Origin of the sequence: Fontimonas sp. SYSU GA230001 (assembly GCF_040066175.1) — a bacterium.
Classification (GTDB): Bacteria; Pseudomonadota; Gammaproteobacteria; order Nevskiales; family Nevskiaceae; genus Solimonas.
Window position 1 is genome coordinate 56,770 of record NZ_JBEAAM010000008.1, and the last position, 110,487, is coordinate 167,256.

A 110,487-nucleotide genomic window follows, 5' to 3' on the forward strand; every position below is an offset into this window, starting at 1 on the left:
CGCCGCCGCCGGGCAGCAGGCCGAGCTTGACTTCCGGCAGGCCGAACTTGGCCTTCGGATCGTTGATCGCGACGCGGTAATGGCAGGCCAGCGCGAGCTCGAGCCCGCCGCCCAGCGCGGTACCGTTGAGCGCGGCGACCACCGGCCGGCCGCACTTTTCGAGACGGCGCAGGAAGGCCTTGTAGGCCTGCGCCATGTCGAAGGCTTCCTGCGGGTCCGTCATCGCATAGACCTTGTCGATGTCGGCGCCGGCGAGGAATTCCTTCTTGCCCGACGTGATGATCACGCCCTTGATCGACGGATCACTCTCGATCTTCTGGATCGCATCTGCGAACGGCCCGGTGAGTTCTTCGTTGAGCACGTTCATCGAACGGCCCGGCATGTCGAGGATCAGCGTGACGATGCCGTCGACGTCCTTGTTGAATTGCACTGCGGTCATGGTTGGATTCCTTTGATTCTCAGACACGCTCGATGATCGTGGCGATGCCCATGCCGGCGCCGACGCACAGCGAGGCCAGCCCGACCTGCTTGTCCTGGCGTTCCAGTTCGTCGAGCAGCGTGCCGAGGATCATCGCGCCGGTGGCGCCCAGCGGATGGCCCATCGCGATGGCGCCGCCGTTGACATTGATGCGGTCCATGTCGATGTCCAGATCGCGCGCCGCGCGCATCACGACGGCAGCAAACGCCTCGTTGATCTCGAACAGGTCGATGTCCTTGACGTCCATGCCGGCCTTCTTCAGCGCCTTGCGCGACGCCGGTGCGATGCCGGTGAGCATGATCGTCGGTTCCGAACCGATCACCGCGGTGGCGCGGATGCGCGCGCGGGCTTTCAGCCCCAGCTTCCTGCCGATCGCCTTGTTGCCGACCAGCACCGCGGCGGCACCATCGACGATGCCGGAGCTGTTGCCGGCGTGGTGCACGTGGTTAATCTTCTCCAGCGTCGTGTACTTGCGCAGCGCGGTCGCGTCGAAGCCCATCTGGCCCATCTGCTCGAAGGACGGCTTGAGCTGTGCGAGACCCGCCATCGTCGTGTCCGGGCGGATGTACTCGTCGTGGTCGAGCACGGTCAGGCCGTTGAGATCCTTCACCGGCACGACCGAGCGTGCGAAGCGGCGTTCCTTCCACGCCTGGGTCGCCAGGCGCTGCGAGCGCAGTGCAAACGCATCGACGTCCTGGCGCGAGAAGCCTTCGAGCGTCGCGATCGTGTCGGCGCCGATGCCCTGCGGCGCGAAGCCCGTCATCTGGTTGATGCGCGGGTCCATCGCCCACGCGCCGCCGTCCGAGCCCATCGGCCAGCGCGACATGCTCTCGACGCCGCCGCCGACCACCAGATCCTCGAAGCCGGACAGCACCTTCATCGCGGCGAGGTTCACCGATTCGAGGCCCGACGCGCAGAAGCGCGACTGGGTGACGCCGGCGACGGTTTCGGCCCAGTTCGCCGCGAGCACCGCGGTGCGCGCAATGTCCGCGCCCTGTTCGCCGACCGGCGTCACACAGCCGAGCACGACGTCATCGACCTTCGACGTGTCGAGATCGTTGCGCTGGCGCAGCGCATCGAGGCAGGTGACCACCAGGTGCACCGGCGTGACCTGGTGCAGGCTGCCGTCCTTCTTGCCCTTGCCGCGCGGCGTGCGCACGGCGTCGTAGATGAATGCTTCGGCCATGGGGTTCTCGTATTGCAGATTGCAGACCGCGCTTGCGCGATAAGGTAATCACAATTACCATCTGCGCGGGATGAACGCGGGCAGGGCGGATCCTACGCGAACGTAGGTCGGGCCCGGAGATTAAACAGCTCCGGCACCCCGGGTCAACGTGGCAAGCAGACGGGACGACGCCCGTCGAGTAAGAGTCGTTACTGAGAGGAGCCAGAGATGGGCAAGGCGCAGTCGGACGCGATCGACCGGAGCCAGCTGGATCCGGACACGCAGGTGCGCATCGAGCAGGCCGTGCTCGATGTCTTCGCCAACCGCGAGTTCCACCGCGTCGGCCTGATCGAGATCGCGCGCGGCGCGAACGTGTCGCTGCAGACGATCTACAAGTACTACGGCAGCAAGGAAGCGCTGCTGTTCTCCAGTCTCGACACCTGGCTCGGCCAGCTCGCCGCGCGGATGATCGATCACCTGCAGGGCATCGAGGATTACAAGGAGCGCCTGCGCAAGGTGTTCTGGGTCGCGCTCGATTTCATCGAACGCAATCCCAAGGTGCTGCAGCTGATGATGAGCTCGGTTTACATCAACACCTGGCGCAAGCAGGGCCAGTACGAGTATCCGGAACTGTTCGGCACCTTCATCCGCGTGCTCGCCGAAGGCCGCGCCAAGGGTGTGCTCAACGACCAGGTGGACGAGAAGATCCTGCTCGACTATTTCCTCGGCGTGCTGTTCCGCCTCGCGCAGTCCTGGGTGCAGCGCGGCATGAAGGACTCGCTCACGAAACAGGCGAATGTGTTGTTCGAGATGCTCTGGCGAGCCATAGCGAAACCCGTGGCGGCCTAGGCGAACTGCCTGGGGCCCCAGCCCCAGGCGTTCGTCGGGCACGAATTGCCACCGGCAGTCCGTGAAATCCCCGACTCACTGTTCGAGATGCTCTGGCGCGCGATCGCGAAGCCGGGTTCAATCAGCCGCAAGCTGTCGTCATGCCCGCGAAGGCGGGCATCCAGGGTCCGCAACCGAGCATGGATTCCCGCATGCGCGGGAATGACGTCAATCAGAGGATTCGGGCTTGCCGGTCTCGTCGACGAAGGGCAGCGCCAGCAGCGATGCGATGCGCGTGCCGAGTGTCACCGCGTCGGCGGCGCGCTCGAACTCGGCGGCCAGCACTGCGACGCCACCGGCCTCATGCAGTTCCACCGGGAAGACCGGGCTGGTGCGACGGCTCTCCGCAGCCGTCTCGCGCGACGCGACGACGCGCTCGAGCTGCAATGCATGCAGGCGTCGCGTGCGCCGCCAGATGACGAAGTCCTTGACGTCGAGGACTTCGCGCTTGCGCACGTCGATGGAGGTCCACTTGCGCGTCAGCAGCATCAGCCAGCCCGGCACGCCGAACACCAGAGCCATCGCGATCAGCAGTGCGATGCCCGGCAGGGTCAGCAGCATCTCGTGGTGACGCACCGAATCGACGATGCCCAGCAGCAGCTGCATCAGGAACCAGCCGCCGGCGATCAGCCACGGCAGGCCGAACAGGCGCAAGGCCAGACCGCCGCGGAAGCGGATCAGCAGCCGGCCGTCCATTTCGTCCGCGACGTAGCGGGGCCTGATCACGATGAGCCGTCGCCGGCCGGCTTGAGTGCTCGCGTGAAGAACTCGATCTGATCCGCCACCGCGCGCTCGAAGCCGTCGCCGACGTAGATGTCGAAGTGGCCGATGTCGTAACGCTTCACTTCCGCACGCGGACCGGCGCGCCGCGCCGCGTCCTCGGCCGCCGCCGGCGGCGCCACCGAGTCCTTCGTGCAGATGCAGATCAGGATCGGGCAGGGCAGCCGTGCGGCCTTGAGCAGCGGCCGGTACAGCGGCAGCTGCAGCATCCACGCGGCGGTGACTTCGTTGATCCAGTCCTGCGGGACGATCGCGCGGTAGCCGGACTGGGCGTCGTGTGAGGACATCGCCGCGAGTCCGCCGGGAGGCGCGACCAGCGCAATGCGATGCCGCAGGCCGGCGACCGCGCCCAGCGCATCCCAGGCCGCGTGCGCGGTCAGTTGCGCGACCTGCAGCGGACCCGCATAGCGCATCACGTTCACGAGCGCGGCGAGGCCGTCCATCATCGGCCCCTGGCTGCTGACCGCCTGGACGCGGCCATCCTCGACGGCTGCGACGACGACATGCCCGCCGGAGAACGAGCTGCCCCACAGCGCGATGCGTTTGCCATCCACGCCTTTGAGCGTGCGCGCGTGTGCGATCGCCGCGGCCCAGTCGTCGAGCTGGGCGCGGATGTTCAGGTGCTGGCGCGGCTCGCCGTCGGAGTCGCCGAAGCAGCGGTAGTCGAACACCAGCGCGTCCAGGCCGGCCTGCGCGAAGCGTTCGGCGAAGGCGTCGAGCCGCGCCGCGCGCACGCCGCCCAGGCCGTGCGCCATCACCACGCAGGGACGTCCCTGGTCGGTGGCCAGGGCTGTTCCCTGTCCCCGGAAGTGCGCGCCGCGGACGGTGATGCCGTGGCTCTCGAATTCAACCGCTGTGATGTCGGTCATGGGGAGGTCCGAAGTCAGGGCGCGAGCGCGCGCAGGATCACCGCGCCGCCGAGCAGCACGAGCACGATGCCCATGGCATGGTCGATGCGGTGCGCGTGGCGACGCAAGCCGCGGCGCAGGCCTGGATGCGAGAGCATCAGCGCGACGAACGCGAACCACGCGAAGGTGGACAGCGGCAGCCACAGCGCCAGCACGGCCATCATCGTCACGCTCACCGGTCCGGCGACGACGGTCGTGAACAGCGCGACGAAGAACAGCGTCGCCTTCGGATTGAGCAGATTGGTGGCCAGCCCGATGCCGTAGTTGCGCCAGCCATTGCCCCGCGCTACCGGCGGCATGCGGTCGTCTTCGATGGTCTGCGGCTGCGCGCGCAGCGCCTGCAGTCCTATCCACAGCAAGAAGGCGGCGCCGGCGAGCGCGATCGCATCCAGGCTCCACGGGAACCGGTGCGTCAGCCAGCGCAGGCCGAACAGGCCGTAGGCGACGTGGAACAGGATGCCGCTGCCGATCCCCGCGGCGGTCCACACGCCGGCGGCGCGTCCGAGCGCGAGCGACTGGCGCGTGACCATCGCGAAGTCCGGTCCCGGCGACATCACGCCCAGCGCGTGCGCACTGGCGACGGCGCCGAACAGCGCCCAGCCATCGAGATTCATGCTCGCGTCCATCCCGGCCACGGGCCGTCCGGCTCGCCGAGCGGGTCGTGCAGCCGCGTTTCCTGGTGATAGCGCAGCATGCCGCGCGCCTCGTAGTTGGCCAGTGCAGCCGGGCCGTCGAGCGTGCAGGTGTGCACCCAGACGCGCCGCGCACCCATGTCCCAGGCGCGGGCGATGCCCTCGCTGAGCAGGTGTCCGCCCAGGCCGCGGCCGATGAATTCGCGCATCAGGCCGAAGTAGGCGATCTCGACGTCGTCGCCGGGCTGGTACTCCAGCTCGACGTAGCCGGCCGGCGTGCCGCGCACGTACATCACCCAGGTCTGCAGCTCCGGCCGGTCGAGCCACTGCATCCAGCGCGCATAGGTCCAGTCCAGACGATCGCGCCAGTACCAGTGGCCGCCGACCGCGGTGTAGAGGAAGCGGTTGAGCATCGGCAGCGGCAGCTCGGCGCGCAGGATCAGCGGTGCCGGCTGTGGCACGCGGGCGCGCTGCAACTGCGCCGGGGCGCGCATTTCCAGATACCAGGTGGTGACGGGTTCCTGCATCGGCGAAGGTTCGGATCAGCCGCGCGATGATAGCGCTGCGCCCGCTCGCGCCGTCAGACGGTCAGTTGAACAGGCGCTTGCCCTGGCGCAGCGCGCGCTGTTCGAGCTGCCGCAGGCGGGTACGCAGGGCGTCGTGCAGGCGCAGGCGCAGCAGGCCGGTGTCCGGCAGCTCGTCGGCGTGCAGCTGAAGACCGAGCTGGTGATGGTCGTGGTGCAGGCCCAGGGTCTCGCCGAGGTCCTTGAGCGCAGTGACGTCCCCGGCGGCATCGGGCAGCAGCGGCGCGAGCAGCGCGGATTGTGTCGCCAGGTGCTTGACCGACTTGCGCCAGCCGTGCAGCGCTTCAGCGGTGGGCCGCGCGCGGGCGTCGCGCCAGCGGCGCCGGCAGCGGCGGCGGTTGCGCGCGAGCGCCTCCGTGAGACTGTGCACGTCCATTTCCGGGAGTTCCAGTGACCTGAGATAGACCGCGGCTGCACGCAGCAGATGCGTGGCGTCGGTATCGGCCTCGGCGCGCGGTGTGTCGGTCGGTGCGAGCGCGTCGAGCTGCGGCAGCAGCGCGGCATACTGCGCGGCGCTCAGCAGACGGCCGCGTCGCAGGCTGCGTAGGGTTGCGCGCGCGACATCGCGGTCGCGGCGCCCGGCCAGCGCCCGGCCCGCGTCGCGCAGCAGGCGGTCCAGCGTGCCGTAGCGATCGCCGAGCGCGGGCTTGAGCAGTCGCAGCCAGGCGCGCAGGCGCTTGATGCTCTTGCGTGTCTCGTGGATGTCCGCGGACTCGCCGCGCTGCAGGTGTTCGAGCGCGCGTTCACACTCGGCGATCGCGGCCTGACGGAGCGCCTCGCGCAGCGGTCGGCCGGGAGCGAGCGCGAAGGCCATGGTCTCAGGCCGCGTAGGTCCGTTCGAGGTAGGCGATGATGTCCGCCGACTCGAACATCTCGGTGCCGGTGTTCGGGTCGATCAGATACGGCAGCTGCACGCGGCCGCTGCGATCGTGCAAGGCCTTGCGGTTGCGGCCGGTGTCGGCCGGGGCCTTGAACAGCCGGTCGCGGAACAGCGGCGGCCCCATGTCGGTCCAGCGCGACTTGCCGGTGTTGCGCAGGACGTAGGGCAGCTCCAGTTCGCAGAGTGCCTCGCGCACCAGGCGCGAGTACGGGCTGGACTCGAAGCTGTACAGCTCCAGCGGTTGCTCCGGTGCGCGCGACGGCCGCGCACGCAGGCCCCGCGGACGGATGCCGGAGGCGAGCATGCTGCCGGCCAGGTTCAGGATGCGCGGCAGACCGTGATTGGCGCGGGCCCGGCCGTCGTAGGTGCGCGCGAGGTAATCGGCGATGTCCTGCGACTCGTACAGGCGTGCGCCGGTGTTGGGGTCATGCAGGAACGGGAACTGGGTCTTGCCGCCGAGCAGCTTCGCGGTCGGACGGAAGCGTGTGCCGCCCTTGGGACAGGGCTGGATCAGCGCGTCGAGATCGAGTTCGGTCAGTGTCTCCCGGACCAGCCGGCAGTACGGGCAGCCTTCCATGTCGTACAGGCGCAGCAGCTGTTCCGGCTGGCGCCGCGCGGGCCGGAAACTGTCCGTCCCGCGCCAGAGCGCGGCGCTGCTGGCGAGGACCGATGTAGCGACATCGAAGCTGCGGCGCATCCACAATCTCCATCCGGCGCGGGTCTGCGGGGGCGGCCATTATGCATGGCTTCAAACCCTGGACCGCGGTCCGGCATCCAACGGGGGATGACGGGCATGACGTGTACTTTCGAAGGTGACGACGGCGTGCAGCCAGCGGGTCTCGACCGGGCGGCATCGGGTGGCGACGTGGCGCTGGTGCGCCGGGCGGCGGACGGCGACGCGCGTGCCTTCGAGACGCTGTACCGCAGCCACGTCGGCCGCATCTACGGCCTGTGCGTGCGCCTGGTCGATGGCGATCGCGTCAAGGCCGAGCAATACACGCAGGATGCCTTCGTCCGCGCCTGGGAAAAGCTCGGCAGCTTCCGCGGCGAGTCCGAGTTCTCGACCTGGCTGCACCGACTGACGGTGAATCTCGTGCTGGGCGAGCACCGGCTTCTCAGGCGCTGGGTCAGTTTCGAGGACACGGCCGGTGATGCGGACGGCGACCAGGGGCTCGCTGCGCCCGGCGACTGCCCACAGCAGCGGGCCGGCGATCGCATCGATGTCGAGCGTGCCCTGGCGAAGCTGCCCAAGGGCGCGCGCGCGGTCCTGATTCTGCACGATGTCGAGGGTTATCGGCACGACGAGATCGCCGGGCTGACCGGCATCGCGGTCGGCACGTCGAAGGCGCAGCTGCACCGCGCCCGCAAACTGATGAAGGAGTGGTTGTCATGAGCACCGACGACGAACACGACGGCGAAGTGCTGCCGCAGCTGCACGGCCTGCGTCGGGAACGGTTCCCGGAGCGCGACCTCTGGCCGGACATCGCGGCGCGTATCGGGACGCGGCGGCGCCGCAGCGTGCGGCCGTGGGCCGGCTTCGCGCTGGCGGCGAGTGTCGTGGCGGCCCTGTCCGTCGGTCTGTGGCGCAACGCGCCCGGTCCGCAGGCGGGGCCGGCGGCGGCGACGGCGATGTCGGTGTCATCCGCTTCCGCGGCGCGACCGGGCCGCGTGCATCCCCAGCAGCAGGCCTTGCTCAAGGCGAACCTGCGCATCGTCCAGCACGCCGAACGCGAACTGGAGCGGGCGCTCGAACAGGATCCCGAGTCCGAGTCCCTGCAACGCCTGCTGCAGACGGTGCGGGATCAGCGCGGCGCGCTCAAGGCGCGGCTGCAACAGACATGAAGGAGGGCACCATGAAACCCATCGGCATCAACATTGCCGCGCTGCTGCTGGCGGCGCCGGTTTGGGCGGGAACACCGATCGACGAGAAACGGCCGTTGGACGCAGACGGCCGCCTGTCGGTCAGCAATCTCGCGGGTTCGATCGAGGTCAGCGGGTGGGACCGCAACGAGGTCGCCATCGCTGGCCAGCTGGGGTCGGATGTCGAGAAGCTCGACATCGACGGCGATGCGCGCAGCCTCGTCGTGCGGGTGCGCTACCCCAACAAGCTCAAGGGCGGGGTCGAGGAATCCACCCTGCGGATCCAGGTCCCGCGAGGCGCGACGCTGGCGCTCGACGCGGTCAGCGCCGACGTGCGGGTCAGCGCGACGCGCGGTGCGCTGACCGTCAATTCCGTCAGCGGCGACATCGACGTGCGGACCGAAGCCGAGACCATCGCGCTCAACAGCGTCAGCGGCGATGTGGTCTGTGAAGCGCCGGCGCGCGAAGCGCGGCTGCAGACCGTCAGCGGCGACATCCGCACCCGCGGTCTCAAGGGCGGGTCGGTGACGGCCGAGACGGTATCCGGCGACGTGCAGCTCGCCGGCGGCGGGCTGCGCTCGGTGGCCGTCAAGTCGGTGTCCGGCGACGTGCTGCTGGAAGCCGGGCTCGATGCCGCCGGGACGCTGCGCGCCGAGTCACTGTCCGGCGACATCCGCGTGCGCCTGGCGCAGGCGCCGGACGCGGTCGTGAACCTGAAGACCTTCAGCGGCGAGCTGTCGGGTGACTATGCCCGTCCCGGCAGCGATCGCCGGCAGGCGCAGGCGACCCTGGGTGCAGGCAGCGGCCGCATCGAGCTGAACAGCTTCAGCGGCGACCTCTATCTCGGCAAGTGAGGGAGGGCCGCGGCCTCAGTGCCGGAAGTGGCGGATGCCGGTGAAGACCATCGCCATGCCGGCTTCGTCGGCGGCGGCGATCACCTCGGAGTCGCGCATCGAACCGCCGGGCTGGATCACCGCGGTGATGCCGGCCTGCGCCGCCGCGTCGATGCCGTCGCGGAACGGGAAGAACGCATCCGAGGCCATCACCGAGCCGGACACTTCGAGCTTCTCGTCGGCGGCCTTGATGCCGGCGATCTTTGCCGAATAGACGCGGCTCATCTGCCCGGCGCCGACGCCGATCGTCATGCGGTCGCGCGCATAGACGATCGCATTGGACTTCACGAACTGCGCGACCTGCCACGCGAACAGCAGATCGCGCAGTTCGGCTTCGCTGGGGTGGCGCCTGGTCACGACCTTGAGCGCCGATGCGTCGATCGTCGCGATGTCGGCATCCTGCACCAGCAGGCCGCCGGCGACGCGCTTGTAGTCCCAGGCCGCTGCGCGCTGCGCCGGGAAGGCGCCGCATTCCATCAGCCGCACGTTCTGCTTGGCAGCCACCGCCGCGCGCGCCGCGGCGCTGACGGCCGGCGCGATGATCACTTCGACGAACTGGCGCTCGACGATCAGCTTCGCGGTGTCACCGTCGAGTTCGCGGTTGAAGGCGATGATGCCGCCGAAGGCCGAGGTCGGATCGGTGCGGAAAGCCTGCTCGTAGGCTTCACGGATGCTCGCGCGCACCGCGACGCCGCAGGGATTGGCGTGCTTGACGATCACGCAGGCTGGTTCGGCGAACGTCTTGACGCATTCGAGCGCCGCGTCGGCGTCGGCGATGTTGTTGTACGACAGCTCCTTGCCCTGCAGCTGGCGCGCGGCGGCGATCGTGCCGCTCTCCGGCTTGCGCTCCACGTAGAACGCCGCGCGCTGGTGCGGGTTCTCGCCATAGCGCAGCGTCTGCTGCTTGTCGAACTGCAGGCCGAGCACGCCGGGGAAGGGCTCGCGCGAGCCGTCGTCGAGCACGCTCGACAGGTAGGCCGACACCGCGGCGTCGTAGCGCGCGGTCAGCGCGTAGGTCTTCAGCGCGAGGCGCCGGCGCGTCGCGGCCTCGATGCCGCCGCCGTCGATCTCGGCGAGCACCTGGGGATAGTCGGCCGGATCGGTCAGCACGCCGACCCAGGCGTGGTTCTTGGCCGCCGCGCGCAGCATCGCCGGGCCGCCGATGTCGATGTTCTCGATCGCGTCCTCGTCGCTGCAACCGGGCCTGGCGACCGTCGCCTCGAAGGGATAGAGGTTGACGACCAGCAGGTCGATCGGTGCGATGCCGTGCTGTTCCATCACCGACGCATCGATGTCGCGGCGACCGAGCAGGCCGCCGTGGATCTTCGGGTGCAGCGTCTTGACACGCCCGTCCATGATCTCGGGGAAGCCGGTGTGCGCGGACACCTCGGTGGCATCGAGCCCCGACTCGCGCAGCAGCTTGTAGGTGCCGCCGGTGGACAGCAGCGCGACGCCGCGCCTGGACAGCTCACGGGCGAATTCGACGATGCCGGATTTGTCGGAAACGGACAGCAGCGCGCGACGGACGGGCGTTCTCATGAGGTGACGGAATCGGAGGAGACGAGAAGACCGCGCCGGCGGTCAGAGCTTGTGCGAGTCGGCGCTGATCTTGTACTGCTTGAGCTTCTTGCGCAGGGTCGCGCGATTCAGGCCGAGCATGTCGGCGGCGCGCGACTGGTTGCCGTGGCAGTAGCGCAGCGTCGCGCGCAGCAGCGGCGGTTCGACCTGGTCGAGGAACAGGTCGTAGAGGTTCTTCGGCGCGTGGCCGTTCAGCGTGCGGAAGAAATCGTCCACCGATTCCTGTACCGAATGCCCGAGCGGCTTGATGTCAGAAGGGCGATGTACGGCCATGTGCGGATCCTCGACATGCTGCGCGTCGCGGCCGGCGCGTATGACCGGCGGCGCTCCCTGATGATGCGCAGTCCCCGTCAGGGGGCGGCAATCATACTCCTGCGCCGCGCGGCGCAAAAGCCGAGGCGATGCTGTCGGCGGCACGTGACTGATCGCGTGTCGTGGAACATCGCGCAAGTGACGGAAGCCGTTCGCGGAAACGATCCGCTATGTCCTGTGCGCGCTGATCCGTGTCCAGCCTTCGCGCGAGACATCGCCGTCGAACGTGAACCAGGGCGTGTAAGCGGAGCGCACTTCCTCGGCCTGACGATCGAGCAGTCCGGCCAGCGCGAGGCGTCCGCCGCGCACGATGCTGCGTGCGAGCAGCGGTGCGAGTTCGATCAGCGGATTGGCGAGGATGTTGGCGACGACGACGTCGGCCGGGACAGGCACGAAGTCCTGCGCAAGCAGCGTCGTGACGCGCGTACCGACGCCGTTCTCGGCGGCGTTGTCACGCGTGGCGGTCAGCGCCTGCGGGTCGATGTCCACGCACACGGCCCGTTCGGCGCCGAGCAGCAGCGCGGCGATCGCCAGCACGCCGGAGCCGCAGCCGTAGTCGAGCACGGTCCGTCCACGCAGGTCCTGGCCGGCGAGCCATTCGAGGCACAGGGCCGTCGTCGGATGCGTGCCGGTGCCGAAGGCGAGACCCGGATCCAGGCGCAGGATCACCGCGTCGGCCTGGTTCACTTCGCCGACCTTCTCGCGCGGCACGACCCAGAGGCGCTCGCCGAAGCGGAGTGGCGGGCAGTCCTTGAGCCAGATACGCACCCAGTCCTGGTCCTCGATCAGCTCGCGTTCGCAGCGCAGTTCCGCACCGTCGGGCAGCAGCTCGCGCAGGCTGGCGATGACCGGCGCCAGATCCGTGTCCTCGGCGAACAGTCCGCGCGTGACCGTGTGCGGCCACAGCGGCGTCTCGCCGGGCGCGGGTTCGAGCACCGGATCATCGACCGCGTCGATGAAGCTGACCGCACTCGCGCCGTGTGCCTGCAGCACCTCGTCGGCGAATTCCGGGTGTCGGGTGTGGACGCGCAACTGCAGCCAGGCCATGGGGACGTGAGTCGGGACGTGGGAGACACAATCGTAACAGTCGCCGATGGAGGTGCGTCCTCTTTTACTGGTTCCCGCTCTCCGGTTCCCGAGTCATGGGCGGCACGACGCGCGTGTCGATCTCCCCACGTGCCAGGACCAGGTGCAGGACGTCGCCGACGCGTGCCTGCGCGGCATCGGTCAGCGCACGTCCCTGTGCGTCGAGGGCGATCGCGTAGCCGCGGCCGAGTACCGCGCGCGGGTTCACGCCGTCGAGCAGCGCGGCATGGCGCTGCTGTTGTGCGGCGGCGAGATCCAGGCGGCGACGCATGGCGACGCGCAGGCGCGCGCCGAGCTGGTCGAGGGCGTGTTGCTGCGCGCGCAGGCGCAGCGCCGGCGATTGAGCCTGCAGCATCGCCCGTAGCCGGTCGAGACGATGATTCTGGCGGGCCCAGGCGTGCCGCAGTCCGCGTGCGAGGCGCAGATGCAGCTCGTCGAGACGCTGCGCGCGGTCGAACAGGCGCCGGCCCGGATGCTGGGCGTGCAGGCGCAGGTCGAGGCTTTGCAGCCGCTCGCTGCCCAGAACGAGGCGCCGGCGCAAGAGCGCGGCGATGCGCGACCGGCTTTCGTCGATCGTGCGACGCCAGTCGGCGATGTCGGGCGCCACGCGCTCGGCGGCGGCGGTCGGCGTCGGCGCGCGCAGGTCGGCGGCGAAGTCGGCGATCGTCACGTCCACCTCGTGGCCGACACCGCAGACCACCGGGACGGCGCAGGCGCGGATCGCGCGCGCGACACGCTCGTCGTTGAACGCCCACAGGTCTTCGAGCGAGCCACCGCCGCGCGCGAGAATGACGACCTCGACGGGCGCGCGCCGCGGCAGCTCCTGCAAGGCGCAGACGATCGCCGGCGGCGCGTCCTCGCCCTGCACCGGCACCGGGTAGAGATCGACCGGCGCCAGCGGGAAGCGGCGCTGCAGCGTGGTCAGGATGTCGTGGATCGCAGCGCCGCTGGCCGAGGTGATCACGCCGATGCGGTGCGGCACGCGCGGGATGGGACGCTTGAGTGCCTCGTCGAACAGACCCTCGGCAGCGAGGCGTTTCTTGAGTTCCGCGAAGGCGCGCAGCAGCGCACCCTCGCCGGCAGGTTCCAGGTGCTCGCAGATCAGCTGCAGGTCGCCGCGTGCGGTATAGACGCTGACCTGGGCGCGCACCAGGACGCGGTCGCCGTTCTGCGGGACCGGACGCACGTGCAGGTTGGCGTTGCGGAACATCGCGCAGCGCAGCTGCGCGCCGGCGTCCTTGAGGGTGAAATACCAGTGGCCGGACGCCGGCCGCGAAAGGTTGGAGATCTCACCCTGCACCCAGACGCGCGGCAGTGCATCCTCGACCAGCGCGCGCAGGATGTCCGCCAGTTCTGAAACCTCGTAGATCGTGCGGGTGGCGGAAGGCGTGGCCATCGCCGCGCAGCTTACGGAAAGTCGCGGCCGGGCGCAGCGAGGCGGGGCGCCGATCGCATATAATGACCCGCCTACTCAACTAGGCCCCCGCCATGCGTATCCAGTCCGAAGCGCTCACCTTTGACGACGTGCTGCTGCTGCCCGCGTTCTCGGAGGTGCTGCCCCGGCAGGTGGACCTGCGCACGCAGCTGACGCGCCGCATCACGCTCAACATCCCGCTGCTGTCGGCGGCGATGGACACGGTGACCGAGTCCAAGCTGGCGATCGCGCTGGCGCAGGAGGGCGGTATCGGCATCGTCCACAAGAACATGCCGGCGGAGGCGCAGGCCCGCGAAGTCCGCGCGGTCAAGAAGTACGAATCGGGCGTGATCACCGACCCGATCGTCGTGCCGTCGGACATGACCGTCGGCGAAGTGCTCAAGCTGACGCGCGCCAACCGGATTTCCGGCGTGCCCGTCGTCGATGGCAAGAATCTGGTCGGCATCGTCACCAGCCGCGACTTGCGCTTCGAGACGCGTTACGGCGAGCCGGTGTCCAAGGTGATGACGCCCAAGGAGCGCCTGGTCACGGTGCGCGAAGGCGCGTCCAAGGACGAGGTGATCGCCAAGCTGCACCAGCATCGCATCGAGAAGGTGCTGGTGGTCAACGACAAGTTCCAGCTGCGCGGCATGATCACCGTCAAGGACATCCAGAAATCCACCGATTACCCGATCGCCTGCAAGGACGATGCGGGCCGCCTGCGCGTCGGCGCCGCGGTCGGTACCGGGCCGGACACGGACGATCGCGTCGCGCGCCTCGTCGAGGCGGGCGTCGATGTCGTCGTCGTCGATACCGCGCACGGTCATTCCAAGGGTGTCATCGATCGCGTCGCGGCGATCAAGAAACAGTACGGCGACGGCTTGCAGGTGATCGGCGGCAACATCGCCACCGGCGACGCGGCGCTGGCGCTGGTCGATGCGGGCGCGGACGCCGTCAAGGTCGGCATCGGCCCGGGTTCGATCTGCACGACGCGTGTCGTCGCAGGTGTCGGCGTGCCGCAGATCAGCGCGGTGATGCATGTCGCCGAAGCCCTCAAGAACAAGGGCGTGCCGCTGATCGCCGATGGCGGTGTGCGCTACTCCGGCGATTTCGCCAAGGCACTCGCGGCCGGTGCCTACGCGGTGATGGTCGGCTCGATGCTGGCCGGCACCGAGGAGGCGCCCGGCGAGGTCGAGCTGTACCAGGGCCGTTCGTACAAGTCCTACCGCGGCATGGGTTCGCTCGGCGCGATGGCGCAGGGCTCCAAGGACCGCTACTTCCAGGACGCGACCTCCGAACTGGAGAAGCTGGTGCCGGAAGGCATCGAGGGTCGCGTGCCCTACAAGGGGCCGATGGCGGCGATCGTGCACCAGATGGTCGGCGGCCTGCGCGCGAGCATGGGCTACACCGGCTGCCAGACGATCGAGGACCTGCGCACGAAGACGCGCTTCGTCAAGATCACCGCCGCCGGCATCAAGGAGTCGCACGTGCACGACGTGACGATCACCAAGGAAGCGCCCAATTACCGGGTGGAATAGGGCCCGAACACGCCCCGGTCCGCCGGGGCTTTTCGTTGACATCGATGAACATCCATTCCGACAAGATCCTGATTCTCGATTTCGGCAGCCAGTACACGCAGCTGATCGCGCGCCGCGTGCGCGAGCTGGGCGTCTATTGCGAGCTGCATCCCTGGGACATGGCCGACGACGAGATCCGCGCGTTCGCGCCTCGCGGCGTGATCCTGTCCGGCGGCCCGGAATCGGTGATCGAGCCGAATTCGCCGCGCGCGCCGCAGGCGGTCTGGGACTTGCGCGTGCCGGTGCTCGGCATCTGTTACGGCATGCAGACGATGGCGGCGCAGCTCGGCGGCAAGGTCGATCCGGGCACGGTCAGGGAGTTCGGCTACGCAGAAGTCCGCGCGCGTGGCCATTCGCGCCTGCTCAGGGACATCGAGGACCGGGTCAATGACCAGGGGCACGGTCTGCTCGACGTGTGGATGTCGCACGGCGATCACGTGTCCGCGCTGCCGTCCGGCTTCAAGCTGATCGCCTCGACCAAGGACGTGCCGATCGCCGGCATGGCCGACGAGGCGCGCGGCTATTACGCGCTGCAGTTCCATCCGGAGGTCACGCACACCACGCAGGGCCAGCGCATCTATGCGCGCTTCGTGCACGAGATCTGCGGCTGTGGCAGTGCCTGGACGCCGGGCAACATCATCGACGATGCGATCGCGCGCGTGCGTGCGCAGGTCGGCGCGAGGAAGGTGCTGCTGGGCCTGTCCGGGGGCGTCGATTCCTCGGTGGTCGCAGCGCTGCTGCACCGTGCGATCGGCGATCAGCTGACCTGCGTATTCGTGGACCATGGTCTGCTGCGTCACCACGAAGGCGACCAGGTGATGAAGATCTTTGCCGATCATCTGGGCGTGAAGGTGATCCGCGTCGATGCCGAGGCGCGCTTCCTGGCGGCGCTCAAGGGTGTGGGCGACCCGGAGGCCAAGCGCAAGATCATCGGCCGGCTGTTCGTCGAGGTCTTCGAGGAGGAGGCGGCGAAGCTCGAAGGCGTCGAGTTCCTCGCGCAGGGCACGATCTACCCGGACGTCATCGAATCGGCCGGCGCCAAGACCAAGAAGGCACACGTCATCAAGTCGCACCACAACGTCGGCGGGCTGCCCGAGCGCATGAAGATGCAGCTGGTCGAGCCGCTGCGCGAGCTGTTCAAGGACGAGGTGCGCACGATCGGTGTCGAGCTGGGCCTGCCGCGCGAGATGGTCTATCGCCATCCGTTCCCGGGCCCCGGACTGGGCGTGCGCATCCTCGGCGAGGTCACCAAGCAGGCCGCCGACACGCTGCGTCTGGCCGACCACATCTTCATCGAGGAACTGCGACGTGCCGGCTGGTACGACAAGACCAGCCAGGCCTTCGCGGTCTTCCTGCCGGTGAAGAGCGTCGGTGTGACCGGGGACGGCCGCCGCTACGAGCCGGTCATCGCGTTGCGCGCCGTGCAGACCATCGACTTCATGACCGCGCACTGGGCCCATCTGCCCTACGAGCTGCTGGACGTCTGCTCGCGGCGCATCGTCAACGAGATTCCGGGCGTGTCGCGTGTGGTGTACGACGTCAGCGGGAAGCCACCCGCCACGATCGAGTGGGAGTGAACGTGGATCTGAAGATTTTTGCGACGGTCTTTGCCACCGTCTTTCTCGCCGAACTGGGGGACAAGACGCAGCTGGCGACGCTGCTGTTCTCGGCCGACAAGCCGGCGTCGAAGTGGACCGTGTTCGCCGGTTCGGCTTCGGCGCTGGTGGTCGCCGCCGGCATCGGCGTGCTCGCCGGCACCTGGCTGGCGCAGCACGTCAATCCGAAGCAGCTGCAGATCGTCGCCGGCGCCGGCTTCATCCTGATCGGTGCCTGGACGATGCGCTCGGCGTTCGCCGGATAGAACGAACGCCATGTCCGAGGGCCTGTTCATCTACGCCGAGCCGCCACGCTCGCCGGAGCAGCAGGCCCGCGACGAAGCCTACATGCGCCATGCGCTGATGCTCGCGCATCGCGCGCAAGCCATGGGCGAGGTGCCGGTCGGTGCCGTCGTCGTGCATGGGCAGCGCATCGTCGGCGAGGGCTGGAACCAGCCGATCGGCGCGCACGATCCGAGTGCCCATGCCGAGATGGTCGCGCTGCGCCAGGCGGCGCAGCGCATCGGCAACTACCGCCTGCTCGATACGACCCTGTACGTCACCCTCGAACCCTGCGTGATGTGCGCCGGCGCGATCGTGCACGCGCGCGTCGCGCACCTGGTGTTCGGCGCCTGGGATCCGAAGGCCGGTGCCGTGCGTTCGGTCTATGACGTCATCGCCCGCCCGCGCCTGAATCACATCGTCGAGTGGCAGGGCGGAGTGCTGGAACGGGAATGCGGCGAGCTGTTGCGCGCCTTCTTTCGTGCCCGGCGCAGCGCGGCAAGAACCTTGGCATGACGGAGTCACGACGCGTCCTGCATCGAGGGTCCACGAGTCCGGCCGCGGCGGTGATGATCGCCGTCGTGCTCGTCGCCATCGTGCAGGCGGTGCAGGTCTGGCGCGAACTGCCGTTGCTGATCGACGCCGATCTGCCCAACCCGGACAGCTACTACCGGCTGGTTCTGCTGCGCGACCGCGCGCCGTCCGCACCCTTCAACTGGGTGGCGCGCGACAACGCACCGGACGGCAGCTGGGTGCACTGGTCGCTGCCGTACAGCGTCACCCTGTGGGCTTCGCATCGGCCATTGCGCTGGCTGGGCATCGGCGAGGACGAGGCCCTGCGCTATGCCGGCGGGGCGCTCACGGTGCTCAGCGTGCTGCTGGTGGCCGGTTTCGTCGGTCTGGCCGCGACCCGCATCGCGCCGGCGCGCCCGGTGATGGTCACCGGCCTCGTGCTCGCGTCGTCCGTGCCGATGTTCGCCTACGGCCGGGTCGTGCAGATCACGCATCACATCTTCATGCTGGTGCCGCTGGCCGCCGCCGCAGCCTGTCTGCTGCAGCCGCCGCAGCTGCGGCGGCCGTCGATCGACGTCCTGGGTGGGGCACTGCTGGGGTTGGCCCTCTGGGTATCCCCCGAAACCATGCCGTTTCTCGTCGGACTGGCCGGGGTGCGGCTGGCCTTGCGCCTGCAGCATGCGCAGTCGGCGGCGCTCGGGCCGATCGCTGCCGGCCTCGTCGCCACCACACTGCTGGCCTGGACGGTCGATCCGCCGCCGCCCGGCTTCAGTGTGTGGGCGCTCGATCACATCAGCCTGGCCTACGTTTCACTAGTCGTGCTGCTCGCCGGACTGCTCGCCGCCGGTGACCTGTGCGCGAGCCGGCGTGTCCCACTGCGGCGCTCGTTGCCCGCGCTGGTGGTGCTGGGCGCGATCGCGGTCCTGTCCTGGCTCCTGCTCGTCCCCGGCGCGCGGCAGGGACCGCAGGGGCTGGTTCCCGACGAGCTGAGCCGCCTGTTCTGGGGTGACATCGTCGAACTGCGCGGCGTGCGGCTGACCGCGGAATGGATCGGCTTCCTGACGATGCCGCTCGCCGCTGCGGCCCTTGCCGCCGTGTCAGGCTGGCGGCAGCGCAGCCTGTGGCACGGCGCACTGGCCATGCTCGCGCTCGGTTACGCGCTGCTGGGTATCTGGCACATGCGCATGGGCGCCGCGGCGTCGGTCGCGGCGGCGCTGGCCATCGCCGCGGGCGCAGCCACGATGCGCGCGATGGATCCGCGCAACGACGGCAGTCTGTCGGCACGCGAGCTCGGTGCCGCGTTGTGCGTCGCGCTGCTGCCGCATGCGCAGCTGATCGCGTACCAGCTGTCGCTGCCCGCGGCGGTGGTCGAGAAGATCCGGCAGGCGGATGCGACCTGCAGCCTGGCGCCGATCGCGGATACGCTCAATCGTTTGCCATCGGCGACCTTCCTGACTCCGCTGGTCAGCGGCCCGGAGTTTCTGTACCGGACCCATCATCGGGTCATCGCCGGTCCCTATCATCACAACGCCGACGGCATGCTCGACAGCTTCCGTGCCTGGCTGGACGCGGGCGATGGCCGCGTGCAGGAGATCCTGCGGCGCCGCGGCATTGGCTACGTGCTCGGCTGTGTGCGCTACCAGGCCGCGCTGCAGGGTGAGGCCGGGCAGCGCACGCTGATGCAGCGTGTCGTGGATGGTGACGTGCCGGAGTGGCTGGAGCCGATGCCCTGGCCGGCGGGCATCCAGACCGGCTGGCGGCTGTATCGGGTGAGCCTGGCGCAGTGAGCCGCGAACCCGACATCAGGCCGTCCCGGCGTCGCAGCGTCGCGCTGGCCGTCGCGGTGGCGGTCGGCCTCGTCGCCATCGTGTGCGTGCTGCAGTTTCCGACCTCGGTCCCGCGTCTGCAGGATGCCCAGCTGCGCAACCCGGACAGCTACTACAAGCTGGTGCTGCTGAACGATCGGGTTCCGGGTGGCAGTTTCTCGTTCGTGGCCCGCGACAACGCGCCCGACGGCAATCAGCTGCACTGGTCGATGCTGCATTCCGCGACGCTATGGCAGTTGCACCGCCTGTTGCGCGTCGCCGGTCTCGAGCGCGAACCGGCGCTGCGCTACGCCGGTGCGGCAGTGACGTTTGCCAGCATGCTCGCCGTGGCGCTGTTCGTCGCGCTTGCGCTGGTGCGGATCGGCACACCGCGGGCAGTGGCGGTGTCCGGCCTGGTCCTGGCTTCGTCGGCTGCGCTGCGCGGCTACGGCTACATCATCCAGATCACGCATCACATCTTCATGCTGGTGCCGCTGGCGGCGGCCGCGGCCTGCCTGCTGCAGCCGCCGCAACAGCGGCGGCCGTGGCTGGATCTCTGCGGCGGCCTGTCGCTCGGGCTGGCGCTGTGGATCTCGCCGGAGACCCTGCCGATGGTCGTCGGTCTCGCCGGCGTGCGCAGCGCGCTGCGCCTGCAGCACCCGCAGTCCGGCGCGCTGTGGCCGATCGCGGTCGGGCTGCTGCTCATGATCATGCTGGGCTGGACGGTGGACCCACCGCCGGCGGGCTTCTCGCGCTGGGCGCTCGATCACATCAGCCTCGCCTACGTGGTGCTCGCAGTCCTGCTCGCGGGCCTGCTGCTGGCCGCCGACGCCTGCGTCCGGCAAGGATGGTCGCTGCCGCGCGCGCTGGCGTGGATGACGGTCGCAGCGCTGGCGGGTGCGGCACTGTGGCTGCGGGTGGTGCCCGGCGTGCGCGACGGGCCGGCCGGCCTGATCCCCGAGGAGCTGCGGCGACTGTTCTGGGATCACATCCTCGAACTGAAGCCCGCCCGAGGGCCGGAGAAGTTCGCCCGCTACGTGCTCGTGCCGCTGTGCGCCGGACTCATCGCAGCGCTGGCGGCGTGGAAGCGCCGCAGCCTTTGGCTGGCGGCGCTGGCGATGATGTCGCTGGGCTATGCGGCGCTGGCTTATTGGCACATCCGCATGGGTGCGGCCGCTGCCGTCGCCGCCGCGCTGGCCTGGTCGGCCGCCGTGGCGACGCTGCGCGGCATGAATGCGGACGACGACGCGACCCTGACCCGGCGCGAGCTGGCCATCGCATTGTGTGTGGGCCTGGCGCCCTGTCTGCTGATGCTGACGCACACGACGCTGGCGAGGCTCTACCCGCCACTGCCTTGGGAGATGGACCTCGATCTGTGCAATCTCCAGCCGGTCGCGGCGCAACTGAACCGGCTGCCCCCGGCGACGATGCTGACGGCCCTGACCAGAGGTCCCGAGCTGCTGTACCGCACCCACCATCGCATCGTCGCCGGGCCCTATCATCACAATGTGCAGGGCATGCTGGACAATTTCCGCGCCTGGATGGATGCCGGCGACGGGCGGGCCGAGGAAATCGTCCGCCGCCGCGGCGTGGACTACGTGCTGGGTTGTGTGGCCTTCCAGCACGCGCTGCGCGGGCAGGGCGCTGCGCGCACGCTGGCGCAGCGCGTCGCCGACGGTGACGTGCCGTCCTGGCTGGAACCGATGCCCTGGTCCGCCGGCACGGAAACGGGGTGGCGCTTGTACCGGGTGCATCTTGCGGACGTCCCCGCGCCGGACGGCGCGGCAGCCAGGGAGCAGGGTTCGTGAACGAGGATCGAAGCCAAGGACTGGAGCTCGCGGATCTGCGCATCGCCGTGCTGGTGCCGTGTCGTGACGAGGCGCCGACCATCGCGCGGGTGGTCGAGGATTTCCGCGCCGCGTTGCCGACGGCCAGTATCTGGGTCTTCGACAACAACTCGCGCGACGAGACCGCGCGGCTCGCGCGCGACGCCGGCGCTCGGGTCGCGCACGTCTGGCTGCAGGGCAAGGGCCATGTCGTGCGCCGCATGTTCGCCGACGTCGATGCCGATCTCTATGTGCTGGTCGATGGCGACGGCACCTACGATGCAGCGAGTGCGCCGCGGCTGGTCGCGGCGCTGCTGGAGCAGAGTGCCGACATGGTCGTGGCCAGCCGGCGCGATGTCACCGGCCACAGTTACCGTCCGGGCCATGCCTTCGGCAACCGCGCGCTCAGCGCCGGCCTGGCGCATCTGTTCGGACGGCCCTGCGCGGATGTGCTGTCGGGCTACCGCGTGTTCAGCCGGCGCTTCGTCAAGTCGTTTCCGGCGCTGTCCGCGGGCTTCGAGACGGAGACCGAGCTGACCGTGCACGCGCTGCAGCTGAACATGCCGGTGGTCGAGATCGAAACCCCCTACCGCGAACGGCCGCACGACTCGCACAGCAAGCTCAACACCTGGCGCGACGGCTGGCGCATCCTGCGCACGATGGTCGAACTGTTCAGCGCCGAACGGCCGCTGCTGTTCTACGGAATCGGCGCGGCCGTGCTCGCCTCGTCGTCGGTCATCCTCGCGATTCCCATCGTCCTGGAATGGCTGGCCAGCGGATTGGTGCCGCGTTTCCCGACGGCGATTCTGTCCACCGGGTTGATGTTGCTGGCGGCGTTGTCGTTCTTCTCCGGGCTGATTCTCGACACGGTCACGCGCGGCCGGCGCGAGCTGCGCATGCTCGCTTACTTGGCTCAGCCACCGCCGTTCGCAGTCGGTCCGCGTGAGGTCTGACGCGGCACGGCTGGCGCGCTTCGCGGTGGTCGGCGCGATCGGTTTCGTCGTCGATGCGGGCGTGCTGCACGGTCTGCTTGCGGGTCTGTCGCTGAATCCCTACCTCGCGCGCGTGCCGTCCTTTCTGTCCGCCGCGACGGTCACCTGGCTGCTGAATCGCCACTGGACGTTCGCCGACCGCCGCGGATCTGCGCGCGCCACCGAATGGGGCCGCTACCTGCTGACGATGCTCGGCGGCGGTGCCGTCAATTACGCGGTCTATGCCGGCCTGCTGGCGACGCTGCCCCTGGTCGCGCGCTGGCCGGTGTTGGGCGTCGCGGCGGGCTCGCTTGCGGGCATGATGGTCAACTATCTCGGTGCGGATCGCTGGATTTTCCGCTTGCGCTGATCCGCTCAGCCGAGCGCCAGTTCCAGCAGCGCCGCCGTGCCCAGGTGGCCGCGCTCGCGGGCGATTTCGGCGGCGGTCTTGCCGTCCTCGGTGCGAAGGGATCGGTCGATGCCGCGTGCCAGCAGCAGCCTGCACAGATTCTCGAAGCCGCGTGACGCGGCGAGGTGCAGTGCGTTAACGCCACTGCCGCCGACGTAAGCGGTGTCGGCGCCCAGCGCGATCAGCAGCGGGGCGAGCGTTTCGCCTGCGGCTCCGGCAATGCCGGCGTGCAGCGGTGTGTTCGCCATCGGGTTCTGCGAGACGGCGTCGATCGGTGCGCCCAGGCCGATCAGCACCAGCAGAGCGTCCCGTGCGCCGAGAAACGCCGCGAGGTGCAGCGGTGTCCAGCCATCGACGCTGCGGGCGTCCAGCAGTTCCGGATCCCGGCTGACCAGTTCGGCGACCCGGCGCGCGTCGTTGCTGGCGGCGGCCTCGAACACGTCGAGCGGCCGGAATGACTGGAGCAGCTCGGCGATGTCGCGGGCGCCGTTGTAGAGCGCGAACATCAAGGGCGACAGCCCGCCGGGCAGGGGATCGGTGGCCTGCGAGGCATCGCGTTCCAGGGCCGCTCGCGCAGCCGCGAGATCGCGATTCTGAATGGCATGCATCAAGGGGCGGACGGCGCTCATCGGCGGGGCTCTTGGACAAGAAAAAACCGCTGCGCCCGGACGGTCGCAGCGGTTCATTTGCGGATGTCTGGTGGACGGTACAGGGCTTGAACCTGTGACCCCCGCCGTGTGAAAGCGGTGCTCTACCGCTGAGCTAACCGTCCGTGCGATAGGGGGCGGAATGATAGAGAGCGCGTCTGTTGCCGTCAAACCGGGCGGGCTGGCTCACGGTTCGCCCTCGCTGCGCAGGTCCGAGCGCAGGGTTTTCACGCGTGCCAGGGCATCCTCGGCGTCCGGATAGTACGACGGCGAGAGGTCGATGGCGCGCTGGAACATGCTCTGCGCATCGGCGAGGCGGTTTTCGAGCATGCAGACGTAGCCGGTCGTGTAAGCCGCCTCGGCCTCCGGCATGGTCTGGCTGAAGGCGCGCACTGCCTCGCGCAGCTGGCCCTGGCGTGCCATCACCAGCCCGAGGTTGCGCCAGGCCTGGCCGTACTGCGGGTCGATGCGCAGCGCCTGTTCGAAGTAGCTGCGTGCGTCGCTCAGCGAACCGGCCAGATAGCGCGAGTAGCCGAGGTTGTTCAGCAGCACCGGCGAGTTCGGTTGCAGGGCCACCGCGCGGTTGTAGTAGTCGCGTGCCTGTGCGTAGTCACGTTTCAGGTCCGCAATCGCCGCCAGTCCGTTGAGGCTGCGCCAGGACGTCGGGTCCAGCTCGACGGACCGGGTCAGCAGTTTCGTCGCCGGCTCGTACTGGCCCTGCTTGAGCAGCAGCAGTCCGAGGCCCTGCAGCGCCCCGGCATGATCGGGCTGCAGGCCGAGGACCCTCCGGTAGGTGACGGCGGCCTCGCTGGTCTTGCCGATGGCCACCTGTGACTCGGCGACACGGAAATGAAGCTCGGCATTGCGCGGCTGGGCGGCCAGGCCCTTGACGTATTCCGACAGCGCCAGCTCGTGCTGACCTTTCTGCGCGGCCGCCATGCCCGTCTGCAGATACTGCTGGGCCTCGGCGTCCTTGCCGGTCGGGGCCTGCTTGCCGACGCTGGCGCAGGCGCTCGTGAGCAGCAGCACGACGACGGCGACGACGTTGATGCAACCACGAAGTGTGGCAGGCGGCATCCGGTTCGATCTCCAGTGTCAGCGGTCCGGCCAGTAGCTCAGGGCCTTGAGAACGCCCATGATCGCCGGCCCGACCGCGACGACGAAGAACGACGGGAAGATGCAGAAGATCAGCGGGAAGATCAGCTTGGTGCCGACCGTCGCCGCCAGTTCCTCCGCGCGCTGCAGGCGACGGTCGCGGAATTCCTCGGCGTACACGCGCAGCGTGCTGGCGATGCTGGTGCCGAAGCGCATGCTGTGATTGATCAGGGACACCAGGCCGCGGATTTCCTTGAGGCCGGTGCGCGTGGCGAGGTTGCGCAACGCTTCCAGCCGATCCACGCCGGCGCGGATCTCGCTGTTGACCAGAGCGAGCTCGGCGGCGAGCTCCGGATTGCTGGCCGGCATCTGCTCGGCGACGCGCTCGATCGCGGCATTGAGGCCGAGGCCGGCCTCGGTGCACGCGACGAGCAGATCGAGTGCGTCCGGCAGTCCCTCCATCAGCCGGCTCTGCCGCGACTCGATGCGCTTGGACAGGATGTAGTTCGGCAGCCACCAGCCGGCCAGCGCGCCGGCGCCGAGCAGCAGCGCGATGGTCGAGGGTGCGAAGCGCAGGGTCGGCAGACTCAGCGACAGCACGACGATCGTCGCGGGGAGCGCCATCGCCAGAGTCGCCTTGATCGTGTACATGATCGCCAGGGCGCTCGGATCGCGGAAACCGGCCTGCTGCAGCGACAGGCTCAGCGTCTGCCTGATCTGTTCGCTGCGCGGCAGCATGGCCGCGCCGATCTGGCCGAGGACGCCGGGTTCATTCTCGACATTGCCGGTCTGCTCGACGTCGCGCAGGCGCCGGCGCGTCGGGTCGAGCACCGCGCCGGAAGTGCGCAGCGTGACCAGCGCGAACAGCGTCAGCGCGATGCCGATGGCGCCGCCGAAGATCCAGACGAAGTAGGGGGAGTGGATCAGACTGTCCATGAGTGCGGGGTCCTAGATGCGGATGCGGATGACGCGGCGGATCCACAGGATGCCGATGCTCATCAGACCGACCGCACCGAGGATCAGCAGGCGGCCGGTCGGTTCCCTTAACAGCATTGGCAGATACTCTGGAGAAGTCACGCTCAGAAGCACGGACAACCCGAATGGCATCAGGATCAGCACCCAGGCCGACATGCGTCCTTCCGCCGTCAGCGTGCGCACGCGGCGCTGGAAGCGGAAGCGCTGCCGCAGCACCGCGGAGATCTTGTCGAGGATCTCGGCGAGGTTGCCGCCGGTCTCGCGCTGCACGAGGATCGCGGTCGCCATCGCGCGCAGGCTCGTGCATGGCATGCGCCGGATCATGTCGTCGAAGCTCGCCTTGAGGCTGACGCCGTAATTGAGGTGCGACCAGGTCGTACCCAGTTCCTTGGAGACGGGTTCATCCATCTCCTCGGCGGCGAAGCGGAAGGTCTCGACCAGCGGATTACCGGCGCGCAGCGCGCGCGCCATCATGTCCAGCGCATCGGGCAGCTGTTCCTCGAACAGGCGCAGGCGCTCGCCGCGCTTCTCGTAGATCTGCAGCACCGGCAGCACCGCGGCGACCAGCGCGCCGAGCAGCACCAGTCCCGCGTGATGCGTGAACCACCAGGCCAGCAGCGCACCGACCAGCGCGAACGTCGCGGCGAGGCCGACCAGGCGGTAGGCGGGGAAGGTGTAACCGGCCTGTTCGATCAGCCGGGCCACCGCTGCCATGCCCGGCAGTTCTTCGAGGCGGCGCTCGAAAGGCGAGAAGCGGCGCAGGTAGCGCTCGCGGATCATCGGCGCAGCGGAATCCTCGGCGCCTTCCAGCTTGATCGCGCGCAAACGCTGTTCGAGCCGCGCCGCGGTGCCGCTCGACAGCGCGCGAGCGGCGAGCAGGGCGATGACGAATACCATCGCGAAAGCTGCGGCGGGGACCAGCCAGCTGAGCTCGGTCATGTGTTCAGGCCTCCTTGTCGCCGTGGCGGTGCGGATCGTAGGTCGCCGGATCGACGTCGATGCCGCGCTGCTGGAAGCGCTGCTGGAAGCGCGGCACGACGCCGGTGGCCTCGAACTGGCCGATGACGTTGCCGGACTTGTCGATGCCGCGCCGCCGGAAGCGGAAGATCTCGGCCATCGTGATCACCGAGGATTCCATGCCCTGGATCTCCTGGATGCTGACCAGCCGGCGCTTGCCATCCTCCATGCGCTCGACCTGGATCACCACCTGGATCGCCGAAGCGATCTGCGAACGCACCGTCATCGCCGGCAGTTCGAGCCCGGTCATCGCCACCATGTTCTCGATGCGCGACAGCGCGTCGCGCGGGGAATTGGCGTGGATCGTCGTCAGCGAGCCGTCGTGGCCGGTGTTCATCGCCTGCAGCATGTCCAAGGCTTCACCGCCGCGCACCTCGCCGACGATGATGCGGTCCGGGCGCATGCGCAGCGCGTTGCGCACGAGGTCGCGCTGCGTGACCTCGCCGCGTCCTTCGATGTTTGGCGGCCGCGTCTCCAGCCGCGCCACGTGCGGCTGCTGCAGCTGCAGTTCCGCGGAATCCTCGATCGTCAGGATGCGCTCCTGCGGCGGGATGAAGCTCGACAGCACGTTGAGCAGCGTGGTCTTGCCGCTGCCGGTGCCGCCGGAGATCAGCACGTTGAGGCGCGCGCGCACGATTGCCGACAGCACTTCGGCCATCCACGGTGTGAGCATGCCGTAGCTGATCAGCTGCTCGATGCCCAGGCGCTTGACCGTGAAGCGGCGGATCGACAGCAGCGGGCCGTCCAGCGCCAGCGGCGGGATGATCGCATTGACGCGCGAGCCGTCGGCTAGGCGTGCATCGACCATCGGCGACGACTCGTCGATGCGGCGGCCGACGCGCGCGACGATGCGGTCGATGATGCTCAGCAGATGCTGGTCGTCGCGGAAGCGGATGTCGGTGCGTTCCAGCTTGCCCATGCGTTCGACGAACACGTTGTCCCAGCAGTTGACCAGGATGTCCGAGATCGTTTCATCGGCGAGCAGCGGTTCGAGCGGACCCAGGCCGAGGATCTCGTCTTCGATCTGCGTTGCGATGCGCTGCCGGGCCGGAGCGGGCAGCGGCACCTGCTGCTCGTTCATCACCTGCTGCGCCAGGTCGCGGATCTGCGCGCGTGCCTGGCGCTCGTCGGTGCGGTCGATCGCCGACAGGTCCATGGTCTTGAGCAGGCGATCGTGGATGCGGTGTTTCCACATCGTTTCCATCGACGCCTGGCCGTTGGACGCCGGCGTGCTGTCCGCGGACGCCGGCTCGGCCGCTGGCCGCCGGGTCTCGCCCGCGGGCGGCTTGGCGGATTTGCCGACCAGCCCCCAGTCCGCCAGCTTGCGCCTGAAGTCGTCGTTGTTCATGGCTGGCTCCGTCAGTTGCCACCAAAGAGGGCGCGCAGGCCGCGCTTCTTGGGTGCATTCTGCGGGGTCTCTCCGGGCGGCTGCATGAGCTGGGTCAACAGGTTCGACAAGCCCTTGGTCATCGGCGAGTTCTTGTCGAGCTCGTGCAGCGGCACGCCGACGTTCTGCGCCTCCGAGACGGTCTTGAAGTCGTTGGGCAGCTCCAGCAGCTGCGGCGGCGAGATCGCGTCGGTGATCTCCTTCCTGCCGAGCGTGGTGTTCTCGACATAGCGGTTGACGACGACGGTGACGTTGGCGCTCGGCACGGCGATGCCGGACGACAGGATGCGCAGCAGGCGCTTGGTGTCGCGGATGTGCGCCAGGCTCTGCTGCATGACGATCAGCACGCGGTCGGCCTGTTCCAGCGCGACGGTGGTCAGCGGGTCGATCTGCCGCGGCAGATCGACGAACACCGTGCCATAGGCGCGCCGTGCCAGGTCGAGGAACTGGCGCAGCGACTGCGCCGATTGTTCCCACGGCAGGGCCATCTGCTCCGACATCGCGCTGAAGATGGACACGCCGCTCTTGTGGCGGACCGCGTGCGTGCGCAGGGTCTTGGCGTCGAGACGGCCGATGTCATGCAGCGTGTCGAGCAGGGAGTGGTGCGGGGTGATGTCGAAGGCCAGCGGCAGCGTGCCGAACTGCAGGTCGAGGTCCACCAGCGCCACGTCGGCCTGCGATTCGAGCGCCTGCAGATGGGCGAGATTGGCGGCGATGGTCGAGGCGCCGGAACCGCCCTTGGCGTTGATCACGGCGATCAGGCTGCCGCGCGCCCCGGCGGGTTCGGGAATCAGCACGCCGAAGTCGCGGCGGATCTCCTTGAGTGCGTTGAGCAGTTCGTCCTTCTGCACCGGCGGGCTGAAATAGTCGCGCGCACCGATCTGCATCGAGCGCCGCATCAGGTTGGCGTCGCCGGCCGGCGCGATGACGATCGTCGGCGGCCGCTCGTTCTGGGAGCGGGCGCCCAGCGCGCGCAGCATGTCGTCGGCGCTGTCCTCGACGAGCAGCACGAGGATGTCCGGCAGCCCGCGTTGCGCATGCAGCGGATCGGCGTGGCCCTGCTCGACCACCGCCAGGCTGACGTCGAGGTCGGGCTGGCCCTCCAGCAGCTGGCGGATCGCCTCGCCGCCGGCCTTGGCGCGGCAGGCGATGAGCACGGAGTTTGTTTTCATCGGAGCGGGCTCCTGTGCAGAACGGTCATCGGTGGGATTCGGGTCATGGGATGTTCAGCCGCCGGGACAGGTCCGCGTGCCGGTTTCCGGCACGTAGCCGAGGCTTTCGGTCGGCACGGTGGTCCGGAACGGCGGCACGGTGAGCGTCTGGGTCAGGAACGGGATCAGCAGCGTGTGCGTGAAACCGGTGATCGACACGCGCACGAAGGCCATGTTGCCGATGACCGCGGTCGCCGCGCCGGCACCGTTCAGGTACTCGACGCTGACATTGGCAGTGGTCAGGCCGCGGATGTGGTTGCTGGTCGAGCTGCCGTCCGGGTTGTTGAGCAGCGCCGCGCGCAGCACCGAGGCGTGTCCGGGCGGACATACCGCGGCGAGCCGCGCCGCGCGGCGCGTGGCTTCGCCGAGCGTGTTCCACACGAACATCGCGCGGCCGATCTCGATCACCGCGAACAGCAGCACCAGCACGACGACGCCGGCGAAGGCGAATTCGACCGTGGTCAGTCCCCTCTGGCGGCGGCGCATCACAGGGCCCTCATCGTCTGCGCGCTGGTCAGGGTCGTCGGCACGCTGATGTTGCCGCTACCCAGTCCGAAAGTCGGGATCGTCGCAAAGATCGGCCGATAGGTGTAGGTCGCGCTGACGCGGACGTGAAACGCATCCGGCGACGTCACGGTGACGTTGGCGGGCGCCAGCCCCGGCAGCAGCGCGGTGCCCGCGGACGGCGAGCCGTAGGCGGCGAGGTTGCGCGTGGTCGCGATCAGCGTCGGCGTCAGGTCGATCAGCTTGGTGTTCCTGTTGATTGCGTTCTCCGCCACGTAGCGCGTGGCGTCGCGCACGGTCTTCTGCAGCGTGTTGTAGTGCAGCAGCGCGCGGCCGAACTCCGCGGTCGCCAGCACCAGCAGCAGCAGCAGCGGCAGCACGATCGCCGCCTCGACCACGACCGAACCGCCCTGTCTGCGCATCGTTCTGCATTGCAGTGAGGTGTTCATGGCCGTCAGCTCTGCGACGAAGCCGGGTCGCGGTAGAGGATGATCTTGTAGTACGGGCTCGCCGGGTCCGGATTGGTCGGCACGCTGCCGTCGGCCTCGCAGGCGGTGATCAGCTGGCCGTAGATGCTGCCGCTGGAGCTGACCGGCCGGGTCAGGAACACGCAGGCGCCGCCGAGTAGCGGCACCGTGGAGCGGCCGGTGACCGGCGTGCTGCAGTTGATCACCGGCACGGTGACGACGCGGCGCTGCGGCCGGCCCGGCGGCGACGGGTAGTTCCACACGCCGCTGGAGAGCAGGCTCAGGTAGGTGTTGTAGAAGATCACCGGCGAGTTGGCCGTGACCACGTCCGGTGGATACTGGGCGGCACTGGTCGGTCCCGCGTAGATGCCGAAGCGCGTGTCCAGACCCTGGGAGGTCGGTCCTTGCTTGACGCCGGGCTCGGTGACCAACGTGCCGCCGATCGTGAAGCAGTATTCCTCGCCGCCGGCCATGCCGCTGCGCACGCAGCTGGCGCCGGTGCCGCAGCTCAGCTCGACCAGGCCGTAGTTGCCGGACTTCAGGCTGGTGTTGTCGCCCTTGAACTCGATCTCGTTGGCGGCGCCGGCGGTGTAGCCGTAGCAGGCGCCGTCGGAGCAGTCGGTGTCGTTGTTGGTACCGCACAGCGCGACCGGCAGTGCCGAGCAGATCGTGCCGCCCAGCGGGATCGGTCCGGCGACCGCACTGCCGGCGACGTTGAGCGTATCGCCGATGCCCGGCAGCGCGCTGACCAGGCGCAGCGCGACCGGCAGCGCCGCGACCGACACGCGCAGGAAGCGCGGGTTCGGACCGCTGGCGAAGGGCGTCAGGGTCGGCGAGGTGGAGACCGCCACGGTGACGCTGATCGATCCCATGTTGGCGGCGAAATCGGTCTGCGCCGCGGTCGTGGCGAGACTCACGCTGCGCGTGTCGTTGAGGATCTTGGCGCCGCTGAGCGCCGCGGCATCGAGCGCGTTCTGCAGCCGCGACTTGGCGACGTAGGCGACGCCCAGATCCAGCGCCAGGCCCGCCATCGCGATCAGCGCGAGCGCGCTGACCGTGACCAGGATGGCGGCGACGCCGCGCTGGCGCGCGGGCCGTCGAAGGGTCGGGGCGTTCACCGTCGTGCTCCGTCCGTGACTTTAGTTCGCAACCTGCATCTGGATCGCCTCGTGCGCGCGCGCCGGCTTGTCGACATCCGCGCGGTAGGTCTGCAGCACGTTCTCGGCGCGCGGGCCGTCGATGCCGTCCGGTGCCTGTGCGGGCGGGTTCTCGGCGGCGGCGGGGTTGTAGATCTGCGCCTGGATCATCTGGCGCACCGAGCTGCCGAAGGCGGGATCGTTCTCATGCCGGGGGCTGCCCGCGCAGCCGGCGAGGAGGACGAGGCTGGACAGGCTGGCCAGGCGGATCGAGATAGTCATGGCGTGCTCCGGAAATGGTTGGATGCGGTGCGCGGCTTACGGGTTGAGGTCGTGGCCGACATTGAGCTGGGCCGGCTTCTTGCGCAGCGGCGCGCTGCGCAGCGAGTCGGTGCGGCCGAGCAGGTAGAACTCGAGGTCGCCCGGCGGCACGAAGCTGTCGGTCGGCAGCGCGATCTGGTCGGGCGCGATCGGCTTGGCCAGGTACGGCGTGACGAAGATCACCAGCTCGGTCTGTCCGGACACGTACTGCTGGCTGCGGAACAGCGCGCCGATGATCGGCAGGTCGCCCAGGCCCGGCAGCCGGTTGACGAAGCTGCGCAGGTTGTCATTGATCAGGCCGGCGACGCCCATGCTCTGGCCGTCGGCGAGCTCCACCGTGCCGGACGCGCTGCGCTTGGTCAGCGAGGGGATGAAGAAGGTGCTGGCCGTGTTGGTCGAGCGCAGCACGACGTTGTTGTCGCCGGAGATCTCGCTGACGCTGACGTTGAGCGTGAGGTTGATGCGACCGGAATCGAGCACGATCGGCACGAAGCGCAGGCCGACGCCGAATTCCTTGAACTCGATCGTCGTCGAACTGGAGTTGCCGCCCTGCGGCACCGGGATCGGGAATTCGCCGCCGGACAGGAACTGCGCCTCCTGGCCGGTGAGTGTCGTCAGCGTCGGTTCGGACAGGATCTTGGCCAGGCCGTTCTGCTTGGAGATGTCGAGCACCGCCTGCAGATAGGTCTCGCCGGACAGGTAGCTGAGGAACAGGCCGGTCGAGTCGATCACCGGCGTCGTCGGTGCGAACTCCTTGAGCGCCGGGCCGATGATGTTCGACTGGTTGCTCAGCTCGCCCAGCAGCGGCACGCGCAGGCCGTCCGGATCGAGCGCGTCGGGAAAGGTGGCGCCGCCGGACACCGCGCCGCCGCTGACATGGCGGCCGAAGTCGAGCACGTTGAGGTTGGCGTCGAGGCGCTTGATCACGCTGCGCGCCATCTCGGCGACCGTGACCTTGAGCATCACCTGCTGCGCGCCGCCGACCTGCATCAGGTTGACGACGGCGCCCTTCTTGCACGACGGATCGGTGCCGGTGCCCGCGCTGCTGCGCTTGCCCTGTGCCTCGGGCGCATCGGAAACGGCGCGGATGCAGTCCGGTAGGAAGCTCTCGGCGAGTTCCTTGGCGGCGTTCATGCGCGCCAGGCTCGACACCTGGCCGCTCAGGATCACCTTCTCCTGCGCCGAGTGCACCTTGATCGGCTCGCCGGGCAGCAGCGCATGCAGCTTCTCCTTGAGGGTGTCGAGATCGTGCGTGACCTCGACGTCGAAGCTGCTGATGATGTTGCCGTCGGCGTCCCAGGCGACCACGTTGGTCGTGCCCAGGTTCTTGCCGACCACGTAGAGCTGCTGGCCGCGCAGGATCAGGATGTCGGCGACGCCGGGGTTGCCGACCGAGACCTGCTTGACCGAGCGCGGGAACGACAGCACCACCGACTTGTACAGCCGCACCGCGAACGGGCCGGGCTGGCCCGTGGTCACCGCGCGGACATCCGGCGCGGCCGCCTGCGCGGTGGTGAACTGCGGTGCCAGCGCACCGAGACTCGCGCACAGCGCGATCAGCAGGCTCCGGGAAACTTTGGTCTTCATGATGTGCTCCTGAAAGCTCGGTGAGGTGCGGCCCGCGCGGGCGTCGGTCCGGTTGGCGTCGGGGCCTGGATTACTTGTTGGTCTCGGCTTCGCTGGTCTGTGCCTGGCGGATCACCGTGACGGTGTCCTTGGGCGGCGGCGCCTTGGGCGCGGCGGCCCTGCGCACCGCCGGTGCCGGCGCGGCCGCGGCCGGCGGCGGTTCTTCCAGCGGGATCGTTGACGGCGGTGCCGGTCGCACCGCGACCGAGGTGTCATCCGGGTTGCGCAGTGCCAGCTGCACCGTGCCTTCCTCGGTGGCGGACACCAGGAGTTCCGCCTGCTCCGGGGACATTTCCAGCGTGACCGCGCGCACCACGACCGGCTCATCCTTGCCGGCCTGCGCCGTGGTCTGGTCCACCGCGAGCACGCGCAGGTTCTGCAGCAGCGTGCGCGTCTCGGCGCGGCGCTGTTCGTTCATGCGCGTCGCCAGCACATCCACGCGGTTGCCCGGCAGCAGGAAGCCGGCGACGCCGATGACGTCGTTGACGCGCACGGTCACGGCGCGCATGTTCGGCTCGATCATCGTCGAGAGCAGATTGCCGGCCGATTGCTCGACGACACGCGGCTTGAGGATCATCTCGCCCGGCAGGAACTTCTGGTTGGCGAAGCGCCCGACGACCTGCGTCGGATCGCTGAAGCTGTCGGACGGCAGCTCCATCGTCGGCCAGGCGACGGTCTTGACGTCGCCTTCGCGGATCCTTTCGCCGAACGGAATCGTCTTGGCGGCGACGACCACCGCGGTGGTGCTGCTGCGCGCGCTTTCGACGGCAGCCAGGCGCTGCTGCATCCAGCGCGCGGCGAGCACCGCGGCGACGACGCCGAGCAGCAGGGCGAGGACGGTCGGAAGGGTTGATCTGCGTAGAGCCATGGGCGTCTCCGTTCTTGTTCAATGTGTCCGGTGAGAAACTGGCGCCGGGTGCCGGGCCTGTTCGCCCGTATCGGGAAAGCAGGCGGTCCAGGCGAGATGCAGCAGGTCCAGCGGTGCGGGCGTACCCGCACCCTCGTAACGCGCCAGGCCGCGCATGTGTTCGAGCAGCGCGCCGGGATGAGCCGGCAGGGGCGACAGGCCGCGCGGTGCGTACAGGTGTTCGAGCGCATAGCGCGGCAGCTCGGCGTCGAAGCGGACGCCCAGGCGGTTGCAGGTCCGGTGCCAGAGCGTGACGAAGTCCGCGTCGGCGAGTCCGCCGACGGCGACGCGCGGACCGACGGTGCGGCGCAAGGCGTCGCCGTCGATGCCTTCGACGGCGAGGTTGGTGACCAGCACGAGCCGCACGTCGAAGGGCACCGGCGCGGCCAGCCGGCCGTCGAGGCGGACCCAGTCCTGGCGTGCCTCGATGGGCAGCGCCCAGCGGCGCAGCAGTTCGTCCGGCGGCACGGCTTGCCTGCCGAAGTCATCGACGATCAGAAGACCGTTGTTGGCGCGCAGCCACAGCGGTGCCTGGGCGATGCCATGCAGGGCGTCGATGCTGATGTCGAGCATGTCGCGGCTCAGTTCCGCCCCGGTGGTCAGGGCGGGCCGCCGGCACACCACGAGGCGCGGGTCCTGGTTGCCACGGCTGTCCAGCACGTCGTGGAAGGCGGGGTCGAACAGCGCCACGCAGCGCTCGCCGACCGCGATCGCGAAGGGCACCAGTGTGCTGCCCGGCAGCAGCTTGGCGATGCGTTCGCACAGATAGGTCTTGCCGGCGCCCGAAGGCCCGTGGACCAGGACCGGCCGCGGCGAGTTGAGCGCATGGCCGAGCGCATCGAGCAGGTCGTCGGGCACGACCACGTCGGCGAAGGCGGCGTGCATGTCGGCGCGGGTCACCACACGGTCGCTGCCCGAGTTGGCGGCCACCAGCTGCTGGTAGTGCGGCAGCGCGAGCGGGGCCGGACCGACGTAGCCGTCCTGCGCCAGCGCCGCGGCGGCGTAACCGCGGCCGCTCGCCTGCAGGCCGACCTTGAGATCGCCGTCGGCGCCGGTGAGCACGTACAGCTGGTCGGCGGCGAGCAGCACCGCGACCAGTTCGGCGATGATCGGTTCGGCGAGCGCCAGCCGCGCCGCCAGCGCGCCCTGGGTCTGTTCGCCGCCGAGCAGCAGGTGCTTGGCCAGCAGGGCGCCCAGCAGTGTCGTCGGCAGGCCGGTTTCGGCCAGGGTCCGCGGTGCCGCGAACGGCTGGACCGGGGCCGCGCACAAGGGGATGCCGTTGGTGTCGGGCATCATCGGGTGGCGGAGATCGACGGTGCCCATGGCGCGGTCTAGCCGGCGACCAGCCTGCGCAGCAGCGGCAGGCTCAGGGTCAGCACGCTGCCCGCGGCGATCGCGGGCGCGTAGGGAAACGTCGCGGGCCCGCGGCCCGGCTGGGACGCGCGTGCCGCGTGGTGGCGCCACCACAGGATCAGCGCGACGATGCCGCCCACCAGCAGCGTCGCCATCGTCGCCACGACCGCCGCGACCGGCCCCAGATGGGTGCCGACTGCGGCCATCAGTTTGACGTCGCCGGCGGCCATGCCGCGCAACAGCCACAGCGGCAGCAGCAGCAGCCCGCCGAGCAGCGCGCCGTACAGCGCCGCCGACAGCCCGGCCGTGCCGTGCAGCATGAATTGCAGTCCCGCGCCGACCCCGATGCCGCCCAGGCTCAGCCAGTTGGGGATTCGCCGCTCGCGCAGATCGCCGCGCACCGCGATGACGAGAATCAGCAGCAGGCTGAGCACGAGCAGTGGATGGATCGCGGGTGTGGTCATGGACGAGCCGAGGCGCTAGCACTCAGGCGAAATCGGATGGAGGTGGATGGCAGTCACGGCACTCGTCCGCCTCAGCCGCCGACCTGGCCGGCGACGCGCGTGATCTCGGCGCCGACGTTGTTGCCGAGCAGGACGAAGGCGGCGATCAGCGCGGCGACGATGAGTCCCCCGGCGACGGCATACTCGACCGTGGTCAAGCCCCTTTCGTCACGGTGGAAATCCAGCAGGGTGTGAAGAAGCTCCAGCATCTTCAACTCTCCATTGCGTGCCGACGCGATCAGGCAGACCGGCCGGCATTCCGGCCCGAACCTGTCGTCGTGACCGGACCGCTCTCCGCCGCCGTGGGCGGACGGCGTCGTACCGTCCGCCCACGGATGCCGGAGCGGGCCTGACTCGCCTCAGCCGATCTGGCCGGCGATGCCGCGGATCTCGGTATCGACGTTCTGGCCGAGCAGGATGAAGGCCGCGATCACCGCCGCGGCAATCAGGCCGCCGGCGACGGCGTATTCGACGGTGGTGAGGCCGCGGGTATCGCGATAGAAGTCCAGATAGGAACGCAGGATGGTCAACATAGGCCGTACTCCAAGATTGATGTGTGGAACCCGAGTCCCGGAGCCCCAACCCTCAGAGCATCGAGGTCCGGTGTCACCGGTTGCTTGCATCCAGCACTCAACCGGTGTGGCCAATGTGCCCGTTCCTTTTATGCCGCGAAATAGACCAGATCATTGACGTACTTGCCGCAGTTGTGGCAGCCGCGCCGATTTGTGTAGGAAAAAGCCGACAAAGATTGATCTGGATCAAAAACCGCCGTGAATCCGGCTAGATGAAAGCTCCCGGCGGCCGCTGCGGCGGTCTGGGTGCGGCGCGATTCCTACACGCGCGGGTCGTCGGACTCGCCGCGGAAGGAGCCGGCCAGCGAGACCACCTGGTCGCGGTTGAGGGCGCCGAGCTTGCGGTAGATGTTCGAGGCGTGATTGGCGACGGTCGAGGCGCTGACGCCGAGGCGGCGCGCGACGAGCTTGTAGCTCTCGCCCTCGACCATCGCCTTGACGATGTCGTGCTCGCGGGCGGTGAGCCGGTCGAAGGGATGGCAGGGACGGACGTGCAGCTGGTACAGGTCGTCCTCCGCGGCGTTGATGCGGGCGTGCAGGCCGAGGGCATCGAACTCGGCGGCACCGGTGTCCACGTGGGCGCGTGCCTGCGCCTGCAGCGATGCCGGCAGCGTCAGGCCGCTCCAGTGCGGCTGCTGCTTGCGCAGCAGTTCGCGGAAGCCTGGCGCCATCGCGCGCACGGCGCCGCTGGCATCGACCAGGCAGGCCGGGCCGCGGTTGCGGCGCCCGGCGCGCGCCAGCCGCGCGTCGAGGGCCAGGCGCTGTTCCAGCGCCAGGGTCTCCGCCTCGGCCAGGTGCGGCAGCAGCAGGCGCAGTCGCTCGCATTCCTCGTAGGAGAAGCCGCCCTTGGCGCGCAGCAGGCACAGCACGGTGACGAACAGCGTGCCCGGCTGCGGCTGCAGCAGCACGAAGAGCTGCGACCAGCCGAGCGTGGCGAGTTCGGCGGCGTCGGCGTCCCGCGGGGAGGTCTCGGCGAGATCGAACTGGCGGACCACGGCGGCGTCGCCGTCGCTGCCGCGGCCGGCTGGTGCGACCCAGTGCCGCACGCCCAGACGCAGCAGCGGTTGCAGCGCCGCCGTGCCGAGCTGGTGCACGGTGGTGGCCGTCAGGCGCTCGTGGTCGCGGCGTCGGGTGCCCCACACGGCAGCGTCGAAGGGGACGGAGGCGGCGAGATGATCGAGCGCCCAGTGGCGCAGCGCAGCGGCTTCGCACTGCGCGGTCTGCCGATACAGGCGTCCGATCCAGCGCGCGTCGCCCGCCGTCGCGATCCAAGCCACTGCACACCCCCGAGAGTTCTCCGATCCCGGCGCATTGTGCCTCGGCTAGCGTGCCAAAGTCCCCTGCGCCAGCCGGCGCTGCGCAGCGGCCAAGGCGGCACCGGTGCATACCGGATAGTATGCAAACCTCATCGACGAGGAATCTCATGGAAGCAACGCTCGCCGCCCTGCTGGTGCGGTACCGCAATGCCTTGTTCGTGCTGGCCTGCCTCGCGGTGCTGGCGCTGGTCGCCGGTGCCCGCGATCTGTGGTTCGAGGGCAGCTACCGCATTTTCTTCTCGGACGATGACCCGTACCTGGTCGCGCACGACGAGATCGAGAATTCCTATACCAAGGCGGACAATGTCGCCTTCATCGTCGCGCCGCGCGACGGCCGCATCTTCACGCGGCGGACGCTGCAGGCGCTGCGCGAGCTGACCGAGGCCGCGTGGACGATGCCGCGCTCGATCCGCGTCGATTCGATCACCAACTTCCAGCATTCGGTCGCCCAGGGCGATGAACTGATCGTCAACGACCTGGTGCCCGATCCCGCATCGTTGAGCGACGCCGACATCGCCGCGCTGGAGAAGACCGCGCTGGCCGAGCCGGCGCTGGTCGGCGGCCTGCTGTCGAAGCGCGCGCACGTGTCGTCGGTCAACGTGCGCCTGGAGATGCCGGGCGACAGCCGCGAGGCCACGGCGGCGAACCAGGAGGTCATGCAGGCCGCGCGGCGTCTGCGCAGCGAGTTCCGGACCCGCTATCCAGAGCTGGACATCCACCTGATGGGGCAGGTGGTCGTCAACCATGCGTTCAACGAAATCGCCGAGGCCGACGCGGCCGCGCTGGTGCCGCTGATGTTCGTCGTCGTCATCGTCCTGGTCGGCGTGTTCCTGCGCTCACCGGGATCGGTGCTGACGACCAGCGTGGTCATCCTGTTCAGCATCCTCGGCACCGTCGGCGTGCTCGGCTGGCTCGGCTACCAGGTCAACCAGATCAACGTCTCGGCGCCGGTGATCATCCTGACGCTCGCGGTGTCGGACTGCGTGCATCTGCTGGTGCACTACCTCAACGACCTGCGCCGTGGCATGCCCAAGGTCGAGGCGATGCGGCACACGCTGGAGATCAACATCGTGCCGGTGTTCCTGACCAGCTTCACGACGGCGATCGGCTTCTTTTCGCTCAACACCAGCGACTCGCCGCCGTTCCGCGAGCTGGGCACCGTCGTCGGCTTCGGCGTGTTCGGCGCGATGCTGTTCACGCTGACGATGCTGCCGGCGATGATGCTGTGGCTGCCGGTGCGTGCGGGCCGCGAGACGCGCCTGCAGCAGTTCACGCTGGCAGGACTCGCCGACCGCATCCTGCGCCACCATCAGGCCTGGTTCCTGGGCGCGACCGCCGTCGCGCTGCTGCTGATGGCTTTCATGCCGCGCAATCAGCTCAACGACGACACGGTCGAGTACTTCGACACCTCGCTGGAGATCCGCCAGGCCTTCGATTTCGTCCAGGACAACCTCACCGGCGTGGACAGCATCACCTACTCGCTCAATGCCGAAGGGCCGAGCGGGATCAACGAGCCGGCCTACCTGAAGGCCGTCGATGCCTTCAAGACCTGGCTGGAGAGCCAGCCGGAAGTCACCCACGTGTCGAGCTTCGTCGATGTCGTCAAGCGCCTGAACCGCAACATGCACGGCGGCGATCCGGCCCATTACACGATCCCGGACGACCGCGAGCTGATCGCGCAGTACGTGCTGCTCTACGAGCTGTCGCTGCCGCAGGGTCTGGATCTGAACGACTCGATCAACTTCGACAAGTCGGCGACGCGCCTGTCGGTGAGCATCTCCAACGTCGCGTCGCGCGAACTGATCGAGTTCGAGCGCCGTGCCGCGGACTGGCTGGAGCGCAACGTGCCGCAGTTTCGCACGCACGGGTCGAGCCTGTCGGTGATGTTCGCGCACATCGGCCAGAACAACATCTACAGCATGCTGCGCGGGTCGATGATCGCGTTGGTGCTGATCGCGCTGACCCTGATCGCGGCGCTGCGTTCGGTGAAGTTCGGCCTGATGTCGCTGCTGCCCAATGCCTTCCCGGCGGCGATCGCGTTCGGCGTCTGGGGCATCGTCGATGGCAAGGTCAATCTGGCCGCGGCCGGCGTGTTCTCGATCACGCTGGGCATCGTCGTGGACAACACGATCCATTTCTTCTCGAAGTACCTGTACGCGCGGCGCACACGCGGCCAGTCCACCGAGGATGCGATCCGCTATGCCTTCTCCACCGTCGGCGCGGCGCTGCTGGTGACGACCGCGGCGCTGACGATGGGCTTCATGATCCTGGCCCGCTCCGACTTCAACGTGAACGCGACGATGGGTCAGATGACCGCGATGGTCATCGGCATCGCGCTGGTCTTCGACCTGCTGTTCCTGCCCGGATTCCTGATGCGCTTTGACCGCCGCGCGGCGGCGAGCGAGCATCCACGGACCGAGACCCCGCCGCGAGCCGCGTCATGACCACCGCAGAACGCTTCGTCACCCACGACGTCACCAACCAGGCGCCACCGATCGGCCATTACAACGCCTGGTCCACCGACACGCCGCTGCGCGAGGCGGTAGCTCGCGAGGGCGGCGGCTGGGCCGAGGCACAGCTCGCCGCATTCGGCGCGGTGGCCGGCGGCGAGCTGATGGAGCTCGGCTACAGCGCCAACGAGAACAAGCCCAGGCTGCGCGCCTACGATCGGTACGGCCATCGCATCGACGAAGTCGAGTTCCATCCGAGCTATCACCGGGTGATGCAGCTGGGCATGCAGCATGGGGTGCATGCCTTCGCATGGCGCAACGAGGCCACGCCCGGCGCGCACGTCGCGCGCGCGGCACTTTCGTACCTGCACGCACAGGCCGAAGCGGCAACGGGTTGCCCGCTGACGATGACGCACTCGGCGGTGCCGACGCTGCGCCACGAACCGCGGCTGGCCGAGTTCTGGCTGCCGAAGATCACGTCGTATGAGTACGACCCGCGCGTGCTGCCGGCGGCGCAGAAGACCGGCTGCACGATCGGCATGGGCATGACCGAGAAGCAGGGCGGGTCCGACGTGCGCGCGAACACGACGCGGGCCTGCCTTCAGGCCGACGGCAGCTACGAGATCGTTGGTCACAAATGGTTTTTCTCGGCGCCGATGTGCGATGCCTGGCTGGTGCTGGCCTACACCGACGCGGGTCTGACCTGCTTCCTGATGCCCAAGCTGCGCCCAGACGGTTCGCGCAACGCGATTCACGTGCAGCGTCTCAAGGACAAGCTCGGCGACTGGGCCAATGCGTCCAGCGAGGTCGAGTTCCACGGTGCGTATGCGCAGCGTGTCGGCGCAGAAGGCCGTGGCGTCGCGACGATTCTGGAAATGGTCGCGCTCACGCGCCTGGACTGCATGATCGGGTCGAGCGCGCTGATGCGTCAGGCCCTCGTGCAGGCCATCCACCATGCGCAGCACCGCAAGGCCTTCGGCAAGCGCCTGGTCGAACAGCCGCTGATGAAGAACGTGCTGGCCGATCTGGCGCTGGATTCCGAGGCGAGCATCGCGCTGACGCTGCGCGTGGCGCGCGCCGTCGATGCCGCGCCGCGCGATGCGGCGCAGGCGGCCTTCGCGCGCATCGCCACGGCGGTTGGCAAGTACTGGATCTGCAAGCGCGCGCCGGCCTTCGTCAACGAGGCGCAGGAGTGCCTGGGCGGCGCCGGCTACGTCGAGGAAACCAATCTGCCGCGGCTGTACCGGCAGGCGCCGCTGAACTCGATCTGGGAGGGCAGCGGCAACATCCAGTGCCTGGACGTGCTGCGCGCGCTGAGCAAGGAGCCGGAGACGCGCGAGGCCCTGTTCGCCGAGCTGCTCGCGGCCAAGGGCGCGAACGCCGAACTCGACCGCGAGATCGCCTGGCTCTCGACCGCCTTCGACGACGTCACGACGCTGGAGCTGCGTTCGCGCATGGTCGTCGAGCGCGTCGCGCTGGCGCTGCAGGCCAGCGTGTTGCTGCGCGCCGGCGAGGCCGGTGTCGCCGACACGTTCTGTGCGACGCGGCTGGGCGGCGAGCACGGTCTCAACTACGGCACGCTGCCGGCCGCCGCGGCGTTCGATGCACTCGTCGCGCGTGCGGCGATCGCGGTATGACCCGCGCACGGTTTTTCCGATGGGTGTCCGCATGAAGGTTCCTTGTCTTTCGCTGTGGCTCGCCGCGAGCCTGGCCCTCGCCGCCTGCGGCAGCAGCCGTCCACCGGACATCGCGGGCAGCGACGCGGCGGCGGCCGTGAGCCGCACCGAGCTGGGTCGCTGTGCGCTCAACGGCGCGCTGCGCGACCTCGGGTCCGGCCATCGCGTTGTTGTAGCCCTGGAACACTTCCTTCCAGTCGTTGCCTATGAGTGGAAGTGCCGTCGATGGACGAAGTCGGCCGCGCCTACGACCGCATGCTCAGGCACGGCGTGAAACTGATGGCGACGCTCGGTCGCCACGTCAACGACCAGGTGATCTCGTTCTACATGCTTACGCCGTCGAACTTCGCGCTGGAGTACGGCTACGGCGGTGCGATCATCGACTGGGAGACGCACAGCGTGTTCGAGGCCACGGCGGTGAGCCAGTGGGGGCACGACTTCTCGATCGGATTCCGCTGAACGCGGCGTCTCAGCGCCCGCGCTGATACGTGCCGATCAACTGCGTCTGTGCGAGTACATGTCCCTGCATCGCGGCTTCGAGCCTGCGCTTGTCCGGACGTCCGAGGTCGGGCAGTTCGGTGTCGAGGGCGTAGAGCTTGAAGAAGTAACGGTGCCGGCCGACCGGCGGGCAGGGGCCGCCGTAGCCGCTGCGCTGCCAGTCGTTGAGGCCCTCGCGCGTGCCCGGCGGCAGTGCGGCGGTGTGCACGCCTTCCGGCAGGCCGCTGCTGGTCGCCGGCAGGTTGTAGAGCAGCCAGTGCACCCAGGTCATCTTCGGCGCCGCAGGGTCGGGGGCGTCGGGATCATCGACGATCAGCACGAAACTCTGGGTCGCCGCCGGGGCACCGCTCCACTGCAAGGGGGGTGACAGGTCGCCGCCGTCACAGGTATGGCGCGCGGGGATAGGGCCGCCAGCCGTGAATGCAGCGGAACTGATCAGCAAAGCCATCGTGACGATCTCCATGGCATGACCCGCGGCGCCGGGCCGACAGATTGATCCCGGATCGGCGTGCTGTCCAGGCTTGATCCGGATCAACGCCGGCGCGCTGTGCCGCGGTGATGATGCGCGCGTTGCCGCGCTCCACAGACGCAGCGCGGGCAAGCCACCTTTTTCAGGATCAACGATGACGATCGAAAAGCACGACTTCGTGGGCGAGTTTCCCGAACTGCGCGAGAAGATCCACGAACTCAAGACCCATGACGCCCATTTCGCCAGGCTCTTCGCCGAGTACCACGACGTCGATCGTGAAGTGCGCCGCATCGAGGAAGAGATCGAGACGCCTTCGGACGCCTATGTCGAGGGCGTGAAGATGAAGCGCGTGCGCCTGAAAGATCAGCTGTACGCCATGCTCACGGCCTGAGCCACGCGTCAACGCAGAAGCCCGTCCGATGTGACGGGCTTTGTCGTGAATGTCCGGTGGACATTCACGCCGGCGAACGCCCTCGGCAACGCCGAGGGCCGGAATCCGAACGCCCGCGTGGAGAGCTGTTTGAAATTGGTCGGGGCGAGAGGATTTGAACCTCCGACCACTACCACCCCAAGGTAGTGCGCTACCAGGCTGCGCTACGCCCCGATTGATGAGAGATACGGCGTGGGGGCGCGCAGTGTAGCGGAGCCCGGGGTGCAATAAAAGCGCGGGCAGCGCTATTCGGGAAACAGCCGCAGCAGCGATTCCAGCTCGCCACGCAGCTCGCGGATCTCTTCGGCACGATGCCGCGGCGACGCCGGCGCGGACGGCTTGGGCAGTTCGTTTGCGGGGCCGCCGTGCTTGGCCAGATCCTTGAGGCGCTGGCGCGCGCCGCCGATCGTGAAGCCCTGTTCGTACAGCAGGCTGCGGATGCGGCGCACCATCAGGACGTCTTCCTGCTGGTAATAGCGGCGGTTGCCGCGACGCTTGACCGGCCGCAGCTGCGGAAACTCCTGCTCCCAGTAGCGCAGCACATGCGGCTTGACGTCGCACAAGTCGCTGACTTCGCCGATCGCGAAGTAGCGCTTGCGCGGAATCTCCGGAAGTTCCGCGAGCAACGGCCGCGCCTGCGCCTTGTTATCTGCGGGTGACATCGGTCTCCACTCTCAGGCGCAGCTTCTGTCCGGGCCGGAAGGTGACGACGCGGCGCGCGGAGATCGGGATTTCCTCGCCGGTCTTGGGATTGCGGCCAGGTCGCTGGTTCTTGGAGCGCAGCTCGAAGTTGCCGAAGCCGGACAGCTTGACCTCATCCCCGGATTCCAGGCGACCGCGGATCTCCTCGAAGAAGAGGTCCACGAACTCCTTGGCCTCGCGCTTGTTCAGTCCCAGCTCGTCGAACAAGGCTTCCGCCAATTCCGCCTTCGTCAGCGCCACACCGGCCCCCTTTTTTGCGTCCTCACTGTCGGATCTGAGCGCCGACCTCCCTGGCCAGCGCCTCGGTCACGGAAGTCGTGGCCGCATCGATTTCTTCGACGGTTAGCGTGCGCGAATAGTCATTGAAAATCAACCCTAAAGCAACGCTTTTGCAAGCTTTTCCTACGGCTTCGCCGCGGTAGATGTCGAATACCAGGACTTTCTGCAATACATTGCCACCGGCGCGGCGTGCGCAGTCGAGCAGCGTCTGCGCCTCGACCGTCTCGGCGACGACGACGGCGATGTCGCGCCGCGCGGACGGGAACTCCGACAGCGCCTGCGCACGCGGTAGGCGTCCCGCGCGCAGCGCCGGCCAGTCGAGTTCGAACAGCAGCGGCGCCAGCGGCAGATCCAGTGCGCGCACCGTCTGCGGGTGCAGTTCGCCGATCCAGCCGGCCGGCGTGCCATTGCGCAGGATGCGCGCGCTGCGGCCCGGGTGCAGGGCCGGGTGCGGCGCGGCCTCGAAGCGGTACTCCTCGGCGGCTGCGCCCAGCAATGCCGCGACGTCGGCCTTGAGATCGTAGAAATCGGCCGGCCGATCCTTCTTGCCCCATTGTTCGGTCGCGGCAGCACCGGCGGCCAAGCCGGCGATGCGCGTCGTCTCGACGACCTCGGTCCCGGCGAGGGCGAAACACACGCCCACCTCGAACAGCCGCAGGCGCTCGGCCTGACGCTGGCGGTTGTAGGTCCACGCCGGAATCAGGCCGGACCACAGCGTCGTGCGCATCACCGACTGCGTGTCGGCGATCGGGTTGTCCACCGGGACGGGGCTGGCCTGCGGATCGAGCACCGTCTGCAAGCGTGGATCGACGAAGGCCAGCGACACCGCCTCCTGCCAGCCGCGTGCGACCAGGGTGTCGCGCAGGCTGGACAGCGAACGCTGCGATTCCGGCGCGCGCGCCGGTGCCAGCGCCGCGAGATAGGGTTTGGCGGGAATGCGGTCGTAACCGTACAGGCGCGCGGCTTCCTCGATCAGGTCGGCTTCCAGGCGCAGGTCGTAGCGATGGCTGGGGATGCGGCACACCCAGCTGTCGCCGATCTCGTTGCGCATCGTGATGCCCAGGCGTCCGAGCAGCGCCTCGACTTCGCGCGCCGGGATCTCGTGGCCGAGCAGCTGCACCAGGCGCGCGTGACGCAGGCGCACCGTGATCGGTTCGGTCTGCGTGCGGCCGACCTGGGTGATCGGATGCACCTCGCCGCCGCAGATCTCGACGACCAGCTGGGTGGCGCGTTCCAGTGCGCTGCGCTGCAACGCCGGATCGACGCCGCGCTCGAAGCGGTACGCGGCGTCCGAGGTGAGCTTGTGGCGGCGCGCGGTGCCGGACACCGCGGCCGGCGCGAAGCAGGCCGATTCGAGAAACACGGTCGTGGTGGATTCGGTGACGCCGGAGTCGAAGCCGCCCATCACGCCGGCCAGCGCCAGCGGACCGTTGTCGTCGGTGATCAGCAGCTCGCCGCGATGCAGCTCGATGGTGTCGCCGGTCAGCATCTTCAGCGTCTCGCCGCTGCGCGCGCGGCGCACGCGCACGCTGCCGAGCAGCCTGGCGCGGTCGAAGGCGTGCAGCGGCTGACCGAGTTCGAGCATCACGTAGTTGGTGATGTCCACCAGTGGGTGGATGCTGCGGATGCCGCTGCGGCGCAGGCGCTCGCGCATCCAGTCCGGCGTGCGTGCCTTGGGATTGAGCTTGGAGATCACGCGCCCGGCGTAGCTCGTGCAGGTGGCAAGATCGTCGATCTCGACCTTGACCTGCTGGTGACCGACGACGATCGCCGGCGGCAGGTTTGGCCGCTTGATGTTGACGCCGTACAGCGCCGAGATGTCGCGCGCCAGCCCGAGCACCGACAGGCAGTCGCCTCGATTCGGCGTGATTTCCAGATTGAGGATGTGATCCTGCAGGTTCAGATAGTCGGTGATCGGCTGGCCCGGCTTGCTGGTGGCGTCGAGTTCGAGCAGACCCTCCGACTTGTCCGACAGCGCCAGTTCCTTGGCCGAGCACAGCATGCCGGAGGACTCGACGCCGCGCAGTTTGGCGTGGCCGATCTGCATGCCGCCCGGCAGCACCGCACCGACGGTCGCGCAGGGTGCGTGCAGGCCGACGCGCGCATTGGGTGCGCCGCAGACGATCTGCAGCGGCTCGCCGCTGCCGACATCGACGCGGCACACCTGCAGGCGGTCGGCCTGCGGATGCTTCTCGGCGGCGACGATGCGGCCGACGACGACGCCCTGCGGCAGCGTGTCCACCGCCGGCTCGATCTCCAGCTCCAGGCCGCCCATCACCAGGCGCTCGGCGATCTCGTGGATGGTGGCCTGCGGATTGACCCACTCGCGCAGCCAGTTTTCGCTGAGTTTCACTTGAACTGCTCCAGGAAACGCAGATCGTTGTTGAAGAACAGGCGCAGATCATCGACGCCGTAGCGCAGCATCGCCATGCGCTCGACCCCCATGCCGAACGCATAGCCCGTGTAGCGCTCCGGATCGATGCCGACGGCCTCGAAGACCTTCGGATGGACCATGCCGCAGCCGAGCAGCTCCAGCCAGCGCGACGAGCCATCCGCCTGCGCCCAGCGCATGTGCACGTCGGCGCCGGGTTCGACGAAGGGGAAGTACGACGGCCGGAACAGTGCTTCGACATCGCGCTCGAAGAAGCGCGACAAGAAGGTGTGCAGGTCGTACTTGAGGTCGGCGAAGGTCACTCTCTCGGCGACGTACAGGCCCTCGACCTGATGGAACATCGGGCTGTGCGTGCGATCCGAGTCGCAGCGATAGACGCGCCCCGGGCAGATGATGCGGATCGGCGGCTTGCGCGCCTGCATCGTGCGGATCTGCACCGGCGAGGTGTGCGTGCGCAGCAGGCGCGCGCCATTCATCACGTAGAACGTGTCCTGCATCGCGCGCGCCGGGTGCGCTTCGGGGATGTTGAGCGCGTTGAAGTTGTGGAAGTCGTCTTCCACTTCCGGACCTTCGACGGTTTCGAAGCCCAGTTCGCCGAACAGGTTGCAGATGCGCTGGATCGTGCGCGTGATCGGGTGCAGGCCGCCGGTGGGTTCACCGCGCCCGGGCAGGGTGACGTCGATGGCTTCCGATTGCAGGCGGGCATGCAGTTCCTGCTCGGCGAGCGCTGCGGCGCGCGATTCGATCGCCGCGGCGACGGCTTCCTTGAGCGTGTTGACGCGCTCGCCGTAAGCCTTGCGCTCCTCGCCCTGCAACGTGCCCAGCCGCTTGAGCAGTTCGGTGATGCGGCCCTTCTTGCCGAGCAGCTCGACGCGCAGCGCGTCGAGCGCGCGCGCGTCGGCCGCCGCGGTGACGTCGCGTCGGGCCTGGTCCAGCAGTGCGTCGAATTCCTGGGTCATGACGATGTTCTGCGCAAATAAAAAGGGGAACGGCGCAACGCCGTTCCCCTTGTCCAGTGCAACCAATGACGACTTGGGCGGACTTAGGCGGCGCCGAGCTGGGCTTTCGCCTGGGCCACCAGGGCGCTGAACGCCGCCTTGTCGTGCACCGCGAGGTCCGCGAGGACCTTGCGGTCGAGGGCGACGCCGGCCTTGGCGAGCCCGTTGATAAATCGACTGTACGACAGCCCCAGTTCCTTGGCCGCGGCGCCGATGCGGATGATCCACAGCGCACGGAACTCGCGCTTCTTCACGCGGCGGTCGCGGTAGGCGTACTGGCCCGACTTGATGACCTGCTCCTTGGCGGAGCGGAACTGGCGCGACTTGGCGCCGTAATAGCCCTTGGCCTTCTTCAGCACCTTCTTGTGCTTGGCGCGGGCGGTGACACCTCTCTTGACGCGTGCCATGGTTCGTTCTCCTCTCGCTTAGGCGTAGGGCAGCATGATGCGAACTTCGCGGTGATCCGACGGATGCACCTGGGCTTCGCCGCGCAGCTGACGGATGCGCTTGCCCGACTTCTTGGTCAGGATGTGGCGCTTGTGCGAGTGGGAGCGCTTGAAGCCGCCTTTGCCGGTCTTGGCAAAGCGCTTGGCCGCGCTTTTCACGGTTTTCATCTTCGGCATTTGTCTGGACTCCTTTATTGGGTCGATTGCCGGCTGCGCATCCTTGCCAGGGAGCTGACCGGGCCCTGCCACGCGGGCGGGGACTTCCTTCGATCTGCGGGGACGCAGAAGGGGCGCGATTCTGGCGGTTCCGGCCGGAAGTTTCAAGTTTTCCGCTGACGGGACCGGGGCGGCTGCGCGCAACCGGGAACCCCGAAGCGGGAACTATTTCCGCTTCGGGGCGATGACCATCACCGACTGGCGGCCTTCCATCTTCGGGAACTGCTCGACGGCGACCGTGTCGCCCAGTTCCTCGCGCAGGCGGTTCATCACCTCCATGCCGAGTTCCTGGTGCGCCAGTTCGCGGCCGCGGAAGCGCACGACCACCTTGACCTTGTCACCGTCCTCGAGAAAGCGCGTGATGGAGCGGAACTTGGTCTGGTAGTCCGCCTCCTCGGTGGTCGGGCGGAACTTGATTTCCTTGACCTGGATCTGCTTCTGCTTCTTCTTTGCGATCTGGGCGGCCTTGTCCTTCTGGTACAGGAACTTGCCGTAATCCATGATCTTGCAGACCGGCGGTTCGGCGTTGGGCGAGACCTCGACGAGGTCCAAGCCCGCATCCTCGGCCCTCTGCAGGGCTTCGCGGGTCGGAAGAATGCCTAGCTGGGTGCCGTCATCGGCGATGACGCGTACGCGTGGCGCGGTGATCTGATAGTTGCGCCGGTCCTCACGTTCAGAAGCGATGCGAAGTCTCCTCATGCAGGCCCTGCCGGGCCGGAACCTGCCGGCAAGGGGCGCGCTGCAACCGCCGCTCGGCAGACAAGGCCGCGCATTGTACGGACGCGCCACGGCGGGAACAAGTCGATTCCATCCGTGGAATCAAGCCATTGACCTCGGTCAATGCCGCGGCGGCCGGCTCACCGCAGGCTGGCGCCGATCTTGGTCGAGGAAGTTTTTCGATGCCTGCCGGCGTTGTCTTTGCGCCCGAACTGATCCGCCGTTACGGCGGGCCGGCGCCCCGCTACACGTCCTATCCGACCGCCCTGCAGTTCACGCCGCAGTTCGGCGAACCCGACCTGCGCCGGGTGATCGCGGAGCGCGACGACGCTGCGCCTGCGGCGCCTCTGTCGGTGTACCTGCATGTGCCGTTCTGCAGCAGCCCCTGCTACTACTGTGGCTGCACGCGCGTGATCACACGCCAGCCGGAGGTCATCGAGGCCTACGTGCGCCGTCTGATCGTCGAGATCGGCCTGCAGGCGCAGTTGTTCGGCCGCCGCCGCGAGATCGTGCAGCTGCACTTCGGCGGCGGTACGCCGACGACGCTGGACGCCGGCCAGTTCGGCCGCATCATGGGTGCGCTCGACCGGCATTTCGGCCTCAGCAATTCGCCACGGCGCGAGTACTCGATCGAGATCGATCCGCGTACGCTCGACGACGAGACGATGCCGATGCTCGCCGCGCTGGGCTTCAACCGCGTCAGCTTCGGCGTGCAGGATTTCGACCCGGCGGTGCAGGAGGCGATCCACCGCGTGCAGCCGGCCTGGCAGACCTGGCGCGCGATCGATCAGGCGCGCAGCGCCGGTTTCGCGTCGGTGTCGCTGGATCTGATCTACGGCCTGCCGCGGCAGACGCCGGCGTCGTTCGCGCGCACGCTCGACCAGGTCGCCGAGGCGGGGCCCGACCGTATCGCCGTGTACGCATACGCGCACATGCCGCAGCTGTTCCGCGCGCAGCGCCGCATCGCGCTCGCCGACCTACCGACGCCGGAAACGCGGCTGGAGCTGCTGCAGCTGTCGATCGATCGCCTGACCGGTGCCGGCTACGTCTATATCGGCATGGACCACTTCGCACGACCGGACGACGAGCTGGCGAAGGCGCTCGCGGACGGCACGCTGCAGCGCAATTTCCAGGGCTATTCGACGCAGGGCGGCTGCGACCTGCTGGCGCTGGGCATGAGCGCGATCAGCCACATCGGCGGCTGCTACAGCCAGAACAGCAAGGACATGAAGGCCTATGCGCAGGCGATCGACGCCGGGCATCTGCCGGTGGTGCGCGGGCTGCGCCTGACCGACGAGGACGAACTGCGCCGCGGCGTGATCGAGGATCTGATGTGCCGCGGCGCGGTCGATATCGCCGCGGTGGAGCGCACGCACCATATCGATTTCGAGACGCACTTCGCCGAGGAACTGCGCGATCTCGACCGGCTTGCGCAGGACGGGCTGGTGGCCCGCGACGCGCGCCACATCCGCGTGTCGCCGGCCGGCCGGCTGCTGATCCGGCGCGTCGCACAGACCTTCGATGCCTACACGCGGCCGACGGGCCCGGCACCGGACCGGCCGGCGTCGAACGCGGTGTAGAACCGGCGCGCCATGGCGGCTGCCGCCGTGACGGCAGTCGTGCGAGGATGGTCGCCCGTTCCCCGACCGTTGACCCGTCCATGAGCCAGGACAGTTCCCTCTCCGGCGAAGCGCGTGAAAACCTGCGCGACGCGGCGCTCGCCTATCACGAGCATCCGACACCGGGAAAGATCTCGATCGCCCCGACCAAGCAGCTGGTGACGCAGCGCGACCTGGCGCTGGCCTACTCGCCGGGCGTCGCGGCAGCCTGCGAGGAGATCGTCGCCGATCCGCTCAACGCCTACCGCTACACCTCGCGCGGCAATCTCGTCGCGGTCATTTCCAACGGCACCGCGGTTCTGGGCCTGGGCAACATCGGCCCGCTGGCCGCCAAGCCGGTGATGGAAGGCAAGGGCGTGCTGTTCAAGAAGTTCGCCGGCATCGACGTATTCGACATCGAGATCAACGAGCCCGATCCCGACCGGTTGATCGAGGTGATCGCGGCGCTGGAGCCGACCTTCGGCGGCATCAACCTCGAGGATATCAAGGCGCCGGAATGCTTCTACATCGAGAAGCAGCTGCGCAGTCGCATGAAGATCCCGGTGTTCCACGACGACCAGCACGGCACCGCGATCATCGTCGGTGCGGCGGTGCTCAACGGCCTGTCGGTGGTCGGCAAGGCGATCGGCGACGTCAAGCTGGTGGTCAGCGGTGCCGGCGCCGCGGCGCTGGCCTGCGTCGAACTGCTGATCGACCTGGGCCTGCGCAAGGAGCACGTCTGGCTCGCCGACCGCAACGGCGTCGTCCATGAAGGCCGGACCGCCGGCATGGATGCCAACAAGGCGCACTACGCACAGAAGACCAGCGCACGCACGCTCGACGAGATCATCGCCGGCGCCGACGTCTTCCTCGGCCTGTCGGCGGCCGGCGCGCTCAAGCCGGAGATGGTCCTGCGCATGGCCGACCGGCCGCTGATCCTCGCGCTGGCCAACCCCGTGCCGGAGATCCTGCCGGAAGACGCCCGGGCGGCGCGGCCCGACGCGATCATCGCCACCGGTCGCTCCGATTACCCGAACCAGGTCAACAACGTTCTCTGCTTTCCGTTCATGTTCCGCGGCGCACTCGATGTCGGCGCGACGACGATCACGCGCGAGATGGAGATCGCCGCGGTGCGGGCGATCGCGGATCTGGCGCGGCGCGAGCAGAGCGATGTCGTCGCCAGCGCCTACGGCATCGAGTCGCTGAGCTTCGGTCCCGACTACCTGATTCCCAAGCCCTTCGACCCGCGCCTGATCGTCAAGATCGCGCCGGCGGTCGCGCGCGCGGCGATGGTGTCGGGCGTGGCGACGCGGCCGATCGCCGACTTCGACGCCTACGAGCAGAAGCTGCAGCAGTTCGTGCACCACAGCGGCACGATGATGAAGCCGATCATTGCGCTGGCGCGCAGCGCGCCGGATGCGCACAAACGCATCGTCTTCGCCGAGGGCGAGGAGGAGCGCGTGCTGCGCGCGGTGCAGATCATCGTCGATGAGGGCATCGCCCGGCCGACGCTGGTCGGCCGCCCGGCGGTGATCGAGAGCCGCATCCAGCGCTACGGCCTGCGCCTGCGCGAAGGCGAGCACTACGGCATCGTTAACCCGGAGTCCGACCCGCGCTACGGCGAGTACTGGCGCGCCTACCACGAGCTGATGAAGCGCCGCGGTGTCACCGAGCAGTTCGCCAAGCTCGAACTGCGCCGGCGCACGACGCTGATCGCCGCGCTGCTCGTCGCCAAGAACGAGGCCGACGGCCTGATCTGCGGCACCGTCAGCCACACCGCGCGCCACCTGCGCTACATCGACCGCGTGCTCGGCCGCCGGCCCGGCTGCAGCGTCTATGCGGCGATGAACGCGCTGATCCTGCCCGGCCGCCAGGTGTTCCTGGTCGATACCCACGTCAACCTGGAGCCGAGCGCCGTGGAGCTGGCCGAGATCACGCTGATGGCCGCCGAGGAGATCCGCCGCTTCGGCCTGGTGCCGCGCGCCGCGCTGCTGTCCCATTCCAACTTCGGCAGCTCCGATGCACCGTCCGCGCAGAAGATGCGCGAGGTGCTGCGCCTGGTGCGCGAACGCGCACCGGAGCTGGAGATCGACGGCGAGATGCACGGCGACTGCGCGCTCGACGAGTCCCTGCGCCGCAGCATCCTGCCGGACAGCACGCTGACCGGCAGCGCCAACCTGCTGGTGCTGCCCGACCTCGACGCCGCCAACATCGCCTACAACCTGCTCAAGACCGCCGCCGGCAACAACGTCGCCATCGGCCCGATCCTGCTCGGCTGTGCGCGTCCCGCGCACATCCTCACCGCTTCGACGACGGTGCGCCGCATCGTCAACATGACCGCCCTGACCGTCGTCGATGCGCAGGCGGCGCGCGCCGGGGCCGCCTGAGCCGCCTGAGCGTTCAGGCGACGATACGGCCGTCGAGCAGTTCGACGTGGCGGTCGGCGGCGCTGGCGAAGTCCGGGTCGTGCGAGACGGCGATGATGCCGCAGCGGCGGTCGTGGGCGAGTTCGCGCAGGATGTCGCGCACGTTGGCGCTGGCTTTCGTGTCCAGCGCGCCGGTGGGCTCGTCGGCGAGCAGCAGCACCGGCTCGTTGGCCAGCGCACGGGCGATGGCGACGCGCTGGCGCTGGCCGCCGGACAGCTGCGACGGACGCTTGCGCTCGTGGCCGGCCAGCCCCAGGTCGCGCAGCAGGCCGAGGGCGCGCTCGTGCTGGGCGTCGCGGTCGAGCCGGCCGAGACGGCGCATCGGCATCAGCACGTTGTCGAGGTTGCTGAAGTCGGGCAGCAGGAAGTGGAACTGGAACACGAAGCCGAGCTTGCGCAGGCGCGCACCGGCCAGCTGGTCCTCGTCGTAGGTGCTGGTGTCCTCGCCGTCGAGCAGCAGGCGCCCGGACGTCGGGCGGTCGAGCAGGCCGAGCAGGTAGAGCAGGGAGGACTTGCCGGAGCCGGACGGGCCGCGGATGACGACGAACTCGCCGGCGCCGATGCGCAGATCGACGTCGGCCACCAGGGTCACCGGCACCTCGCCGGCGAGCACGCGCGTCAGGCCTTCGGCGACGAGCAGGGTTTCGCTCATGCGGCGCCGCGAAGGATATCGACCGGCTGCACCGCGCCGCCCTTGCGCGCCGGCAGATAGGACGCGGCGACCGCCGAGAGCAGCGCGAAGAACGCCGACAGCGCGAACTGGTCCGCGCCCCAGTAGATCGGCAGGTTCACCGGCGTGGCTTGTCCCGGCACGGTGACCTGGGTCTGCTGCGCGACCCACATCAGCGCGCTGCCGCCGACGCAGCCGAGCAGGCTGCCGAGCAGGCCGATGACGATGCCTTCGATGACGAAGATGCGGCGGATGTCGGCGGCATGGAAGCCCATGGACTTGAGGATGGCGATGTCGCGCGTGCGTTCCATTACCACCGTCGAGATCACCGTGTAGATGCCGAACGACGCGACCACCAGGATCGCCGAGATCACGCTGTACATGATGATGTTGCGCACCATCAGCGTGTTGAGGATGTTCTGGCTGGCTTCCTGCCAGGACACCGACTTGTAGCCGATCGCCTTCTCGATGTGCGTCGCGACCTCGCGCGCGCGATACGGGTCGTCGAGCTTGACGATGATCGAGTTGGCGGCATCGGGCCGGTTGAGCAGGGCCTGCACGCGCTTGAGGCGCGCGAAGGTCTGGCGCCGGTCGTAGTTGACGTTGCCGGTGTCGAACAGGCCGACGATGCGCAGCGTGCGCACCGCACCGCCCGGTGCGACCACCGACAGCGTGTCGTTCATGCCCAGGCTCAGCTCGTCGGCCAGCGTGCGCCCGACGAGGATGCCGTTCGGGTCGATGTCGAGCGCCTTGAGCGAGCCGGCGACGATGTCCTCGTCGATGGTGCTGACGCCGGCCATGCGCGCCGGCTCGATGCCGGTCAGCGAGACGGCCTCGTCGCGTCCGCCGAAACTCAGGATCACCTGGCCGACCAGCACCGGCGCCGCGCGCAGGTCCGGCAGTGCGTCGATCAGGGCGAGGCGCTGCGCGTACTGGCGGATGCCGCGGCGGTCCACCGGCGGCTTGACGCGCGCGATGTGCACCGCGCCCTGCGGATAGGCGAGTACCGCCGGCTGCGTGCGTGCCGTGCGGAACTCGTCGGACACGGTGATGTGCGGGGCGGTATCGACCAGGCGTCGGATGAAGTCGCGCTCGGAGCCGCGCATCAGCGACGACACGGCGAGGAAGAAGGCGACGCCGACGACGACGCCGGCCAGCGACGCGACGGTCTGGCGCCGCCGGCTGCTCAGGTGGCTGAGGGCGATGTCCGCGTACAGGTTCACGGGATCACGGCGCCGCGGCGGCGGCCTGTCGCGTGCGGATGCGGCGACCGTCGGCGAGGTCCTCCGGCGGCGACAGCACGAGCCATTCGTCGCCGTTCAGGCCGTCGAGGATCTCGCTGCGCTGCGGGCCGACGACGCCGGCACGGACCGTGCGCCGGCGTGCGTGGCCGTCCGCCACGACCCAGACGTGGCCGTCGATCAGCGCCGACGTCGGCACCAGCAGGGCATCCTGGCGTTCGGCGAGCACGATGTTGGTTTCGGCCGTCATGCCGATGCGCAGCGGCGTGTCGGCCGCCAGCGCGATGCGCACGCGGTAGCTGCGCGCGACGGCGTCGCCGCGCGGCGTGACCTGTTCCACCGTGCCGTGGAACACGCGATCGGCGAAGGCATCCGCGCGGATCAGCGCCGGCAGCCCCGGATGCACGCGCGGGATATCTTCCTCATCGACCTCCGCGGTGATGCGCAGCGGCGCCACGCCGGCCATGTGGAACAGCGTCTGGTTGACGGCGATGAACTCGCCGATCTCGCCGTCACGGCGGATGATCTGGCCGTTCTCGGGGGCGAGCAGGCGCATGTAGCCGAGCTGCTCGCGCGCGCGCCGCAGCGCAGCGTCGGCGGCGTCGCGTTCGGCGCGCGCGCGGTCCACGCTGTCCTGCGACACGGCGCCGCTGCGGCGCAGGTCGAGCGCGCGCCGGTAGGCCGCGGCGGCGTAGTCGCTGCGCGCCGCCAGTTCGGCCGCGCTCGCCTGCAGGTCCTGGTCCTCCAGCCGGGCGAGCAGCTGGCCCTTGGCAACCGTGTCGCCCTCGTCGGCGAGCAGTTCGACGAGGCGACCGGCGACGCGCGGCGCGATGCGGATCTCCAGCGTCGGCTCGACCTGGCCGGTCGCATAGACCGCCTCGACCGCGGGGCCGCGTGTCGGTTGCACCACGTCCAGCAAGGGCGGAACGATCCATTGACGCGCCGCGAACGCGGCCAGCGCGGCGCCGCCGACCAGCAGCGCCAGAATGCCGGTGTGCCGCATCCGCGGCTCAGGCGCCGGCCGGCGGCAGCAGTTCCTCGGGCACGCCCAGATGCTTCGACAGGGCATGCACGAAGCCGACCGGCTTGACCACCAGCACGTCGCAGTTCAGGCGCTGCAGGATGCGTTCGGCGCTGCTGCCGACGACCAGGCGTTCGAGACCCTCGCGGTACACGGTGCCGACGGCGACGACATCGGCATCGGCGAACTGGGCCAGGTCGGCGAGTGCGTCCGGCGCCGGACCGTCGAGGAAATGCTTGCGTTCCTCGGCGACGCCGTGGCGCGCGGCGAAGGTGTCGAAGTGCTCGCGGCGCAGCCGGCGCAGGGTTTCGTAGGCCTCGCCGATCAGCTGGCCGTCGCCGTGCGGATCGACCATCGCCACGGTCGCCAGGCCGTCGAAGGCATGCGCGAGGTGCAGGCTGGCGTCGCATTGCAGCGCCAGCTGCAGCGCGGCATGGACGATGCGGTCGTTGAGGGCGTCGGCGTCGGCACCCATCGCCCCGGTATCGACCGCGGCGATCACGCGCCGCGGCAGCGGGTGCGCCTGTGCGTTGACCAGCAGCAGGGGAGCCGGGCACAGCCGCATCAGCTGCCAGTCGAGCGGCGTGTACAGCAGGCGCTTGAGCGCGGGTTCACGGTGCACGTCCTTGACGACGAGATCGGGTGCGATCTCGATGACCTTGCCGAGGATCTTCTCGTGGATCGGCCGGCCCCAGATCACGTCGGTCTGCACGCGCAGACCGTCGTCGGCGAGCAGGCGGGCCTGATCGTCCAGCCACTCCTCGCGTTCGCGCAGGAAGCCGGTCTTGGCCAGCGCCATGACCTCCTCGGAGACACTGCCGACCGCGGCGATCGTCGCGTGGTAATCGAACAGGCACAGGTGCAGTTCGGCGCCGGTGGCCTTGGCCAGCCGCGCCGCACGTTCGATCGCCGGCGTGCGCCGCATCGCCGGATCGGCGATCACGAGTATCCTCTGGTACTGACTCATCGCTGCGCGCTCCTCTGAGAATGCCGGCCAGCCTGACGCCGATCCGTGCCATGGGCATTGATCCCCGTCAAACGCCGCGCTGCGGGGCAGCGCGCCATTGACCGGAATCAGTTCACCTCACCGCCGCCAGCCTATAGTCTTGGCGACTCCCACTGTCCAGGAAAACGAGATGAAAGACAAAGAGAGCGCGCTCGCGCTGCCATGTCCCGAGTGCGGCGCCGACCTGACGCTGACCGGCGCCGAACTCGTCGTCGGGCTGCGCGTGCGTTGCCTGCATTGCAATGCCGAAGCCCTGGTCGAGCAGGACTACGACCCGAAGGCGGGCACGCATCACTGGACGCTGGAGAGCCCGGACGACGAGCCGCCGGCCGAACCGCGCTGAGAACCGGCATGCCGCATCGCGCATCCGCGCTGGTCCGGCTGCGGCGGGCCGGCATCGACACCTACCAGTCGCCGGTGATCTACATGCGCGGCGATTCGGCGGTGTGCCGTTCGGAAGGTTTCGAGGCGCAGTCACGCGTCGAGATCGTCCGCAACCAGCACCGGCTGGTGGCGACGCTCAACGTCGTGTCTGCGGACTGGCTGGCCGCCGACGAGGCGGCGCTGTCGGAAGTGGCGTGGCGCCTGCTCGGCGCGCACGAGGGCGACACCGTCGAGCTGCGCCATCCCGATCCGCTGGACTCGTTGTCGGCGCTGCGCGCCAAGGTGTACGGACGTGCGCTGGCCGCGGAGCAGATCGCCGCGATCGTGCGCGACGTCGCCGCCGGGCGCTATTCGGACCTGGAACTCGCCGCCTTCGTGACCGCCTGCGCCGGCGACCGCCTCGACGTCGAGGAAACGACGGCGCTGACGCGGGCGATGGTCGAGGCCGGTGACCGCCTGTCCTGGAACCGCACGCCGGTGATGGACAAGCACTGCATCGGCGGCCTGCCAGGCAACCGCACGACGCTGATCGTCGTGCCGATCGTCGCCGCCTGCGGGCTGACGATCCCCAAGACCTCGTCGCGCGCGATCACCTCGCCGGCCGGCACCGCCGACACGATGGAGACGCTGGCGCCGGTCGAGCTGAGCCTGGAGCAGATGCGCCGCGTCGTCGAACAGGAGGGCGGCTGCATCGCCTGGGGCGGCTCGGTGCGCCTGTCGCCGGCCGACGACGTGCTGATCCGCGTCGAGCGGCCGCTGGATTTCGACAGCGAGGGACAGCTGGTGGCGAGCGTGCTGTCGAAGAAGCTCTCGGCCGGATCGACACACGCGGTGATCGACATCCCGGTCGGGCCGACCGCCAAGATGCGCACCGAGGCCGCGGGCCGCGAGCTGGCCGCGCGCCTGACCGCCGTGGGTGCGGCGCTGGGCCTGCAGGTGAGCACGCTGTTGACCGACGGTACCCAGCCGGTCGGACGCGGCATCGGCCCTGCGCTGGAGGCGCGCGACGTGCTGGCGGTGCTGCAGAACCGCGAGGGCGCGTCGCGCAGTCTGCGCGACCGCGCGCTGCTGCTGGCGGCGTCGGTGCTGGAACTGGCCGGGCACTCGGCGCCAGGCAGCGGCCGTGCCGCCGCCGAGGCGACGCTGGCCAGCGGCGCCGCCTGGGCCAAGTTCCAGGCGATTGCGCGCGCGCAGGGCGGTTTGCGCGAACCGCCGAAATCACGCTTCCACCGGCCCTGGCCGGCGCGCGCCGGCGGGCGCGTGAGCGCGATCGACAACCGCAAGCTGTCGCGCCTGGCCAAGCTCGCGGGTGCGCCGCGCGCACCGGCGGCCGGGCTCGATCTGCACGTGCGCATCGGTGACGTCGTCGTCGCCGGCCAGCCGCTGTTCACGCTGCATGCGGAGAGCGCCGGCGAGATCGCCTTCGCACTCGACTATCTGGAAGACCATCCGGAGATCGTGTGCATGAACCCGGCAGAGGCGGGCGCATGAGCCCGCTGCTGCTGTGCTTCGAGGGCCGCGCGCCCTTCGCAGCGTCGCTGGCGCGTCTGGCGGGCTTCGAGGAGGCGCCGGTCGCGCTGCACCGCTTTCCGGACGGCGAGTCGCTGGTGCGGCTCGACGCCCGCTTGGCCGGGCGCGACTGCATCGTGTTCTGCACACTCAGGGCGCCGGACGAGATCCTGTTCCCGCTGCTGGCGGCGGCCTATACGGCGCGCGAGCTGGGGGCGCGCTCGGTCGGCCTGCTGGCGCCGTACCTGGCCTACATGCGTCAGGACCGGCGCTTCAACGCCGGCGAGGCGGTGTCGTCGCGGCCGTTCGCGCAGCTGATCTCCACGCATTTCGACTGGCTGGTGACGGTCGATCCGCACCTGCACCGCTATCCGCGCCTCGATGCGCTGTACCGGCTGCCGAGCACGGTGGTCAGCGCGGTGCCGCTGATGGCCGACTGGCTGCGGCGCAACGTCGATCGGCCCGTGCTGGTGGGGCCGGACGAGGAGAGCCTGCAGTGGGTCGGTGCGGTCGCCGAGCTGGCCGGGGCGCCCTTCGTCGTGCTGGAAAAACGGCGCCACGGCGACGCCGATGTCGAGATCGCCGTGCCGGACATCGAACGCTGGCGGGACCGTACCCCGGTGCTGGTGGACGACATCCTCTCGACTGGCCAGACGCTGGCGCAGACCGTCCGCGGCCTGCGCGCGCAGGGTCTGGCCGCGCCGCTGTGCCTGGCGGTACACGCGGTCTTCGCCGGCGACGCCGAGCGCCGCCTCGCCGACGCTGGCGCCGCGCGCCTGGTCACGGCCAACACGATCGCCCACGCCACCAATGCGATCGACCTGACGGCACCGGTCGCGCACGCACTGCGGACTCATCTGCGCCGCACCTGACCAGACCGCAGCCGCGCGGCGCGATTCCGGCGCCGCGATCCCGGCGCGTTGACGCAAGTCAATTCGTTGACGCCGGGATGCGTCCGACAATTCGCGCGCTACGCACTCAGTCGTAGAATCCTGGGAGTCCCTAATGTCGCATGACAACAACGCTGCAACGGTTGCTGCGGCGCCGCTGTACCACGACACCGTGGTGCGGCAGTTCGCCGTCATGACCGTGGTTTGGGGCATCGTCGGCATGCTGGTTGGCGTGATACTCGCCGCGCAGCTGATGTTTCCGGCGCTGAATTTCGATATTCCGTATCTGACCTACAGCCGGCTGCGCCCGCTGCACACCAACGCGGTGATCTTCGCGTTTGGCGGCTCGGCGCTGTTCGCCACCTCGTATTGGGTGGTGCAGCGCACCTCGCAGGTCGGCCTGTTCCTGCCCAGGCTCGCCAGCTTCACCTTCTGGGGCTGGCAGGCGGTGATCGTCGCGGCGGCGATCACGCTGCCGCTGGGGATCACGCAGTCCAAGGAGTACGCGGAGCTGGAATGGCCGATCGACCTGTTGATCGCCGTGGTCTGGGTCGCCTACGCGATCGTGTTCTTCGGCACCATCGCGATCCGCAAGGTCAGCCACATCTACGTCGCCAACTGGTTCTACGGCAGCTTCATCATCGCGGTCGCGGTGCTGCACATTGTCAACAGCGCGGCGATCCCGGTGTCTCTGACCAAGTCCTACAGCGCCTATTCGGGCGCGGTGGATGCGATGGTGCAGTGGTGGTACGGCCACAACGCGGTGGGATTTTTCCTGACCGCCGGCTTCCTCGGCATGATGTACTACTTCGTGCCCAAGCAGGCCGGGCGCCCGATCTACAGCTATCGCCTGTCGGTCGTGCACTTCTGGGCGCTGATCTCGATCTACATGTGGGCCGGCCCGCACCACCTGCACTACACCGCGCTGCCGGACTGGGCGCAGTCGCTGGGCATGGTGTTCTCGCTGATCCTGCTGGCGCCGTCCTGGGGCGGCATGATCAACGGCATCATGACCCTGTCGGGCGCCTGGCATAAGCTGCGCGACGACCCGATCCTCAAGTTCCTGATCGTCTCGCTGTCGTTCTACGGCATGTCGACCTTCGAAGGTCCGATGATGTCGATCAAGACGGTCAATGCGCTGTCGCACTACACCGACTGGACCATCGGCCACGTGCACTCCGGCGCGCTGGGCTGGGTCGCGATGATCTCGATCGGCTCGATCTACATGCTGATCCCGCGCCTGTGGAACCGGCCGCAGATGTACAGCATCCCGGCGATCAACCTGCACTTCTGGCTCTCGACGATCGGCACCGTGCTGTACATCACCGCGATGTGGATCGCCGGTGTGATGCAGGGCCTCATGTGGCGCGCGGTCGAGGCCGACGGCACGCTGACCTACAGCTTCATCGAGAGCCTCAAGGCCACCTATCCGTACTACGGGGTGCGCCTGCTCGGCGGCCTGATCTTCCTGTCCGGCATGCTGGTCATGGCCTGGAACGTATGGAAGACCATCGCGCCGCCGGCCGCGGCGGCTGCGCCCCTGAAGACTGCCGGAGCGCACGCATGAAACACGAACTGGTCGAAAAGAACGTCGTCTGGCTGGGCATCCTGATCGTCGTCGCGATTGCCTTCGGCGGCATCGTCGAGATCGTGCCGCTGATGTTCCAGACCTCGGCGACCAAACCCGCCGAGGGCCTGCCGATGCGCACGCCGCTTGAGGTCGCCGGACGCGACGTGTACATCCGCGAGGGCTGCTACAACTGCCACTCGCAGATGGTGCGCGCGCTGCACGAGGAGGTGCTGCGCTACGGTCCGCGTTCGACGGCCGGCGAGTCGGTGTGGGACCACCCGTTCCAGTGGGGCTCCAAGCGCACCGGCCCGGACCTGGCCCGCGTCGGCGGCCGTTACAGCGACGACTGGCACCGCATCCACCTGCTCAATCCGCGTGACGTCGTGCCGGAATCGAACATGCCCGGCTATCCGTGGCTGGCCGAGTCTCCGGTGGACGGCGAGGAAGTCCAGGCGATGATGACGGCGCTGCGGCGCGTCGGCGTGCCATTCACCGATGCCGACATCGCCGGTGCGCCGCAGGCGGTGCGCGGCAAATCGAAGATGGACGCCCTGATCGCCTTCCTGCAGTCGCTCAAGGCGCCGCAGCCGGCCAAGCAGACGGCGGCCGCGGCGCAGACCGGAGAACGCTCATGAGCAGCGGCCTGATCACGGCGGTCCTGCTGGTCGCGTTCCTAGGCATCACCGCCTGGGCCTGGTCATCCCGCAACCGCGAACGTTTCCGCGACGCCGCGCAGCTGCCCTTGAACGATGAGGTTGCTCGCGACGGATGCTGCGGCAAGGAGAAATGCACATGAACGAGGCACTGCTGTACTACTGGCACTGGTTCATCGCCGCGATGGTGGTGTTCACGCTGCTCGGCTACTTCGGCCTGATGATGGGGCATGGTCAGGAACGCCGGAACTCCGGGCCCCTGCGCAAACCCGCGGTACCCAAGGAGAGACGGCAATGAGCGGCTTCTGGCACTGGTTCGTCCTCGTCATCACCGTGGCGTCGATGATCGGCGCGCTGTGGCTGCTGTTCGCCAACGCCAAGGGCAAGGTCACGACCGAGGACACGGGTCATGTCTGGGACGGCGATCTGCGCGAGTACAACAACCCGCTGCCGCGCTGGTGGCTGAACCTGTTCGTCATCACCGTCGTCTTCGGCGTCGCCTACTTCGTCTTCTATCCGGGCCTGGGCAACTTCGGCGGCACGTACGGCTGGACTTCGGACAAGCAGCTCGAGGAGCGTCTGGCCGCGGTCCGGGCCAAGCGCGACGCGGTGTTCGCCCAGTTCCGCGACCAGGATCCGGGATCGCTGTCCACCAACGCCGCGGCGCTGTCGCTGGGGCGCGACGTGTTCCTGAACAACTGCGCCGGCTGTCACGGCGCCGATGCGCGCGGCGCGATCGGCTTTCCCAACCTGACCGACAACGACTGGCTGTACGGTGGCACGCCGGAGCAGGTCGTGGCTTCGATCACGCACGGCCGTAACGGCATCATGCCGGCGTTCAACGGCGCGATCGACGCGGCGACGGTCGATGCGCTGGCGCAGACGGTGGCTCGCTGGAGCGATCCGAAGCTCGATCCGGCCGTGCGCGCGAAAGGCACCGCGCAGTTCAACATTACCTGTGCGGCCTGCCACGGTCCGGACGGCAAGGGCAACCCGATGCTCGGTGCGCCCAACCTGACCGACGACATCTGGCTCTACGGCGGCACCCGCGACCGCGTGCGCGAGACGATCCTGTTCGGACGCAAGGGCGCGATGCCGGCGCACGAGAAGCTGCTGCGGCCGGACGAGATCAAGGTCGTCGCGGCGTATGTGCTGAGCCTGTCCAAGCAGGGTCAGCCGTGAGCGAGGCGCCGGAGTCGCAGTTGGAGAACGCCGCGGAGATCCTGCGCGCGGCGCGTGTGCGGGCGCTCGGCACGCGGCCGGGCTGGCGCCTGCTCGCCATCTCGGCCTGGTCGGGATTCATCGGCGCGGTCGCGCTGATGTGCGCCTGGCTGCTGGCACTGCCCGCCGACGGCGAGCCGCTCGATTTCGGGCGGCTCGCCGAGGTGTTCGTCGTGCTGTGGGCGCTCGCCTGCGTACCGGCGGTTTCGGCAGCGCTGCTCGCGCAGCCGCCGCCCGCGGCCTTCGACCCGCCGGAACGGCGGTAGTGTGCAAACCAACGAGTCAGGCGCAATGACCAGCGGCAAAGAATCCACCATCTCCTTCTACCAGTCGGCGGCGAAGATCTACCCGCGTGAAGTGCGTGGCCGCTATGCACGGCTGCGCGTGATCGCGATGTTCGCGCTGCTCGGCTTTTACTACCTGGTGCCGTGGCTGTCCTGGAACGGCACGCCGCTGGTGCTGTTCGATCTGCCGGCACGGCGCTTCCACGTCTTCGGCCTGACCCTGGTGCCGCAGGATTTCTACCTGCTCACCGCGATGCTGGCGATGGCGGCGTTCACGCTGTTCTTCTTCACCACGCTCGCCGGGCGGCTGTGGTGCGGCTTCGCCTGTCCGCAGACCGTGTGGACCGAGGCGTTCATGTGGATCGAGCGCTACACGGAGGGCGACCGCTACGCGCGCATCAAGCTCGACCGCGCGCCGTGGAATGCCGAAAAAATCCTGCGCAAGGGCGCCAAGCATCTGCTCTGGGGCGTCTTCGCGCTGTACACCGGCCTGACCTTCGTCGCGTTCTTCGTGCCGGCGCGCGAGCTGTTCGCGGCTGCGCTGTCGTTCCAGCTGTCCGGCTGGGCGCTGTTCTGGACCCTGTTCTACGGTTTCGCCACTTGGGGCAATGCCGGCTTCCTGCGCGAACAGGTGTGCAAGTACATGTGCCCCTACGCGCGCTTCCAGTCGGCGATGTTCGACAAGGACACGCTGATCATCGCGTACGACGCCAAGCGCGGCGAGCCGCGCAAGAGCCTGGCCAAGAAGGAGGGCACGGCCGCCGGCGACTGCATCGACTGCTCGATCTGCGTGCAGGTGTGTCCGACCGGCATCGACATCCGCAACGGCCTGCAGTACGAGTGCATCGCCTGCGCGGCCTGCGTCGATGCCTGCAACGACGTCATGGACTCGGTCAACAAGCCGCGCGGCCTGATCCGCTATACCAGCGACGTGCACGATGCCACCGGCAAGTTCCATATCTTCCGGCCGCGCGCGATCGGCTACGGCATCGTCTGGGTACTGGTGGTGGTCGGCTTCGGTGTGCTGGTGCTGACGCGCAGTCCGATCAACTTCGACGTCGTGCGCGACCGCAAGCAGCTGTACCGCGAGCTGGTCGATGGCGGCGTCGAGAATGTCTATGCGGTCAAGCTGTCCAACAAGAGCGATCGGGCAGAGCGCTACCGGCTCGACGCCGCGTTCATCGACGGCGGTGAGCGCGTCATGCTCGACCCCGAGGAGATCGAGGTCGGGGCCGGCGCACATGCGTCGATCACCGTCACCGCGCGCTCCGACGATCCGCCGCCGGGTGTCTCGAAGCTGGCGTTCAGCGTGCGCGGCATCGACCAGCCCAAGCACGCGGATACGCGTCAGGCGACCTTCCTGGCGCCTTCCGACGTGCGCCGTTCCGAGCATCACGAGGAACGCCATGAAGACTAGACCGTCGCTCGAACTCGTGCTGCTGATCGTGCTGCCGCTCGTGGCGGTGCTCGCATCGGTGGTCACGCTCACGCTCGCCGGCGATGCCGGTTTCACGCCACTGCCGGATGCGGAACGCATCATCGGTACGCGCTGAGTCGAGTCCCGTGACCGACTGGAGCGTCTATGACCAGCCGGCGCTGCGCGACAGTGTCAGCAGCCCGGCGCCCGGCGGCCGGCGCGAGGTGCTGCTCGGCATCGACGGCATGCATTGCGCCGCTTGCGTCGGTCGCATCGAGAGACTGCTCGCCGGCCGTGCCAGCGATGTCGGTGCGAGCCTGACCAGCCGCACGCTGCAGTTCCGTTTCGATCCGCGGCGCGAGCCGCTGTCGACCTTGCTGCGCACGCTCGAGGATGCGGGCTTCGTGCCGCAGGTCCTGGCCCAGGACGCGGGGCTGCGCGCGCAGCGCGAAGAGCGCCGCGCGATGCTCGCGCGCATCGGCGTCGCGGTGATCTGCGCGATGCAGGTGATGATGCTGGCATGGCCGACGTACACCTTCGGCGGCGCGGCCGCCGAGATTGATCCCGGCATCGAGCAGCTGCTGCGCTGGGCGCAGGCGCTGTTCGCCACCCCCTGCGTGCTGTATGCCGGTTCGCCGTTCTTCCGCAGCGCCTGGCGTGCCCTGCGCGCACGCAGCGTCAACATGGACGTGACCGTCGCGGCGTCGGTGGCCATCGCCTACGGCGCATCGCTGATTCGCACCGTGCTGGGTGAAGGTGAGATCTATTACGACACGGCGACGATGTTCGTGATGCTGCTGCTGATCGGCCGTTTCGTCGAGGGGCGCACGCGCATGCAGGCCGGCGAGCGCCTGCGCCTGCTCGCCGGTCGGCGCCGACTCACCGCACAGCGCGAGACCCCGCAGGGCATCGAGGCGGTGCCGCTGTCCGCGGTCGCGCCGGGGGATACCCTGGTCGTCGCGCCGGGCGAATCGGTCCCGGTGGACGGTACGCTGCTCGACGCGGCGGCCGAGATGGACGAGGCGCTGCTGACCGGAGAGTCGCGGGCGGTGCTGCATCGCGCCGGCGACCGCCTGCTCGCGGGCTGTCTCAATCTCGGTCAGCAGGCGCTGCGCCTGCGCGCACAAAGCGTCGGTGCGGCCACGCGCCTGGCGCAGATCACCCAGCTGCTGCAGCAGGCACAGGCCGCGCGACCGCGCTTCCAGCTGCTCGCGGATCGCCTGGCCGGCGCGTTCATCGTCACCGTACTGCTGCTGGCGCTCGCCGGTGCGGCGCTGTGGTGGCCGGATGTGGATCGGAGCCTCTCGGTGCTGCTCGCCGTGCTGGTGGCGAGCTGTCCGTGCGCGCTGTCGCTGGCGATTCCCGCGGCGATGGCTGCCGCGGCCTCGCGGCTGGCCGCGCTCGGCGTGCTGAGCGCGCGGCCCGAGGCGCTGGCGCGGCTGCCGCTGGTGGACACGGTGCTGTTCGACAAGACCGGTACGCTGACCCGCGCCGAGCTGCGCATCGTCCGTGTCGAGCCGCAGGCCGAGCTGGACGAGGCCGGCTGCCTGGCGATCGCCGCCGCGCTGGAGCGCGGCCTGATGCATCCGATCGCCCGTGCCTTCGCGCAGACGCCGAGCCGCTTCACGGCGACGCAGCAACAACAGATCCCGGGGCGTGGTGTCGAGGGTGTCGTCGATGGGCGGCGATATCGCCTGGGCGCGCCGGCCGTCAGCGGTGACGATGCGACGGCGGACGTCGATACCGTGATCGAGCTGCGCGATGAACGGCGTGCGCTGGCCCGCATCCGCCTGGCCACCGTCGTGCGCGAAGATGCCGCCGGCACGATCGCGGCAATGCGCGAAGCCGGCATGAACGTCGAGCTGCTGACCGGAGACGGTGAGGCCGCCGCGGAGGCGCTGGCCCGGCGCCTGGGCCTGCAGCAGGTCCTCGCGCGGCAGACCCCGGAGCAGAAGCTGGCGCGGCTGGAGGCGCTGCAGAGGCAAGGCCGCGTCGTGCTCGCGGTCGGCGACGGCATCAACGATGCGCCATTCCTCGCCGCGGCCGATGTCTCGGCGGCGATGCCGCTGGGCGCGGCGCTGGCGCAAGCGCGCGCCGATCTGCTGCTGGTCGGGGACTCGCTCGCAGCGCTGATCCCTGCGCGTGACATCGCCCGGCAGGCGCAGCGCCGCGTGCGCCAGAACGTCGCCTGGGCGCTGGCCTACAACCTGGGCGTGCTGCCGCTGGCGATGGCCGGCGTGCTGGCGCCATGGATGGCGGCGCTGGGCATGTCGCTGTCCTCGCTGCTGGTGGTCGCCAACGCGCTGCGTCTGCGCCGGACGCGGCCGGTGCAACAGCGGCCGCTGAACTACGCGGAGGTGCACTGATGGAGATTCTCTATGTGTTGATCCCGCTGGGCATCGTGCTGGTCGCGATCGCCGGGGGGCTGCTGGTCTGGGCGGTCGGCAACGGCCAGTACGACGATCTGGACGCGCAACAGCGCCGTCTGCCCGACTGAATCCGGTGCCGCCCTTGACCTGGGTCAATGGCGATGCGGCAGGCCGCGCGCACACTGGGCCGAAGAACGAAGGCAGGACCGTCATGGATCAGGCGCAGGTGCTCCGGAGTCTGGCAAAGCGGCGGGCCGAGCTCGCCGACCGGCTGGCGCGCATCCGCCGCGACCGGCGTCGTGCCGACGGGCCCTTGCCGCAGGACTTCGCCGACCAGGCGACCGCGCGCGAGAACGACGATGTCCTCGACCGGCTCGAACAGGCCACCGCGGAAGATCTCGCGCAGTTCGACCGCGCGCTGCGGCATGCGCAGGCCGGCGAATACGGCGTCTGCGAACGCTGCGGCAACGGCATCTCGGCTTCACGTCTGCAGGCCTTGCCGCAGGCGACGCTGTGTGCCGACTGCGCCGCGGCGCGCTCCGGTGCGCAGGAGAACTGACATGCGTTTCCAGACCGTGCGCGACATCCTCGACTTCGTCCGCGGCTTCCACCAACGGGCCGCGCAGCTGTTCAGCGCGGCCGCCGACGAGGCGCAGCGCGACAAGGCGCGCTGGATGCTCGAATGGCTGGCGCAGCACGAACGCCGCTTCTCCGAGGCGCTGGCGACCTTCGAGCAGTCGCCCGCCAATGCGCCCTTGCTGCAGGAATGGCTGCAGTACGCGCCCGATCTCGAGCGCCTGCCGCTGCAGCTCCCCAGGCTGCCGGCGCAACTCAGCGCCGACGACGCGGCGGCGCTGGCCCTGGCCTTCGACGACTATCTCGTGCGTCTGTACAAGGCCGTGCTCGACACCTGCGAATCGCGCGAGATCTGCGACCTGTTCCGCATGCTGCTCGATCAGGAGCGCGCGGAGGAACGCAGCGTCGCCCGCAGCCTGTCGCAGCTGCAGGACTTCTGACGCATGATCGAACTCACGGTGCCGGCCCTGCTGGCGACCGGCCTCGCCGCGAGCCCGCACTGCGGCCTGATGTGCGGCGCCCTGCAGGTATCGATGCTGCACGGCCGCGGCGCGCTGCCGATGGCGCGCGCGGTGCTGCTGCTGCACGCCGGCCGTGTGGCGGGTTACACGCTGCTCGGCGGCGCGGCCGGCACGGCGGGGCAGTGGCTGCTGCGCGGCCTGCCGGCCGCGGAGTGGGGTCACTGGATCCAGTTCGCGGCGGCCCTGCTGCTGATCGGCGTCGGCGCCGCGCAGTACCGGCGCGAGCGTCCGGTCACGGCCGGCTGTCACGCGCCACGCCTGCCGTCGCTGCTGCGGTCGATGCCGGCGCCCGCGCGCGTCTGCGCACAGGGTCTGCTGTGGGCAGCGATGCCCTGCGGGCTCTTGTATGCGGTGCTCGGCCTGGCGGCGCTGTCGGCGAGCGGGGTCATGGGCGCGCTGCTGCTGGCAGCCTTCGGACTGGGGACCACGCCGCTGCTGACCGGCAGCGGGGCGCTGATCGCCCACGTGGGCGGCAGCGCCGGACTGCGGCGCACCGGCGCCGCGGTACTGATGGCGATGGGCGCGGCCAGTGCGGTCGCGGTGCTGCTCGATCCGTCCGGCGCCGCCGGCTGGTGCCGGCTCGGCTATTGATCCGGCTGCGGCCGTCCCCATCTGCGACGGGGTGACCCGGACCGAGCTGCCATGAGCGAGACCCTGCACATCGTCTGCCCCGCCTGCGACGGCATCAACCGCGTGCCGCGTCAGCGGCTGGGCGAGCGGCCGAACTGCGGCCGCTGCCATGCGCCGCTGTTCGAAGCGCATCCGGTCGAACTCCACGACCGCAACTTCAAGGTGCAGATCGAGCGCTCCGACGTGCCGGTGCTGGTCGATTTCTGGGCGTCGTGGTGTGGCCCCTGCCAGGCGATGGCCCCCGCGTTCGCGCAGGCCGCGGCGCAGCTGGAGCCGGGCATGCGCCTGGCCAAGCTCGAAACCGACGCCAATCCGGCGACGGCGGCCGCCTACGGCATACGCAGCATTCCCACGCTGATCCTGTTCCATCGCGGTCGCGAACGCGCGCGCAGCAGCGGCGCGATGAACCTGTCGATGCTGCTCGACTGGGCGCGCCGCAACGCACCTTGACGCCGCGCCGCCGGCGCGTCTCGACGTGACGGTCGCAGTGCGGCAGGCGATGTCGAAATCGCCGCGGGCCGTCCGATAATGCCGTATCCCCACGGTGGAGCCGGCGATGAAATACCTGTGTCTGGTGTACAGCGAGGAAAAGGCGCTCGAAGGCTTTCCCGACGCCGAATGCATGGCCTGCGGTGATGCCTTGCGCGCGAGCGGGCACATGGTGGCGGCGGAGGCCCTGCAGCCGGTGCGCACCGCCAAGTCTCTGCGCGTGCGCAAGGGCCGGGTGTCGATCACCGACGGTCCGTTCGCCGAGACCAAGGAGCAGCTCGCCGGTTTCTACCTGGTCGAGGCGCGGGATTTCGACGAAGCGCTGCAGATCGCGGCGAAGATCCCGCCTGCGCGTGTCGGCTGCATCGAGGTGCGCCCCATCCGGCAGCTGTCGCCGTAGCGGAACGGCTGCGGCCGATGTCGAAATCGGCGCCGGCCGTTCGACCATGGGTCGAGACCGCCGTCCGGTCCACCAGGAGACGCCGCCATGAAATACATCTGTCTGGCCTACGAGCAGGAGAGAATCCTCGATGAACTCTCGCCGGCCGCGTGGGATGCGCTGCGCGAGGAGACGCTGGCCTATGTCGAGGAACTGAAGCGCAGCGGCCATCATCTGGCGTCGGCGCCGCTGGAGTCGGTGCGCACGGCCACGACCGTGCGCGTGCGCAACGGCCGCCTCTCGGCCACCGACGGGCCGTTCGCCGAAACCAAGGAGACGCTCGGCGGATTCTTCATGATAGAAGCGCGCGATCTCAACGAGGCGCTGCAGATCGCCGCGCGCTGGCCGTCGGCGCGGTTCGGCAGCATCGAGGTGCGTCCGGTCGCCGACGCGTTGCGCGTGGAGAGCCGCTACTGATCCGCATCGATCCCCACGACCACCCCCACGGAAGGAACCCATGAACCTGTTCGCAAGATGCCTGACGACTGCGGCGCTGCTCGCTGCCGCAACCGCGCCGGCCGCCGACCGCTATCTGCTCGACCCGGTGCACACCTTCCCGAGCATCGAGTTTCCGCACATGGGGATTTCGATCTGGCGCGGCAAGTTCAACCGCACGCAGGGCGAAGTGCTGCTCGACCGCAAGGCCCGGCAAGGCACGGTCGATATCGTCGTGGACACGGCCAGCATCAACTTCGGCCTCGAGGCGATGGACGACAAGGCGCGCTCCAGCGAGTGGTTCGATGTCGCCCGCTTTCCGACCGCGACCTACACAGGCACGATCCGCTTCGACGGCGATGCGCCCGCGGCGATCGACGGCGAGATCACGTTCCGCGGCATCCGCAAGCCGCTGCCCCTGACGATCAACAGCTTCAACTGCATCCCGCATCCGCTGACGAAGAAAGAGGTCTGCGGCGCCGACGCGCAGGGCGAGCTGAACTGGTCGGAGTGGGGCATGGCGTACAGCGAGTACGGCAAGGGCGACGCCGGACGGGTGACGCTGCGCATCCAGGTCGAGGGCCAGAAGCAGGAGTGACCGTCGCCCGCGGAACAGGAGAACGTCCATGTCGCTACGGCTCTACTACCATCCACTGTCCTCGTTCTGCCAGAAAGTTCTGATCGCGCTCTACGAGAACGGCACGCCGTTCGAGCGCGAGTTCATCGACCTGGCCGACCCCGCATCGCGCGCGAAGCTGGTCGAACTGTGGCCGCCGGCGAAGTTTCCGGTGCTGCGCGACGAGGCGCGCGATCGCACCGTGCCGGAATCGAGCATCATCATCGAGTACCTCGATCAGCACTACCCCGGCCCGGCGCGACTGATTCCCGCGGACGCGGATCGGGCGCGCCAGACGCGCATGTACGACCGCTTCTACGACCTGCACGTCAACGTGCCGATGCAGAAGATCATCACCGATCGCCTGCGCCCCGCGGGACAGAACGACGGCCATGGGGTCGAACAGGCGCGGGCGGGGTTACGGATCGCATACGACATGATCGAGCAGGACATGGCGGCCAGGACCTGGGCGATGGGCGAGGCGTTCTGCATGGCCGACTGCGCGGCGGCGCCGGCGCTGTTCTACGCCAACATGGTGCTGCCGCTGTCGCCGGATCATCCGCACGCTGCGGCCTATCTGGACCGTTTGATGGCGCGGCCGTCGTATGCGCGCGTGCTGAAGGACGCGCAACCGTATCTGGCCAACGTGCCGCGGTAGCTGCCGGCGTGCGCGCGGGGTGTCGATTTTGCGCAGCGCCATGCGACCAGCAGGCGAAGGGGCCATCCATCCAGAGGAGCGCGACATGATTTCGCAGATGTTCGTCAACCTGCCGGTCAAGGATCTGAAGAAGACCATGGCCTTCTTCGACCGGCTCGGCTTCGGCTTCGATCCAAGGTTCACCAACGAGGACGCAGCGTGCATGGTGATCGGCAAGAACATCTACTGCATGCTGCTGCGGCGCGAGCGCTTCAAGGAGTACATTCCCGACACGTCGATCTGCGACGCGACGAAGCAGACGGAGGTCATGGTCGCATTGCGCTGCGAGAGCCGCGCGCGCGTGGACGAGTACCTGCGCCAGGCGGTCGCCGCGGGCGGCACGACGTTCCGCCCGGACGAGGATCACGGCTTCATGTACGCGCGGGCATTCAAGGACCTGGATGGTCACATCTGGGAAGTGTTCTGGATGAAAGCGGACCAGTAGGGGCCGACTCATGAACGTCCAAACCTATCTGCACTTCGACGGCCGCTGCGAAGAAGCGCTCGACTTCTATCGCAAGGCGCTGGGCGCGGAGATCGGGACGCTGCTGCGCTACAAGGACAGCCCGACGCCGGCGCCGCCGGGGATGGTGCCGCCGGGCTGGGACGGCAAGGTGATGCATGCCGAGCTGCGCATCGGCGACAGCGTGGTGATGGCCTCCGACGACTGCACGCTCAAGCACGCGGGCTTCCAGGGCTTCCAGCTGGCGATCAACGTGGCCGACGCAGCCGAGGCCGAGCGCTGCTTCGCCGCGCTGTCCGCCGGAGGGCAAGTGCGCATGCCGCTGGCGGAGACCTTCTTCTCGCCGCGCTTCGGCATGCTCACCGATCGTTATGGGGTGTCGTGGATGGTGATGGTGGCGTCGCACTGAATGTCCTGCACAGGAGAAATGTCATGTCCTATGTCGATGGTTTCGTACTGCCGGTCCCCCGGGACAAGCTCGCCGAGTACCGCCGCATGGCGCGCAAGGCGGGCAGGATCTGGCGCGAGCACGGTGCGCTGGAGTTCCGCGAATGCGTGGCCGACGACGTCAAGCCCGGCAAGTGGACCTCGTTTCCGCAGGCGGTGAAGCTCAAGCCGGGCGAGGTCGTGATGTTCTCGTGGATCGTGTACAAGTCGCGCCGGGACCGCGATCGCATCAACGCCAAGGTCATGGCCGACCCGCGCCTGAAGATGGATCCGGCGACGATGCCCTTCGACGGCAAGCGCATGTTCTGGGGCGGGTTCAAGCCGATCGTCGAGTTGTGAGCGAGCCGGGCGCGCGCGGCAGTATCGAGGCGATCTACCGCAGCGAGTCGCGCCGCGTGCTGGCGACGCTGATCCGCCTCCTCGGCGACTTCGATCTCGCCGAGGAGGCGTTGCACGAGGCCTTTGCCGCCGCGGTCGAGCAGTGGCCGCGCGAAGGCGTGCCGGCGAATCCCCGCGCCTGGCTGGTGTCGGCGGGGCGCTTCAAGGCGATCGACGCGCTGCGCCGGCGCGCGCGCTTCGACACGTCGCTCGACGCGGTGGCCGATACGCTCGCCGCCGATGCCAGTTACGCACCGGACCGGGACCAGGAGGTGGTCGAGGACGATCGCCTGCGCCTGATCTTCACCTGCTGTCATCCGGCGCTGCCGGCCGATGCGCAGATCGCATTGACGCTGCGCGAGGTCTGCGGCTTGACGACCGAGGAGATCGCCAGTGCCTTCCTGACACCGACGCCGACACTGGCGCAGCGCATCGTGCGCGCCAAGAACAAGATCCGCGTCGCCGGCATTCCCTACGAGGTGCCGGCGCGCGCACAGCTGCCGGAACGCCTCGACAGCGTGCTGCGCGTGATCTATCTCGTGTTCAACGAGGGCTATTCGGCGTCGGCGGGCGAATCGCTGACGCGGCACGATCTGTCCGGCGAGGCGATCCGCCTCGGGCGCCTGCTGGTCGAGCTGCTGCCCGACCCGGAAGCGGTCGGCCTGCTCGGGCTGATGCTGTTGCAGGAGTCGCGCCGCGCCGCGCGCACCTCGGCCGACGGCGAACTCGTGCTGCTCGAAGAACAGGACCGCTCACTCTGGCATCGAGGCCAGATCGAGGAGGGCGTCGCGCTGGTGCGTCGTGCGCTGACGTCGCGCCGCTTCGGCCCCTATACGGTGCAGGCGGCGATCGCCGCGGTGCACGCCGAGGCGCCCAGCGCGGCGCAGACGGACTGGGCCGAGATCGTCGGCCTGTACGATCTGCTGCTGCGCATCGAGCCCTCGCCGGTGATCGCGCTCAACCGCGCCGTCGCCTTGGCGATGCGCGACGGACCGGCGGCCGGTTTGGCGCTGATCGACGCGATCCTTGCCGAAGGCGAACTGGCCGATTATCACCTCGCGCATGCGGCGAAGGCCGAACTGTGCCGGCGTCTCGGTCGCAAGGACGATGCGCGCGCGGCCTATCTCGAGGCGCTGGGACGGGCGCGCCAGGCGCCGGAGCGCCGCTTCCTCGAACAGCGGCTCGCTGCGCTGGATCGGTCCTAGGAAGCTGGGCGGCGCAGATCTTGCTGGGAAATCGGTGTCGCACTTCGGGGCGCGGTAACGGTGCCGCTGCGCCCGGCAATTGCCATGGCTGACGTCGGCCGGTGCGCGAGTCCATCCCTTCCGACTGGAGCACCGACATGCAGAACCGTTCTTTCCTCTGGCTCGCCGTGGCCTGCGTGATTGTTTCCGGCGCGGCGCTGGCCGCCGACCGCTATCCGGGCATGGCCGACCTGATGGCGCCGGGCGGCACCTTTCCGGGCACGCCGGACTACGGCAAGGCCGGGGTTCCCGCGACGGCGCAGAGCAGGCGCTGCTTCGCCGACTTCGACGGCAACGGCGACGGTGCGCTGGAGCCGGCGGAACTCGATCCGTCCTCGCAGCTGGCCAAGCGCTTCGGCACGCGCGATGCAAACCACGACGGCAAGCTGACGCGCGACGAGTACGCCTTCGCCTGCTGAGATCGGTAGAGGCGGCCCTCGGCCGCCTCTACCGTCCCGGCACGCGGCTCAGTCGAGCTTGCGGAAGTCCACCTTGTCGCGCACCGCGCAGTCGGGACAGGACCAGCCGTCGGGGATCTGCGACCAGCGTGTACCGGGCGCGAAGCCCTCGCGCGGGCAGCCCTGCGCCTCGTCGTAGATGAAGCCGCAGTCGGTGCACTGGTAGCGCGAGGACCGTGCCGCTCCGGCCGCCGGCGTTTTGTCATGGCCGCCCGGGAACGGCTCCGGATGGCCGTCGTCCAGCGGCGCCCGCTGCCAGCGGGCGAGCAGGGCGGCGCGCTTGGGTGGATGCAGATTGGCCTTGGTCAGGTCGCCGTCGTAGTGCTTGGCCACCAGCGGGTCCATCTGCCGGAACCACAGCCACGGAATGTAGGCCGGGATCAGCATCGATGCGTAGCCGGACGGCAGCTGCGGGCTGTCGTCGAAGTGGCGCAGGGCCTGGAAGCGGCGCGTCGGATTGGCGTGGTGATCCGAGTGCCGCTGCAGCTGGTACAGGAACAGGTTGGTCACGATGTGGTTGCTGTTCCAGGAATGGCGCGGCGTGCAGCGCTCGTAGCGGCCGCTGGCCAGCTTCTGCCGCAGCAGGCCGTAATGCTCGATGTAGTTGATCACCTCGAGCAGCGACGCCCCGTAGGCGGCCTGCAGCAGCAGGAACGGCAGCGCCGCCCAGCCCAGCCACAGCGTGATCGCACCGAACAGCACGACGCTCATCGCCCAGGCCTGCAGCACTTCGTTGTCGAGGCTCCAGACGCCCTGCCGATTGCGCGCCAGACGTTCCTTCTCGATCGACCAGGCTGAGCGCACGCTGCCGATCACGGTGCGCGGCAGGAACGCCCAGAAGCTCTCGCCCATCTTCGAGCTCGCCGGGTCGTCCGGGGTCGCCACGTTCTTGTGATGGCCCTTGTTGTGCTCGACGAAGAAGTGGCCATAGGCGACCGGCGCCAGCGTGAACTTGGCCAGCCAGCGGTCGAAGGATTCCTTCTTGTGGCCCAGCTCGTGCGCAGTGTTGATGCCGATGCCGTTGATCGCGCCGACGGTCAGGATCAGCCCGGCGTACTCCCAGACCGCGAGGTTGCCGTGCACGGCGATCCAGGCGCCCAGCAGCGTCACCAGGTACTGCGCCGGCAGGTAGGCATAGACGATGGCGCGGTAGTAGCGATCATTTTCGAGACCGGCGACCGCCGATTCCGGCGGATTGTTGCGATCGACGCCGATCAGCCAGTCGAGCAGGGGAATCAGCACATAGACCAGCAGCGGTCCGGACCAGGCGAATGCGCCGAAGCCGGTGATCTGGTGCAGGCCCAGGCCGATCAGTGCCAGCACCGGCACCAGCGGGCTGAGCAGCCAGAGATAGCGTTTGCCGTCGGTCCAGGCCGATTCGCCATAAGAAAGGGCTTGTGTCGTCATCTTTCGGTCTCCTTGCGCCAATGATGCACCCGCGGTGTCCGCGGCAGCGGGATGGGCGGCATTCTTGAAGGCGGGGTAGACAAACGTCCTGTCATTTCTTGACACGAACCTGTCATTTGTTGACAGTGGAGCGATGCAGGCGACACCCCCGATCGAGGTGCCGGCACGCTACTACGCGCGTGCAGCCGAGGTTCTGCTGCGTGCCGGCATCGATGTCGCGCAGGTGCTCACGGCCGCGCGGATCTCGCCCGAGCGCATCGGCCAGCCGGATGCGAGCCTGCGCCTGGATCAGGTCGAGGCCCTGATCGCCGAGGCCTTCGCGCGGACCGGACGCGCGGATCTGGCGCTCGACGTCGGCCGCGCGCTCAAGCTGAGTTCGCACAGCCTGCTCGGCTTTGGCATGTTGAGCAGCCCGGACGCGGACTACGCGCTGCGGCTCGCCGCGCGCTACTTCAAGCTGATCATGCCGACCTTCCGCATGCGCTACCGCGCCACGCGCGAGCGTGCGGAGATCCTGTTCACGCCCGTCGTGTCGATGAGCCCGCTGTGCCTGCAGTTCCATCTCGAGGCGGTGGCCGCGGCCACCCACTGGGAGCTGCGCGAGCTGCTCGCCGGCCACATGCCCGAATACGACCTGTACCTGTCCATTGCCGAGCCGCCGCACGTGGCGCGCTATGCGGAACTGGCCGGTGCGCGCTGCCATTTCGGCTGGGAGAGCGTGCCCGGCCTGCGCATGCTGTTCGCGACCGATTTCCGAGCGCACGCGCTGGCGCTGTCCGACCCGACCGCCGTGAAGATGGCCGAGACCCGCTGCAATGCGCTGGTGCGCAAGGCGGTCGCCGGCGGCAAGGTTTCCGACTGGGTGCGCATGATGCTGCGCGAATCCGGAGAGGGTCTGCCGTCCCAGGTGGAGCTCGCGCGCACGCTCAATTTGTCGGTGCGCACGCTGGACCGCTATCTGGGGCGCGAAGGGGTGCGCTTCCGCGAACTGGCCAACGAGGTGCGCCACGAGAGGGCGCGGGCCTTGCTCGAAGCCGGTGAACTGGGCGTCACCCAGATCGCCCACGAGCTCGGCTATGCCGATGCCGCGAACTTCGCACGCGCGTTCCGCAAGCGCGCGGGCTTGAGCCCCAGCGAGTACCGCAGACAGCAGCGGCCGCCGTGAGCGCCGCGCTGGGTAGTTCTCCGCGCACCGGGAATTGCCGACAAGGCGTAGGATATTCACCAATCCTTAACACCGTGCCTGCGCTGCCGGCGACAGGCGCACATCGGAGCATGGACATGAACGGCAAGCGGAACGTGTGCCTGGCGGCGGGCGTGGCGCTGTGGGCGCTCTGGGCGGGTCGGGCGCAGGCTTCGGACCCGGCAGCGCAGGATGTCACGGTGCCGGTCACGCCCGGTCAGACCGTGGTCGTCGAGTGGACCGGGACCGCGCTGCCGGGCACGTCGGGCATCGGCACCACCGGCGGTGTCGTCGATGAGCCGGTGCCCTGCATCGACGGCGGTCCGGACGACTCGCATCTGATCAACCTCACCGTCCCGGCCGGCGCCAGCGGCGTCAACGTCTTCGCCGAGTTCCATGTCGAGTGGACGGAAGGCGCGCCGGACCCGAGCGGCACTTTCACCGATCCGGATCTGGTGCTGGCGGTCTATCAGGATGGCGAGCTGCTCGGCTACAGCGACGGCGGCAGCCCGCAGGAGAACGTGGGCCTGACCAACCCGACCGCCGGCGCCTACACGGCGGTGGTGTGCCCGTTCATCGCGTCGCAGCCGACGCCCTATCGCGGCAGGCTGACCTTGACCGCGGCGGCGCCGGCGGCCTGCGTCACCGGCCCGAGCAAGGCGCTGGCGCATGCGACCACGGCGTCCTCGTCCGGTGGCGCGACGGACCCGGAGCTGCCGGGGCTGGTCAACTTCGACAGGTTTCTGCATGACACGGCGGGCCGGGCCTCGCCGGTGCCCGACTATGCGGGCCGTCACCAGCGCACCCTCTACGACCGTGCGCTCGGCAAGCCGAGCTTCCTGTGGGCGCGCAAGGACGCGCCGGTCGCCGCGGTCGGCCCGCTGACCGGGCGCGAGTTGCTGATCGAACACGCCCGCGCCCACCTGCGCAACGAGGCGCGCAGCCTCGGTCTGACCGCGGCGATGATCGACGACGCCGAGGTCATCGACGCGCAGTTCAACGGCAACGGCCCGGCGGTCGTGCGCTTCCGCCAGCGCGTCAACGGCCTGGAGGTGTACTACCGCGCGCTCAACGTGCTGCTCGACCGCAGCTACCGGCCGGTCGCCGTATCCGGTTACTTCGCCACCGGCTACGACCCGGTGGCGGTCGCCGGTCACGGCTTCGCCTTCGATGCGCCGCACGCGATCGCCGCCGCGTGGGCGAATCTCGGCGGCAGCGTGGCGCCGTCGGCCCTGCAGCTGACGGCCGTGAAGAACGCCTACGAGCTGTATTCGATGCCGGTGCTGGCCGGCTCGCACCGCTTCGAGCGCGCGCCGCGCGTGCGCAAGGTCTATTACCCGGCGCAGGACACGCTGCTGCCGGCGTACTACGTCGAGCTGTTCGCACGGGCGCGCGCCAACGACGAACTGATCGCTTACGCCTTCGTCGTGTCCGCGTCCGATCTGGGCATCCTGCACCGCAAGAACCTGCGGTCCGACGCCGCGTTCACCTACCGGGTGTTCGCCGACGACACGGCGCCCTTCCAGCCTTACGACGCGCCGCTGGGCAATGGCTACACGCCGTTCCCCGGCAGCGCGCCCACCGACCCGATCGTGCGCGTCGGTGCCGCGACGCGGCTGGTGACGCTGGAGCACGCCGGCATCGTCACCGGCGACCCCTGGCTCGCCGACGACGCGAGCGAGACCACCGGCAATCACGTCGATGCCTGCCTCGACAACATCGACCTGCCGTCGGTCGGCCTCGCCGTGCCGCCGCCGGTCAACTCCTGCGTGCCGGACCTGGAGCTGCGCGCGCAGACCACATCGACGCGCACGTTCGACTACCCGATCGGCGCCGACGAGGACCCGTCCACCGCCAGCGCGCAAAACGCCGCCGTCGTCAACCTGTTCTACATGAACAACTGGCTGCACGACTGGTGGTACAACCACGGCTTCGACGAGGCCGCGGGCAACGCGCAGACCGACAACTACGGCCGCGGCGGCGCCGACGGCGATCCGATCCTGGCCCAGGGCCAGGACGGCTCCGGCCGCAACAACGCCAACATGGCGACGCCGCGCGACGGCAGCTCGCCGGTGATGCAGCAGTACCTGTTCGACGGCCTGCTGGTCGGCGAGGTGCGGCAGACCGCGCCGGTGGACTCCGGCCCGCTCAAGTTCGCCGCTGCGGCCTTCGGGCCGACCAGCTACGACCTCGACGGCAGCCTGGTCCTGGCGACCGAGGACGAAGGCGTGGCCGCCGCCGACGGCTGCGGCGAGGCGGCGCCCAATCCCGGCCTGCCGCTGCCGCCGCCGTCCGTGCCGGCGATGCCCGACCCGGCGCTGACCGGCAACATCGCGCTGATCCATCGCGGCAACTGCAACTTCACCACCAAGGCGCAGCACGCGCTGGCGTCCGGCGCGGTCGCGATGATCGTCATCAACAACAGCGACGGTGACCCGATCTCGATGGGCAACGGCGACATCCCGGTCAACGCCGGCGCCAGCCCGACCGATCCGATCTACCAGATTCCGGCGGTGATGATCCGCAAGGCCGACGGCGAGGCACTCAAGGCGCAGCTCGCCGCGGGTGCCGCCGTGACCATGCACCTGCAGCGCAATCCCTCGACCGATATCGACGGCACGCTCGACAACCAGATCATCGCGCACGAGTACTTTCACTACGTGCACCATCGCCTGACCGATTCCAGCAATCAGCAGTCCGGCGCGATGAGCGAGGGCTGGGGCGACATCGACGCCTTCATGCTCTCGGCCCGCGCCGACGACCGCCAAGTGGCCGGCAACAACGCCTGGCAGGGCGCCTACGGCCTGGCCTGGTATGTCAGCAACAACTTCTTCTCCGGCATCCGGCGCGCGCCGTATTCCACCGACTTCGCCAAGAACGCATTCACCCTGAAGCACCTCAGCGACGGCGAACCGACACCGGATGGCGGCCCCGGGACCAGCAACTCCGAGGTGCACAACGCCGGCGAGATCTGGGCCAACATGGTCTGGGAGTGCTACGCCGGCCTGCTCAACGATCCGCGTCATTCGTTCGGCGAGGCGCAGCGCCGCATGAAGGACTACATCATCGGCGGCCTGAAGATGACGCCCGCGGATGCGACCTACACCGAGGCGCGCGACGCGGTCCTGTCGGTGGCACTGGCGACCGACTTCGAGGATTACCGGCGCTGCTCGGACGGCTTTGCCAAGCGCGGCAACGGCCTCAACGCCGTCGCGCCGTCACGCTCCAGCACCGACCTCACCGGCGTCCAGGAGGACTTCAGTCCGTTCGTGTGCAAGGCCGGTGGCGGCGGTGGCGGCGGTGGCGGATCGGGCGATGGCGGACGCTTCGGCGGCGCCGCCGGCCCGGCGCTGTTGCTGCCGCTGCTGCTGCTCGGTCTTGCGCGGCGCCGGCTCTGGCCACGGCACCTGCGGCGCTGAGTCCGGACGCTGCATCGAGGATGCCCCGGTTCCGGGGCATCCTCGATCTCTCGCGCCGGTTCAGTCGATGAGCGTGCGGACCGCTACAATCCGCGCCACGCGCCCGTAGCTCAGCTGGATAGAGCATCGGCCTTCTAAGCCGGCGGTCGGGGGTTCGACTCCCTCCGGGCGCGCCACCTGTAACCGCACCAGCTGCAGCTCGAACCGACGCTCCCGGACGAGCGGATGGCGCTGCAGTGGGAGGACGGGAACGACGCCGCGAACCTCTCGTATCTCGTTGAAACTGCTTACAATAATGTCCTGAAAACGTCCCGGAAATCACCCGGTTGCGGTATAATTTCGACCCGCACCAGTTCGAGCCGATCGATGCCAAGGACCAGGAAGCCAAAGACCTCGTCGAGTTCCTCGAAGACTCCCGTCGTGACGGACCGGATGTTCATGTCGTGAGAAGTGGGCCGATCTCCGACGAAGAATGGGCAGAGCGCGTGCAGGCGGCGCAACGGTACAAAGAGCTGTGCTTGTCCAGAGCCTCGCCCAAGGGCAGGGCAGCCGTGGCAGACCGGACGGATGAGGTCTGGTTGAAGGTCATGCCGCCGCTGCTGCGGTTGTAAAGGGCACGCCCCTTGTGGGCATCAGCTACAGCAAGCGCAAGCCCCCGGAGACGGGGGCTTCTGCGTTGTGGGATGTCAATCGGTCCGGTCGAACCGCCCCGCTCTTCGCCGGCCAGCCGAACATGGTCCTCGGCGACGAGACGAAAGCTGAAAACCTCTCGCGATGCCTACCCTAACGTTTCGGCTGCAGCAGCGGCCACTGCGGGATGTACGCGTTGCAGTTGCGCCCAGCCAGCCTTGAGCGAGCGGCGCCATGAGGGGCCGCGCTTCTCGGCTTCTGCACGTGCGTCCGCCAGACTCTCGGGATCATGAGCTGTGCACCAGGCGATGACGGATGCCGCCTGGCCAAGATCCTTCGTGATCTTCGCGCGGAACTTGATGCCCCGGAGGTCGCTGACGATGAGCTTGTGAATGGCGAAACGGGCCGGCGGCGGTACATTGGCCAGAACTGTACGGCCACGGGTATCGAAGAGAACGGCCTGAACCGGCTGCTCGAGGCTGAATTCCATGAACGGCAGCGCCTCGGCCGTGATGTTGAGCGCTTCGATATGGCGCGCCCCCTTGCCACGCTTGCTTAATGTCGTGAGGAAATCGACGCGGAAATCGGGGTCTTTCCTGGAATGGTATGCGGCGCCGAGTCCCTTGCCGATGATGGCCGTCGGCACGAAGCCACTTTCGAACGTCGACAGGGCGTCGTGCAGATCCACTTTCGGCGAAGCAGGAACGGCGATGGAGAGATGCCTCTCTGTCCATCCGAGATCCACGTCGGTGGTCTGGTCGCCGCCGTCCCAACGAACGCCCAGCACGTTCGCGTAAGACAGGAAGGCATGCGTGCCTATGAGCACTCCACCGGCCCTGAAGAAGCCAGCGTCCGCCAAGTGCTTGAGCAGGCTGACCTGCTGCGGCGGCGCCGCGGACCCTCCGAGTGCGAGATACGACCTCACGAGATCCCGCGTGTTGTCCGGCTGCGGCGCTTTGGCCTCCGCGATCAACGTACGCAGGCGCCCGGAATCCGGTCCCACGAAGGATTGCTGAACGCCCGCCCCCGGCAGGCGATACGAGTAGTACCAGTAGGTCCTGCCATCGATGCGCTTGCTGCTGAAACTGCCCGCCAAGGCGGCGGCGGTGCGATGCAGCTCGCGTGCCGTGACCGCATCCAGAAGCTGCGCGTAGCCCGTCTGTGCGGTGGTGGAAAGTTCGACGTACATGGCTGCTGACTGTACAACATGGTCTATGAATGTTGTATAGCCAGGTCGTGTCCCGTGACGTGGTGTAGCGCGTCGAGCTCACGGGCAGCAGCAGGAACGATTCCCAGCGAATCATCCGCTAAGCTCGATCCGTCAATTGGCCACGCCATGCCCCTCGGCGTCCGTTGTCGGATCGCAAGGGGCATGGCGTGTCAGCAGCGGGACCCTACAGCGCCGTGACCGTGATGACGAGCGCCCCGGTGGTCGTGCGGCCGAGCGCATCCTGCGCCGTGTAGGTGACCGTGACACTGCCGGTGTACAGGGCCGCCGGCGTATAGACGACCTGGTTGCCGACGATGGCGACGCTGCCGGCGCCGGGCGGCAGCGCCAGCGTGATCGAAGCGCCGGTCAGCGTCAGCCCGCCACCGGCGGGATCGACGTCATTGGCCAGCACGTTGAAGCTCGCCGGCGTGGGCGCGACGCCCGAGGTGGCGACGCCGACGTCGGGCAGCGCGACGGGCGGCGGCGTGAGGATGGCAGGCGTCACGGTGATGGTGATGACGCCAGTCCCCGTTGCACCGTTGCCGTCGGTGATGCCGTAGCTGAGGGTCTCGATTCCGGCGAAGCCGGGCAGCGGCTGGTAGATGATCGACTGGCCGTCGGCGGCGACCGTGAAACTGCCGGTCTGTCCCGGTGGCAGCGTGGTGATTCCCGCGACCGAGGTGATCTGCAGGCCGGTGCCGCTGACGTCGAGGTCGTTGGCCAGCGCGGTGATGTTGATCGGCGCACTGTCCTGGGCGACGGTGACGACGTCGGCGATGGCGATCGGCGGCAGCGCCAGCGGGGAGACGGTGATGACGATCGGCGCCGTCGAAGTCTGGCCGTTGCCGTCGGTGATCGTGTAGCGCAGCGTGACGACGCCGTTGTAGCCGGCCGCCGGCGTGTAGTTCACGACGGTGCCGTCGGTGTCGAAGCTGTCGGCGGTGGTCGGCGGCAGCGCGGCGACACGCTCGACCGCGGTCACGGTCAGGCCGCTGCTGGTGGTGTCGATGTCGTTGGCGAGCACCGCAATCGCGGCGCTGGCCGAGTCGGTCGCGACCGTCGCGGCGTCGGCGATCGCCACCGGCGGGATGCCGGGGCCCAGTGGCGAGACCAGGATCGCGATCGTGCCGATGGCGCTCTGCCCGCCGCCGCTGGTCACCGTGTACTGCGCCGTCTCGACGCCGAGGAACCCGGATGCGGGCGTGTAGATCACGCGGTCGTTGTCGATGGTGAACGTGCCGGCGCTGCCCGGCGGTACCGTCGCCACGGACGAAACCGCGGTCAGGCTCAGGCCGGTGCCGGTGAGGTCGATGTCGTTGGCCAGCACGTCGAGTTCCACGTCGGTCGCGTCGGGCGCGACGGTGAAGACGTCGGGGGCGGCGATCGGCGGCGCGGTGACCGGCAGCACGGTGATCAGCACGATCGTCGTGGCCGTGGCGCCGTTGGCGTCGGTCACGGTGTACTGCAGTGTCTCGGCGCCGATGAAGCCGGCAGCCGGCGCGTAGCTCAGCGCGTTGTCCACGATCTCGACCGTGCCCGGACTGCCGGGCGGAACGGTGCTGACCTGCGTCACGCTGGACAGCGTCAGTCCGCCGCCGGCGCTGTCGATGTCGTTGGCGATGACGTCGAGGCTCGTCGCCGTGCTGTCGGTCTGCACGGTGTAAACGTCCGGCACGGCCACCGGCGGCACGTTGTTGGGCGGTGGCGTCGGGCTGGCGCCCGATCCCGAGCGGTCGGCCAGACAGCCGGAGAGCAGGCTGGCGATTGCCAGTGCCACCACGGGGAAGAGTCGGGTACGGGTCATGATCGGGTCCGTCCTTTGTTCAAGTCGTTGGCGTGCCAGGGTAGGCCGACACACTGTAGGGCACGCGTCCGTCGAGGGATCCGCCCGTTGCGACGACCGGCAGGGCATCGCCTACCAGCGGCGGCCGGGGGTGTGATTGCCTACAATCGGCCGATGGACGGTCCACGCCGCAGTCACTATCTCAATCTCCTCGGCATCGACACCTACCGGCGCCGCGCCGCCGGTGACGCCGCCGCGCACGCGCCGCAAGCGGTCGCCGCGACCGGCGTGCCGCGCGCCGCTGCGGCGAGGCAGGGCGAACCGGCGCCCGCGTCGGCCGCTGCCGGTGCGCCGGTCGTCGCTGCCGTCGCCGCCGCACCCGGCGCGGCCCGCGTCCAGGCGCCGGCGGACTGGAGCGGCCTGCGCGCCGCCGTGCAGGACTGCCGCGCGTGCAAGCTGTGCGCGACGCGCACGCAGACGGTCTTCGGCGTCGGCCTGCAGAGCGCGCCGCTGATGGTGATCGGCGAAGGCCCCGGTGCGGACGAGGATGCCCAGGGCGAGCCCTTCGTCGGGCGTGCCGGCAAGCTGCTCGACGAGATGCTCGCCAGCATCGGCCGCGCGCGCACGGAAACGCGGCCCGAACACGCCGTGTTCATCGCCAATGTCGTCAAGTGCCGGCCGCCGGGCAACCGCGATCCGGAGAGCGACGAGGTCGAAGCCTGCCGTCCTTACCTCGACCGCCAGATCGAGCTGGTCGAGCCGCGGCTGATCGTCGCGCTCGGCCGCATCGCCGCGCAGCGCCTGCTGTCCACCGACACGCCGCTGTCGAAGCTGCGCGGGCCGCTGTACCACTATGGCGCCGCGCAGACGCCGGTGCTGGTCACCTACCACCCGGCCTACCTGCTGCGCAGCCCGCGCGAGAAAGCCAAGAGCTGGGAGGATCTCAAGCGCGTGCACCGGCTCCTGAGGGCGTCCGCTTGAGCGCCCAGCTGCAGCCGGCCTGGCATCTCGGTCCGATGCAGGCGGCACATCTGCCGCAGGTGCTGGCGATCGAGTCCGCGTCCTACGATTTTCCGTGGAGCGAGGGCATCTTCCGTGACTGCCTGCGCGCCGGTTACAGCGCCTGGGTGGTGACGGATGGGGACGACGCCGTGCTCGCCTACGCGATGATGAGCATGGCGGCCGGCGAGGCGCACATCCTCAACATCTGCGTCGCCGCCGCGCACCGGCGCTGCGGGCTCGCGCAGTTCCTGCTGCGCCATCTGCTCATGGTCGCGCGCGCCGCCGGCGTAGCGCTGCTGCTGCTCGAAGTGCGCAAGTCCAACGCCGCTGCGCAACGGCTGTACGAAGGCTTCGGCTTCGCGCCGATCGGCGAGCGCCGCGGCTACTACCCGGCGCACGGCGGTCGCGAGGACGCGCTCGTCCTGGCCCTGAACCTGTGACACCCCGGCGCCGTTCGCAGATCTCCTGGGCGTTGTACGACTGGGCCAACTCGGCCTTCGCGACGACCGTGCTCGCCGGCTTCTTCCCGATCTTCTTCAACCAGTACTGGGCGCAAGGCGTGGCGCCGCAGACGCAGACGCTCTATCAGGGCCTGACTGCGACGGTTGCGAGTCTGGTCGTCATGCTGCTCGCGCCCTGGCTGGGCGCGATCGCCGACCGACGTGCGGCGAAGAAGGACTTCCTGCTGGCCTTCACGCTGCTCGGCGTGGTTTCGACGGCGGCGCTGTACCTGGTCGGCAAGGGGCAGTGGGGCTGGGCGATCGCGCTGTCGATCGCCGGCCGTATCGGCTTCTTCGGTGGGCTGTCGTTCTACGACGCGCTGCTGGTGCAGGTCGCGCAGCCGCGTGAGATGGACCGCGTCTCGGCGCTGGGCTACGGCCTGGGCTATCTCGGCGGCGGCCTGCTGTTCGCCGTCAACGTGGCGATGGCGCTCGAGCCGGCCTGGTTCGGGCTGGCCGACGCGGCGCTGGCGACGCGCGTGGCCTTCGTCAGCGTGGCGCTGTGGTGGGCGGTGTTCGCGCTGCCGCTGTTCCGCCACGTGCCGGAAGGCGCCGCGCGGAGCGGCAGCACCGGCTGGCGTGAACTGCTGGAGACGCTCAAGCACATCCGCGAGCTGCGCGCGGTGTGGATGTTCCTGCTCGCGTACTGGCTGTACATCGACGGCGTGGACACCATCATCGTCATGGCGGTCGATTTCGGCATGAAGCTGGGTTTTGCCTCGGACAGCCTCATCGTCGCGCTGCTGATGGTGCAGTTCATCGGCTTTCCGGCGGCGATCGCATTCGGCTGGCTGGCCGACCGCATCGGCACGCGCCATGCGATCTATCTGGCGCTGGCGGTCTATGCCGCGGTCACGCTGTGGGCCTACCGGCTCGGCAGCGTCACCGAGTTCTACCTGATGGCGGCGGCGATTGGCTGCGTGCAGGGCGGCATCCAGTCCCTGTCGCGCTCCTACTACGCTCGCCTGATCCCGGCCGAAAAGGCCGGAGAGTTCTTCGGCTTCTACAACATGATGGGCAAGTTCGCCGCGGTGCTCGGACCGACCGTCGTCGGCCTGACTGCCCAGTTCACCGGCAGTCCGCGCCTGGCCATCCTGTCACTGCTGGGGTTCTTCATCGTCGGCGCGCTGCTGCTGGCGCGCGTGCGCGACCCGCTGCAGGCGGCCGGAACTCCTACGGGATCTCCTCGACCGCGAAGTTCTGCGGATGCTTCGCGGTGACGCCGCGATAGAAGTCAAAGACCGGTTTCATGTCCCGGTCCCAGTCGCCGGTGGGCGTGAACACCGGGCCGATGCCGATCTCCTTGCGTGCGTAGTCGATGTAGGCGCTGACCACCGGCACGTCCGCTGCCCGTGCCATGTAGTAGAACCCCCTTTTCCACTGCGCACGATGTGCGCGCGTGCCCTCCGGCGCCAGCGCGATGATCAGCTGCGCGCGTTCCTTGAACGCCTGGGCGGTTTGCTGCACGACGCCACCGGGTGCGCCGCGATCGACCGGCAGTCCGCCGAGCCAACGCAGCAGCGGCCCGAGCGCCGATGCGAACAGGGTGTGTTTGCCGTACCAGTGCAGATCCACTTCCAGCTTCAGCACCGCCGCCATGCCATAGACGAAGTCCCAGTTCGAGGTGTGCGGTGCCGCGATGATCACCATACGTGGGTGATCGGGCAGCCGCACGTCCAGGCGCCAGCCGGCGAGGCGCAGGATCGTGCCCCCGAGCCAGCGCAGGAAGCGGTTGGACCGCCGCGGCACCGACGGGCCGATCGCGATGCGGTCACTCATAATGAGAATTCACTCTCCTCCGGTGCGTCGGCATGGAAACGCTGCCCAAACCACTGACCTACAGTTCTTATCTGCGCATCGACGAGCTGCTGTCGCTGCAATCGCCACGTTCCGATGGTCCCGAGCACGACGAGACGCTGTTCATCATTATCCACCAGGTCTATGAGCTCTGGTTCAAGCAGCTGCTGCACGAACTCGATGCGCTGGAATCCGCACTGGATGCGGGCCGTACGGACGCGGCGCTGGCGACCTTCAAGCGCAAGTTGACGATCCTCAAGACCCTGGTCGCACAGGTGGACATCCTGGAGACGATGACCCCGCTGTCGTTCAACGCCTTCCGCGCACGGCTGGAGGCCGCGAGCGGCTTCCAGTCCGCGCAGTTTCGCGCGCTCGAATTCCGGCTCGGCCACAAGCGCGCCGCCGTGCTCGAACTGCATCCGCCGGGTTCGCCGGGACGCGTGCTGCTCGAACGGGCCTGGTCGGCGCCCACGCTCTACGACCACTTCCTGCGCTATCTGGTCACGCAGGGCAGCACCGTGCCGGCGGCGCTGTTGCGGCGCGACGTGACCGAGGTGTACGTGGGCTCTACAGAGATGCAGTCGCAGCTGGTCGCCATCTACCGGGTGGGTGGCTTCGTCGCGCAGGTCTGCGAGCGGCTGGTCGATCTCGACGAAGGTCTGCAGGAGTGGCGCTATCGGCACGTGCGCATGGTCGAGCGCACCATCGGCGTCAAGCCCGGCACCGGCGGATCGGCCGGCGCGGCTTACCTGCGCGGCACGCTGTTCAAACCGCTGTTTCCGGACCTGTGGGCGATCCGCGCGCAGTTATGATCGGTGTCGCGCGCGCCGTATGAAGGCGCGCACGGCGCGCGCCAGCTCGTCCTGGCGCGCGCGGTCGGGGGCGTGCAGGTAGCGGCTGCGCACATACAGGCGCGCGACCTGTGCGATCTGCTCTGCCCAGTCGGGGCGCAGGGCGCCGATGCGCCGCGCGTAGTCGAGCGGTCCCTCGTCCGGCCGCTGCGCGTGTCCGAGCTGCGCCAGCCGTCGCGTGATCCGCCGCCATTGATGCAGCGCCGGATCGTCGCTGCGGGCCGGCGCGAACTGGCGCAGCGTGAGCAGGCCGAAGATCGCCAGCAGGCCGGTGCCGCCGATCGTCAGCGCGAGAATCATCTGGCGCAGCTCGCCCAGCCCGAAGCGGTTGAGGAACTCCTGCTGCAGCTCCGGACCATAGGCCAGTACCAGGCCGTTCCACTGCGCATTGATCCAGTCCCAGCGCGCCTCGAAATAGAAGCGCAGCCGCGTGCGCGTCGACAGATGCCGGGGCAGGCCCTCGGCCAGGCTGATGACCGCCTCGACGTTGCGTTCGATCCGTTCTGGTGCGATCGCCGCGGTCGGATCGACGCGCGTCCAGCCCTTGCCGGCGAGCCAGACTTCCGACCAGGCGTGCGCGTCCGACTGGCGCACGACGTAGTAGTCGCCGATCTCGTTGAGCTCGCCGCCCTGATAGCCGATGACCACACGCGCCGGGATGCCGGCCGCACGCATCAGGAAGGTGAAGGCGCTCGCGTAGTGTTCGCAGAAGCCGCGACGCGTGACGAACAGGAAGTCGTCCACGCTGTCGCGGCCCAGCCGCGGCGGCCGCAGCGTGTAGATGTAACCCTGTTCGCGGAACATGCGTAGCGCGCTGCGGATCAGGTCTTCGTCGTCGGCGGTATCGGCGCGCAGCCGTTGCGCCAACGCGCGCGTGCGCGGGTTGTAGCCCTCGGGCAGTCGCAGGAAGCGCGCACGCGTGCGCTGCGCCAGGTCCGGCCACAGTCGATAGCGGGGGTATGACGTGAGCTCGTAGCGGCGCCGTTCGGACACCGGCCTGTCGGCGAGGACATGACCTTCGCGGCTGATGAAGCTGTCGGCGGGCAGGCTGCGGGCGTCCGGCATGTCGAGCGCGAACAGCCAGCGCATGCGATTGGCCTCCAGCGTGATCTCGTACTGCACCGGATCGCCGAGCAGCTGCAGGTCGGGCGGCCGGTCGGGCAGGATCTGCGCGAAGCTTTCCTCCCAGCTGCGGCCATCGAAATGGTCCAGCGCGGCACCGCGCCAGTAGCGCGCCGCGGGTGGCGGGGCAGACCCGCGGAAGTGCACGCGAAAGGCGATCTCGTCGGATTCGATCAGGCTGGAGATGTCGCCGGGGCCCATCTTGTCGGTCAGGCCGCTGCGTGCCGCGCCGGCGTCGGCCGGCAGTCCCCACAGCGGTCCCGGGATGCGCGGAAACAGCACGAACATGAGCAGCATCAGCGGCAGTGCCTGCAGCACCATCGCGCCGCCTTTGCGCAGGGTCTGGCGCGGCGGCAGTGCGCCCAGATGCTGGACTTCGATCAGCAGCGCGGTGATCGCGGTGACGCAGGCGAGCAGGTAGGCGACGGTCCAGATTTCCTGCGAGAACAGGAAATGCGTGACGAGCAGGAAGTACATCAGGAAGACCATCACCATCACGTCACGGCGCGCCTTGAACTCGAGGAGCTTGAGTGCGGCCATCGCGCACAGCAGACCGGTTCCGCCGTGGAGGCCGGAAATGCGGCCGAAGCTGGCCATTACGCCGCCGAAGGCCATCAGGGTGATGCCGAGCTTCACCCAGGTCGGCGGCATGCGCCACTGCTTGTACGCCGCCAGTCCGCGCCAGACGACGAGCGCGAGGATCGCGGCGGTTTCCCAGAGCGGCAGACGGATCGCGTGCGGCGACAGCGCGAGCACCAGCACCGCCAGCAGGCGTAACAGAGTCGCCAGCGGCAGATACTCCTTCACGGCGGTGTCCCGTGCAGCGCCAGCGCTTTGAGACAGCGGAAGCGATGCGCGTCACCGCGGCCGGGGGCGATCACGGTGCCCGGCAGGCGCAGTCCGTATGCGCGGCGCCCGGCCTCGGCGTCCAGCACCCAGCGCGTCAGTTGCGACAGGCGCGCCTCGGTGTCGAGATGTCCCAGTGCCGACCAGTCCAGCCACAGTTCCTGTTCGAGCGTGTCGGCGAACTGCTTGACCATCGGCTGCGGCAGCTTGGGAAAGCTCTTCCAGTGGATCGAGCGCGGCGTGTCGCCACGCCGATAGCTGCGCAGACCGGCGAACTCGTCCTGGCCGCTGCGTTCGCTGCTCGCGAGGCCGCCGTGTCCGGCGCCGGACGGCGGAGCATGACCGGCCGCGGCCGGACGGGGGAAAACCAGGCATTGCATGTCCAGCTCGGCCCAGGTCCAGGCGTGGAACAGGCCCAGCGGGTACTCGGTGGACAGACTGAACACCCGTGCCTGCAGCCAGCCGCGCCGCGTCGCCGGCAGCGACAGCAGCAACACGCCCGACGCACGTGCGGCGACGTCCGCCGGCTGGGCCAGCGCCTCTTCCTTGGGCCAGCTCAGGGCCAGCGAATAGCGCGCATGTGCGGCCGGGTTGTCCACACGGATTTCGAAATGCGCCGTTTCCCCGGCGAACACCGGCTCGCAGTGGCCGGTCCGCAGCTGCAGGTGGGCAAGATTGGCGTGCGTGTGGTGCATGCACACCAGGCCGATGCCGGCGAGCAGGAAGGTCAGCATGAAGGCCATGCTGTTCGAGTAGTTCATCGCTCCGAGCAGCATGATCAGCAGCATGAAGGCGAAGAAGTAGCCGAAGCGCGTCGGCAGGATGTACACGCGGTTGCGTGTGATGACGACCGGTCCCGGCTGGCGTCGCACCCGCGCCATGACCCAGGCGTCGATGCGGTCCTGCGCGTAGCGGATCGGGTGCAGCAGGATCTTGAAGATCAGCCAGACGCGCATGTGCTCAGGGGATGGCGACCTGCGCGAGGATCTCCTCGGCACTGGGCGCGCCACCCTCACGCTCGGCCGCCGCCGACAGGCGATGATTGACCACGGGGACGAAGACCGCCTGCACGTCTTCGGGAATCACCCCGCTGCGGCCTTCGATCAGTGCCCAGGCCTGCGCGGCGCGGCGTAGTGCGAGTCCCGCACGCGGCGACAGGCCGGATTTGAGGCCCGGCAGTTCGCGCGTGCGCTGGATCAGCGCCATCAGGTAGTCCACCAGCGCCGGCGCGGTGCGCACCTGCTGCGCCTGCCCCTGCAGCGTGATCAACTCGGCCGGCGTCAGCACCGGCGCCAGCTCCTGCAGCAGGCTGCGCCGCTCGCGCTCCTGCAGCAGCGCGCGCTCGGCCTCCGGCGGCGGGTAGCCCAGCGAGATACGCATCAGGAATCGGTCGAGCTGTGATTCCGGCAACGGGAAGGTGCCGATCTGCTCGGTCGGATTCTGCGTGGCGATGACGAAGAATGGATCCGGCAGGCGGCGCGTCGCGCCCTCGATCGTGACCTGGCGTTCCTCCATCGCTTCGAGCAGCGCCGACTGCGTCTTGGGGCTGGCGCGGTTGACTTCGTCGGCGAGGACCAGCTGCGCGAAGATCGGACCGGGATGGAAGCGGAATCCGCCCTCGCGCGATTCATAGACCGACACGCCGAGGATGTCGGCCGGCAGCAGGTCGGACGTGAACTGTACGCGCTGGAATTCAAGTCCGAGCACCCGGGCCAGCGCCAGTGCGAGCGTGGTCTTGCCGACGCCGGGAATGTCCTCGATCAGCAGGTGGCCGCGCGCGAGCAGGCAGGCCAGCGCGAGGCGCAGCTGCGCCGGCTTGCCGAGGATGATGGATTCGAGGCGTTCCAGCGCATGCTGCAGCGGCGGATTCATGAGTGTGATCGGCGAGGGCGGGACGCAGCAGTGTAGGGGGTAACGCCGGCATCGTGGGCGCCGCGCCGACGTCTGCAACGATCCGGCGGCGGACAGGCGGTCGCCCTGGGCCGACTCCGTGCACGTCCACCGCCGGTTTTCCGGTTGCGGCATCGGTTGTGGCACCGCAACATACGCGTCATCGAAGCAATGGCGGAGGACTGTGTGGATTCCAAACAACGCGAGCTGCGCAAGGCGCTGCACCATGCCACGGACTATGCGTCGTGGCGGGAGGCCGCCGAGGCCCTGGATCACTACGAGGGGCTCGACGAATGGCGGCTCGACGACACCTCGGAGCACTACGACTGGCGGCTGGTGCGGGCGCGCCTGCGCCAGGTGCGTCAGTACCGCCAGGAGATGCAGATCACCAAGCTGGTGCATCACCTGCGTCAGGGACTGCACTGGAATCTGGGCAACACCGGCAATCCGCGGCTGTACGACTACGCGCGGGTCGGCACCAAGAAGCTGATTCACGACTACATCACCGAGATCGCCTCGGCACTCGAATTCCTGCGCGATCTCGACGTCCCGGAGTTCCCGCACGCGGCCAAGCTCAAGTTCTTCACCGAGGTCGCGCAGAGCTACGGCCGCTCCGCGCTGATGCTCTCCGGCGGCGCGACGCTGGGCCTGTTCCATGTCGGCGTGGTCAAGGCGCTGTTCCGCGAGGGGCTGGTGCCGTCGATCATGTCGGGTTCGAGCGCCGGGTCCATCGTCTGCGCGACGGTCGGCACGCGCGGTCCCGACGAGGTCGAGCAGCTGCTCGATCCAGAAGCGGCGTATTACCACTTCTGGCGCATCCTGCCGCTGCGCGACATGCTGCGGAACCGTGCGATCGCCGATCAAGCGCAGCTGCGCAAGGCGATCGCCGCCAACGTGCGCGACCTCACCTTCGAGGAAGCGCACCAACGCTCCGGCCGCGTCATCAACATCACCGTGTCACCGGCCGGCGTGAACCAGCCGCCGCGCCTGCTGAACTACCTGACGTTCCCGTACCTGTATCTGCACGAGGCGGTGCTGGCCTCGTGCGCGGTGCCGGTGCTGTTCCCTCCGGTGATGTTGATGACGCAGGACGAACGCGGCGAGCGCGTGCCCTACATGCCGCTGCTGCGCTGGAACGACGGCTCGCTCAAGTCGGATCTGCCGATCCTGCGCATGCGCCGCCTGCACAACGTCAATCATTTCATCGTCAGCCAGACCAACCCGCACGTGCTGCCGTTCGTGTCGCGGCGTGAGCCCGGCCACGGCGGACCGCTGCACGCGGCGCGCAACTACCTCTACTCGACGGTCAGCGGCCAGGCCAAGAGCCTGATCGACCTGGCGCGCCACAACCTGCCGACCGCGGGCGGCCTGCGCCGCGCGCTGGATCTGTCGTCGTCGGTGCTCGACCAGGAGTACCGCGGCAACATCAACATCCTGCCCGAGGTCAGTCTGTGGCGGTACGCCAACGTCACCGCCAACCCGACGATGGAATCGGTCAAGCGCTTCATGCTCGAAGGTGAGCGCGCGACCTGGCCGCGCATGGAGATGATCCGCAACCAGACGCTGATCAGCCAGACACTCAACGACTGCGTCGAGTGCCTGGAGAAGGGCCCGTGCGCGCGTCCGGCCTCGACGCGCCCGGGCACCAAGCCTGAGCTTCGCGTGGTGCGCGCGCGCTAGAAAGCCGCGTCGCCCACCGCTCAGAGACTGCGGATGCGCGTCTCCTGGGCGCGCAGGGCCACCAGATCCTGTCGCTGCTTCGCGGCGAGGTCACGGGTCTGCTGCTGGACATGCTCCGGCGCCTTGGCGAAGTTCGGGTTGCCGACGCGGGCCTCGGTCTTGGCGAGGTCGCCTTCGAGCTTGGCGATCTGCTTGGCCAGGCGCGCGAGTTCGGCATCCTTGTCGATCAGGCCGGCCATCGGCACCAGCAGGTTCATCGCGCCGAGCAGGGCCGTCGCCGCCTGCGGCGCAGCTTCACCATCCGCGAGCACGCGCGGCGTTTCGACACGGGCGAGGAACCGGATGCTCGCGTCCATGCGCTGCAGGCGCTCGCAGTCGGATGCGGAGGCGTTGTGGATCAGCAGCGGCAGCACCTTGCCCGGCGCGATGTCCATCTCGCCGCGGATCTGGCGCACGCCGAGGATGAAGCCCTTGAGCCACTCGATGTCGGCTTCGGCGGCCTCGTCGATCTTCGCCGGTTCACTGACCGGGTAGTCCTGCAGCATGATGCTGGGACCGCTGCGCCCAGCGAGCGGCGCGATGCGCTGCCAGATTTCCTCGGTGATGAAGGGCATCAGCGGATGCAGCAGGCGCAGTGCGGCTTCGAGCACGCGCACCAGCGTGCGGCGTGTGCCGCGCTGCGCGGCCTCGTCACCCTGTTGCAGCGCCGGCTTCGACAGTTCCAGGTACCAGTCGCAGTACTCGTTCCAGATGAACTGGTAGAGCGCCTGCGCGAGCAGGTCGAAGCGGTAGCTGCGAAAATGCTCGGCGGCTTCGGCTTCGAGGCGCTGCAGGCGCGAGACGATCCAGCGATCCGCCGTGGACAGTTCGCAGGGCAGCGCCGGATCGATGCCGCAGTCCTTGCCTTCGGTGTTCATCAGCACGAAGCGCGCGGCGTTCCAGATCTTGTTGCAGAAGTTGCGGTAGCCGGACGCGCGGCTGGCGTCGAAGCGGATGTCGCGGCCGGTCGAGGCCAGTGCGAGGAAGGTGAAGCGCAGCGCATCGACGCCGACCGGTTCGATGCCGGCCGGATACTGGCGCCGCGTCGCCGCCTCGATCTTCGCCGCCATCTGCGGCTGCATCAGGCCGGTGGTGCGCTTCTGCACCAGTTCCTCGAGCCCGATGCCATCGACCAGGTCCAGCGGGTCGAGGATGTTGCCCTTGGACTTCGACATCTTGTTGCCTTCGGCGTCGCGCACCAGGCCGGTGATGTACACCTCGCGGAATGGCACCTCGCCCATGAAGTGCAGGCCCATCATTGCCATGCGCGCGACCCAGAAGAAGATGATGTCGAAACCGGTGACCAGCACGGAGGTCGGGTAGTAGCGGGCGAGATCGTCGGTCTTGTCCGGCCAGCCCAGCGTCGAGAACGGCCACAGCGCCGACGAGAACCAGGTGTCGAAGCTGTCCTCGTCCTGTTTGAGTGAGGCGCGGGGCGCGAGGCGCGAGGCGTATTTCTCGCGCACTTCGGCCTCGCTGCGGCCGACGTAGATGGTGCCGGCCTCGTCGTACCACGCCGGGATGCGGTGGCCCCACCACAGGTTGCGCGAGATGCACCAGTCCTGGATGTTGGTCAGCCACTGGTTGTAGGTGTTGACCCAGTTCTCCGGCACGAAGCGCATGCGGCCGTCGCGCACGGCGTCGAGCGCACGCTCGGCCAGCGCCTTCATGTTCACGAACCACTGGTCGGTGAGGAAGGGTTCGAGCACGACGCCGGTGCGGTCGCCACGCGGCACCATCAGCTTGTGGTCCTGGATCTTCTCGACCAGGCCGAGTTTCTCCAGGTCCTCGACGATGCGCTTGCGCGCGTCGTAGCGGTCCATGCCGCGGTAGGCCGCCGGCGCCTCGTCGTTGATGTGCGCGGTCGGCGTGAAGACGTTGAGGATCGGCAGACGATGGCGCTGGCCGACGGCGTAGTCGTTGAAGTCGTGCGCCGGCGTGATCTTGACGACGCCGGTGCCGAACTCTCGATCGACATACGTGTCGCCGATGATCGGGATCTCGCGGTCGCACAGCGGCAGCTCCACCGTCCTGCCGATCAGGTGCCGGTAGCGCTCGTCATCGGGGTGCACTGCCACCGCGGTGTCGCCGAGCATCGTCTCGGGACGGGTCGTTGCGACGACCAGGTGGCCGGAGCCGTCGGCCAGGGGATAGCGGAAGTGCCAGAGCTTGCCGTTCTCCTCGCGGCTCTCGACTTCCAGGTCCGAGATCGCGGTCAGCAGCACCGGGTCCCAGTTGACCAGGCGCTTGCCGCGGTAGATCAGGCCCTCCTCGTAGAGGCGCACGAACTCCTCGGTGACTGCCTTGTTGAGCATCTCGTCCATCGTGAAACGCTCGCGCGTCCAGTCCACCGAGTTGCCCATGCGGCGCATCTGCGTGGTGATGGTGCCGCCGGAGTACTCCTTCCATTCCCAGACCTTTTCCAGGAATTTCTCGCGGCCCAGGTCGGTGCGCTTGATGCCCTGCGCGGCGAGCTGGCGCTCGACCACCATCTGCGTGGCGATGCCGGCGTGGTCGGTGCCGGGCAGCCACAGCGTGTCGAAGCCGCGCATGCGGTGGTAGCGCGTCAGTGCATCCATCACGGCGTGCTGGAACGCATGGCCCATGTGCAGCGTGCCGGTGACGTTGGGCGGCGGGATCATGATGCAGTACGGCGGCAGCGTCGTGCGGTCCACACCCCGCAGCCGCGCGACCGATTCCGGCGTGTAGTAGCCGCCCGTCTCCCAGGCCTCGCACCAGCGCGCCTCGATGCTCTTGGGGTCGTAAGTCTTGTCCATGCCGTTGGGTCAGAAGACGCGCCGGAGCGCGAAAGTAGCGAATTGTAGCGGGCGCATCGCCGCGCTCCGCAGGGCCGCCATCCAGCGCGGCGGGGCCGCTCCTAGGGCTTGCGCCGGGTCCAGCCGCCGCTGGCGCTCTGCTCGTAGGTGTTCAGTTCGTAACCGCGATCGCGGTAGAACTTGTAGCGCGCGCGCGACGCGGCGCGCTGTGCCGGATCGCCAGCCACCAGTTCGAGCACGCGCTCGAAGCGGCTGAAGTAGTCCGGGATCTCGGCGTCGAGGTTGATCAGTACGCCGTGGTGGCTGTCCGGCGGCTCCACCGCGCCGATCAGCACTGCCGGTGCCGGTTCGGCCGGTACGGCGCCATCGTAGCGTTCGTGCGAGACGAAGCTGCCCTGGCGGAAGCTCCACAGTGCACCGTCGAGCTCGTCCGCCAGCGCGGCATCGCGGGTGGCGACGTACACCTTCATGCCGGCGCCGGCGGCCTTGTCGCACAGGCGGCAGGCGGCCATGACCCGGCCGCCGTCGGCGCTGGCGGTTTCGGGCAGCAGATAGAAGTCGATGCGGGTCATTGGGCGCGCGGCGCGGCGCGTGTCCCTCTGCGTTCAGTCGTGGGCGTGGCGGGTCGCCAGGTCGATCAGGTACTGCGTCAGCATCGGCACCGGGCGGCCGGACGCCTTCTTGCCGGTCCAGGCAGTGCCGGCGATGTCCAGGTGCGCCCATTTCATCTTCTTGGTGAAGCGGTGCAGGAAAGTCGCACCGATGATCGCGCCGGCATCGCGCGCGTTCTTGGTGGCGATGTTGGCCACGTCGGCGAACTCGCTCCGGATGTTCTCGTCGTATTCCGGCCACAGCGGCAGCTCCCAGGCCTTGTCGCCGGTCAGTTCGCCGGCGGCGAGCAGCGCGCGGCCCAGCGACGGCGTGTTGGTGAACAGCCCCGACGCGACGCCGCCGAGCGCGACGACGCAGGCGCCGGTCAGCGTGGCCAGGTCGATGCACAGCTGCGGCTCGTAGGTCCGCTCGGCATAGGTCAGCGCGTCACACAGGATCAGGCGGCCCTCGGCGTCGGTGTTGAGGACTTCGATGGTGAGGCCGGCCATGCTGGTGACGATGTCGCCGGGCTTGTTGGCCTGACCGTCGGGCAGGTTCTCCGAGGCGGGGACGATGCCGACGACGTTGAGCGGCAGCTTGAGCTGGGCGATCGCGGCCATCGTGCCGATCACCGCGGCGCCACCGCACATGTCGAACTTCATCTCGTCCATCGCCGCCGACGGTTTGATCGAGATGCCGCCGGCGTCGAAGGTCAGACCCTTGCCGACCAGCGCAATCGGCTTTTCGTCCCTGGGGCCCTTGAAGTATTCCATGACGATCAGCTTGGGCGGCTGGCGCGAACCCTTGGCGACCGACAGCAGCGCGCCCATGCCCAGCGTCTCCATCTCGGTCTGTTCCAGCACCTTGACCTTGATGCCGCTGCCCGATGCCAGTTTCTTCGCCTGCTCGGCCAGATAGGTCGGCGTGCAGATGTTGCCGGGCAGGTTGCCGAGATCCTTGGCGATCCTGACGCCCTTGCCGATCGCCAGAGCCTCGGTGAGGCCCTGGCTGGCGGCGGGCAGGTCGGCGCGGCTGGGCACGTCGAAGGTGTAGCGTTCCAGCTTGACGACCGGCAGATCCTCGCGCGCCTTGGCGCCGCGGCATTCATCGAAGCGGTAGTAGGCATCCTCCGTCGCCAGCACGGCCTGGCTGACGTTCCATCGCCAGTCACGCCCCTTCACCGGCAGGTGGGTGAGGTACGAGCAGGCGTCGATCGCGCCGGTCGCGCGCAGCGCCCGCGACGAAGCCGCGATGGCCTTGCGGAATGCGGCTTCGTCGAAGCTGCGCTCGCGGCCCAGCCCCACCAGCATCACGCGGTCGGCGAAGGTGCCGGCGACGTTGTGCAGCACGACGGTCGTACCGAGCTTGCCGTCCATGTCGCCGCGGCGCAGGACGCTGGCGATCGCGCCATCGCTGGCCTTGTCGATGATTTCCGCGGCTTCGGATGGCGTGCGCCGATCGAAGATGCCGACGATTACGCAGGCGACACGCTGCTTTTCGGGATTGCCGCTCTTGACGAAGTATTCCATGCCTTTCTCGTGCAGATGCCCGCGTCCGCGATGGCGGGCGGACGCGGCGTGGATGCGGGTCGAAGATGCGTCGGCGCGGCAGCGGGGATGCACTCCCTGCCGGCATCGGCGCGGTGTGGGCGCATATTCTAGCTGCGCGGCCGGGACGCACGACAACGGCACCGCCGCGCCGGGCCCTGCAGGGGCGCGGTGCAGGCATAATCCGCGGGTGCGTGACCGCCGCGACCATGAGTAACAGGATTCTCGACCGCTACTTGCTGCGCGAGGCGGGGGGCGCCTGGCTGGCAGTGACCTTCGTGCTGCTGGCGATCATGCTGGCGACGCGCTTCGCGCGCTTCCTCGCGCAGGCGGCCGCCGGTGAACTGCCGCGCGAACTGCTGCTGCAGGTCGCCGTGCTGTCCAGCCTGCAGTACCTCGTGATCCTGATTCCCGTCTCGCTGATGCTGGCGATCATGCTCTCGCTGGGGCGGTTGTACCGCGACAACGAGGTCGCCGCGATGATGGGTTGTGGCGTCGGCCTGGGTGCGCTGTACCGGCCTTTCGTGCTGCTCGGGGTTGGACTGGCACTGCTGACGGCCGCACTGTCGTTCCAGGTTGGCCCCTGGGCGGGGCGCACCGCGGATTACCTGGTCAAGAACGCCGCACGCCTGATCCAGTTCAATCCCTTCGAGGAGGGCCGCTTCAAGTCGGTGATGAAGGGCCGGGCGGTGTTCTACACCGAGCGGATGTCGGCCGACGGCAGCCGTCTGCAGACGGTCGTCGCCCAGGTCGAGGAGAAGGATGGCGTCAGCTTCGTCACTGCGCGCAGCGGCAATCAGAGCACGGACCCGGTCACCGGCGAGCGCAGTGTGAGTCTGGTGGAGGGCTATCGCTATCGCGGTGTGCCCGGTGCGGCGGCCTACGACGTGATGCGCTTCGACCGCTTGTCGACGCGGGTGGCGCCGCCGGAGTTCATCTACATCAGCGCCAAGCGCAAGCTGATGCCGACCGCGCAGCTGCTGCGTTCGGAAGACGCCCGCGACAAGGCGGAGCTGGCGTGGCGCTACGCGGCGCCGCTGTCGGTGCTGATCATCACCTTGCTGGCGGTGCCGCTGTCGCACATCGCGCCGCGCAAGGGCCGCTACGGCAAGCTGGTCGTCGGCATCGCTGCGTATCTGCTGTACTCGCAGCTGCTCGGCATCGGCCAGGCCTGGATCGCCAAGGGCAAGGTGCCGGAAGCGCTCGGCCTGTGGTGGGTGCATGGGCTGATGCTGGCCTGGGCGCTCGTGCTCGTCGCGCGGCGGCTGAACCTGTTCCAGCGGGTGCGCGCGTGAGCCGCATCACCCGCTATCTGGTGCGCACGATCCTGGGCTTCACCGCGATCAGCGGGCTGGCGCTGGTGGCGATCTATACGTTCATCAGCTTCGTTGCCGAGATCGACGAAACCGGGCAGGGCGGCTTCGGCATGCTTGAGCTGCTCTGGTACACGGTGATGATGATCCCGGCGGGCCTGTACACGCTGATGCCGATCATCGCGCTGCTCGGCACGCTGATGGGGCTGGGCGCGCTCGCGGCGCAGAACGAGATCACGGCGATGCGGGCCTCCGGCGTCACCATCCTGCGCCTGGGCGGATCGGCGCTCGCGGCTGGCGTGCTGCTCGGGGCGCTCGCGCTCGTGCTCGGGGACTGGCTGGGGCCGGCCGGTACCATGGCCGCGCGGGCCTACCGGTCCGAGGCGCGCTACGAGGTGCGCGGCGGACTCACCGCCAAGCCGGTCTGGCTGCGCGATGGCGCCAACATCGTCCATATCCGCGGCCTGCTGGCCGAGGACGCGATCGCCAATGTCGATATCTACACGCTCGGCTCCGACCTGACGGTCGATCAGGTGATGAACGTCGAGTCGGCCCGCTACGAGGACGGCCACTGGCGGCTGTCCGGCGTGCGGCTGACGCGCTTCGGTGAAGATGGCGTGCAGGCGCAGCAGATCGAAGCGATGGACTGGGCGGCGACGCTCTCGCCGGAGGTGCTGCGCCTGTTCGTGCTCGAAGCGAACAGTCTCTCGACCCCCGGCCTGCTGCGGCTGATCGCCTACATGGCGGACAACGGCCTGGATGCGAGCGAGTACCGGATGACGCTGTGGCGCAAGCTGGTCGCGCCCGTCACGGTCATGGCGATGATGTTGTTCGCGGTGCCGTTCTGCCTCGGCTCGCAGCGCGGCGGAGGGGCTGGACAGCGGCTGCTGGTCGGCATCCTCGTCGGACTGGTGTTCTACGTCGTCAACGAGGTCGCCGCCAGCTTCGGCCAGCTCTATGCCTGGCCACCGGCCGTGGCGGCCAGCCTGCCGACCCTGGCGATGCTCGGCCTGGCCGTCGCGCGGCTGCAGCGTGCGCGCTGAGTGCACTCATTGATCCAGGTCCATGCACGAACCTTGGGACCGATCCAGCATCTAACCGATATCCAGGCATGTCGTGGCGGAGGTTCGACGATGCGCGCATCGATACTGATCAAGGCCCTGTTGGCCGGCCTGATGGTCGCGGGCCTGACGGGCTGCTTCCGGGCGACCCCGTACCAGCCCAAGGACCGCGGCTATGGCTACAGCGAGCAGAGGCTGGAAAGCAACCGCTATCGCGTGACGTTCGCCGGCAACAGCGCCACGTCGCGGGAGACGGTCGAGAACTACTTGCTGTACCGGGCCGCGGAGCTGACGCTGGACAACGGCTACGACTACTTCGTCATGGTCAGCCAGGAAACCGGCGCCGACACGCGCTACCAGCAGACGATCACCGGCTATTACGGCTTGGGCTATTACTATTGGTATCCGTATCCCGCGGTCGCGGTGTCGAGCAGCCAGCCGGAAACGAGCTACGAGGCGCAGGCCTACATCGTCCTGAGCAAGGGCACCAAGCCCGAAGGCGAGCTCAAGGCCTTCGATGCGCGCGAGGTCAAGGCCAATCTCGAAGCCAAGATCACGCGGCCGCAGCCCAAGGCCCGTTGATCAGCGGGGCGGACTGGGCTCGTACCCCGTTTCCGTGCCGCTGAGCCAGTCCTGCGGCGCGCGGCGCCGCGCGTCGAGTCGCGTCAGCAGCAGGCCCAGAGCGGTGGCCAGCACCGTGGTCGTGGTCACGGCCTTCGCATGCGGCGCGCTGGCCAGGCGCGGCAGCTGCAGCAGCGCCGGCGTCAGCACGATGCCCCAGCAGACCAGCATCAGCGCGTAGCGCAGCGCGGCGTCGATCCAGCGCGGGGGCTGGCCGTTGCTGCGACGCAGGTGCAGCCGCCAGGCGCGCATGCCCAGGGTCTGCCCGCCGTGGGTCCAGAACCAGCCGAAGAAGGCCAGCCCGATCAGGAACAGGTAGGCGCGCAGCGCATGCCACTCGCGCTCGATGCCGACCACGTCGCGCACCACCGTGTCGATCATCAGCGCGACCATCCACAGACCGAGCAGCAGCAGGCCGTCGTACACCGCCGCGGCGAAGCGGCGCCAGATCGGGGCGGGGAGCATCATCGGTGCGGCGGCAGGGTCGAGAGCGGGGCGCACAGGATAACGGGCGGGCCGACGCCAAGTCCGCCCGCCCGTCCGGTCGCAGCGATCTCAGAACAGCGCGGCGTCCAGCGCCATCAGCGACGCGCTGCCGGCGCGTGCCTGACGGATCAGCATCGCCGTCTCCGGCTGCAGCCGGGCGAAGTAGAAGCGCGCGGTTGCGAGCTTGGCGACATAGAAATCGTCGTTGGGCTTGTCGAGCGCGATGCGCGCCATGCGCGCCCACAGCCAGCTGTACACGAGATGGCCGACCACACGCAGGTACGGCACCGCGGCGGCGCCGACCTCGTCCGGATTCTTCATCGCCCTGGCGCCGATCTCGGCGGTGAGCTGGGTCACCTTGTCGCCGAGGTCCATCAGCGGCTCGATGAACTCCTTCATGTCCGCGCGGCCGGCGTTCTCCGCGATGAAACCCTGCACGAGCTTGCCGAACTTCATCAGCTTGGCGCCGCCGTCGGCGAGCACCTTGCGGCCGATCAGGTCCAGCGACTGGATCGTGTTGGTGCCCTCGTAGATCATGTTGATGCGGGCATCGCGCACGTACTGCTCCATGCCCCATTCCTTGATGAAGCCGTGGCCGCCGAACACCTGCAGGCCGAGATTGGTGCTCTCGAAGGTGTTGTCGGTGATGAAGGCCTTGATCACCGGCGTCAGCAGCGCGACGAGCTCGCCGCTGTCCTTGCGCACCTGCTCGTCCGGATGGCCGTGCTCCTGGTCGATCAGCAGGCCGATCCAGTAGCAGAAGGCGCGCGCGGCCTCGGTGTAGGCCTTCTGCGTCAGCAGCATGCGACGCACGTCCGGATGCACGATGATCGGATCGGCCGGCTTGTCCTTGAGCTTGGGGCCGGTCAGGGCGCGCGACTGCAGGCGCTCCTTCGCATAGGCCAGCGCGTTCTGGTAGGCGACCTCGGCCAGACCCAGCGACTGCATGCCCACGCCCAGGCGCGCGCCGTTCATCATCACGAACATCGCGTTGAGGCCCTTGTTCGGCTCGCCGACCATCCAGCCGCGCGCGCGGTCGAGGTTCATCACGCAGGTCGCATTGCCGTGGATGCCCATCTTGTGCTCGATCGAGCCGCACTTGATCGTGTTGCGCTCGGCGAGGCTGCCATCCTCGCGCGGCAGGAATTTGGGCACGATGAACAGCGAGATGCCCTTGGTGCCGGCCGGCGCGTCCGGCAGGCGCGCGAGGACGAGGTGGATGATGTTGTCGGCGAGGTCGTGCTCGCCGGACGAGATGAAGATCTTGGTGCCGGAGATCGCATAGGAACCGTCGGCGAGCGGCTCGGCCTTGGAGCGCAGGATGCCCAGGTCGGTGCCGCAGTGCGGCTCGGTCAGGCACATCGTGCCGGTCCATTCGCCCGAAATTAGCTTGGGCAGATAGGTGGCCTTGAGCTCCGGCGAGCCGTGTGCGACCAGTGCCGCGTAGGCACCGTGGGTCAGGCCCGGGTACATGGTCCACGACTGATTCGCGGAGTTGAGCATCTCGTACTGCACGCTGCGCACCAGTTCGGGCAGCCCCTGGCCGCCGTAGGCGGGATCACAGGCCAGCGATGGCCAGCCCGCTGCGCAGTACTGCTGGTAAGCCTCCTTGAAGCCCTTCGGTGCGGTGACGATGCCGTCGCCGGCATAGGTGCAGCCTTCGGCATCGCCCGACTGGTTGAGCGGGAACACGACTTCCGCGGCGAAGCGGCCGGCTTCCTCGAGAATCTGGTTCAGTGTTTCCGCGTCGAAATCCGCATGCTTGGGCAGTGCCTGGAGGTGGGCGCTCACGTCGAGCAACTCGTGCAGCACGAACTGCATGTCACGCAGGGGCGGGTGGTACTGAGGCATGGGGAGACTCCGGCGCAGTGGAAGGGGGGCAGCCTCCGGGCTGCCCATACTGCGCCGTATGCTGCGATGCAAACATACTGTGGCGTATTGGCCGGAATTGCAGTCCGGCCTGTCCGTCCGGTCAGTGCCGACGGCGAGCTATGGCCTGCAACAGCGGCGAACTGCTTCGAACGGCGGTGAACGACGCCGGGTCCGGACTATCGGCTGGAGGCCGCCTGGCGGCGGGCGCTCACCGGCGCATCGGCCAACAGCGCGATCAGGCGTTCGGTGGGCAAGGCCGGATAGAACAGCCAGCCCTGCGCATAGTCGATGCCCAGCGTCTGGAGTGTCGTCAGCTTGTCTGGGTGATCGACGAACTCGGCGATGGTGCGCTTGCCGGTGGCCTGTGCGATCTGCTGGATCGCGCGCACGATCTCCTGCGAGACCTGATTGGCCGCGATGTCATGGATGAAGCGGCCGTCGATCTTGACCTCGTCCACCGGCAGCGAGTGCAGATAGCCGAAGGAACTCAGGCCGGAGCCGAAGTCGTCGAGGCTGAAGGTGCAGCCGATCTGGTGAAAATCGCGGATCAGGTCGGCGGCGAGATCCAGGTGCTGGATCGCGGCGGTCTCGGTGATCTCGAAACCCAGCTTGCCGTGCGGCAAGCCGAGACTGCGCGCGTCCTGGTAGAGGCGGTTCATGAAGCGGCCGTCCACGAGCGTGCGCGCCGAGAGGTTCAGCGTGATGCCGTCCAGCCGCTCCAGGATGTCCTGGTGTGTCGCCGCCCAGGACAGCACGTAGTGCACCGAGAACGCATCGAGCTCGGTGGACAGGCCGAAGTACTCCATCGTCTCGATCATGCTCACCGGCAGCGTGTGGTGACTGCCATCGGCGCCGATCCGGCGCAGCAGGAATTCCGCCTTGGCCAGGCGCGGCCGCGCGCCGCGGATGTCCATCACCGGCTGCGGATCGAGCAGCAGCAAGCCTTCGTCGCGCAGGCGGCGAAACTCCCGCACGTGTCCGGCGTCGATCGCGGCATCCGCTGCGGCGCGGCCGAGCGAGGCATAGCTGACGATCTGGTTCAGGCCGCGCTTCTTCGCGGCCACGCAGGCCTCCGCCGCGTGTGCGACGTGCGCGGCCCAGCGCCCGTCGTCATGCGTGACGACCAGGCCCAGGGATACCGCGACACTGTTTTCGCCGATCGCCGACGCATAGCGGACCCGGCCCAGCCGTTCGCGCAGATCGGCGGTCTCCTCGATCGCGGTCTGGCCGTTGTCCACGGCCTTGGCGGCGACGAACTCGTTGCTCCAGACGCGATCGGCCACGCCCTGTTCGCCGGCCCATTCGGACAATACCTGCAACACGTCGCGGATCACGGCATCGCCGCCGGACGGCGCCGCCAGCTGGTTGATGCTGCGCATGTGGCGGATGTCCACATACACGAGCATCGCACGGGGGTAGGGGTGCCAGGCCTGCAGCCGGTCCAGGATCTGGCCGAGATTGGAAACTGCCATGTCCGACGAAGAGAAGTGAAGGGCTCCACTGTAGCGGCTGGCGTACCCGGAGAGGGTGCCGCCCGTTTGCCCGATGCCGACGCCTGTCCGGAATCGGCATATACGGACGGAGCGACACAGGCGGCGCGATCGTGCGACTCCCGGCAGACTATGGCCCTCCGCCTGCCCGCGAGTGTCAGACCATGCGCCGCATCCGCAAGCTGCTCGTCGCCAACCGTTCGGAAATCGCGATCCGCGTGATGCGCGCGGCCGCGGAGCTGGGCATCCGCACGGTGGCGATCTACGCCAACGAGGACCGCTACGCGCTGCACCGCTTCAAGGCCGACGAGAGCTACCGCGTCGGCGCCGGGCAGAAGCCGATCGCGGCTTACCTGGACATCGACGGCATCCTGCGCGTCGCCCGGCAGGCGGGCGTCGATGCGATCCATCCCGGCTATGGCTTCCTGTCCGAGAACCCGGAGTTTGCCGAGGCCTGCGCCAGCGCCGGCATCCTGTTCATCGGGCCCAGTCCCGCGATCATGCGCACGCTCGGCAACAAGGTCGCGGCGCGCGAGGTCGCGGTGAAGGCCGGCGTGCCGGTGATGCCGGCGACCGGCCCGCTGCCGCGCGATCTCACCGCGGTGAGGGCGCAGGCCGCGGCGGTCGGCTACCCGCTGATGCTCAAGGCCAGCTGGGGCGGCGGCGGGCGCGGCATGCGCGTCATCGAGTCCGAAGCCGATCTGGCCACGCAGATCGACGTCGCCCGCCGCGAGGCGCTGTCCGCCTTCGGCAACGACGAGGTGTACCTGGAAAAGCTCGTGCGCCGCGCGCGCCACGTCGAGGTGCAGATCCTCGGCGACCTGCAGGGCAACCTCGTGCATCTGTTCGAGCGCGACTGCTCGGTGCAGCGGCGCAACCAGAAGGTCGTCGAGCGCGCGCCGGCGCCGTATCTGGACGAGGCGCAGCGCGCCGAGCTGTGCGCGGCCGCGCTGCGGCTGGGCCGCGCGGTCAACTACAGCCACGCCGGCACCGTCGAGTTCCTGATGGATGCGGACACTGGCAGGTTCTATTTCATCGAGGTCAATCCGCGCATCCAGGTCGAGCACACGGTGACCGAGGAAATCACCGGCATCGACATCGTCAAGGCGCAGATCCGCATCACCGAGGGCGCCGCCATCGGTACCGAGGCCTGCGGCGTGCCGGCGCAGGACGGCATCGCGCTCAATGGCCACGCGCTGCAATGCCGCGTTACCACCGAAGACCCGGAGAACAACTTCACGCCCGACTACGGCCGCCTGACGGCGTACCGCAGCGCCGCCGGTTTTGGCGTGCGCCTCGATGGCGGCACGGCCTATTCCGGGGCGGTGATCACGCCTTACTACGACTCGCTGCTGGTGAAAGTCACCACCTGGGCGCCGACCGCGATCGAAGCGAGCCAGCGCATGGACCGCGCACTGCGCGAGTTCCGCATCCGCGGCCTGTCGAGCAACCTGCAGTTCCTCGAAAACGTCATCAACCACCCGCTGTTCCTGTCCGGCGAGAACACCACGCGCTTCATCGACGAGACGCCGGAGCTGTTCCATTTCGCCCGGCGCCGCGATCGCGCGACGCGGCTGCTGCGCTTCATCGGCGAGGTCGTCGTCAACGGCAATCCGGAGATGAAGGGACGCACGGCGCCGGTCACGCCGATGGCCGAGCCGGTGCTGCCGGCCTTCGACCTGTCCGCGAAGATTCCCGCCGGTACGCGCGACCGCTTCAAGCAGGTCGGCGCCGACGGCTTTGCCGCGTGGATGCTCAAGCAACCGCAGGTGCTGCTGACCGACACGACGATGCGCGACGCGCACCAGTCGCTGTTCGCGACGCGCATGCGCACGCGCGACATGGCCGCGATCGCGCCGTACTACGCGCGCATGCTGCCGCAGCTGTTCTCGCTGGAATGCTGGGGCGGCGCCACGTTCGACGTCGCCCTGCGCTTCCTCAAGGAAGACCCCTGGGAGCGTGTCGCGCAGCTGCGCGAGGCGGTGCCCAACATCCTGCTGCAAATGCTGCTGCGCGCGTCCAACGCGGTGGGTTACACCAACTACCCCGACAATGTCGTGCGCCAGTTCGTCCAGCAGGCAGCCGGCAACGGCATCGACCTGTTCCGTGTGTTCGATTCGCTCAACTGGGTCGAGAACATGCGCGTGGCGATCGACGCGGTGCGCGAGTCCGGCATGCTCTGCGAGGCGGCGATCTGCTACACCGGCGACCTGTTCGACGAGAGCCGACCGAAGTACAACCTGAAGTACTACGTGGACATGGCCAGGGCGCTGGAGAAGGCTGGCGCGCACATCATCGGCATCAAGGACATGGCCGGCGTCTGCCGTCCGCGCGCGGCGCACGCGCTGGTTTCGGCGCTCAAGCAGGAAGTCGGTCTGCCGATCCATTTCCACACCCACGACACCAGCGGCATCAGCGCCGCCAGCGTGCTCGCCGCGATCGACGCCGGCTGCGACGCCGTCGATGGCGCGCTCGACAGCATGTCCGGGCTGACCTCGCAGCCGAACCTGGGTGCGATCGCCGCGTCACTCAGCGGCGGGCAGCGCGATCCGGGCGTTTCCTTCGAGCACCTGCAGGCGATCTCGACCTACTGGGAAGGCGTGCGTCGCTACTACGCACCGTTCGAGGCCGACATCCGTTCCGGCACCTCCGACGTTTACCGGCACGAGATGCCCGGTGGCCAGTACACCAACCTGCGCGAGCAGGCGCGCGCGCTGGGGCTCGAATCGCGCTGGCCGGAAGTGTCGAAGGCCTATGCGGCGGTCAATCAACTCTTCGGCGACATCGTCAAGGTCACGCCGACGTCGAAGGTCGTCGGCGACATGGCGCTGTTCATGGTCGCCAACGATCTCGATGCCGAGGACGTGCTTGATCCGGAGCGCGAGATCGCGTTCCCCGAATCGGTGATCTCGCTGTTCCGCGGCGAGCTCGGCTATCCGCCGGACGGCTTTCCGGTCGAGTTGCAGAAGAAGGTGCTCAAGGGTGCCAGGCCGCTCGTAGGCCGGCCCGGCGCGTCGCTGACTGCCGTCGATCTGGAGGCCGCGCGCGCGGACGGCGAGAAGGCCGTCGGCCGCAAGCTCGACGATGCTGATCTGGCGTCGTGGCTGATGTACCCGAAGGTGTTCCGTGAGTACGCCGAACATCGCAGCCACTACGGCGACGTGTCGGTGCTGCCGACGCCGCTGTTCTTCTACGGCCTGCAGGAAGGCGAGGAAGTGTCCGTCGATCTGGAGCCCGGCAAGACCCTGCTGATCAAGCTGCAGGGCAAGACCGAGGTGCCGGAGGAGGGCGCGGTCAAGCTGTTCTTCGAACTCAATGGCCAGCCGCGCGTCGTGCGCGTGCCCAAGGCCGGTGCCAGCGGTCCGGCCGAGCGGCCCAAGGCCGAGGACGGCAATCCGGCGCACGTCGGCGCGCCGATGCCGGGGATGATCGTGTCCGTGGCGGTCAAGCCGGGACAGAAGGTGAAGAAGGGCGACCCGCTCGTGTCGATCGAGGCGATGAAGATGGAGACGCAGATCCGCGCCGAGGCCGATGCAAGCATCCAGCAGGTGCTGGTGCACCGCGGCAGCATCGTCAACGCGCACGACCTGTTGCTGACGGTCGAGCGCTGAGCGTGCCCGCTACGGCGCTTTCGGCAACCCCGCCTGGACCAGTTCGGCGTAGCCGCCCTGGGTCATCGCGATGACGTGCGTGTAGCCGGCGGCGCGCAGGCGCATCGCCGCCGCACGCGAGCGCGCGCCGACCGCGCAGTAGGTGACGATCGGCGTGCTCTTGTCGGGCCACAGCTGGGTCACCGGCTCCATGACGTTCAGCCAGTAGGCGTGCTGCGCACCCTCGATATGGCCGGCCTTCCATTCCTCCGCGCTGCGCACGTCGAGCAGCCGTGCGCCCATCGCGGCGAGTCTTTTCACGCCCTCGGCGTCGAGCGCCGTTCCGGCCTCGCGTGCGGCGATGATCGCATCACGCGGGTCGGGGGCCTGGGTGGCGTGCGCGCCCGGCGCCACCGAGATCCAGGCGGCCAGCAGTAGATAGGTCAGACGGGTCATGGTGCGTCGGGTTCCAGCGCGGCGGATCAGGCGGTATCCGCATCGAAGAACAGCACGCTGCGCATTTCTTCATCCACTTGCCGTGCCGCGCAGGCCACCTCCGCCTCGAATCCGTCCGCTTCGTAACAGATCGAGGGTGTGCCGTCCTGGACGTAGGCCACCGCGGCCGCCTGGATGTTGCCCGCCTCGGCCATGGCCAGCACCTCGCGCAGCATCGCGACGAGGTCCTGATTCACCTTGGGGGATTTGTCGCTGCTGCGAACGAGCTCGATCACCATGTTCATCTCCGATCGGTGGCCGAGAGGCCTAGACCAATTTCATGCTGCCTTGACCGGCCGCCCTGGATGGAAGTTGCGCGGTCCATGTGGTCAAACTATGCGCTGCCGCCGCCGTTCCTGTCATTGGCAGAAGGGCCAGTCCGGGTCGGTGTGACTCATTCAACGATATGAAAATGAAAGAAATAAGTCCGTGAATTGACAGCCAGGGCGAAAAATCCGGGGCATGTGCGCAGTCCCCGGATGGCGCCGGAACGCAGCAGGACCGCCCCGATGGCTGTATATAAAGACAGCTATCGTAAGCATCCGTTCATGCCATCACGCTGCGGCTACGGCGAAAGACCGTAGCCAGGGATCGAGGTGGGCGATGTCGAACGTTCCCGACTCGAACATCTGCATCATCTCGGCATAGATCTGCATCGGCGCACGCTGCAAGCGCCAGCCGTTGATACGCAGGAACACTTCGGCCGCGGCAAAGGCGATGCGCTTGTTACCGTCTACAAACGGATGGCTGATCGCCAGGCTCTCCATCAGCGCAGCCGCCTCGGCCACGATATCGTCGTAGTACCCCGTCTGCGGACGGAACAGCGCGGCTTCCAGCGCTCCGGGATCGCGCACGCCCGGCGCGCCGCCGTAACGCTGCATCAGCAC

General features: G+C 68.6%; 112 protein-coding genes, 3 tRNA genes and 1 pseudogene (2 of these 116 cut by a window edge). 57 read left to right on the forward strand and 59 right to left on the reverse strand.

Features of this window, described 5'->3' with window-relative positions:
- Positions 1 to 439 carry the beginning of a 3-hydroxyacyl-CoA dehydrogenase NAD-binding domain-containing protein gene (locus AAG565_RS04965; protein ID WP_348818450.1) on the reverse strand. The gene continues 1,694 nt to the left of window position 1, outside the view, so 439 of the gene's 2,133 nt are visible here — the first part of the coding sequence; its start codon is at positions 437 to 439; its stop codon lies off the left edge, out of view.
- 19 nt (positions 440 to 458) lie between these two features.
- The gene (locus AAG565_RS04970; RefSeq protein ID WP_348818451.1) at positions 459 to 1,664 is read right to left on the reverse strand and encodes an acetyl-CoA C-acetyltransferase; all 1,206 of its coding nucleotides are present in this window, start codon (positions 1,662 to 1,664) and stop codon (positions 459 to 461) included.
- A 207-nt stretch (positions 1,665 to 1,871) separates the two neighbouring features.
- Between AAG565_RS04970 and AAG565_RS04975 the strand changes: the two genes are divergently transcribed.
- The gene (locus AAG565_RS04975; protein WP_348818452.1) at positions 1,872 to 2,492 is read left to right on the forward strand and encodes a TetR/AcrR family transcriptional regulator; all 621 of its coding nucleotides are present in this window, start codon (positions 1,872 to 1,874) and stop codon (positions 2,490 to 2,492) included.
- 207 nt (positions 2,493 to 2,699) lie between these two features.
- On the opposite strand, the gene AAG565_RS04980 is transcribed toward AAG565_RS04975, so the two are convergent.
- The 6 genes from AAG565_RS04980 to AAG565_RS05005 all read right to left on the reverse strand — a co-directional run bounded on the left by AAG565_RS04980 (position 2,700) and on the right by AAG565_RS05005 (position 7,012).
- Positions 2,700 to 3,257, reverse strand: coding sequence for a hypothetical protein (locus AAG565_RS04980; protein WP_348818453.1), 558 nt, complete (start codon positions 3,255 to 3,257; stop codon positions 2,700 to 2,702).
- Positions 3,254 to 4,180: an alpha/beta fold hydrolase gene (locus AAG565_RS04985; protein WP_348818454.1), complete on the reverse strand. Its 927-nt coding sequence runs from the start codon at positions 4,178 to 4,180 to the stop codon at positions 3,254 to 3,256. The genes AAG565_RS04980 and AAG565_RS04985 overlap by 4 nt, the downstream gene beginning before the upstream one ends.
- A gap of 14 nt (positions 4,181 to 4,194) precedes the next feature.
- Positions 4,195 to 4,845 carry a LysE family transporter gene (locus AAG565_RS04990; RefSeq protein WP_348818563.1) on the reverse strand — a complete coding sequence of 217 codons (651 nt, stop codon included), beginning with the start codon at positions 4,843 to 4,845 and terminating at the stop codon, positions 4,195 to 4,197.
- Positions 4,830 to 5,378, reverse strand: coding sequence for a GNAT family N-acetyltransferase (locus AAG565_RS04995; RefSeq protein ID WP_348818455.1), 549 nt, complete (start codon positions 5,376 to 5,378; stop codon positions 4,830 to 4,832). Before AAG565_RS04995 ends, AAG565_RS04990 begins: the two co-directional genes overlap by 16 nt.
- Positions 5,379 to 5,439: 61 nt before the next feature.
- Complete coding sequence (locus tag AAG565_RS05000) at positions 5,440 to 6,249, reverse strand: CHAD domain-containing protein (protein ID WP_348818456.1); 810 nt, start codon at positions 6,247 to 6,249, stop codon at positions 5,440 to 5,442.
- 4 nt (positions 6,250 to 6,253) lie between these two features.
- A complete protein-coding gene (locus tag AAG565_RS05005) occupies positions 6,254 to 7,012 on the reverse strand; it encodes a glutathione S-transferase N-terminal domain-containing protein (RefSeq protein WP_348818457.1) in 759 nt (252 codons plus the stop codon).
- Positions 7,013 to 7,108: 96 nt separating this feature from the next.
- On the opposite strand from AAG565_RS05005, the gene AAG565_RS05010 reads away from it, so the two are divergent.
- From AAG565_RS05010 to AAG565_RS05020, 3 genes are read left to right on the forward strand one after another with little or no spacing between them, the layout of a single operon-like run.
- Positions 7,109 to 7,708 (forward strand): RNA polymerase sigma factor, encoded by a 600-nt coding sequence (locus tag AAG565_RS05010; protein ID WP_348818458.1) that lies wholly within the window; start codon positions 7,109 to 7,111, stop codon positions 7,706 to 7,708.
- A complete protein-coding gene (locus AAG565_RS05015) occupies positions 7,705 to 8,157 on the forward strand; it encodes a hypothetical protein (RefSeq protein ID WP_348818459.1) in 453 nt (150 codons plus the stop codon). Before AAG565_RS05010 ends, AAG565_RS05015 begins: the two co-directional genes overlap by 4 nt.
- An 11-nt stretch (positions 8,158 to 8,168) precedes the next feature.
- A complete protein-coding gene (locus AAG565_RS05020) occupies positions 8,169 to 9,029 on the forward strand; it encodes a DUF4097 family beta strand repeat-containing protein (RefSeq protein ID WP_348818460.1) in 861 nt (286 codons plus the stop codon).
- Between the two features lie 15 nt (positions 9,030 to 9,044).
- Here AAG565_RS05020 and purH read toward each other — a convergent pair whose 3' ends face one another.
- From purH to xseA, 4 genes are all read right to left on the reverse strand, one after another.
- The gene (purH, locus tag AAG565_RS05025; RefSeq protein ID WP_348818461.1) at positions 9,045 to 10,607 is read right to left on the reverse strand and encodes a bifunctional phosphoribosylaminoimidazolecarboxamide formyltransferase/IMP cyclohydrolase; all 1,563 of its coding nucleotides are present in this window, start codon (positions 10,605 to 10,607) and stop codon (positions 9,045 to 9,047) included.
- 42 nt (positions 10,608 to 10,649) lie between these two features.
- Complete coding sequence (locus tag AAG565_RS05030) at positions 10,650 to 10,919, reverse strand: helix-turn-helix domain-containing protein (RefSeq protein ID WP_348818462.1); 270 nt, start codon at positions 10,917 to 10,919, stop codon at positions 10,650 to 10,652.
- A gap of 207 nt (positions 10,920 to 11,126) precedes the next feature.
- Entirely contained in the window at positions 11,127 to 12,005 is an 879-nt protein-coding gene (prmA, locus tag AAG565_RS05035; RefSeq protein WP_348818463.1) for a 50S ribosomal protein L11 methyltransferase, read from the reverse strand.
- Between the two features lie 64 nt (positions 12,006 to 12,069).
- Positions 12,070 to 13,440: an exodeoxyribonuclease VII large subunit gene (gene xseA, locus AAG565_RS05040; RefSeq protein WP_348818464.1), complete on the reverse strand. Its 1,371-nt coding sequence runs from the start codon at positions 13,438 to 13,440 to the stop codon at positions 12,070 to 12,072.
- 92 nt (positions 13,441 to 13,532) lie between these two features.
- Here xseA and guaB point away from each other — a divergent pair, with 92 nt between their 5' ends.
- From guaB to AAG565_RS05080, 8 genes are read left to right on the forward strand one after another with little or no spacing between them, the layout of a single operon-like run.
- Positions 13,533 to 14,996, forward strand: a complete 1,464-nt coding sequence (gene guaB / locus AAG565_RS05045; RefSeq protein WP_348818465.1) for an IMP dehydrogenase — start codon at positions 13,533 to 13,535, stop codon at positions 14,994 to 14,996.
- 44 nt (positions 14,997 to 15,040) lie between these two features.
- On the forward strand, positions 15,041 to 16,612 hold the full coding sequence (guaA, locus tag AAG565_RS05050) for a glutamine-hydrolyzing GMP synthase (RefSeq protein ID WP_348818466.1): 1,572 nt from the start codon (positions 15,041 to 15,043) through the stop codon (positions 16,610 to 16,612).
- Between the two features lie 2 nt (positions 16,613 to 16,614).
- Positions 16,615 to 16,896 carry a TMEM165/GDT1 family protein gene (locus AAG565_RS05055; RefSeq protein ID WP_348818467.1) on the forward strand — a complete coding sequence of 94 codons (282 nt, stop codon included), beginning with the start codon at positions 16,615 to 16,617 and terminating at the stop codon, positions 16,894 to 16,896.
- A 10-nt stretch (positions 16,897 to 16,906) separates the two neighbouring features.
- Positions 16,907 to 17,428, forward strand: a complete 522-nt coding sequence (gene tadA / locus AAG565_RS05060) for a tRNA adenosine(34) deaminase TadA (RefSeq protein WP_348818468.1) — start codon at positions 16,907 to 16,909, stop codon at positions 17,426 to 17,428.
- Entirely contained in the window at positions 17,425 to 19,212 is a 1,788-nt protein-coding gene (locus AAG565_RS05065) for a hypothetical protein (RefSeq protein WP_348818469.1), read from the forward strand. Before tadA ends, AAG565_RS05065 begins: the two co-directional genes overlap by 4 nt.
- Positions 19,209 to 21,038, forward strand: a complete 1,830-nt coding sequence (locus AAG565_RS05070) for a hypothetical protein (protein WP_348818470.1) — start codon at positions 19,209 to 19,211, stop codon at positions 21,036 to 21,038. The genes AAG565_RS05065 and AAG565_RS05070 overlap by 4 nt, the downstream gene beginning before the upstream one ends.
- A complete protein-coding gene (locus AAG565_RS05075; RefSeq protein WP_348818471.1) occupies positions 21,035 to 22,009 on the forward strand; it encodes a glycosyltransferase in 975 nt (324 codons plus the stop codon). Before AAG565_RS05070 ends, AAG565_RS05075 begins: the two co-directional genes overlap by 4 nt.
- Positions 21,999 to 22,397: a GtrA family protein gene (locus tag AAG565_RS05080; protein ID WP_348818472.1), complete on the forward strand. Its 399-nt coding sequence runs from the start codon at positions 21,999 to 22,001 to the stop codon at positions 22,395 to 22,397. Before AAG565_RS05075 ends, AAG565_RS05080 begins: the two co-directional genes overlap by 11 nt.
- A 5-nt stretch (positions 22,398 to 22,402) precedes the next feature.
- On the opposite strand, the gene AAG565_RS05085 is transcribed toward AAG565_RS05080, so the two are convergent.
- The 18 genes from AAG565_RS05085 to AAG565_RS05170 all read right to left on the reverse strand — a co-directional run bounded on the left by AAG565_RS05085 (position 22,403) and on the right by AAG565_RS05170 (position 37,434).
- The gene (locus tag AAG565_RS05085; protein WP_348818473.1) at positions 22,403 to 23,122 is read right to left on the reverse strand and encodes an ankyrin repeat domain-containing protein; all 720 of its coding nucleotides are present in this window, start codon (positions 23,120 to 23,122) and stop codon (positions 22,403 to 22,405) included.
- Between the two features lie 11 nt (positions 23,123 to 23,133).
- Positions 23,134 to 23,208: transfer RNA gene (locus tag AAG565_RS05090), tRNA-Val, on the reverse strand.
- Positions 23,209 to 23,269: 61 nt separating this feature from the next.
- Positions 23,270 to 24,160: a tetratricopeptide repeat protein gene (locus AAG565_RS05095; RefSeq protein ID WP_348818474.1), complete on the reverse strand. Its 891-nt coding sequence runs from the start codon at positions 24,158 to 24,160 to the stop codon at positions 23,270 to 23,272.
- Positions 24,161 to 24,178: 18 nt separating this feature from the next.
- A complete protein-coding gene (locus AAG565_RS05100) occupies positions 24,179 to 25,114 on the reverse strand; it encodes a type II secretion system F family protein (RefSeq protein ID WP_348818475.1) in 936 nt (311 codons plus the stop codon).
- Between the two features lie 12 nt (positions 25,115 to 25,126).
- Positions 25,127 to 26,092 carry a type II secretion system F family protein gene (locus tag AAG565_RS05105; protein ID WP_348818476.1) on the reverse strand — a complete coding sequence of 322 codons (966 nt, stop codon included), beginning with the start codon at positions 26,090 to 26,092 and terminating at the stop codon, positions 25,127 to 25,129.
- Between the two features lie 4 nt (positions 26,093 to 26,096).
- A complete protein-coding gene (locus tag AAG565_RS05110; RefSeq protein ID WP_348818564.1) occupies positions 26,097 to 27,374 on the reverse strand; it encodes a CpaF family protein in 1,278 nt (425 codons plus the stop codon).
- Positions 27,375 to 27,529: 155 nt separating this feature from the next.
- Positions 27,530 to 28,729, reverse strand: coding sequence for an AAA family ATPase (locus AAG565_RS05115; protein ID WP_348818477.1), 1,200 nt, complete (start codon positions 28,727 to 28,729; stop codon positions 27,530 to 27,532).
- Between the two features lie 54 nt (positions 28,730 to 28,783).
- Complete coding sequence (locus AAG565_RS05120; protein WP_348818478.1) at positions 28,784 to 29,254, reverse strand: TadE/TadG family type IV pilus assembly protein; 471 nt, start codon at positions 29,252 to 29,254, stop codon at positions 28,784 to 28,786.
- On the reverse strand, positions 29,254 to 29,721 hold the full coding sequence (locus AAG565_RS05125; protein WP_348818479.1) for a TadE/TadG family type IV pilus assembly protein: 468 nt from the start codon (positions 29,719 to 29,721) through the stop codon (positions 29,254 to 29,256). The genes AAG565_RS05120 and AAG565_RS05125 overlap by 1 nt, the downstream gene beginning before the upstream one ends.
- Before the next feature lie 5 nt (positions 29,722 to 29,726).
- Positions 29,727 to 30,857, reverse strand: coding sequence for a TadE/TadG family type IV pilus assembly protein (locus AAG565_RS05130; RefSeq protein WP_348818480.1), 1,131 nt, complete (start codon positions 30,855 to 30,857; stop codon positions 29,727 to 29,729).
- Positions 30,858 to 30,878: 21 nt separating this feature from the next.
- Positions 30,879 to 31,157, reverse strand: coding sequence for a hypothetical protein (locus AAG565_RS05135; RefSeq protein WP_348818481.1), 279 nt, complete (start codon positions 31,155 to 31,157; stop codon positions 30,879 to 30,881).
- Positions 31,158 to 31,193: 36 nt separating this feature from the next.
- A complete protein-coding gene (locus tag AAG565_RS05140; RefSeq protein WP_348818482.1) occupies positions 31,194 to 32,783 on the reverse strand; it encodes a type II and III secretion system protein family protein in 1,590 nt (529 codons plus the stop codon).
- A gap of 70 nt (positions 32,784 to 32,853) precedes the next feature.
- Entirely contained in the window at positions 32,854 to 33,690 is an 837-nt protein-coding gene (cpaB, locus tag AAG565_RS05145; RefSeq protein WP_348818483.1) for a Flp pilus assembly protein CpaB, read from the reverse strand.
- Positions 33,691 to 33,708: 18 nt separating this feature from the next.
- Positions 33,709 to 35,052, reverse strand: coding sequence for an AAA family ATPase (locus tag AAG565_RS05150; RefSeq protein WP_348818484.1), 1,344 nt, complete (start codon positions 35,050 to 35,052; stop codon positions 33,709 to 33,711).
- An 8-nt stretch (positions 35,053 to 35,060) separates the two neighbouring features.
- Positions 35,061 to 35,546, reverse strand: coding sequence for a prepilin peptidase (locus tag AAG565_RS05155; RefSeq protein ID WP_348818485.1), 486 nt, complete (start codon positions 35,544 to 35,546; stop codon positions 35,061 to 35,063).
- A gap of 71 nt (positions 35,547 to 35,617) precedes the next feature.
- On the reverse strand, positions 35,618 to 35,794 hold the full coding sequence (locus AAG565_RS05160; protein ID WP_348818486.1) for a Flp family type IVb pilin: 177 nt from the start codon (positions 35,792 to 35,794) through the stop codon (positions 35,618 to 35,620).
- Between the two features lie 150 nt (positions 35,795 to 35,944).
- The gene (locus AAG565_RS05165; protein WP_348818487.1) at positions 35,945 to 36,118 is read right to left on the reverse strand and encodes a Flp family type IVb pilin; all 174 of its coding nucleotides are present in this window, start codon (positions 36,116 to 36,118) and stop codon (positions 35,945 to 35,947) included.
- Between the two features lie 299 nt (positions 36,119 to 36,417).
- A complete protein-coding gene (locus AAG565_RS05170) occupies positions 36,418 to 37,434 on the reverse strand; it encodes a LuxR C-terminal-related transcriptional regulator (RefSeq protein ID WP_348818488.1) in 1,017 nt (338 codons plus the stop codon).
- A 146-nt stretch (positions 37,435 to 37,580) separates the two neighbouring features.
- On the opposite strand from AAG565_RS05170, the gene AAG565_RS05175 reads away from it, so the two are divergent.
- The 3 genes and pseudogenes from AAG565_RS05175 to AAG565_RS05185 all read left to right on the forward strand — a co-directional run.
- Positions 37,581 to 39,917: an MMPL family transporter gene (locus tag AAG565_RS05175; protein ID WP_348818489.1), complete on the forward strand. Its 2,337-nt coding sequence runs from the start codon at positions 37,581 to 37,583 to the stop codon at positions 39,915 to 39,917.
- Positions 39,914 to 41,560, forward strand: a complete 1,647-nt coding sequence (locus AAG565_RS05180; protein WP_348818490.1) for an isovaleryl-CoA dehydrogenase — start codon at positions 39,914 to 39,916, stop codon at positions 41,558 to 41,560. Before AAG565_RS05175 ends, AAG565_RS05180 begins: the two co-directional genes overlap by 4 nt.
- A gap of 249 nt (positions 41,561 to 41,809) precedes the next feature.
- Positions 41,810 to 42,058, forward strand: a pseudogene (locus tag AAG565_RS05185) (VOC family protein); the annotation flags it as partial.
- A 10-nt stretch (positions 42,059 to 42,068) separates the two neighbouring features.
- Here the strand turns inward: AAG565_RS05185 and AAG565_RS05190 are convergent.
- Positions 42,069 to 42,545, reverse strand: coding sequence for a YbhB/YbcL family Raf kinase inhibitor-like protein (locus AAG565_RS05190; RefSeq protein WP_348818491.1), 477 nt, complete (start codon positions 42,543 to 42,545; stop codon positions 42,069 to 42,071).
- A 175-nt stretch (positions 42,546 to 42,720) separates the two neighbouring features.
- Here AAG565_RS05190 and AAG565_RS05195 point away from each other — a divergent pair, with 175 nt between their 5' ends.
- Positions 42,721 to 42,957, forward strand: a complete 237-nt coding sequence (locus AAG565_RS05195) for a DUF465 domain-containing protein (RefSeq protein ID WP_348818492.1) — start codon at positions 42,721 to 42,723, stop codon at positions 42,955 to 42,957.
- A gap of 136 nt (positions 42,958 to 43,093) precedes the next feature.
- Here the strand turns inward: AAG565_RS05195 and AAG565_RS05200 are convergent.
- The 8 genes from AAG565_RS05200 to infC all read right to left on the reverse strand — a co-directional run bounded on the left by AAG565_RS05200 (position 43,094) and on the right by infC (position 48,728).
- Positions 43,094 to 43,170: transfer RNA gene (locus tag AAG565_RS05200), tRNA-Pro, on the reverse strand.
- 71 nt (positions 43,171 to 43,241) lie between these two features.
- On the reverse strand, positions 43,242 to 43,658 hold the full coding sequence (locus tag AAG565_RS05205) for a MerR family transcriptional regulator (RefSeq protein ID WP_348818493.1): 417 nt from the start codon (positions 43,656 to 43,658) through the stop codon (positions 43,242 to 43,244).
- A complete protein-coding gene (locus AAG565_RS05210) occupies positions 43,642 to 43,938 on the reverse strand; it encodes an integration host factor subunit alpha (protein ID WP_348818494.1) in 297 nt (98 codons plus the stop codon). Before AAG565_RS05210 ends, AAG565_RS05205 begins: the two co-directional genes overlap by 17 nt.
- Positions 43,939 to 43,960: 22 nt before the next feature.
- The gene (gene pheT / locus AAG565_RS05215; protein WP_348818495.1) at positions 43,961 to 46,330 is read right to left on the reverse strand and encodes a phenylalanine--tRNA ligase subunit beta; all 2,370 of its coding nucleotides are present in this window, start codon (positions 46,328 to 46,330) and stop codon (positions 43,961 to 43,963) included.
- The gene (gene pheS / locus AAG565_RS05220; protein ID WP_348818496.1) at positions 46,327 to 47,328 is read right to left on the reverse strand and encodes a phenylalanine--tRNA ligase subunit alpha; all 1,002 of its coding nucleotides are present in this window, start codon (positions 47,326 to 47,328) and stop codon (positions 46,327 to 46,329) included. Before pheS ends, pheT begins: the two co-directional genes overlap by 4 nt.
- 83 nt (positions 47,329 to 47,411) lie before the next feature.
- Positions 47,412 to 47,774, reverse strand: coding sequence for a 50S ribosomal protein L20 (gene rplT, locus AAG565_RS05225; protein ID WP_348818497.1), 363 nt, complete (start codon positions 47,772 to 47,774; stop codon positions 47,412 to 47,414).
- An 18-nt stretch (positions 47,775 to 47,792) separates the two neighbouring features.
- Positions 47,793 to 47,990, reverse strand: a complete 198-nt coding sequence (gene rpmI / locus AAG565_RS05230) for a 50S ribosomal protein L35 (RefSeq protein WP_348818498.1) — start codon at positions 47,988 to 47,990, stop codon at positions 47,793 to 47,795.
- Between the two features lie 204 nt (positions 47,991 to 48,194).
- Positions 48,195 to 48,728 (reverse strand): translation initiation factor IF-3, encoded by a 534-nt coding sequence (gene infC / locus AAG565_RS05235; RefSeq protein ID WP_348818499.1) that lies wholly within the window; start codon positions 48,726 to 48,728, stop codon positions 48,195 to 48,197.
- Positions 48,729 to 48,928: 200 nt separating this feature from the next.
- Here infC and hemN point away from each other — a divergent pair, with 200 nt between their 5' ends.
- A complete protein-coding gene (gene hemN, locus AAG565_RS05240) occupies positions 48,929 to 50,326 on the forward strand; it encodes an oxygen-independent coproporphyrinogen III oxidase (RefSeq protein WP_348818500.1) in 1,398 nt (465 codons plus the stop codon).
- An 80-nt stretch (positions 50,327 to 50,406) separates the two neighbouring features.
- Positions 50,407 to 52,731 carry an NADP-dependent malic enzyme gene (locus AAG565_RS05245; protein ID WP_348818501.1) on the forward strand — a complete coding sequence of 775 codons (2,325 nt, stop codon included), beginning with the start codon at positions 50,407 to 50,409 and terminating at the stop codon, positions 52,729 to 52,731.
- A 13-nt stretch (positions 52,732 to 52,744) separates the two neighbouring features.
- On the opposite strand, the gene AAG565_RS05250 is transcribed toward AAG565_RS05245, so the two are convergent.
- From AAG565_RS05250 to AAG565_RS05265, 4 genes are read right to left on the reverse strand one after another with little or no spacing between them, the layout of a single operon-like run.
- On the reverse strand, positions 52,745 to 53,422 hold the full coding sequence (locus AAG565_RS05250) for an ABC transporter ATP-binding protein (protein WP_348818502.1): 678 nt from the start codon (positions 53,420 to 53,422) through the stop codon (positions 52,745 to 52,747).
- The gene (locus AAG565_RS05255) at positions 53,419 to 54,663 is read right to left on the reverse strand and encodes an ABC transporter permease (RefSeq protein WP_348818503.1); all 1,245 of its coding nucleotides are present in this window, start codon (positions 54,661 to 54,663) and stop codon (positions 53,419 to 53,421) included. Before AAG565_RS05255 ends, AAG565_RS05250 begins: the two co-directional genes overlap by 4 nt.
- A gap of 4 nt (positions 54,664 to 54,667) precedes the next feature.
- Entirely contained in the window at positions 54,668 to 55,684 is a 1,017-nt protein-coding gene (locus AAG565_RS05260) for an efflux RND transporter periplasmic adaptor subunit (RefSeq protein WP_348818504.1), read from the reverse strand.
- A gap of 7 nt (positions 55,685 to 55,691) precedes the next feature.
- Positions 55,692 to 56,669 carry a universal stress protein gene (locus AAG565_RS05265; RefSeq protein ID WP_348818505.1) on the reverse strand — a complete coding sequence of 326 codons (978 nt, stop codon included), beginning with the start codon at positions 56,667 to 56,669 and terminating at the stop codon, positions 55,692 to 55,694.
- A gap of 169 nt (positions 56,670 to 56,838) precedes the next feature.
- On the opposite strand from AAG565_RS05265, the gene AAG565_RS05270 reads away from it, so the two are divergent.
- From AAG565_RS05270 to AAG565_RS05395, 26 genes are all read left to right on the forward strand, one after another.
- Complete coding sequence (locus tag AAG565_RS05270) at positions 56,839 to 57,051, forward strand: hypothetical protein (protein ID WP_348818506.1); 213 nt, start codon at positions 56,839 to 56,841, stop codon at positions 57,049 to 57,051.
- Positions 57,052 to 57,059: 8 nt separating this feature from the next.
- Positions 57,060 to 58,583, forward strand: coding sequence for a thymidine phosphorylase family protein (locus AAG565_RS05275; RefSeq protein ID WP_348818507.1), 1,524 nt, complete (start codon positions 57,060 to 57,062; stop codon positions 58,581 to 58,583).
- Positions 58,580 to 59,473: a ribose-phosphate pyrophosphokinase gene (locus AAG565_RS05280; protein ID WP_348818508.1), complete on the forward strand. Its 894-nt coding sequence runs from the start codon at positions 58,580 to 58,582 to the stop codon at positions 59,471 to 59,473. Before AAG565_RS05275 ends, AAG565_RS05280 begins: the two co-directional genes overlap by 4 nt.
- Before the next feature lie 133 nt (positions 59,474 to 59,606).
- The gene (gene ccoN / locus AAG565_RS05285) at positions 59,607 to 61,058 is read left to right on the forward strand and encodes a cytochrome-c oxidase, cbb3-type subunit I (RefSeq protein ID WP_348818509.1); all 1,452 of its coding nucleotides are present in this window, start codon (positions 59,607 to 59,609) and stop codon (positions 61,056 to 61,058) included.
- Positions 61,055 to 61,696, forward strand: coding sequence for a cytochrome-c oxidase, cbb3-type subunit II (gene ccoO / locus AAG565_RS05290; RefSeq protein ID WP_348818510.1), 642 nt, complete (start codon positions 61,055 to 61,057; stop codon positions 61,694 to 61,696). Before ccoN ends, ccoO begins: the two co-directional genes overlap by 4 nt.
- On the forward strand, positions 61,693 to 61,857 hold the full coding sequence (locus AAG565_RS05295) for a cbb3-type cytochrome c oxidase subunit 3 (protein ID WP_348818511.1): 165 nt from the start codon (positions 61,693 to 61,695) through the stop codon (positions 61,855 to 61,857). The genes ccoO and AAG565_RS05295 overlap by 4 nt, the downstream gene beginning before the upstream one ends.
- Entirely contained in the window at positions 61,854 to 62,012 is a 159-nt protein-coding gene (locus AAG565_RS05300) for a hypothetical protein (RefSeq protein ID WP_348818512.1), read from the forward strand. The genes AAG565_RS05295 and AAG565_RS05300 overlap by 4 nt, the downstream gene beginning before the upstream one ends.
- Positions 62,009 to 62,896, forward strand: coding sequence for a cytochrome-c oxidase, cbb3-type subunit III (ccoP, locus tag AAG565_RS05305; RefSeq protein ID WP_348818513.1), 888 nt, complete (start codon positions 62,009 to 62,011; stop codon positions 62,894 to 62,896). The genes AAG565_RS05300 and ccoP overlap by 4 nt, the downstream gene beginning before the upstream one ends.
- Positions 62,893 to 63,201, forward strand: a complete 309-nt coding sequence (locus tag AAG565_RS05310) for a hypothetical protein (protein WP_348818514.1) — start codon at positions 62,893 to 62,895, stop codon at positions 63,199 to 63,201. Before ccoP ends, AAG565_RS05310 begins: the two co-directional genes overlap by 4 nt.
- Positions 63,202 to 63,226: 25 nt before the next feature.
- A complete protein-coding gene (gene ccoG, locus AAG565_RS05315) occupies positions 63,227 to 64,636 on the forward strand; it encodes a cytochrome c oxidase accessory protein CcoG (protein ID WP_348818515.1) in 1,410 nt (469 codons plus the stop codon).
- On the forward strand, positions 64,626 to 64,772 hold the full coding sequence (locus tag AAG565_RS05320; RefSeq protein ID WP_348818516.1) for a hypothetical protein: 147 nt from the start codon (positions 64,626 to 64,628) through the stop codon (positions 64,770 to 64,772). The genes ccoG and AAG565_RS05320 overlap by 11 nt, the downstream gene beginning before the upstream one ends.
- A gap of 10 nt (positions 64,773 to 64,782) precedes the next feature.
- Positions 64,783 to 67,002 (forward strand): cation-translocating P-type ATPase, encoded by a 2,220-nt coding sequence (locus tag AAG565_RS05325; protein ID WP_348818517.1) that lies wholly within the window; start codon positions 64,783 to 64,785, stop codon positions 67,000 to 67,002.
- Positions 67,002 to 67,133: a cbb3-type cytochrome oxidase assembly protein CcoS gene (ccoS, locus tag AAG565_RS05330; RefSeq protein ID WP_348818518.1), complete on the forward strand. Its 132-nt coding sequence runs from the start codon at positions 67,002 to 67,004 to the stop codon at positions 67,131 to 67,133. The genes AAG565_RS05325 and ccoS overlap by 1 nt, the downstream gene beginning before the upstream one ends.
- A 14-nt stretch (positions 67,134 to 67,147) precedes the next feature.
- Positions 67,148 to 67,564 carry a TraR/DksA C4-type zinc finger protein gene (locus AAG565_RS05335; RefSeq protein WP_348818519.1) on the forward strand — a complete coding sequence of 139 codons (417 nt, stop codon included), beginning with the start codon at positions 67,148 to 67,150 and terminating at the stop codon, positions 67,562 to 67,564.
- A 1-nt stretch (position 67,565) separates the two neighbouring features.
- Positions 67,566 to 68,021 carry a hypothetical protein gene (locus tag AAG565_RS05340; protein ID WP_348818520.1) on the forward strand — a complete coding sequence of 152 codons (456 nt, stop codon included), beginning with the start codon at positions 67,566 to 67,568 and terminating at the stop codon, positions 68,019 to 68,021.
- Between the two features lie 3 nt (positions 68,022 to 68,024).
- Positions 68,025 to 68,693: a sulfite exporter TauE/SafE family protein gene (locus AAG565_RS05345; RefSeq protein ID WP_348818521.1), complete on the forward strand. Its 669-nt coding sequence runs from the start codon at positions 68,025 to 68,027 to the stop codon at positions 68,691 to 68,693.
- A 51-nt stretch (positions 68,694 to 68,744) separates the two neighbouring features.
- Positions 68,745 to 69,182, forward strand: a complete 438-nt coding sequence (trxC, locus tag AAG565_RS05350; RefSeq protein WP_348818522.1) for a thioredoxin TrxC — start codon at positions 68,745 to 68,747, stop codon at positions 69,180 to 69,182.
- 106 nt (positions 69,183 to 69,288) lie between these two features.
- Entirely contained in the window at positions 69,289 to 69,621 is a 333-nt protein-coding gene (locus tag AAG565_RS05355) for a YciI family protein (RefSeq protein WP_348818523.1), read from the forward strand.
- 87 nt (positions 69,622 to 69,708) lie between these two features.
- Positions 69,709 to 70,077, forward strand: coding sequence for a YciI family protein (locus tag AAG565_RS05360; protein WP_348818524.1), 369 nt, complete (start codon positions 69,709 to 69,711; stop codon positions 70,075 to 70,077).
- Between the two features lie 40 nt (positions 70,078 to 70,117).
- Complete coding sequence (locus tag AAG565_RS05365) at positions 70,118 to 70,693, forward strand: YceI family protein (RefSeq protein WP_348818525.1); 576 nt, start codon at positions 70,118 to 70,120, stop codon at positions 70,691 to 70,693.
- 28 nt (positions 70,694 to 70,721) lie between these two features.
- The gene (locus AAG565_RS05370; protein ID WP_348818526.1) at positions 70,722 to 71,369 is read left to right on the forward strand and encodes a glutathione S-transferase family protein; all 648 of its coding nucleotides are present in this window, start codon (positions 70,722 to 70,724) and stop codon (positions 71,367 to 71,369) included.
- Between the two features lie 85 nt (positions 71,370 to 71,454).
- Positions 71,455 to 71,853 carry a VOC family protein gene (locus AAG565_RS05375; RefSeq protein WP_348818527.1) on the forward strand — a complete coding sequence of 133 codons (399 nt, stop codon included), beginning with the start codon at positions 71,455 to 71,457 and terminating at the stop codon, positions 71,851 to 71,853.
- 10 nt (positions 71,854 to 71,863) lie between these two features.
- A complete protein-coding gene (locus AAG565_RS05380) occupies positions 71,864 to 72,280 on the forward strand; it encodes a VOC family protein (protein ID WP_348818528.1) in 417 nt (138 codons plus the stop codon).
- Between the two features lie 23 nt (positions 72,281 to 72,303).
- Positions 72,304 to 72,657 (forward strand): DUF1428 domain-containing protein, encoded by a 354-nt coding sequence (locus AAG565_RS05385; RefSeq protein WP_348818529.1) that lies wholly within the window; start codon positions 72,304 to 72,306, stop codon positions 72,655 to 72,657.
- Positions 72,654 to 73,901 (forward strand): RNA polymerase sigma factor, encoded by a 1,248-nt coding sequence (locus AAG565_RS05390; RefSeq protein ID WP_348818530.1) that lies wholly within the window; start codon positions 72,654 to 72,656, stop codon positions 73,899 to 73,901. Before AAG565_RS05385 ends, AAG565_RS05390 begins: the two co-directional genes overlap by 4 nt.
- A gap of 137 nt (positions 73,902 to 74,038) precedes the next feature.
- A complete protein-coding gene (locus AAG565_RS05395) occupies positions 74,039 to 74,359 on the forward strand; it encodes a hypothetical protein (RefSeq protein ID WP_348818531.1) in 321 nt (106 codons plus the stop codon).
- A 48-nt stretch (positions 74,360 to 74,407) separates the two neighbouring features.
- Here AAG565_RS05395 and AAG565_RS05400 read toward each other — a convergent pair whose 3' ends face one another.
- Positions 74,408 to 75,805 carry a fatty acid desaturase gene (locus tag AAG565_RS05400; RefSeq protein WP_348818532.1) on the reverse strand — a complete coding sequence of 466 codons (1,398 nt, stop codon included), beginning with the start codon at positions 75,803 to 75,805 and terminating at the stop codon, positions 74,408 to 74,410.
- Positions 75,806 to 75,938: 133 nt separating this feature from the next.
- On the opposite strand from AAG565_RS05400, the gene AAG565_RS05405 reads away from it, so the two are divergent.
- From AAG565_RS05405 to AAG565_RS05420, 4 genes are all read left to right on the forward strand, one after another.
- Entirely contained in the window at positions 75,939 to 76,970 is a 1,032-nt protein-coding gene (locus AAG565_RS05405; protein ID WP_348818533.1) for an AraC family transcriptional regulator ligand-binding domain-containing protein, read from the forward strand.
- A gap of 116 nt (positions 76,971 to 77,086) precedes the next feature.
- Complete coding sequence (locus AAG565_RS05410) at positions 77,087 to 80,407, forward strand: M36 family metallopeptidase (protein ID WP_348818534.1); 3,321 nt, start codon at positions 77,087 to 77,089, stop codon at positions 80,405 to 80,407.
- 99 nt (positions 80,408 to 80,506) lie between these two features.
- Positions 80,507 to 80,583, forward strand: a tRNA-Arg gene (locus AAG565_RS05415).
- A 150-nt stretch (positions 80,584 to 80,733) separates the two neighbouring features.
- A complete protein-coding gene (locus AAG565_RS05420; RefSeq protein WP_348818535.1) occupies positions 80,734 to 81,018 on the forward strand; it encodes a hypothetical protein in 285 nt (94 codons plus the stop codon).
- Positions 81,019 to 81,185: 167 nt separating this feature from the next.
- Here the strand turns inward: AAG565_RS05420 and AAG565_RS05425 are convergent, their stop codons facing one another.
- The gene (locus tag AAG565_RS05425) at positions 81,186 to 82,226 is read right to left on the reverse strand and encodes a nucleotidyltransferase domain-containing protein (RefSeq protein WP_348818536.1); all 1,041 of its coding nucleotides are present in this window, start codon (positions 82,224 to 82,226) and stop codon (positions 81,186 to 81,188) included.
- A gap of 205 nt (positions 82,227 to 82,431) precedes the next feature.
- Positions 82,432 to 84,051, reverse strand: coding sequence for an Ig-like domain-containing protein (locus AAG565_RS05430; RefSeq protein ID WP_348818537.1), 1,620 nt, complete (start codon positions 84,049 to 84,051; stop codon positions 82,432 to 82,434).
- A 153-nt stretch (positions 84,052 to 84,204) separates the two neighbouring features.
- On the opposite strand from AAG565_RS05430, the gene AAG565_RS05435 reads away from it, so the two are divergent.
- From AAG565_RS05435 to AAG565_RS05445, 3 genes are read left to right on the forward strand one after another with little or no spacing between them, the layout of a single operon-like run.
- Positions 84,205 to 85,011 carry a uracil-DNA glycosylase gene (locus tag AAG565_RS05435; RefSeq protein ID WP_348818538.1) on the forward strand — a complete coding sequence of 269 codons (807 nt, stop codon included), beginning with the start codon at positions 84,205 to 84,207 and terminating at the stop codon, positions 85,009 to 85,011.
- Positions 85,008 to 85,472, forward strand: a complete 465-nt coding sequence (rimI, locus tag AAG565_RS05440; protein WP_348818539.1) for a ribosomal protein S18-alanine N-acetyltransferase — start codon at positions 85,008 to 85,010, stop codon at positions 85,470 to 85,472. The genes AAG565_RS05435 and rimI overlap by 4 nt, the downstream gene beginning before the upstream one ends.
- Complete coding sequence (locus AAG565_RS05445) at positions 85,469 to 86,752, forward strand: MFS transporter (RefSeq protein WP_348818540.1); 1,284 nt, start codon at positions 85,469 to 85,471, stop codon at positions 86,750 to 86,752. The genes rimI and AAG565_RS05445 overlap by 4 nt, the downstream gene beginning before the upstream one ends.
- On the opposite strand, the gene AAG565_RS05450 is transcribed toward AAG565_RS05445, so the two are convergent.
- Entirely contained in the window at positions 86,706 to 87,311 is a 606-nt protein-coding gene (locus tag AAG565_RS05450; RefSeq protein WP_348818541.1) for a lysophospholipid acyltransferase family protein, read from the reverse strand. The genes AAG565_RS05445 and AAG565_RS05450 overlap by 47 nt on opposite strands.
- Positions 87,312 to 87,343: 32 nt before the next feature.
- On the opposite strand from AAG565_RS05450, the gene AAG565_RS05455 reads away from it, so the two are divergent.
- A complete protein-coding gene (locus tag AAG565_RS05455; RefSeq protein WP_348818542.1) occupies positions 87,344 to 88,141 on the forward strand; it encodes a tryptophan 2,3-dioxygenase family protein in 798 nt (265 codons plus the stop codon).
- Here AAG565_RS05455 and AAG565_RS05460 read toward each other — a convergent pair.
- From AAG565_RS05460 to AAG565_RS05470, 3 genes are read right to left on the reverse strand one after another with little or no spacing between them, the layout of a single operon-like run.
- Positions 88,136 to 90,109 carry a DUF3488 and transglutaminase-like domain-containing protein gene (locus AAG565_RS05460; protein ID WP_348818543.1) on the reverse strand — a complete coding sequence of 658 codons (1,974 nt, stop codon included), beginning with the start codon at positions 90,107 to 90,109 and terminating at the stop codon, positions 88,136 to 88,138. The two genes, AAG565_RS05455 and AAG565_RS05460, sit on opposite strands and share 6 nt — an antisense overlap.
- Entirely contained in the window at positions 90,106 to 91,104 is a 999-nt protein-coding gene (locus AAG565_RS05465; protein WP_348818544.1) for a DUF58 domain-containing protein, read from the reverse strand. The genes AAG565_RS05460 and AAG565_RS05465 overlap by 4 nt, the downstream gene beginning before the upstream one ends.
- Positions 91,105 to 91,108: 4 nt before the next feature.
- Complete coding sequence (locus AAG565_RS05470) at positions 91,109 to 92,020, reverse strand: AAA family ATPase (protein WP_348818545.1); 912 nt, start codon at positions 92,018 to 92,020, stop codon at positions 91,109 to 91,111.
- A 204-nt stretch (positions 92,021 to 92,224) separates the two neighbouring features.
- Between AAG565_RS05470 and AAG565_RS05475 the strand changes: the two genes are divergently transcribed.
- Entirely contained in the window at positions 92,225 to 93,718 is a 1,494-nt protein-coding gene (locus AAG565_RS05475) for a DUF3336 domain-containing protein (RefSeq protein ID WP_348818546.1), read from the forward strand.
- Positions 93,719 to 93,738: 20 nt separating this feature from the next.
- Here the strand turns inward: AAG565_RS05475 and AAG565_RS05480 are convergent, their stop codons facing one another.
- The 3 genes from AAG565_RS05480 to AAG565_RS05490 all read right to left on the reverse strand — a co-directional run bounded on the left by AAG565_RS05480 (position 93,739) and on the right by AAG565_RS05490 (position 98,654).
- On the reverse strand, positions 93,739 to 96,534 hold the full coding sequence (locus AAG565_RS05480; RefSeq protein ID WP_348818547.1) for a valine--tRNA ligase: 2,796 nt from the start codon (positions 96,532 to 96,534) through the stop codon (positions 93,739 to 93,741).
- A gap of 101 nt (positions 96,535 to 96,635) precedes the next feature.
- Complete coding sequence (locus tag AAG565_RS05485) at positions 96,636 to 97,106, reverse strand: DNA polymerase III subunit chi (protein WP_348818548.1); 471 nt, start codon at positions 97,104 to 97,106, stop codon at positions 96,636 to 96,638.
- Positions 97,107 to 97,139: 33 nt separating this feature from the next.
- A complete protein-coding gene (locus AAG565_RS05490; RefSeq protein WP_348818549.1) occupies positions 97,140 to 98,654 on the reverse strand; it encodes a leucyl aminopeptidase in 1,515 nt (504 codons plus the stop codon).
- Positions 98,655 to 98,881: 227 nt separating this feature from the next.
- Between AAG565_RS05490 and lptF the strand changes: the two genes are divergently transcribed.
- From lptF to AAG565_RS05505, 3 genes are all read left to right on the forward strand, one after another.
- A complete protein-coding gene (lptF, locus tag AAG565_RS05495) occupies positions 98,882 to 99,967 on the forward strand; it encodes an LPS export ABC transporter permease LptF (protein WP_348818550.1) in 1,086 nt (361 codons plus the stop codon).
- On the forward strand, positions 99,964 to 101,028 hold the full coding sequence (gene lptG, locus AAG565_RS05500; RefSeq protein WP_348818551.1) for an LPS export ABC transporter permease LptG: 1,065 nt from the start codon (positions 99,964 to 99,966) through the stop codon (positions 101,026 to 101,028). The genes lptF and lptG overlap by 4 nt, the downstream gene beginning before the upstream one ends.
- A gap of 90 nt (positions 101,029 to 101,118) precedes the next feature.
- Positions 101,119 to 101,628, forward strand: coding sequence for a hypothetical protein (locus AAG565_RS05505; protein ID WP_348818552.1), 510 nt, complete (start codon positions 101,119 to 101,121; stop codon positions 101,626 to 101,628).
- Here AAG565_RS05505 and AAG565_RS05510 read toward each other — a convergent pair whose 3' ends face one another.
- The 3 genes from AAG565_RS05510 to AAG565_RS05520 form a co-directional block, all read right to left on the reverse strand.
- Positions 101,629 to 102,135: an RDD family protein gene (locus tag AAG565_RS05510; RefSeq protein WP_348818553.1), complete on the reverse strand. Its 507-nt coding sequence runs from the start codon at positions 102,133 to 102,135 to the stop codon at positions 101,629 to 101,631.
- Positions 102,136 to 102,222: 87 nt separating this feature from the next.
- Entirely contained in the window at positions 102,223 to 104,004 is a 1,782-nt protein-coding gene (locus tag AAG565_RS05515; RefSeq protein WP_348818554.1) for an acyl-CoA dehydrogenase C-terminal domain-containing protein, read from the reverse strand.
- 197 nt (positions 104,005 to 104,201) lie between these two features.
- Complete coding sequence (locus AAG565_RS05520) at positions 104,202 to 105,497, reverse strand: EAL domain-containing protein (protein WP_348818555.1); 1,296 nt, start codon at positions 105,495 to 105,497, stop codon at positions 104,202 to 104,204.
- Positions 105,498 to 105,679: 182 nt separating this feature from the next.
- Here AAG565_RS05520 and AAG565_RS05525 point away from each other — a divergent pair, with 182 nt between their 5' ends.
- On the forward strand, positions 105,680 to 109,126 hold the full coding sequence (locus tag AAG565_RS05525) for a pyruvate carboxylase (RefSeq protein ID WP_348818556.1): 3,447 nt from the start codon (positions 105,680 to 105,682) through the stop codon (positions 109,124 to 109,126).
- 9 nt (positions 109,127 to 109,135) lie between these two features.
- Here AAG565_RS05525 and AAG565_RS05530 read toward each other — a convergent pair whose 3' ends face one another.
- The 3 genes from AAG565_RS05530 to AAG565_RS05540 form a co-directional block, all read right to left on the reverse strand.
- Complete coding sequence (locus tag AAG565_RS05530; protein ID WP_348818557.1) at positions 109,136 to 109,561, reverse strand: rhodanese-like domain-containing protein; 426 nt, start codon at positions 109,559 to 109,561, stop codon at positions 109,136 to 109,138.
- A 26-nt stretch (positions 109,562 to 109,587) separates the two neighbouring features.
- Positions 109,588 to 109,839 carry a hypothetical protein gene (locus tag AAG565_RS05535; RefSeq protein ID WP_348818558.1) on the reverse strand — a complete coding sequence of 84 codons (252 nt, stop codon included), beginning with the start codon at positions 109,837 to 109,839 and terminating at the stop codon, positions 109,588 to 109,590.
- Positions 109,840 to 110,154: 315 nt separating this feature from the next.
- Positions 110,155 to 110,487: the 3' portion of a type II toxin-antitoxin system death-on-curing family toxin gene (locus AAG565_RS05540; protein WP_348818559.1), read on the reverse strand. 48 nt of this gene lie beyond the right edge of the window; 333 of the gene's 381 nt are visible here — the last part of the coding sequence; its start codon lies beyond the right edge, outside the window — the gene reads right to left on this strand; the stop codon is at positions 110,155 to 110,157.

Excerpts from the sequence above, each read along its gene's own strand:
- AAG565_RS04970 (WP_348818451.1), bottom strand. The coding sequence starts at position 1,664 with ATGGCCGAAGCATTCATCTACGACGCCGTGCGCACGCCGCGCGGCAAG.
- AAG565_RS04975 (WP_348818452.1), top strand. The coding sequence starts at position 1,872 with ATGGGCAAGGCGCAGTCGGACGCGATCGACCGGAGCCAGCTGGATCCG.
- AAG565_RS04985 (WP_348818454.1), bottom strand. The coding sequence starts at position 4,180 with ATGACCGACATCACAGCGGTTGAATTCGAGAGCCACGGCATCACCGTC.
- AAG565_RS04990 (WP_348818563.1), bottom strand. The coding sequence starts at position 4,845 with ATGGACGCGAGCATGAATCTCGATGGCTGGGCGCTGTTCGGCGCCGTC.
- AAG565_RS04995 (WP_348818455.1), bottom strand. The coding sequence starts at position 5,378 with ATGCAGGAACCCGTCACCACCTGGTATCTGGAAATGCGCGCCCCGGCG.
- AAG565_RS05000 (WP_348818456.1), bottom strand. The coding sequence starts at position 6,249 with ATGGCCTTCGCGCTCGCTCCCGGCCGACCGCTGCGCGAGGCGCTCCGT.
- AAG565_RS05005 (WP_348818457.1), bottom strand. The coding sequence starts at position 7,012 with ATGCGCCGCAGCTTCGATGTCGCTACATCGGTCCTCGCCAGCAGCGCC.
- AAG565_RS05010 (WP_348818458.1), top strand. The coding sequence starts at position 7,109 with ATGACGTGTACTTTCGAAGGTGACGACGGCGTGCAGCCAGCGGGTCTC.
- AAG565_RS05015 (WP_348818459.1), top strand. The coding sequence starts at position 7,705 with ATGAGCACCGACGACGAACACGACGGCGAAGTGCTGCCGCAGCTGCAC.
- AAG565_RS05020 (WP_348818460.1), top strand. The coding sequence starts at position 8,169 with ATGAAACCCATCGGCATCAACATTGCCGCGCTGCTGCTGGCGGCGCCG.
- purH (WP_348818461.1), bottom strand. The coding sequence starts at position 10,607 with ATGAGAACGCCCGTCCGTCGCGCGCTGCTGTCCGTTTCCGACAAATCC.
- AAG565_RS05030 (WP_348818462.1), bottom strand. The coding sequence starts at position 10,919 with ATGGCCGTACATCGCCCTTCTGACATCAAGCCGCTCGGGCATTCGGTA.
- prmA (WP_348818463.1), bottom strand. The coding sequence starts at position 12,005 with ATGGCCTGGCTGCAGTTGCGCGTCCACACCCGACACCCGGAATTCGCC.
- xseA (WP_348818464.1), bottom strand. The coding sequence starts at position 13,440 with ATGGCCACGCCTTCCGCCACCCGCACGATCTACGAGGTTTCAGAACTG.
- guaB (WP_348818465.1), top strand. The coding sequence starts at position 13,533 with ATGCGTATCCAGTCCGAAGCGCTCACCTTTGACGACGTGCTGCTGCTG.
- guaA (WP_348818466.1), top strand. The coding sequence starts at position 15,041 with ATGAACATCCATTCCGACAAGATCCTGATTCTCGATTTCGGCAGCCAG.
- tadA (WP_348818468.1), top strand. The coding sequence starts at position 16,907 with ATGTCCGAGGGCCTGTTCATCTACGCCGAGCCGCCACGCTCGCCGGAG.
- AAG565_RS05065 (WP_348818469.1), top strand. The coding sequence starts at position 17,425 with ATGACGGAGTCACGACGCGTCCTGCATCGAGGGTCCACGAGTCCGGCC.
- AAG565_RS05085 (WP_348818473.1), bottom strand. The coding sequence starts at position 23,122 with ATGAACCGCTGCGACCGTCCGGGCGCAGCGGTTTTTTCTTGTCCAAGA.
- AAG565_RS05095 (WP_348818474.1), bottom strand. The coding sequence starts at position 24,160 with ATGCCGCCTGCCACACTTCGTGGTTGCATCAACGTCGTCGCCGTCGTC.
- AAG565_RS05100 (WP_348818475.1), bottom strand. The coding sequence starts at position 25,114 with ATGGACAGTCTGATCCACTCCCCCTACTTCGTCTGGATCTTCGGCGGC.
- AAG565_RS05105 (WP_348818476.1), bottom strand. The coding sequence starts at position 26,092 with ATGACCGAGCTCAGCTGGCTGGTCCCCGCCGCAGCTTTCGCGATGGTA.
- AAG565_RS05110 (WP_348818564.1), bottom strand. The coding sequence starts at position 27,374 with ATGGAAACGATGTGGAAACACCGCATCCACGATCGCCTGCTCAAGACC.
- AAG565_RS05115 (WP_348818477.1), bottom strand. The coding sequence starts at position 28,729 with ATGAAAACAAACTCCGTGCTCATCGCCTGCCGCGCCAAGGCCGGCGGC.
- AAG565_RS05120 (WP_348818478.1), bottom strand. The coding sequence starts at position 29,254 with ATGCGCCGCCGCCAGAGGGGACTGACCACGGTCGAATTCGCCTTCGCC.
- AAG565_RS05125 (WP_348818479.1), bottom strand. The coding sequence starts at position 29,721 with ATGAACACCTCACTGCAATGCAGAACGATGCGCAGACAGGGCGGTTCG.
- AAG565_RS05135 (WP_348818481.1), bottom strand. The coding sequence starts at position 31,157 with ATGACTATCTCGATCCGCCTGGCCAGCCTGTCCAGCCTCGTCCTCCTC.
- AAG565_RS05140 (WP_348818482.1), bottom strand. The coding sequence starts at position 32,783 with ATGAAGACCAAAGTTTCCCGGAGCCTGCTGATCGCGCTGTGCGCGAGT.
- cpaB (WP_348818483.1), bottom strand. The coding sequence starts at position 33,690 with ATGGCTCTACGCAGATCAACCCTTCCGACCGTCCTCGCCCTGCTGCTC.
- AAG565_RS05150 (WP_348818484.1), bottom strand. The coding sequence starts at position 35,052 with ATGGGCACCGTCGATCTCCGCCACCCGATGATGCCCGACACCAACGGC.
- AAG565_RS05155 (WP_348818485.1), bottom strand. The coding sequence starts at position 35,546 with ATGACCACACCCGCGATCCATCCACTGCTCGTGCTCAGCCTGCTGCTG.
- AAG565_RS05160 (WP_348818486.1), bottom strand. The coding sequence starts at position 35,794 with ATGCTGGAGCTTCTTCACACCCTGCTGGATTTCCACCGTGACGAAAGG.
- AAG565_RS05165 (WP_348818487.1), bottom strand. The coding sequence starts at position 36,118 with ATGTTGACCATCCTGCGTTCCTATCTGGACTTCTATCGCGATACCCGC.
- AAG565_RS05175 (WP_348818489.1), top strand. The coding sequence starts at position 37,581 with ATGGAAGCAACGCTCGCCGCCCTGCTGGTGCGGTACCGCAATGCCTTG.
- AAG565_RS05180 (WP_348818490.1), top strand. The coding sequence starts at position 39,914 with ATGACCACCGCAGAACGCTTCGTCACCCACGACGTCACCAACCAGGCG.
- AAG565_RS05190 (WP_348818491.1), bottom strand. The coding sequence starts at position 42,545 with ATGGCTTTGCTGATCAGTTCCGCTGCATTCACGGCTGGCGGCCCTATC.
- AAG565_RS05195 (WP_348818492.1), top strand. The coding sequence starts at position 42,721 with ATGACGATCGAAAAGCACGACTTCGTGGGCGAGTTTCCCGAACTGCGC.
- AAG565_RS05205 (WP_348818493.1), bottom strand. The coding sequence starts at position 43,658 with ATGTCACCCGCAGATAACAAGGCGCAGGCGCGGCCGTTGCTCGCGGAA.
- pheS (WP_348818496.1), bottom strand. The coding sequence starts at position 47,328 with ATGACCCAGGAATTCGACGCACTGCTGGACCAGGCCCGACGCGACGTC.
- rplT (WP_348818497.1), bottom strand. The coding sequence starts at position 47,774 with ATGGCACGCGTCAAGAGAGGTGTCACCGCCCGCGCCAAGCACAAGAAG.
- rpmI (WP_348818498.1), bottom strand. The coding sequence starts at position 47,990 with ATGCCGAAGATGAAAACCGTGAAAAGCGCGGCCAAGCGCTTTGCCAAG.
- infC (WP_348818499.1), bottom strand. The coding sequence starts at position 48,728 with ATGAGGAGACTTCGCATCGCTTCTGAACGTGAGGACCGGCGCAACTAT.
- hemN (WP_348818500.1), top strand. The coding sequence starts at position 48,929 with ATGCCTGCCGGCGTTGTCTTTGCGCCCGAACTGATCCGCCGTTACGGC.
- AAG565_RS05245 (WP_348818501.1), top strand. The coding sequence starts at position 50,407 with ATGAGCCAGGACAGTTCCCTCTCCGGCGAAGCGCGTGAAAACCTGCGC.
- AAG565_RS05250 (WP_348818502.1), bottom strand. The coding sequence starts at position 53,422 with ATGAGCGAAACCCTGCTCGTCGCCGAAGGCCTGACGCGCGTGCTCGCC.
- AAG565_RS05260 (WP_348818504.1), bottom strand. The coding sequence starts at position 55,684 with ATGCGGCACACCGGCATTCTGGCGCTGCTGGTCGGCGGCGCCGCGCTG.
- AAG565_RS05265 (WP_348818505.1), bottom strand. The coding sequence starts at position 56,669 with ATGAGTCAGTACCAGAGGATACTCGTGATCGCCGATCCGGCGATGCGG.
- AAG565_RS05270 (WP_348818506.1), top strand. The coding sequence starts at position 56,839 with ATGAAAGACAAAGAGAGCGCGCTCGCGCTGCCATGTCCCGAGTGCGGC.
- AAG565_RS05275 (WP_348818507.1), top strand. The coding sequence starts at position 57,060 with ATGCCGCATCGCGCATCCGCGCTGGTCCGGCTGCGGCGGGCCGGCATC.
- AAG565_RS05280 (WP_348818508.1), top strand. The coding sequence starts at position 58,580 with ATGAGCCCGCTGCTGCTGTGCTTCGAGGGCCGCGCGCCCTTCGCAGCG.
- ccoN (WP_348818509.1), top strand. The coding sequence starts at position 59,607 with ATGTCGCATGACAACAACGCTGCAACGGTTGCTGCGGCGCCGCTGTAC.
- ccoO (WP_348818510.1), top strand. The coding sequence starts at position 61,055 with ATGAAACACGAACTGGTCGAAAAGAACGTCGTCTGGCTGGGCATCCTG.
- AAG565_RS05295 (WP_348818511.1), top strand. The coding sequence starts at position 61,693 with ATGAGCAGCGGCCTGATCACGGCGGTCCTGCTGGTCGCGTTCCTAGGC.
- AAG565_RS05300 (WP_348818512.1), top strand. The coding sequence starts at position 61,854 with ATGAACGAGGCACTGCTGTACTACTGGCACTGGTTCATCGCCGCGATG.
- ccoP (WP_348818513.1), top strand. The coding sequence starts at position 62,009 with ATGAGCGGCTTCTGGCACTGGTTCGTCCTCGTCATCACCGTGGCGTCG.
- ccoG (WP_348818515.1), top strand. The coding sequence starts at position 63,227 with ATGACCAGCGGCAAAGAATCCACCATCTCCTTCTACCAGTCGGCGGCG.
- AAG565_RS05320 (WP_348818516.1), top strand. The coding sequence starts at position 64,626 with ATGAAGACTAGACCGTCGCTCGAACTCGTGCTGCTGATCGTGCTGCCG.
- ccoS (WP_348818518.1), top strand. The coding sequence starts at position 67,002 with ATGGAGATTCTCTATGTGTTGATCCCGCTGGGCATCGTGCTGGTCGCG.
- AAG565_RS05340 (WP_348818520.1), top strand. The coding sequence starts at position 67,566 with ATGCGTTTCCAGACCGTGCGCGACATCCTCGACTTCGTCCGCGGCTTC.
- AAG565_RS05345 (WP_348818521.1), top strand. The coding sequence starts at position 68,025 with ATGATCGAACTCACGGTGCCGGCCCTGCTGGCGACCGGCCTCGCCGCG.
- trxC (WP_348818522.1), top strand. The coding sequence starts at position 68,745 with ATGAGCGAGACCCTGCACATCGTCTGCCCCGCCTGCGACGGCATCAAC.
- AAG565_RS05355 (WP_348818523.1), top strand. The coding sequence starts at position 69,289 with ATGAAATACCTGTGTCTGGTGTACAGCGAGGAAAAGGCGCTCGAAGGC.
- AAG565_RS05360 (WP_348818524.1), top strand. The coding sequence starts at position 69,709 with ATGAAATACATCTGTCTGGCCTACGAGCAGGAGAGAATCCTCGATGAA.
- AAG565_RS05365 (WP_348818525.1), top strand. The coding sequence starts at position 70,118 with ATGAACCTGTTCGCAAGATGCCTGACGACTGCGGCGCTGCTCGCTGCC.
- AAG565_RS05370 (WP_348818526.1), top strand. The coding sequence starts at position 70,722 with ATGTCGCTACGGCTCTACTACCATCCACTGTCCTCGTTCTGCCAGAAA.
- AAG565_RS05375 (WP_348818527.1), top strand. The coding sequence starts at position 71,455 with ATGATTTCGCAGATGTTCGTCAACCTGCCGGTCAAGGATCTGAAGAAG.
- AAG565_RS05380 (WP_348818528.1), top strand. The coding sequence starts at position 71,864 with ATGAACGTCCAAACCTATCTGCACTTCGACGGCCGCTGCGAAGAAGCG.
- AAG565_RS05385 (WP_348818529.1), top strand. The coding sequence starts at position 72,304 with ATGTCCTATGTCGATGGTTTCGTACTGCCGGTCCCCCGGGACAAGCTC.
- AAG565_RS05395 (WP_348818531.1), top strand. The coding sequence starts at position 74,039 with ATGCAGAACCGTTCTTTCCTCTGGCTCGCCGTGGCCTGCGTGATTGTT.
- AAG565_RS05400 (WP_348818532.1), bottom strand. The coding sequence starts at position 75,805 with ATGACGACACAAGCCCTTTCTTATGGCGAATCGGCCTGGACCGACGGC.
- AAG565_RS05405 (WP_348818533.1), top strand. The coding sequence starts at position 75,939 with ATGCAGGCGACACCCCCGATCGAGGTGCCGGCACGCTACTACGCGCGT.
- AAG565_RS05410 (WP_348818534.1), top strand. The coding sequence starts at position 77,087 with ATGAACGGCAAGCGGAACGTGTGCCTGGCGGCGGGCGTGGCGCTGTGG.
- AAG565_RS05425 (WP_348818536.1), bottom strand. The coding sequence starts at position 82,226 with ATGTACGTCGAACTTTCCACCACCGCACAGACGGGCTACGCGCAGCTT.
- AAG565_RS05430 (WP_348818537.1), bottom strand. The coding sequence starts at position 84,051 with ATGACCCGTACCCGACTCTTCCCCGTGGTGGCACTGGCAATCGCCAGC.
- AAG565_RS05435 (WP_348818538.1), top strand. The coding sequence starts at position 84,205 with ATGGACGGTCCACGCCGCAGTCACTATCTCAATCTCCTCGGCATCGAC.
- AAG565_RS05450 (WP_348818541.1), bottom strand. The coding sequence starts at position 87,311 with ATGAGTGACCGCATCGCGATCGGCCCGTCGGTGCCGCGGCGGTCCAAC.
- AAG565_RS05455 (WP_348818542.1), top strand. The coding sequence starts at position 87,344 with ATGGAAACGCTGCCCAAACCACTGACCTACAGTTCTTATCTGCGCATC.
- AAG565_RS05465 (WP_348818544.1), bottom strand. The coding sequence starts at position 91,104 with ATGCGCGTCTGGCTGATCTTCAAGATCCTGCTGCACCCGATCCGCTAC.
- AAG565_RS05470 (WP_348818545.1), bottom strand. The coding sequence starts at position 92,020 with ATGAATCCGCCGCTGCAGCATGCGCTGGAACGCCTCGAATCCATCATC.
- AAG565_RS05480 (WP_348818547.1), bottom strand. The coding sequence starts at position 96,534 with ATGGACAAGACTTACGACCCCAAGAGCATCGAGGCGCGCTGGTGCGAG.
- AAG565_RS05485 (WP_348818548.1), bottom strand. The coding sequence starts at position 97,106 with ATGACCCGCATCGACTTCTATCTGCTGCCCGAAACCGCCAGCGCCGAC.
- AAG565_RS05490 (WP_348818549.1), bottom strand. The coding sequence starts at position 98,654 with ATGGAATACTTCGTCAAGAGCGGCAATCCCGAAAAGCAGCGTGTCGCC.
- lptF (WP_348818550.1), top strand. The coding sequence starts at position 98,882 with ATGAGTAACAGGATTCTCGACCGCTACTTGCTGCGCGAGGCGGGGGGC.
- AAG565_RS05505 (WP_348818552.1), top strand. The coding sequence starts at position 101,119 with ATGCGCGCATCGATACTGATCAAGGCCCTGTTGGCCGGCCTGATGGTC.
- AAG565_RS05510 (WP_348818553.1), bottom strand. The coding sequence starts at position 102,135 with ATGATGCTCCCCGCCCCGATCTGGCGCCGCTTCGCCGCGGCGGTGTAC.
- AAG565_RS05515 (WP_348818554.1), bottom strand. The coding sequence starts at position 104,004 with ATGCCTCAGTACCACCCGCCCCTGCGTGACATGCAGTTCGTGCTGCAC.
- AAG565_RS05520 (WP_348818555.1), bottom strand. The coding sequence starts at position 105,497 with ATGGCAGTTTCCAATCTCGGCCAGATCCTGGACCGGCTGCAGGCCTGG.
- AAG565_RS05525 (WP_348818556.1), top strand. The coding sequence starts at position 105,680 with ATGCGCCGCATCCGCAAGCTGCTCGTCGCCAACCGTTCGGAAATCGCG.
- AAG565_RS05530 (WP_348818557.1), bottom strand. The coding sequence starts at position 109,561 with ATGACCCGTCTGACCTATCTACTGCTGGCCGCCTGGATCTCGGTGGCG.
- AAG565_RS05535 (WP_348818558.1), bottom strand. The coding sequence starts at position 109,839 with ATGGTGATCGAGCTCGTTCGCAGCAGCGACAAATCCCCCAAGGTGAAT.